87 protein-coding genes, 3 pseudogenes and 3 riboswitches are annotated in these 83,720 nt (G+C 40.3%); of the genes and pseudogenes, 67 read left to right on the top strand and 23 right to left on the bottom strand.

Annotated elements, in window-relative coordinates; translation table 11 throughout:
• Positions 1–166: 166 nt before the first annotated feature.
• Both AAHB15_RS30280 and AAHB15_RS30285 read right to left on the bottom strand, forming a co-directional pair.
• The gene (locus AAHB15_RS30280; RefSeq protein WP_446715895.1) at positions 167–499 is read right to left on the bottom strand and encodes a hypothetical protein; all 333 of its coding nucleotides are present in this window, start codon (positions 497–499) and stop codon (positions 167–169) included.
• Positions 500–910, bottom strand: coding sequence for a ZIP family metal transporter (locus AAHB15_RS30285; RefSeq protein ID WP_446715896.1), 411 nt, complete (start codon positions 908–910; stop codon positions 500–502).
• Between the two features lie 129 nt (positions 911–1,039).
• Between AAHB15_RS30285 and AAHB15_RS23005 the strand changes: the two genes are divergently transcribed.
• Both AAHB15_RS23005 and AAHB15_RS23010 read left to right on the top strand, forming a co-directional pair.
• The gene (locus tag AAHB15_RS23005) at positions 1,040–1,180 is read left to right on the top strand and encodes a hypothetical protein (protein WP_335575360.1); all 141 of its coding nucleotides are present in this window, start codon (positions 1,040–1,042) and stop codon (positions 1,178–1,180) included.
• A gap of 749 nt (positions 1,181–1,929) precedes the next feature.
• Positions 1,930–3,105 carry a glucose-1-phosphate adenylyltransferase gene (locus tag AAHB15_RS23010; protein WP_342043447.1) on the top strand — a complete coding sequence of 392 codons (1,176 nt, stop codon included), beginning with the start codon at positions 1,930–1,932 and terminating at the stop codon, positions 3,103–3,105.
• 138 nt (positions 3,106–3,243) lie between these two features.
• Here AAHB15_RS23010 and AAHB15_RS23015 read toward each other — a convergent pair whose 3' ends face one another.
• Entirely contained in the window at positions 3,244–3,423 is a 180-nt protein-coding gene (locus AAHB15_RS23015; protein WP_335575362.1) for a hypothetical protein, read from the bottom strand.
• Between the two features lie 17 nt (positions 3,424–3,440).
• A complete protein-coding gene (locus tag AAHB15_RS23020; protein WP_342043448.1) occupies positions 3,441–4,232 on the bottom strand; it encodes an SRPBCC domain-containing protein in 792 nt (263 codons plus the stop codon).
• Positions 4,233–4,439: 207 nt separating this feature from the next.
• On the opposite strand from AAHB15_RS23020, the gene AAHB15_RS23025 reads away from it, so the two are divergent.
• The 7 genes from AAHB15_RS23025 to AAHB15_RS23055 all read left to right on the top strand — a co-directional run bounded on the left by AAHB15_RS23025 (position 4,440) and on the right by AAHB15_RS23055 (position 9,409).
• Positions 4,440–4,754, top strand: coding sequence for a TfoX/Sxy family protein (locus AAHB15_RS23025; protein ID WP_342043449.1), 315 nt, complete (start codon positions 4,440–4,442; stop codon positions 4,752–4,754).
• A 227-nt stretch (positions 4,755–4,981) separates the two neighbouring features.
• Positions 4,982–5,296 (top strand): ArsR/SmtB family transcription factor, encoded by a 315-nt coding sequence (locus AAHB15_RS23030; RefSeq protein ID WP_342043450.1) that lies wholly within the window; start codon positions 4,982–4,984, stop codon positions 5,294–5,296.
• Positions 5,289–5,735: an SRPBCC family protein gene (locus AAHB15_RS23035; protein ID WP_335573722.1), complete on the top strand. Its 447-nt coding sequence runs from the start codon at positions 5,289–5,291 to the stop codon at positions 5,733–5,735. The genes AAHB15_RS23030 and AAHB15_RS23035 overlap by 8 nt, the downstream gene beginning before the upstream one ends.
• A gap of 31 nt (positions 5,736–5,766) precedes the next feature.
• A complete protein-coding gene (locus tag AAHB15_RS23040; RefSeq protein WP_342043451.1) occupies positions 5,767–6,156 on the top strand; it encodes an SRPBCC family protein in 390 nt (129 codons plus the stop codon).
• 430 nt (positions 6,157–6,586) lie between these two features.
• Positions 6,587–7,954: a dipeptidase gene (locus AAHB15_RS23045; RefSeq protein ID WP_335573724.1), complete on the top strand. Its 1,368-nt coding sequence runs from the start codon at positions 6,587–6,589 to the stop codon at positions 7,952–7,954.
• A gap of 114 nt (positions 7,955–8,068) precedes the next feature.
• Positions 8,069–8,821: an NADPH-dependent oxidoreductase gene (locus AAHB15_RS23050; RefSeq protein ID WP_342043452.1), complete on the top strand. Its 753-nt coding sequence runs from the start codon at positions 8,069–8,071 to the stop codon at positions 8,819–8,821.
• A gap of 189 nt (positions 8,822–9,010) precedes the next feature.
• Complete coding sequence (locus AAHB15_RS23055; RefSeq protein WP_335573726.1) at positions 9,011–9,409, top strand: hypothetical protein; 399 nt, start codon at positions 9,011–9,013, stop codon at positions 9,407–9,409.
• Between the two features lie 117 nt (positions 9,410–9,526).
• On the opposite strand, the gene AAHB15_RS23060 is transcribed toward AAHB15_RS23055, so the two are convergent.
• Positions 9,527–10,324: an HAD family hydrolase gene (locus AAHB15_RS23060; protein ID WP_335573727.1), complete on the bottom strand. Its 798-nt coding sequence runs from the start codon at positions 10,322–10,324 to the stop codon at positions 9,527–9,529.
• Positions 10,325–10,509: 185 nt separating this feature from the next.
• Here AAHB15_RS23060 and AAHB15_RS23065 point away from each other — a divergent pair, with 185 nt between their 5' ends.
• Positions 10,510–11,544, top strand: a complete 1,035-nt coding sequence (locus AAHB15_RS23065; RefSeq protein ID WP_342043454.1) for an ROK family transcriptional regulator — start codon at positions 10,510–10,512, stop codon at positions 11,542–11,544.
• A gap of 46 nt (positions 11,545–11,590) precedes the next feature.
• On the top strand, positions 11,591–12,823 hold the full coding sequence (locus AAHB15_RS23070; protein ID WP_335573729.1) for an MFS transporter: 1,233 nt from the start codon (positions 11,591–11,593) through the stop codon (positions 12,821–12,823).
• Between the two features lie 135 nt (positions 12,824–12,958).
• Here AAHB15_RS23070 and AAHB15_RS23075 read toward each other — a convergent pair whose 3' ends face one another.
• The gene (locus AAHB15_RS23075) at positions 12,959–13,378 is read right to left on the bottom strand and encodes a ribosomal maturation YjgA family protein (RefSeq protein ID WP_335573730.1); all 420 of its coding nucleotides are present in this window, start codon (positions 13,376–13,378) and stop codon (positions 12,959–12,961) included.
• Between the two features lie 342 nt (positions 13,379–13,720).
• Here AAHB15_RS23075 and AAHB15_RS23080 point away from each other — a divergent pair, with 342 nt between their 5' ends.
• On the top strand, positions 13,721–15,331 hold the full coding sequence (locus AAHB15_RS23080; protein ID WP_420491182.1) for an Ig domain protein group 2 domain protein: 1,611 nt from the start codon (positions 13,721–13,723) through the stop codon (positions 15,329–15,331).
• A 153-nt stretch (positions 15,332–15,484) separates the two neighbouring features.
• Here the strand turns inward: AAHB15_RS23080 and AAHB15_RS23085 are convergent, their stop codons facing one another.
• Both AAHB15_RS23085 and AAHB15_RS23090 read right to left on the bottom strand, forming a co-directional pair.
• Positions 15,485–16,216: a CAP domain-containing protein gene (locus AAHB15_RS23085; protein ID WP_335573731.1), complete on the bottom strand. Its 732-nt coding sequence runs from the start codon at positions 16,214–16,216 to the stop codon at positions 15,485–15,487.
• Between the two features lie 411 nt (positions 16,217–16,627).
• Positions 16,628–17,179, bottom strand: a complete 552-nt coding sequence (locus tag AAHB15_RS23090) for a DUF1259 domain-containing protein (RefSeq protein ID WP_420491181.1) — start codon at positions 17,177–17,179, stop codon at positions 16,628–16,630.
• A 324-nt stretch (positions 17,180–17,503) separates the two neighbouring features.
• Here AAHB15_RS23090 and AAHB15_RS23095 point away from each other — a divergent pair, with 324 nt between their 5' ends.
• The 3 genes from AAHB15_RS23095 to AAHB15_RS23105 all read left to right on the top strand — a co-directional run bounded on the left by AAHB15_RS23095 (position 17,504) and on the right by AAHB15_RS23105 (position 21,943).
• Entirely contained in the window at positions 17,504–19,435 is a 1,932-nt protein-coding gene (locus tag AAHB15_RS23095; protein WP_335573732.1) for a fructose-1,6-bisphosphatase, read from the top strand.
• Between the two features lie 84 nt (positions 19,436–19,519).
• Complete coding sequence (locus AAHB15_RS23100; protein ID WP_335573733.1) at positions 19,520–19,699, top strand: hypothetical protein; 180 nt, start codon at positions 19,520–19,522, stop codon at positions 19,697–19,699.
• Between the two features lie 198 nt (positions 19,700–19,897).
• Positions 19,898–21,943, top strand: coding sequence for a molybdopterin-containing oxidoreductase family protein (locus AAHB15_RS23105; protein ID WP_335573734.1), 2,046 nt, complete (start codon positions 19,898–19,900; stop codon positions 21,941–21,943).
• A 22-nt stretch (positions 21,944–21,965) separates the two neighbouring features.
• On the opposite strand, the gene AAHB15_RS23110 is transcribed toward AAHB15_RS23105, so the two are convergent.
• A complete protein-coding gene (locus tag AAHB15_RS23110; protein WP_335573735.1) occupies positions 21,966–22,514 on the bottom strand; it encodes a hypothetical protein in 549 nt (182 codons plus the stop codon).
• Positions 22,515–22,815: 301 nt separating this feature from the next.
• On the opposite strand from AAHB15_RS23110, the gene AAHB15_RS23115 reads away from it, so the two are divergent.
• The 4 genes and pseudogenes from AAHB15_RS23115 to AAHB15_RS23130 all read left to right on the top strand — a co-directional run bounded on the left by AAHB15_RS23115 (position 22,816) and on the right by AAHB15_RS23130 (position 25,734).
• A complete protein-coding gene (locus tag AAHB15_RS23115; protein WP_335573736.1) occupies positions 22,816–23,400 on the top strand; it encodes a general stress protein in 585 nt (194 codons plus the stop codon).
• Between the two features lie 117 nt (positions 23,401–23,517).
• Positions 23,518–24,279 carry an SDR family NAD(P)-dependent oxidoreductase gene (locus AAHB15_RS23120; protein ID WP_335573737.1) on the top strand — a complete coding sequence of 254 codons (762 nt, stop codon included), beginning with the start codon at positions 23,518–23,520 and terminating at the stop codon, positions 24,277–24,279.
• Between the two features lie 369 nt (positions 24,280–24,648).
• Positions 24,649–25,258, top strand: a pseudogene (locus tag AAHB15_RS23125) (transglutaminase-like domain-containing protein).
• A gap of 86 nt (positions 25,259–25,344) precedes the next feature.
• Complete coding sequence (locus tag AAHB15_RS23130; protein WP_335573738.1) at positions 25,345–25,734, top strand: gamma-glutamylcyclotransferase family protein; 390 nt, start codon at positions 25,345–25,347, stop codon at positions 25,732–25,734.
• A 41-nt stretch (positions 25,735–25,775) separates the two neighbouring features.
• Here the strand turns inward: AAHB15_RS23130 and AAHB15_RS23135 are convergent, their stop codons facing one another.
• Positions 25,776–26,420 carry an MFS transporter gene (locus tag AAHB15_RS23135; RefSeq protein ID WP_335573739.1) on the bottom strand — a complete coding sequence of 215 codons (645 nt, stop codon included), beginning with the start codon at positions 26,418–26,420 and terminating at the stop codon, positions 25,776–25,778.
• A gap of 44 nt (positions 26,421–26,464) precedes the next feature.
• On the opposite strand from AAHB15_RS23135, the gene AAHB15_RS23140 reads away from it, so the two are divergent.
• The gene (locus tag AAHB15_RS23140; RefSeq protein WP_342043458.1) at positions 26,465–26,896 is read left to right on the top strand and encodes a MarR family winged helix-turn-helix transcriptional regulator; all 432 of its coding nucleotides are present in this window, start codon (positions 26,465–26,467) and stop codon (positions 26,894–26,896) included.
• A 334-nt stretch (positions 26,897–27,230) separates the two neighbouring features.
• Entirely contained in the window at positions 27,231–28,364 is a 1,134-nt protein-coding gene (locus AAHB15_RS23145) for a GerAB/ArcD/ProY family transporter (protein WP_335573741.1), read from the top strand.
• 96 nt (positions 28,365–28,460) lie between these two features.
• On the opposite strand, the gene AAHB15_RS23150 is transcribed toward AAHB15_RS23145, so the two are convergent.
• From AAHB15_RS23150 to AAHB15_RS23160, 3 genes are all read right to left on the bottom strand, one after another.
• Positions 28,461–29,627, bottom strand: a complete 1,167-nt coding sequence (locus AAHB15_RS23150; RefSeq protein WP_342043460.1) for a Ger(x)C family spore germination protein — start codon at positions 29,625–29,627, stop codon at positions 28,461–28,463.
• On the bottom strand, positions 29,624–31,222 hold the full coding sequence (locus tag AAHB15_RS23155) for a spore germination protein (RefSeq protein ID WP_335573743.1): 1,599 nt from the start codon (positions 31,220–31,222) through the stop codon (positions 29,624–29,626). Before AAHB15_RS23155 ends, AAHB15_RS23150 begins: the two co-directional genes overlap by 4 nt.
• 121 nt (positions 31,223–31,343) lie before the next feature.
• Positions 31,344–31,586, bottom strand: coding sequence for a hypothetical protein (locus tag AAHB15_RS23160; protein WP_335573744.1), 243 nt, complete (start codon positions 31,584–31,586; stop codon positions 31,344–31,346).
• A 213-nt stretch (positions 31,587–31,799) separates the two neighbouring features.
• Between AAHB15_RS23160 and AAHB15_RS23165 the strand changes: the two genes are divergently transcribed.
• Positions 31,800–32,390: a molybdopterin-dependent oxidoreductase gene (locus tag AAHB15_RS23165; protein WP_335573745.1), complete on the top strand. Its 591-nt coding sequence runs from the start codon at positions 31,800–31,802 to the stop codon at positions 32,388–32,390.
• 367 nt (positions 32,391–32,757) lie between these two features.
• Positions 32,758–33,693, top strand: coding sequence for a VCBS repeat-containing protein (locus AAHB15_RS23170; RefSeq protein ID WP_335573746.1), 936 nt, complete (start codon positions 32,758–32,760; stop codon positions 33,691–33,693).
• A gap of 501 nt (positions 33,694–34,194) precedes the next feature.
• Here AAHB15_RS23170 and AAHB15_RS23175 read toward each other — a convergent pair.
• Complete coding sequence (locus AAHB15_RS23175; protein ID WP_342043463.1) at positions 34,195–34,698, bottom strand: phosphatase PAP2 family protein; 504 nt, start codon at positions 34,696–34,698, stop codon at positions 34,195–34,197.
• Entirely contained in the window at positions 34,674–35,489 is an 816-nt protein-coding gene (locus AAHB15_RS23180; RefSeq protein WP_342043465.1) for an alpha/beta fold hydrolase, read from the bottom strand. The genes AAHB15_RS23175 and AAHB15_RS23180 overlap by 25 nt, the downstream gene beginning before the upstream one ends.
• A 286-nt stretch (positions 35,490–35,775) precedes the next feature.
• A riboswitch (cobalamin riboswitch) is annotated at positions 35,776–35,962 on the top strand.
• Between the two features lie 177 nt (positions 35,963–36,139).
• Positions 36,140–36,323, top strand: a riboswitch (cobalamin riboswitch).
• A gap of 127 nt (positions 36,324–36,450) precedes the next feature.
• Here AAHB15_RS23180 and AAHB15_RS23185 point away from each other — a divergent pair.
• The 30 genes from AAHB15_RS23185 (at position 36,451) to AAHB15_RS23330 (ending at position 65,132) form a co-directional block, all read left to right on the top strand.
• Positions 36,451–36,834: a (2Fe-2S) ferredoxin domain-containing protein gene (locus AAHB15_RS23185; protein WP_335573749.1), complete on the top strand. Its 384-nt coding sequence runs from the start codon at positions 36,451–36,453 to the stop codon at positions 36,832–36,834.
• A 53-nt stretch (positions 36,835–36,887) separates the two neighbouring features.
• A complete protein-coding gene (gene cobJ / locus AAHB15_RS23190) occupies positions 36,888–38,513 on the top strand; it encodes a precorrin-3B C(17)-methyltransferase (protein WP_335573750.1) in 1,626 nt (541 codons plus the stop codon).
• Positions 38,514–38,574: 61 nt separating this feature from the next.
• Positions 38,575–39,498, top strand: a complete 924-nt coding sequence (locus tag AAHB15_RS23195) for a sirohydrochlorin chelatase (RefSeq protein WP_335573751.1) — start codon at positions 38,575–38,577, stop codon at positions 39,496–39,498.
• A gap of 1 nt (position 39,499) precedes the next feature.
• A complete protein-coding gene (gene cobK, locus AAHB15_RS23200) occupies positions 39,500–40,297 on the top strand; it encodes a precorrin-6A reductase (RefSeq protein ID WP_342043468.1) in 798 nt (265 codons plus the stop codon).
• Positions 40,298–40,313: 16 nt separating this feature from the next.
• Positions 40,314–40,961: a precorrin-8X methylmutase gene (locus AAHB15_RS23205; RefSeq protein ID WP_335573753.1), complete on the top strand. Its 648-nt coding sequence runs from the start codon at positions 40,314–40,316 to the stop codon at positions 40,959–40,961.
• Between the two features lie 3 nt (positions 40,962–40,964).
• Positions 40,965–42,068: a cobalt-precorrin-5B (C(1))-methyltransferase gene (locus tag AAHB15_RS23210; RefSeq protein ID WP_335573754.1), complete on the top strand. Its 1,104-nt coding sequence runs from the start codon at positions 40,965–40,967 to the stop codon at positions 42,066–42,068.
• Position 42,069: 1 nt separating this feature from the next.
• Entirely contained in the window at positions 42,070–43,260 is a 1,191-nt protein-coding gene (gene cbiE, locus AAHB15_RS23215; RefSeq protein WP_342043486.1) for a precorrin-6y C5,15-methyltransferase (decarboxylating) subunit CbiE, read from the top strand.
• Positions 43,261–43,262: 2 nt separating this feature from the next.
• Positions 43,263–43,964, top strand: a complete 702-nt coding sequence (cobI, locus tag AAHB15_RS23220; RefSeq protein WP_335573755.1) for a precorrin-2 C(20)-methyltransferase — start codon at positions 43,263–43,265, stop codon at positions 43,962–43,964.
• On the top strand, positions 43,961–44,734 hold the full coding sequence (gene cobM, locus AAHB15_RS23225; protein ID WP_144561825.1) for a precorrin-4 C(11)-methyltransferase: 774 nt from the start codon (positions 43,961–43,963) through the stop codon (positions 44,732–44,734). The genes cobI and cobM overlap by 4 nt, the downstream gene beginning before the upstream one ends.
• Complete coding sequence (locus AAHB15_RS23230; RefSeq protein ID WP_335573756.1) at positions 44,734–45,855, top strand: cobalt-precorrin 5A hydrolase; 1,122 nt, start codon at positions 44,734–44,736, stop codon at positions 45,853–45,855. The genes cobM and AAHB15_RS23230 overlap by 1 nt, the downstream gene beginning before the upstream one ends.
• A gap of 18 nt (positions 45,856–45,873) precedes the next feature.
• A complete protein-coding gene (locus AAHB15_RS23235; protein ID WP_335573757.1) occupies positions 45,874–47,244 on the top strand; it encodes a cobyrinate a,c-diamide synthase in 1,371 nt (456 codons plus the stop codon).
• Positions 47,237–48,754 (top strand): cobyric acid synthase, encoded by a 1,518-nt coding sequence (locus AAHB15_RS23240; RefSeq protein ID WP_342043471.1) that lies wholly within the window; start codon positions 47,237–47,239, stop codon positions 48,752–48,754. The genes AAHB15_RS23235 and AAHB15_RS23240 overlap by 8 nt, the downstream gene beginning before the upstream one ends.
• On the top strand, positions 48,751–49,791 hold the full coding sequence (gene cobT, locus AAHB15_RS23245) for a nicotinate-nucleotide--dimethylbenzimidazole phosphoribosyltransferase (RefSeq protein ID WP_335573759.1): 1,041 nt from the start codon (positions 48,751–48,753) through the stop codon (positions 49,789–49,791). Before AAHB15_RS23240 ends, cobT begins: the two co-directional genes overlap by 4 nt.
• Positions 49,792–49,811: 20 nt before the next feature.
• Complete coding sequence (gene cobA / locus AAHB15_RS23250; protein ID WP_335573760.1) at positions 49,812–50,597, top strand: uroporphyrinogen-III C-methyltransferase; 786 nt, start codon at positions 49,812–49,814, stop codon at positions 50,595–50,597.
• Between the two features lies 1 nt (position 50,598).
• Positions 50,599–51,168, top strand: a complete 570-nt coding sequence (locus AAHB15_RS23255; RefSeq protein WP_335573761.1) for a nitroreductase family protein — start codon at positions 50,599–50,601, stop codon at positions 51,166–51,168.
• Between the two features lie 15 nt (positions 51,169–51,183).
• Positions 51,184–51,741, top strand: a complete 558-nt coding sequence (gene cobO / locus AAHB15_RS23260; RefSeq protein WP_335573762.1) for a cob(I)yrinic acid a,c-diamide adenosyltransferase — start codon at positions 51,184–51,186, stop codon at positions 51,739–51,741.
• Positions 51,741–52,844, top strand: coding sequence for a threonine-phosphate decarboxylase CobD (cobD, locus tag AAHB15_RS23265; protein ID WP_335573763.1), 1,104 nt, complete (start codon positions 51,741–51,743; stop codon positions 52,842–52,844). The genes cobO and cobD overlap by 1 nt, the downstream gene beginning before the upstream one ends.
• A complete protein-coding gene (gene cobU, locus AAHB15_RS23270; RefSeq protein WP_335573764.1) occupies positions 52,841–53,377 on the top strand; it encodes a bifunctional adenosylcobinamide kinase/adenosylcobinamide-phosphate guanylyltransferase in 537 nt (178 codons plus the stop codon). The genes cobD and cobU overlap by 4 nt, the downstream gene beginning before the upstream one ends.
• A complete protein-coding gene (gene cobS / locus AAHB15_RS23275) occupies positions 53,377–54,120 on the top strand; it encodes an adenosylcobinamide-GDP ribazoletransferase (protein ID WP_342043473.1) in 744 nt (247 codons plus the stop codon). Before cobU ends, cobS begins: the two co-directional genes overlap by 1 nt.
• The gene (locus AAHB15_RS23280) at positions 54,117–54,728 is read left to right on the top strand and encodes a histidine phosphatase family protein (RefSeq protein WP_335573766.1); all 612 of its coding nucleotides are present in this window, start codon (positions 54,117–54,119) and stop codon (positions 54,726–54,728) included. Before cobS ends, AAHB15_RS23280 begins: the two co-directional genes overlap by 4 nt.
• 10 nt (positions 54,729–54,738) lie before the next feature.
• Positions 54,739–55,437: an adenosylcobinamide amidohydrolase gene (locus tag AAHB15_RS23285; protein ID WP_342043476.1), complete on the top strand. Its 699-nt coding sequence runs from the start codon at positions 54,739–54,741 to the stop codon at positions 55,435–55,437.
• A gap of 7 nt (positions 55,438–55,444) precedes the next feature.
• The gene (cbiB, locus tag AAHB15_RS23290) at positions 55,445–56,413 is read left to right on the top strand and encodes an adenosylcobinamide-phosphate synthase CbiB (RefSeq protein ID WP_342043478.1); all 969 of its coding nucleotides are present in this window, start codon (positions 55,445–55,447) and stop codon (positions 56,411–56,413) included.
• Positions 56,414–56,560: 147 nt separating this feature from the next.
• Positions 56,561–57,436 (top strand): GHMP family kinase ATP-binding protein, encoded by an 876-nt coding sequence (locus AAHB15_RS23295; protein WP_335573769.1) that lies wholly within the window; start codon positions 56,561–56,563, stop codon positions 57,434–57,436.
• A 36-nt stretch (positions 57,437–57,472) separates the two neighbouring features.
• A complete protein-coding gene (gene bluB / locus AAHB15_RS23300; RefSeq protein WP_335573770.1) occupies positions 57,473–58,117 on the top strand; it encodes a 5,6-dimethylbenzimidazole synthase in 645 nt (214 codons plus the stop codon).
• 50 nt (positions 58,118–58,167) lie between these two features.
• A complete protein-coding gene (locus AAHB15_RS23305) occupies positions 58,168–58,968 on the top strand; it encodes a HoxN/HupN/NixA family nickel/cobalt transporter (RefSeq protein WP_335573771.1) in 801 nt (266 codons plus the stop codon).
• A 162-nt stretch (positions 58,969–59,130) separates the two neighbouring features.
• Positions 59,131–59,239: riboswitch (TPP riboswitch) on the top strand.
• Between the two features lie 212 nt (positions 59,240–59,451).
• On the top strand, positions 59,452–60,780 hold the full coding sequence (locus AAHB15_RS23310) for a solute carrier family 23 protein (RefSeq protein WP_335573772.1): 1,329 nt from the start codon (positions 59,452–59,454) through the stop codon (positions 60,778–60,780).
• Positions 60,777–61,919 carry a LuxE/PaaK family acyltransferase gene (locus AAHB15_RS23315; RefSeq protein ID WP_335573773.1) on the top strand — a complete coding sequence of 381 codons (1,143 nt, stop codon included), beginning with the start codon at positions 60,777–60,779 and terminating at the stop codon, positions 61,917–61,919. Before AAHB15_RS23310 ends, AAHB15_RS23315 begins: the two co-directional genes overlap by 4 nt.
• The gene (locus tag AAHB15_RS23320; RefSeq protein ID WP_335573774.1) at positions 61,916–63,376 is read left to right on the top strand and encodes an acyl-CoA reductase; all 1,461 of its coding nucleotides are present in this window, start codon (positions 61,916–61,918) and stop codon (positions 63,374–63,376) included. Before AAHB15_RS23315 ends, AAHB15_RS23320 begins: the two co-directional genes overlap by 4 nt.
• A gap of 14 nt (positions 63,377–63,390) precedes the next feature.
• Complete coding sequence (locus AAHB15_RS23325; protein ID WP_335573775.1) at positions 63,391–64,158, top strand: 3-oxoacyl-ACP reductase; 768 nt, start codon at positions 63,391–63,393, stop codon at positions 64,156–64,158.
• Between the two features lie 119 nt (positions 64,159–64,277).
• The gene (locus AAHB15_RS23330; protein ID WP_335573776.1) at positions 64,278–65,132 is read left to right on the top strand and encodes an HAD family hydrolase; all 855 of its coding nucleotides are present in this window, start codon (positions 64,278–64,280) and stop codon (positions 65,130–65,132) included.
• Between the two features lie 60 nt (positions 65,133–65,192).
• On the opposite strand, the gene AAHB15_RS23335 is transcribed toward AAHB15_RS23330, so the two are convergent.
• Positions 65,193–66,542, bottom strand: a complete 1,350-nt coding sequence (locus AAHB15_RS23335) for an MFS transporter (RefSeq protein ID WP_335573777.1) — start codon at positions 66,540–66,542, stop codon at positions 65,193–65,195.
• A gap of 277 nt (positions 66,543–66,819) precedes the next feature.
• On the opposite strand from AAHB15_RS23335, the gene AAHB15_RS23340 reads away from it, so the two are divergent.
• Positions 66,820–68,181 (top strand): MATE family efflux transporter, encoded by a 1,362-nt coding sequence (locus tag AAHB15_RS23340; RefSeq protein ID WP_342043481.1) that lies wholly within the window; start codon positions 66,820–66,822, stop codon positions 68,179–68,181.
• 755 nt (positions 68,182–68,936) lie between these two features.
• Complete coding sequence (locus AAHB15_RS23345) at positions 68,937–69,344, top strand: hypothetical protein (protein ID WP_335573779.1); 408 nt, start codon at positions 68,937–68,939, stop codon at positions 69,342–69,344.
• Positions 69,345–69,487: 143 nt separating this feature from the next.
• On the opposite strand, the gene AAHB15_RS23350 is transcribed toward AAHB15_RS23345, so the two are convergent.
• The 3 genes from AAHB15_RS23350 to AAHB15_RS23360 form a co-directional block, all read right to left on the bottom strand.
• Entirely contained in the window at positions 69,488–69,847 is a 360-nt protein-coding gene (locus tag AAHB15_RS23350) for a hypothetical protein (RefSeq protein WP_342043482.1), read from the bottom strand.
• A 284-nt stretch (positions 69,848–70,131) separates the two neighbouring features.
• On the bottom strand, positions 70,132–70,878 hold the full coding sequence (locus AAHB15_RS23355) for an AAA family ATPase (protein WP_335573781.1): 747 nt from the start codon (positions 70,876–70,878) through the stop codon (positions 70,132–70,134).
• An 82-nt stretch (positions 70,879–70,960) separates the two neighbouring features.
• Positions 70,961–71,704, bottom strand: a complete 744-nt coding sequence (locus AAHB15_RS23360; RefSeq protein WP_342043483.1) for a hypothetical protein — start codon at positions 71,702–71,704, stop codon at positions 70,961–70,963.
• Positions 71,705–71,951: 247 nt separating this feature from the next.
• Between AAHB15_RS23360 and AAHB15_RS23365 the strand changes: the two genes are divergently transcribed.
• A complete protein-coding gene (locus AAHB15_RS23365; RefSeq protein WP_335573783.1) occupies positions 71,952–72,122 on the top strand; it encodes a hypothetical protein in 171 nt (56 codons plus the stop codon).
• Between the two features lie 245 nt (positions 72,123–72,367).
• On the opposite strand, the gene AAHB15_RS23370 is transcribed toward AAHB15_RS23365, so the two are convergent.
• Together AAHB15_RS23370 and AAHB15_RS23375 are read right to left on the bottom strand one after the other, a co-directional pair.
• Positions 72,368–73,096 (bottom strand): YoaK family protein, encoded by a 729-nt coding sequence (locus AAHB15_RS23370; RefSeq protein ID WP_335573784.1) that lies wholly within the window; start codon positions 73,094–73,096, stop codon positions 72,368–72,370.
• Between the two features lie 247 nt (positions 73,097–73,343).
• Complete coding sequence (locus AAHB15_RS23375) at positions 73,344–73,970, bottom strand: YczE/YyaS/YitT family protein (RefSeq protein WP_335573785.1); 627 nt, start codon at positions 73,968–73,970, stop codon at positions 73,344–73,346.
• Between the two features lie 145 nt (positions 73,971–74,115).
• On the opposite strand from AAHB15_RS23375, the gene AAHB15_RS23380 reads away from it, so the two are divergent.
• From AAHB15_RS23380 to AAHB15_RS23415, 7 genes and pseudogenes are all read left to right on the top strand, one after another.
• Positions 74,116–74,331, top strand: a complete 216-nt coding sequence (locus AAHB15_RS23380; RefSeq protein ID WP_335573786.1) for a hypothetical protein — start codon at positions 74,116–74,118, stop codon at positions 74,329–74,331.
• Positions 74,321–74,683: a DnaD domain protein gene (locus tag AAHB15_RS23385; protein ID WP_335573787.1), complete on the top strand. Its 363-nt coding sequence runs from the start codon at positions 74,321–74,323 to the stop codon at positions 74,681–74,683. The genes AAHB15_RS23380 and AAHB15_RS23385 overlap by 11 nt, the downstream gene beginning before the upstream one ends.
• Before the next feature lie 290 nt (positions 74,684–74,973).
• Positions 74,974–75,318 (top strand): PadR family transcriptional regulator, encoded by a 345-nt coding sequence (locus AAHB15_RS23390; RefSeq protein WP_335573788.1) that lies wholly within the window; start codon positions 74,974–74,976, stop codon positions 75,316–75,318.
• Positions 75,315–75,790: pseudogene (locus tag AAHB15_RS23395) on the top strand (DUF1048 domain-containing protein). Before AAHB15_RS23390 ends, AAHB15_RS23395 begins: the two are co-directional and overlap by 4 nt.
• 171 nt (positions 75,791–75,961) lie before the next feature.
• Positions 75,962–76,723: an ABC transporter ATP-binding protein gene (locus tag AAHB15_RS23405; RefSeq protein WP_335573790.1), complete on the top strand. Its 762-nt coding sequence runs from the start codon at positions 75,962–75,964 to the stop codon at positions 76,721–76,723.
• Positions 76,724–77,473 (top strand): ABC transporter permease, encoded by a 750-nt coding sequence (locus AAHB15_RS23410; protein ID WP_144561793.1) that lies wholly within the window; start codon positions 76,724–76,726, stop codon positions 77,471–77,473. It abuts the gene before it with no gap.
• Positions 77,474–78,136: 663 nt separating this feature from the next.
• The gene (locus tag AAHB15_RS23415; RefSeq protein WP_342043484.1) at positions 78,137–78,439 is read left to right on the top strand and encodes a hypothetical protein; all 303 of its coding nucleotides are present in this window, start codon (positions 78,137–78,139) and stop codon (positions 78,437–78,439) included.
• 120 nt (positions 78,440–78,559) lie between these two features.
• Here the strand turns inward: AAHB15_RS23415 and sinI are convergent.
• Together sinI and AAHB15_RS23420 are read right to left on the bottom strand one after the other, a co-directional pair.
• A pseudogene (gene sinI, locus AAHB15_RS30290) lies at positions 78,560–78,643 on the bottom strand (DNA-binding anti-repressor SinI); the annotation flags it as partial.
• A gap of 264 nt (positions 78,644–78,907) precedes the next feature.
• A complete protein-coding gene (locus AAHB15_RS23420; RefSeq protein ID WP_335573792.1) occupies positions 78,908–79,645 on the bottom strand; it encodes an HAD family hydrolase in 738 nt (245 codons plus the stop codon).
• Positions 79,646–80,130: 485 nt separating this feature from the next.
• On the opposite strand from AAHB15_RS23420, the gene AAHB15_RS23425 reads away from it, so the two are divergent.
• The 4 genes from AAHB15_RS23425 (at position 80,131) to AAHB15_RS23440 (ending at position 83,418) form a co-directional block, all read left to right on the top strand.
• Positions 80,131–80,709, top strand: coding sequence for a TetR/AcrR family transcriptional regulator (locus AAHB15_RS23425; RefSeq protein WP_335573793.1), 579 nt, complete (start codon positions 80,131–80,133; stop codon positions 80,707–80,709).
• Positions 80,710–81,089: 380 nt separating this feature from the next.
• Positions 81,090–81,788: an SDR family oxidoreductase gene (locus AAHB15_RS23430; protein ID WP_342043485.1), complete on the top strand. Its 699-nt coding sequence runs from the start codon at positions 81,090–81,092 to the stop codon at positions 81,786–81,788.
• Between the two features lie 158 nt (positions 81,789–81,946).
• Complete coding sequence (locus AAHB15_RS23435) at positions 81,947–82,114, top strand: hypothetical protein (protein ID WP_335573795.1); 168 nt, start codon at positions 81,947–81,949, stop codon at positions 82,112–82,114.
• Positions 82,115–82,419: 305 nt separating this feature from the next.
• Positions 82,420–83,418 carry an NADP-dependent oxidoreductase gene (locus AAHB15_RS23440; protein ID WP_342043487.1) on the top strand — a complete coding sequence of 333 codons (999 nt, stop codon included), beginning with the start codon at positions 82,420–82,422 and terminating at the stop codon, positions 83,416–83,418.
• The last annotated feature ends 302 nt before the right edge of the window (positions 83,419–83,720 follow it).

Raw genomic sequence — 83,720 nt, forward strand, 5'->3', positions numbered from 1 at the left:
CCAGTGTTATCTAATACACTATCTCGGTTCTCTTATTTTGCTTTTTGTAATTTTGGTGTTAATTAGGCCTTGTTAAGAAGGTAAATTCCTTGTTGTAATGAAACGCCGAGAAAATCAAAATTAACTATTGCTTTAATAATGAAGAACTATTCTTTACCTTGAATGATTAAGTGGAAAGATGATCCATGATGAGTGACACCAATAGACCCAAGGCAGCAATCAATCCAGTTACAGTTCCGCTTTCTTCGTATGCTTCGGGCATCATGGTTGAGGTGATCATAGCAATGATTCCTCCCCCTGCAAAAGCGGCTATTCCTGCCATAAGATAGGCAGGAGCGTTGGATAGGAAGAAAAATCCTCCCCAGGCACTAAAAGAAGAAATGATCAAAACAGATAACCACAACAGATATATTTTTCTCTTCTGGTAACCGCTGTTTTTTAAACCCACCCACCGTACTTGAAAGTCCTTCAGGAATGTTGCTAAGGAAAATTGCCGCAACTAACAACCAACTAACAACCAACTGACAGTCTGCTTTTCCAACAGACTGGCTCCTATCATGATGGATTCGGGAATCGCATCCATCACTGTTCCAATAAAAATAGCTAGCCCCGCACCCTTTGTATTCAGGGTTGAACGTTTTCTTTGATCTGCGCCTTTTTTAGAAACGAAATAGTTTAAGATTGTAAATATAAGAGCACCCAAAGTGAATCCTATAGCAGTCGCTTTTAATCCTCCATTGTGCACTGAATCCTCGAGCAATTCATAGGAAGCCGCACCAATCAAGATGCCTGTTCCAAATGCCATTATGTCACCTATGATTCTTTTCTTTACGTGAAAAAATAAAGCGGCAAGGGCACCTAGGAAAACCGCAGAACCTGAAATGGCTCCCCACATGGCAGCATACCACATAGTAATTCCTCTTCAAGCCTCTTTTTGATAGCTATTAAGCTCTTAAGAGAATACCCTTTTTGTGTATGATAAAAACCTAACTCTGTAATGTAGGCGATGGTTATAGGAAGAGTTGGAGGAGTTTTTTGATTGATCCAATTCCGTTTTCCAAACAATCGGGTTGATGAGTGGTATATCGATTATAGTTACTTTGAAAAACAAGTTTTACTCGTGATGATTACGATATCGAAAAAGGGGTACTTTACTAGAAAGCAAATTGATAAAGAATGAAGCACTATTGGTATATCTATCGATGGGATGAGAAATAAGAATCTATTATATTCTCGAATATGATTAAAAAACAGGCAGGGGGCCTACCTGCTCTTCAACACAGAAGGAGGAGATCACTATGTTCAATTTTACTATTGGATTCATCCGAGGAATTACATTCATGTCCCCGTTTTGGTTTATGATTTTTTTAGGTGTATGGGGCAAAAGAGGAAGGCAGGCAGATTAATGAAGGCTTCCGCTAAATTATTTTATCCCTTAACCTGCAAATTTATATGATTCATATAATGGTATTTGGGTATATAAATGATAGTTATGAGTACCAACTGTTAATAAGGGTCAGCAATCAATAGGAGTCGAAAGGAAAAGTTGATAGGAAAGAGGGGAGTTTAGGTGGAGTTTTTAGATTTAGGTACTTGGTTGGAATATTTCTTGTTGATTATTAGCGGATGTTTAGTTTTGTTACTTTTATTGTTGTTTTATTCCAATAGGTATACTCGGGAGAAAATAAATCAAATCGAGCAAAGTGATGAAAGTGTTGAGTCTTATACGGATTTTCACTAACGCTGTAAGACTTGAACATCCAGCTGCCTTTTGGCGGTTTTTTTTGCTGAACAGACGGGCAGTTTTGCTAGCTATTAGGAAATTCCTACTTTATTAACAAAGGTACCATTGTTTGTTTTGTTAAAGCAATAACAATAAATGTTTCATTATCTTCAGATATAAAGTATATCTTCTACAGGAGGTTAATTATGACAACAAAACAATGTATCGCGATGCTTTTAGCCGGGGGAAGAGGCAGCCGGTTAAAAGAATTAACTCAATATATTGCTAAGCCAGCCGTCCCATTTGGAGGAAAATATAGAATCATCGACTTTACATTAAGCAATTGTCGCAATTCCGGGATCGATACAGTCGGTGTGTTAACACAATATCAACCTCATACCCTTCAAAATTATATTGGCGATGGAAAGCACTGGGACTTAAATAGAAAAAATGGGGGCGTAACCATTCTTCCTCCATATCAATGCGAGCAGGGGGAAAGATGGTATGAAGGGACGGCTCACGCGGTTTATCAAAACCTCCGTTATATCGAAAGTTACAATCCTGAATATGTATTAATTATTTCAGGTGACCACATTTACAAAATGGATTACAGTAAAATGCTCGAGCAACATATTCAAACGAAAGCGGATGCAACGATTTCTGTCATCCGTGTACCATGGAAGGAAGCCAATCGGTTTGGCATTATGAATATAGATTCTGAGTCCAATAGAATAGTGGAATTTGAAGAAAAACCGAACCAACCGAAATCGAATCTAGCTTCCATGGGGATCTACATTTTTAATTGGAAGTTGTTAAAGAAGTATTTGGAAAAACAAGAAAAGAACCCTTTTTCATCAAAGGATTTTGGAAAGGATATCATCCCTGAGATGATTCAAAATAACCACCAATTGTATGCCTATCAGTTTAAAGGGTATTGGAAGGATGTTGGAACGATCCAAAGCCTTTGGGAAGCCAATATGGATTTGCTTTCCTTTCACACCAACCTTCTCTTACAAAATGAAGAGTGGGAGATTTATACTCATGAAACGTCTCGGACACCGTTGTATTTCGATGGGAAAGCTTGCATATACCAATCTCTAGTGAGTGACGGATGTAAAGTGTTTGGGACCGTTCAGAATTCAGTTCTTTTTCACGGTGTTACTGTAGGGAAAGGTGCAGTAATTAAGGACTCGGTTATTTTACCAAATACGGTAATAGGTCAAAATGCAATCATCAATCGAGCTGTCGTTGGTAGTGGAACGGTGATTGAATCGAATGTTCAAGTGGGGGAATCTACCCCATTTAGCGAGATTACTTTAATAGGGGATAACCATATAATAATAGGGGATAGATCTAGAAAAATCAAAGAACATGCAGTGTAGAAAATAATAGGATAGTAAGTTTTTTGTGAATTAATTTGGACAAATTCTAAAAAAATTGTTTAATATTTTTGAAAAGGGGTTAATTGTTTGTGCAGGAAAAAGAGGCATTACAATGTTCGCCTCTTTTTCCTTTGTAGATTATGACTTTAATCCTATTTTCTTATGTGTATCACTAATCCATCCAATCAATTGTTCTTCCGTCATCGCCTTTAACATATCAATGTGATCTTGAATGGCATGATGCCACATTTTTGCTTCCACTACTGTTGGATTTTCATCTTTTACTGTGAACCCGCAATTACATGTTAATTCTTTCATTTTACTCTCTCCCTAAATTATAAATTTTTCTTTTCTACATAATTTTTAAGCAATGTACCAAGAAGGTATTTCCATCCTTCGGAATGTTCTTGTTCCCAGTGAACTTGGATAATACCTGATGCGTTGTGGGAAAGCTGAAGCAAAGTTCCTCCATCTTTCTCGATGAGTCTGTAGGTATAGGAACTGTTAACAGCACCTTGCATGCCTAAATGTCCATGAAGACGAATTTCCTCTGGTGCATTCACATAGTAAATGTTTCCCCAGACTGCACCTTCCTTCACGCCCCACTTTTCGATAAATTGTCCTCCTGGAACGGGATTAAATGTAAACTGGGATGTCACTCCTTTTGGTGCTAAGCGAAATTCCCACCAGTCACCAGCCCGTTCTGTTAGAGCTTGAAAGACTTCTTCTCTTGGACTATTAATAAAAACTTCTTGTTCAATACGAAAAACACGACCTTGATCTATTGCTGTCATAGCTATATCTCCTCCATTGTTTTCGACTATTGATCGTAAATTTAGCAAAGATTTTGCTGTTGGCTGCATGTATTTTCCAACCCATCGGTTATGCATTTCTTGAAGGGGTACAGCGTTTAGGAAATTGCGATTGTATTTTCCTTCTCGTCTAACCACCACTAAGTTTCCTTCCTCTAGGATCCTTAAATGCTTCATAATGGCATACCTTGTTACTTCGGGAAAATATTCGTTTAGTTCACCCGTAGTTTTCGCCGATTCTTTAAGAATATCAAGAATCCCTCGTCGAATCGGGTGTCCTAGTGCTTTAAATAAGCCGGAAAGTTCGTCTTCCATTTCAACGATCCTTTCGAAAAGATGTTTATCTCACATAATATGTTACCATTAGGTCACCTGTAATATGTGACCTAATGGTAACATGTATACAAAATATGGTCAAGCAGTATTTGATTATTATGCTTCCGTTTGTAATTTAAATGATTCAATCCAGTTTTATATTTAATGTCTTGGTAAAACTATTGTTTGAGAAAGGTGGGATAATTTATGTCGATGCCGAATCCTGATGAAGAGTCTAAGGTATTTTTCTCCTCCGTCATTCCTGTTGATCCTCTTATCAAAATTAAACCAATGTTCGGCAACATTGCTAGTTTTTTAAATGGTAATATGTTTGCTGGCTTATTTGGATCAACTATTTTCGTGAGACTACCAGAGAACGACCGACTTCGTTTATTGGAAGAAGAGGGAGCTGCTGAGTTTTCGCCGATGCCTAGCAGGACACTGAAGGAATATGTTGCCTTTCCAGAGGAATGGAGACATGAACCTGAGAAAATACAGGAATGGATACAACGGTCAATATAAAATGGGTTGAAACACTGCCGGAAAAATTGTCAGCAAAGAAAAAGAAAGGGGAAACGAATATTTGATAATGAAGTAGTTACACTTGATGATTATGTGAAAGGTTCACAATCACTCCTAATACCACCCATGAAGCGCCAGAATGAAAAAATAGAATGGTTTTTTTTAACATAATGTAGCACACACTTAATTAAGTTGACACTTAATTAAGTGTGTGCTACATTAATAATATGATTGAAAAAGTTATTCATTCCATATTAGAACCAAATAGGCGGGAAATACTCAATCTTTTACGAAATGGTGAGCTCAGTTCTAGTGAAATTGCCCTTCATTTCCATATTTCTGCCCCCGCTATTTCACAGCATTTAAAAGTATTGGAAAGCTCAGGCTTAGTTGTTGTTCGAAAAGAAGGTACAAAGAGATTTTATCGGATTAGAAGGGAAGGTTTTAAAGAACTAAAGCAATACTTAGACAGTTTTTGGGATGACAGCCTTATGCTCTTAAAAGAAGCTGCTGAAGCTGAAGAAAGGAGGAAACATGAATAGTAAATATGACAGTTTAAGGAAACAAATTTTTATTGAATGTCGTCCTCAAACATTATTCTCTTTTTTTACTGATCCCGAAAAAATGGTTCGTTGGATTGGCAGAAACGTCTTATTAGACCCAAGTGTTGGAGGAAAATACAGAATCGATATCAATGGGCTAGACATCGCAATTGGTGAATTTAGGGAAATTAAACCATTTGAAAAAGTTGTATGGACATGGGGATGGGCTAACTCGGACATTATGCCTCCAGGTTCTAGTACCGTTGAATTTACATTAACTCCACAAAATAACGGTACTCTCCTTGAGTTGCACCATTACAACCTACCAACTGAAAAAACCACATCCAACAACAACGGATGGACTCATTATATGGAACGACTTCAAATGCTGGGAGAAGGGAAAGATCCAGGTATAGATCCTTGGTCAATTAAAAAATAAAAATATTATGAATTATCAGGAGGAATGTTGTATGTCTTCAACTATACATCAAGAAATTATTTTTAAAGCAAGTCCGAAACAAGTATATGATGCACTTATGGAAGCTAATCAATTCAGCACAGTTACTGGTGGAGCACCAACTGAAATTACCGCTGAGGCTGGTGGGGCATTTTCCTTATTTGGTGGCATGATCACAGGTAGAAATATTGAAATTGTACCAAATGAAAGAATAGTACAAGCCTGGAGAGCTGATAATTGGCCTGAAGGAGCTTATTCAATTGCCAAGTTCGAAATAAAAGAACAAGGTGAAGAAACCTTAGTCATTTTTGATCATGTTGCTTTTCCAGAAGGACAAGGCGAACATCTTGCTGGAGGATGGAAAGACAACTATTGGGGACCACTTGAGAAATATTTTGCGTAGACCAAAAAAAGCAATCCAAATGAGGAATTTTTCGAACAAAATGATGAAAATGTTGAGTCGTATACGGATTTTCACTAACCTTGCAAGAGTTCAACATCCAGCTGCCTTTTGGCGGTTTTTTTTTTTTGCCGAACTGACGGGGAAGTTTTGCTTACTAGCTATAGGGAAATCCCTTCCTTTCATATCTTCGTCCCTAGAATCCCGAGGGAATAATGCGGACATTGATACAAAGGAACGTATACAGAAAATCTTACCATGTTTAATGCCCTGACTTCCCGCAAACGGTCGAAATCTCCTAACCCTCCTTGGGAGGTGCAGGCAAATTCATAATGTACTAATAAATTTTTCCCTTTTTCAGAGCTGTTTGTAGGTTTTCTCCATCCTTTTTGTATAAAATAGGAATAGAAAATCTAACAGAAAAGGTGAGAACATGAAACAGTTAACCGAGTTTTTATCCAATCATCATGATCAAAATGTCGAAGAATTAAAAGAATTGCTCCGTATTCCTAGCATAAGTTCCTTATCTGAGCATAAAGAGGACATCCAACAAGCAGCTTCATGGATTGCCAATAAATTGAAAAAAATTGGAATGGAACATATTGAAATCGTCCAGACAGAAGGTCATCCGATTATCTATGCGGACTGGCTTCATCAGGAAAATGCCCCAACAGTCTTAGTATACGGACATTATGACGTACAGCCCGTTGACCCTGTTCATTTATGGGAAACTCCTCCGTTTGAACCAACGATCCGTGATGAAAAGATCTTTGCCAGAGGGGCAACCGACGACAAAGGGCAGACGTTCTTACATATTAAAGCAGTAGAAACTCTATTGAAATTAGAAGGTAAATTACCAGTAAACGTTAAATTTTGCATCGAAGGAGAAGAAGAAATCGGAAGTCCTCATCTTCCGGCATTTTTATCCGATAATAAAGAAAAATTAGCATGTGATGTGGTTGTTATATCTGATTCTGATATGTGGGACAGAGGCGTCCCAGCAATCACCTATTCTTTAAGAGGCCTATGTGCACTGGAATTTTCCCTTAAAACCGCTAATTCTGATTTGCACTCGGGCATGTTTGGCGGAGGAGTCCAGAACGCCAACCATCTCTTGGTTCAGCTTCTTTCTACCCTTCATGATGCCAACGGAAAAGTTAATGTGGACCATTTTTATGATGATGTCGTTGAACTGACGGAATTTGAAAAGGAACAGATCAAAGCATTAGGTTTCGATGAAGAAAAGCTAAAAAAATCATTAGGGTTGAGGGAATTAACGGGAGGGGAAAACAATTTTCCTTACCCTGAGAGAATCAGTTCCCGGCCAACATTAGAAATCAACGGCCTATGGGGCGGATTTCAGGGGGAAGGAACCAAAACCGTGATTCCGAACGAGGCACATGCCAAAATCACATGCCGTTTAGTCCATAATCAAAAGCCTGAAAAGATTCAACAATTAATCAAAAAGCATTTGGAAGAACAAGCACCAAAAGGATGCAAGGTAAAAGTATCTTTACAAGATACGGGCAATCCATTTTTAACGCCAATCGACAGTCCGATGATTCAAAAAGCAGCTGAAGCCTATGAAAACGTCTATGGGAAAGCACCAGTTTATAAAAGAGAAGGCGGTTCGATTCCGATTGTATCTGACTTTAACCAATCCCTAAATGCGCCTGTAGTCTTAATGGGATTCGGTTTGCCAGATGAAAATCTTCATGCACCAAACGAACACTTTAACTTGGAAAACTTTGATAAAGGCATCCTAACCATTTGTTCCTTTTTCGAACTTCTTAATAATTAAAATGGTGCCTGTCACCACCTACGGGTGGTGACAGGCATTTTATTAGGTTCTGGTGTTTGAATTTGAAGCCGTGTGTGTAGTATCGTATACACGAGAAACACGAGGAGTGATCATATGAACGAAACGATTGAATTATTAAGAAATCATCGCTCAGTTAGGGATTTTGACACTGAAAAAGATGTAAGCGAATCCCAGATTCAAACGATTATTGAGGCAGCTTTGGCTGGTCCCAATTGGATCAATGGCCAGCAAGTGAGCGTGATCGAAGTGAGGGAACCTGGAAGGAAAGCAGTATTGGCGAAAGCTGCAGGCAATCAAAGGTGGATTGACGAGGCTCCCGTTTTTCTTGTGTTTTGCATCGATTTTTATCGGGCGAAGCTGGCAGCTGAAAAAAATGGGACTGATTTTAAAATCGTCGAGGATTTAGAAGCAATTATCGTCGGTTCAACAGATGTTGGAATCGCACTCGGAAGCGCGGTTATCGCAGCTGAATCGATGGGACTCGGGATCGTTCCAATCGGAGGATTAAGGAGAAATCCCCAAACCTTTGTTGAGCTTTTGAAGCTTCCGGAATATGTTTTTCCCATTTCAGGTCTGGTCGTCGGACATCCACGAACGGTTCCAGAACAAAAACCAAGGCTGCCTCTTCAGGCAACCCACCAGAAAGAACAGTATGATGCTAAAATTCAAATGGAAATCATTGACGAATATGATCAAACGATATCTTCCTACATGTCTGAACGGACGAACGGAAAAGATACCAGTGATTGGTCGAGTAAAGTCGCTCAATTTTATGATAACGGATTTGAACAATACGCAAAAAACTCCAGCCCAACGGTTAAAAATCAAGGATTTCAATACAAGTAGAAAAAGTGAGACTTAACCTATAAAGTTGAGGCGGGATTATGTTTGTTAAACAACGGATTGAAAACCAACAATCTAACTCCGTTCGTCCATCCTAAAAATGATTTTTTTGATGATGTTGTCCACACCTTATTAAATAACGAATCATATTTTATCTAATAAAAGAGCATGAAGGGAAGAAGAGTGTGATTGGTGGAAGATGAAAATAGATCAAAAAAGGAACCAAATGGAGAATTAGATCGGTTTTCGAGTTTCATGTTTGGAGCCAATAAGCGTAAAGAAGTAAACAAAAAGAACGAAACTATTTCACAAGAAATTCCGGAACAAAAAGAGGCACCACATTCCAATCGCAAGACCAATCAGTTTAATGACTGGTTTATTGGCTCTAGGAGAAAAGAAGCGCAGTACAGTGCCCCAACTCCCCAAAATCAACTAGAACAACAAATAGGTAATCTTCTTGACAAAGTGGATGTGGTATTGCTCATGGAAACGATTGATATGCTGGTCGAAACAACAAAACAATATAAACCTTTGCTGAAAGAAATCTCTCCAATGTTTAAACAATTGAAAAAGAAATTCAAATCCAAATAAACTATCGAATAACTACGTGGTTAAAGATAAAAGTATTAAAAAATCTTACTAATAAAAAATGACAGGTATGGATCATACCTGCCATTTTTTTATAACAAAAAGTCATATTAAAAAAATCTAAATCGCATATGATTCATATGTTTTAAGAAGATAACGTTCTATAAACTCCGCTAATCCATCATTTTCGTGGTGTCCTGTAACAAAATCAGCTGCTGCTTTAACCTCTTCGCTAGCGTTCCCCATTGCCACACCAGTACCGACAGACCTAAGCATCTCTATATCATTGGGTCCGTCTCCAATAGCTACGACTTCATTTGGACTAAATCGAAATTCGGTAAGTAAGCTTTTTATAGCAGACCATTTGGAAACATTAGGAGCAACCAACTCAAACCCGTCATTCCAATCAATGACTTCTGCTTCTTTTTTGAACAAAGCCGAAATTTTTGGACTTGGTGAACCTGTGCGTACACTATATTTCAGAACATCTTGATAGTTGGCTTGTCTTAAATCTCCAATATACCGTGGCGGCATTTGCCCAATTTTTGTCCAATAATCGATTTCTTCATTTGTCTCCTTACAATAAAGCCCATTTGCTGTATGGATAATAACATTAAAAGGATTTTCAGCGGTTAGATGGTGGAATCGTTCTTCGTTCAATTGGACGGTTTTCATTTGTTTAGCTCTTCCTGTCTCTGCATCGTGAATAGCGGCACCATTCAAACAAATCATCGGAGTTCTTAATCCAATTTCTTTATGGTAGGGAGCGGTTACTTCGTAGTGTCGACCAGTGGCAAGAAAAACCTTGACTCCCTGATTAATGAGCCGATAAATGGCTTCCATATTTCGGCGGGAAATGTAGTTTGAGGCTTTTAGTAGTGTACCATCCATATCAATAAAAATTGCACGCACATTCATTTAAACTGCCTCCTCGTTCGTTGGTAAACCAATCATATCATCTGAATATAAATTCCTTGTAAACTCAATGTACAGATTACATAAAGTTTAAATTTGTTTTCAAAAATTTTATATGATATGTTATCCTTAACTTATTAAATTACTTTAAAAAGTAATTTAATAAGTACTCTTAGGTGGTGAATTAAGTGAATGAATTATTAGCTACTCCAAAATCGATGAAGAAGATCATCCTTCGTGGCATTCGTAAAACTCTTTTAGAGCTGGGAAGTGCAACAAAACTTGATCTCAGCCATACATTAGAAATTAGTCTCCCAACAATTAGTAAGTTCCTAGCACAGATGGAGAAGAATGGGGAAATTATTTTAGTCGGTCTAGATGATTCTAGTGGTGGAAGAAGAGCAAAAAGATATACATATAACCCTGAGTATGTGTTAGGTCTGGCCATATTTTTAGAGAAAACAGAGACGAATTATACAATTTTTAATTGTGTAGGAGAAGTAAAGGAACAGGGAAAAGCTCCAAGTGTATTAATTGATGATGGTTTAAATTTATTAACAGAGTGCATTGAAAGCCTAATGACTAAATATCCAAAAATCGGTTCTATGGCAATTGGCGTTCCTGGTTCGGTTGATAGTGGACGAATATTTTATATACCAGGATACGAGCAGTTTCAAAATTTTGATTTGAAAGGATACTACGAGGAACATTTTTCTATACCTGTTGTTGTAGAGAACGATATGAATGCGGCTGTTCTCGGATATCACGATACGAGAGGAATTAAGGATAAGAAATCCCTTATCTATTTGTATTCTGGTCAAAATGGCCCGGGTGCAGGAATTATGATAAATGGAGATGTGGTGCGTGGAAGTACTTTTTTCTCAGGAGAGGTTTCATTCGTCCCGCAGTATAATGACCGGAATTTTCGGCAGGCTTTAGAAAATGGCAGTGGACCGAAAAAAATAAGGATCAGTGAGGATTATGAGATTGATGCAATTAGCAGATTAGTTGCCTCGTTTGTAGCGATCATTAACCCTCATACCATCATTTTTTGTAAAGATGATATTGAAAAAGTGGTATTAGACAAAATTGCCATATGCAGCTCAAAATATATCCCTTCAGAACATCTTCCAGAGCTTACAATCAGTGATTGGGAGCAAGATTATTTATATGGATTACAGAGCCTTGGACTTGAACTTATGATGAATGGAGCAAGCAAGTAACATAAATCAAAAAGGACAACTAAATAATGAAAGGTGAGGTTTAACTATGACAACATTCCTTTTAGTCATCATCTATTTGGCTTTTATCAGCTTAGGTTTACCTGATTCATTGTTGGGGGCCGCGTGGCCTGTCATGCAATCGGACTTAGGGGCTCCACTTGAGACTGCCGGATTCCTTTTTATGGCGATTGCAGGTGGTACAATTATCTCCAGTTTAGCCAGCGGAAAGGTACTTAATAAGTTCGGGACCAGCAAAGTCACAACTGTCAGCGTCTTAATGACTGCTGGTGCTTTGCTAGGATTCCATTTTGCTTCATCGGTTGTTTGGTTATTTGTATGTGCCATCCCACTTGGATTAGGTGCGGGAGCTGTCGATGCTGGATTAAATGATTATGTTGCTACACATTATAAGGCACACCATATGAGTTGGTTACATTGTTTTTGGGGAGTCGGAGCCACTCTTGGTCCAATCATTATGGCTCAGTTTATTTCGGGACAAAATTCTTGGAGAAACGGATATTTTGCTATTTCTGGAATTCAGTTCGCGTTAGTTATCATCCTTTTCATCACACTGCCCCTCTGGAACAGAGTGACAAATAACAGTAAGATTATTTTAAATGAAGAGCCGGAAGATTCAAAAGGTGAATTCTATGAGGAAGATGCTAAAGATTTAAAACCGTTACAAATAAAAGGAGTTAAACTGTCTCTTGCAACCTTCTTGTTTTATTGTGGGGTTGAATCAACAGTGGGGCTTTGGGGAAGCAGCTATTTGGTAAATGTTAAGGAGTTACAAGTTGCACTTGCTGCACAATGGGTTTCCTTTTATTACGCAGGAATAACAATTGGTAGATTTACAACAGGCTTTATTACTTTTAAGATCAGTAATCTTACTCTCATCCGGATGGGGCAAATAATAGCATTAGTGGGTGCTGCCCTTCTATTTTTTCCATTGCCGTCTACTTTCTCGCTTGCAGGTTTTATTATGATTGGATTGGGATTAGCACCAATATTTCCATGTATGTTGCACGAGACACCAACACGTTTTGGGAAGAAGCATTCCAAGACGATTATGGGCTATCAAATGGCTGTTGCCTATACAGGTAGTACGTTTATGCCACCACTTCTTGGTTTCATTGCATCGCATTCCACAATAGGAATCTTCCCATTTTGTATCGGTGTTTTGGTTGCAGCCATGCTCCTAAGTTCTGAAACATTGAATAACACACTAAAAAAGAAAAGTTTATTAAAGAGAAAAGATACCATGTCAAAAGTATTTTAATAATGTGGGTGGTCTACAAAGTTTTTTAAAAAAGTTAAAGTGTAGAGGGGAATTCCTATGATTAAATTAGTGTTATCTGATATGGACGGAATATGAAAGGACCACAATATTTGTGGCCCTTTTTTGCGTCCAAGATCAAAGATGGTGTCTATAGCTTGCCTTATCCAAAAAAGAGGCTAATAGGATCCCCAACGTATAGCGAATAAGATCCACGGTTAGATAGCCTTTGCCTAACACCAGTCCACCGAGCCATGTACTGCGAATCTGATTGATCCAGTCTTCCTGGTACAATTGAGAGATTTCAATGCCGAAGCTAAATAATAAACTGAACAAGATACTTAGAGATATGTGCTTCCTTGGAAGTAGGAAACGAAATCCAAAATAGACCATCATGGACCACAGGGCATCGCCGGCATTGTCCGCTAGAAATAAAGGTAAATGGTTACTGTATTTTCGAGAAGCAAGGCCTAAAAAAATCACAGCCACAGCAGAAATAAGATAGTTTTTCCTCAAGCTACGGGTAAATTCGTTAGTAGATGAAAATTTAGTAGCCAACTGAATCACTCATAAAAATTTATTTTGTCTACTATTATATCAGCAAATTTGTTTAATACTACATAAACGGACCAAAAGAGTAGATGCAAGCGGGCAAAATGTCCTTCATAACTGGAATGTAGTCCAAAAGACCAGATGCAAGTGGACTCCATACTACATCATATAAAGGGAATAAATCGAAATAATCGAATGAGTCCCCATTTACATTGCAGTATATTGGGAAAATTTTAAAAATTTAAACATAATTAACATTAGGCTAACATTGGTGTGGTATTTTATGGAGGAATACACAAAAAGGGAGTGATCGTTATTAAACGTCGAAGCTTTTCCATTTTATCATTTGTGCTTCTGCTTTTATCTTCCTCACTGTTTTTTATCACACCATTCGCTTCAGCCGAAAATGCACTCGATCCAGCGCCACAACTTCAGCCAGTGGGAACTGCGAACGGAAAGAAAATTTTATTTGATAATACACACGGCCAAACAGCCGGTGCAGCAGACTGGGTATTGGACGGGGGATTTTCTGATTTTGCCAACGCTTTAGCATCCAAAGGCTACTATGTAAAAGAGCTGCGAAAATCTACCCCGATCACTTATGAAGATTTACAAGGCTTCCATGTGTTCATCATAGGAGAAGCAAATATCCCTTACAAGGCGTCTGAGCAGGCAGCGATGATCCAATATGTACAAAATGGTGGGAGTATCTTTTTTATAGGAGATCATTATAATGCAGATCGTAACAAAAATCGCTGGGATGCATCCGAAGTATTTAATGGCTATCGTCGCGGTGCCTATTCCAACCCAAGCAAAGGGATGACGACAGAGGAGGCTTCGTCTGCAGCCATGCAGGGAGTAACAGGGGCGGACTGGCTGTCCTCAAACTTCGGGATCCGTTTCCGATATAATGCCATTGGCGACGTAACAGCGAACGATATCGTCACGCCAAGTCAAGCCTTCGGTATTACGTCGGGGGTCTCGACCGTTGCCATGCATGCAGGTTCAACTTTAGCCATTACGGACCCTAACAAGGCAAAAGGGATTGTCTATCTTCCGAAAACAACAACAGCCTGGGGAAGTGCAGTCGATCAAGGAGTCTATAATGGCGGGGGAAGAGCGGAGGGCCCTTATGCCGCGGTTTCCAAGCTAGGATTAGGTAAAGCAGCGTTTATCGGTGATTCTTCTCCGGTCGAAGATGCGACTCCAAAATATTTGCGTGAGGAAACAGGTTCAATAAAGACAACCTACGATGGTTTTAAAGAACAAACTGATAGTACTTTACTTGTGAATATCGTCGATTGGTTAGCAAAGCAGGAAAGTTATACAGCTTTATCTCAGGTTAGCGGATTGCTACTCGATCAGCCAACAACTTTGTTATCGATGGAAAACCCGCAGACATCCACTGAACCGGTTGCTGAACCCTGGGCAGCCCCTGCTACTGGCTATAAATGGTATGATCCTTCTACTTTTAAGTCCGGATCTTATGGCTATGGTTCCAGCGGAGGAACAGGTGGGACAACTACCAGCTTAACGGAAAAGTTTGAGTCCGGTACGAAAACAGCCTACACTTCAGGCGATGTTACGCTTACGAGTGGATCTTGGTATTTTGATAATGCTCTCATTGGGAATTTATCTAGTGATAAGAAAACAGGGTTGCAGTCTGCACGTGTTCGAGCAGCCGGAGCACTTACCATGAATTTTAATGTGAGTGGAGCAAAAAGCATCCAAATATCCCATGCTAATTTCGGCAGTGACAGCGGAGCAAATTGGCAGCTACAGATGTCGACCAATGGTGGCTCGACATGGACTAATGTTGGTAGTACAAATACTAGCTCGTCAACATTAAGTGTTAAAACCTTTACCATTTCCCAAACGGTTCCTGTCCGATTCAGGATTGTCGTTTCAGGAACAACAGGCAGTCGACTCAATTTCGATGATATTGTGATAAGTAATTAATTTACATTTTTGCTTTCCTGTACCCGAATGGTTAGATATAAATAACTATTCGGGGTTTTTTATAGCAAAATCTTAGTATTATTTTGGAATTAGATATCCACCTATAGAAAAATACAGCCTATACTAATCTACTAGGCTGCCTTTTTTCTATTTTTATTTACCAATAAATTCCTGTACCCAATCATTACCTTGAGCGACATAACCAACGCCAATATAGTTGTAGTTCGGGTTGAGAATGTTTTTGCGGTGACCTGCACTATTCATCCATGCATTAACAACTTCCTGAGGTGTTTGCTGTCCCTGGGCGATATTCTCACCAGCATAATTATATGTAATGCCAAATTTTTTCATCATATCAAAAGGAGATCCGTAAGTCGGACTAGTGTGGCTAAAATAATTGTTTGCCGACATATCACGTGCTTTTTCGTGTGCCATGTTGCTCAAGTTAATATCCACTTTAAGCGCTGGTAAGCCATTTTTTGCTCGTTCTTGATTCGTTAAATCAACCACTTTTTGTTCAAAAGCACTTAATGTGCCGGTTGTTGGTGTTGTATTGGTTGTTCCCGTTGTTGACTGCTGTACTGGCTTCGTGCTTACGGTTTGGGCTTGCTGAGTAACAGCTTGTGTTGGCTGTTGGGCTGTTGAAGCAGGCTGGGTCTGAGCTGGTTGCTTTTCGGAAACGGAAGTTTGAGCGTTCCCTCCCATTTTACTTAAATATGCTTCTACCATTCTATTAATCTCTTCAGAATTTATATTGGTTCCTTGGGTCAAATGCATTTTCTCCTTTACAGGGGCAGCAGATGAATGATTTTGATTTAGTGTAGGATTTGCCCCAAATAAGGCACCCGAGGCGGCTAAAGTAAGAATTGTTTTACTCAATAACATGTTAAGATCCTCCTGTCATGAATGATTACTAGTGAACACACGTATATCCTAGCATATGATTTTTGTCATATTTCTGGCATGATTTTACAGACAATGAAATACTGGGGAATCTTTTTTAATAAAACCGCTTAAGAAACCTTGTACATGATGACTTTCGACCGTTTTCTAAAAGAGTATTAATTATCCCTAATATTTTGATAAAATGGAAAAAAATAAAGTGGAATAGAAGGTTGACAGCCTTTAGTATTTCAGAGTTTTTTACATATATTTCAAGTGCGTATCAAAGCTTACAGGAAGTATACAAGAAGAGTGAGATGGGTTTAACATAGGAAAAATCTTAAAACAGTTGCCGACTTCGCTGTATTTAAAAAGCCACTTGTGAAATTGAATACATCACAAATGGCTCCCATTTTATAACAACCCAGCTTCTCTAGCTGCTTCAAAACTTTTTCTAGCAAACGTAAACGGATCTCCAACATTTTCCCAGTGCATATACATTAGTCTTGGGTTTTCAAAAAGCCAATGGTTATGAAAAGCCGTAACTGTAATTCCTCTTCGGCGTAATGCAGTTAGGAAAGGATTGATCTCTCTTTGGAGTATAACAGTTTCTCCTAAATTCAGCGTTCTTCCGCCAATGTTGTTTTCAAAGGACAATGCGAATGGAAGCGCAAGTGGGGATTGGGTACGACGACCTAAAATAGTAGCATTAATATTACGAAGACGCTGCACAACACAAGCAGGGGCTGAAGTAATAACCTCTCCTCCAATAATATCTGCAAGTTGCTGGCAAGTTGAAGTATTCATTCTAGCCATATTCCTGCGATTATTTGCAGTTCTTCTTCTTGAATTGTCATCCATATTCGGGTCAAAATCAAAATCGAACTCATCATTAACATTAAAATTTGTATCAAAAATTCTTGAGAAATTTTGATTTCCTGAGTTATCATACTCTCTTCTACTCACTTAAATCACCTCCTTGTCCATATGATTCATTAATAGCTTATTCAGAGATAAAAAACTGGAATAGGCATTATTGGCTGGCAAAAAACCTATTTTTAAAATATTAGTGGTAAGGTTTTATCAAAAAGCTCCTTCAGGGGACGACACAACTGTATTTCTTAATACCTGTTCCATTTGCCCATCCTTCTAAAACAACAAACGAGAACGGAAAAAGACAATAAAAATATGTATAACGATATAATAAATTCTAATTATCCCTTATAATAGTATTAGAGAAATTTGTAAAGAGGAGAATACATAGTCAACTTTGAAAGGGGATACATAATTTTGAATGCAAAATATCTAGATTTACTCGCCCAAAAATATGATAGTGCAGAAAAAGTAGCAACAGAAATTATTAATCTCGAATCCATCTTAAATCTACCAAAGGGGACTGAACATTTTGTTAGTGATTTACATGGTGAATATCAAGCCTTTCAACATGTGTTAAGAAATGGTTCAGGGAAGGTTAAAGAGAAAATTAATGACTTGTTTCAATATATCTTAACGGAAAACCAAAGGAATGAATTTGCAACATTAATTTATTATCCAGAGGAAAAACTTCAGTTAATAAAAAATCATTTTTATAATGAACTAGAATTAAATCAATGGTATGCAGAAATGATTGAGCGGATGATTATGCTCATCTCTTTTGCCTCCTCTAAATACACACGCTCTAAGTTACGGAAAGCTTTGCCGAATCAGTTTGTCTATATCATTGAAGAGCTGCTTTACAAAAAAAATGATTCCACCAATAAGGATGATTATTATTCAAAAATTGTCCAACAGATTATCTCTTTAGGACAGGCCGATAAGCTGATCATAGGTCTTGCCTATACGACACAGAGATTAGTTGTCGACCATCTTCATGTAGTGGGAGATATTTACGACCGTGGACCCGAGCCAGATAAAATTATGGAAACACTGATCGATTACCATTCGGTTGATATTCAATGGGGAAACCACGATGTCCTATGGCTGGGGGCCTTTGCTGGATCAAAGGTATGTCTGGCAAATATTATTCGTATTTGTGCGAGATACGACAATTTGGATATTATTGAAGACGTATATGGAATCAATCTTAGACCATTACTTAATCTAGCGGAAAAGTACTATGAGGACAATCCGGCTTTTAGACCTAAGGTCCATTCCGATAAAAGTCCATCTGATCATGAACAACTGCAAATTACGAAAATTCATCAAGCCATTGCCATGATTCAATTTAAACTGGAAATCCCGATCATCAAGAGGCGCCCGTATTTTAATATGTCAGAAAGACTTTTACTTGAGAAAATTGATTATGAAAAGAACGAAATAACGATACACGGGAAAACCTACCCTCTAGTAAATAGTTGCTTTGCAACGGTTAATCCAGAGCAGCCTGATCAATTATTAGATGAGGAAGAACAAGTGATAGAAAAATTGTTATTTTCCGTTCAGCATTCCGAAAAGCTGGCTAGGCATATGAAATTTCTAATGAAAAAAGGCAGCCTTTATTTGAAATATAACGGTAACTTGTTAATTCATGGCTGTATTCCTTTAGATGAAGAAGGAAATATGGAAAAAATGACGATTGAGAATAAAACGTATGCAGGCCGTGAATTACTTGATACGTTTGAATATAATTTACGTTATTCCTTTGATCACCCGGAAATGACTGATGACCTTGCAACAGATATGGTTTGGTATTTATGGACCGGAGAATACTCATCTCTATTTGGAAAAAGAGAGATGACTACTTTTGAAAGGTACTTTATTAAGGAGAAGGAAACGCATAAGGAGAAAAAGAACCCTTATTATTACTTACGTGAAAATGAAGAAATTTGCAAAAAATTACTTGCTGAATTTGATCTCGACCCTGAGCAGGGGCATATTATCAACGGCCATACGCCAGTAAAAGAAATTGAGGGGGAAAATCCCATCAAAGCGAATGGAAGAATGATTGTCATCGATGGTGGTTTCTCAAAACCCTATCAATCTGTAACAGGTATAGCAGGATATACCCTACTTTATAATTCCTACGGTATGCAATTGGTTGCTCATAAACACTTCCATTCCAAAGAAGATGTCTTATGTGACGGTACGGATGTATTATCTGTAAAAAGAGTAGTTGATAAAGAGTTGGTGAGAAAAAAGGTAAGAGAAACGAATATTGGTAAGGAACTATTACAGGAAATTGAAATTTTAAATAGCTTGAGGGAATATCGTTATATGAATTAACAAAAAGGTAATAAAAATAAAGCACATAAAAAATCCATCCTTGTGATTTAGAAGGATGGATTTAACCATATTTAAAATGAGGCAATGGAACTTCAAGAAAAAGCAGGTAGTGGGCTGGTAATAGCTCAAGTACCTGTTTTTTTAATTGGGAAAAAGAATGGTGACCAACAAAAGCAGGAAGCCTTATCTAGGGCAATTAAGGGAAAGGAGCTTTTGGAGGAATTTAGGACAAAATTCTCAACAAATCGATTGAGCGGAAATTAATATGACTCAATGACCAGCTAATTTAAAATAATAAGCAGCTATTTTCTAAAAGAACAAAGGAAAATGATTCTTGGTTTCTTTTTTTGTATGAGGTACATATCAGTACCACTTGCGATACGATTTATTCTATCTTATATAATAGAATTAATGTAAAATCTAACAAAATGGTGCCTGACACCAATGGAAAGGAGACCGACAATGACCTCTTTTGTTAATAGCCCAAATGGTATTTTCCCTTCGGTTTGTTCACTAGATTGCCCGGATCAATGCGGGTTGCTCCTTCATAAAAAGAACGGAAAAATTATTAAGGTAGAGGGTGACCCAAATCATCCAGTCACTAAGGGTTTTATTTGCAACAAGGTTCGTAATATGACGGAACGAATCTATGATGAAAAACGGTTAAAATATCCAATGAAGCGCATTGGTCCAAAAGGAGAAGGGAAGTTTGTTCGAATAAGCTGGGAGGAAGCTGTTGAAACGATTACCACTCGCTGGAAGGAACTGCTACAAAGCGAGGGTGCCGAAAGTATTCTGCCCTACAGCTTTTATGGAAATATGGGAAACCTTAGTGCTGAAGGGATGGACCGCCGCTTCTTCAATCGTTTGGGATCCTCTCAGCTGGACAGGAGTATCTGTAACTCAGCCGGTGCAGTTGGTTATAAATATACAATGGGCGCAAGTTTCGGAACAGATCCAGAGGATACAATCCACACCAAGCTGTTTATTTTTTGGGGTATTAATGCTGTAAGTACCAACATGCACCAAGTAGCTCTTGCCCAAAAAGCCCGGAAACAAAATGGCTCTAAAATCATTGTTATTGATGTCCATAAAAATCAAACTGCTAGATTGGCAGACTGGTTTATTCCTATTTTACCAGGGACTGATACCGCTCTGGCTTTAGGAATGATGCATATTTTATTTTCCGAGAACATGGTGGATTCCGCATTTCTGGAGCAATATACAGTCGGTCATGAGCAGTTGCGTGAACATGTTGTGCAGTATGACCCTGCTACCGTATCAGGCATTACCGGCATTCCGGTAGAGGATATTGTTCAACTGGCAAGGATGTATGGAGAAACTTCCCCTGCCTTTATTCGGATTGGAAATGGCCCGCAGCACCACGACAATGGCGGTGTGTTTGTGAGAACGATTTCCTGCCTCCCTGCTTTAACAGGACAGTGGTTAGTAAAAGGAGGAGGGGCTATCAAGGGAAATTCCGCTTACCTGGCGCACAATACTGCTATTTTGCAGCGGCCAGATTTGTTAAAAAATAAAAAAACGCGCGGGATTAATATGAACCTGCTGGGAGAAGCCCTGCTCACTTTAGATCCCCCAGTAAAATCGCTCTATGTATATGGGAGTAATCCAGCCGTTGTTGCGCCAGCTGGCAATAAGGTTCGAAGAGGATTGAAACGAGAAGACTTATTTACTGTCGTCCATGATTTATTTTTAACAGAAACGGCAAGCTACGCAGACATTGTTCTACCAGCCACATCTTCCTTTGAAAACACCGATTTTTATACATCGTATTGGCATCATTATATTCAGCTTCAACAGCCTGTAATTGAACCATTCGAGGACGCAAAGTCAAATGTGGAGGTGTTCCGATTACTGGCTAAAGGAATGGGCTTCACTGAATCGGCTTTTGATGAGACAGAAGCAGAATTGATTGGGCAATCACTAGGGAATCCAATGAATCCTTATATGAAAGAAATAACTTACGAATCTTTAAGGGAACATCATTATCTTAAGGCAAAAGCGAAATTTCCTGACAGGCTCCCAACACCGAGTGGAAAAATTGAACTATATTCAGAAAAGATGAAACAGGACGGCTATCCTCCATTACCAACCTATGTACCTTTAAAAAATGAATCTGATCACCCTTTTCAATTTATAGCGGGGCCAAACCATAGCTTTTTAAATTCGACATTTTCGAACCAGTCAATACATGTGGGACTTGAAAAAGAGCCTCAAGTGGTTTTAAATCTTTACGATGCTGAAAAATTGGGAGTCCAAAATGGAGAACAGGTCCGAGTTTGGAACGAACAAGGAGAATGTATCCTTAAAGCGAGGGTTGGTGACAGCGTCCTTCCAGGCGTGGCAGTAACTCAAGGTCTTTGGGGAGCAGATAAAGGAACAAAACAACTGGTCAACTCTCTTACTCCAGACCGTATCGCAGACATGGGCGGAGGAGCCACTTTTTTTTCAGGGAGAGTTACCGTCGAAAAATTAACTGGTGCCTGACACCAAAAACCACCCATAGATATTACTTATTATCATTCTTGAATCGTTCATCTGGTTTATTTTGCTCCTCCATTTTCATGAATTGAATATCGTCACTTATTTTCTTTTCATGTTGGTTCTTCAATGTGAGTACGGCCGCCTTCCCGTCACTGGGCGATCCATCTGAAAAATACATAGGAAATAATGAGAAAAACAGCATATAAAAGGAGAAATAGATAAACTGATACCAAAAAACTGATTTTTCTAGAATTCCTTTAGAAATGAGGACATGTACCAGACAAATACCTGCCAGGTTGAATAAAGCCCCACCAAGGTAAATGAAGGTGTTCGTGACACGGTTATCATGCCTTAACGATTTAAACTCGCAGGCCCCATTCCAGAAGTAGTATCTTCTTATCTCAATATTCCAAAAGGAAAATACCTTTGTTCCGGATCCGATTACGATTTTTTTCTCTGAAGCTCCGAAAATCGTAACGAAAAAAATATGTCCGCTTAGATGGATAATCGTAACGATAGGCAGGATCACGAAAAAAGAGATTAGAAATTTTATAATATCAGCGAATCCAAACATGATTATCCCCCTAAAATATTCGATATAGAACCTGTCATTTCGTTTGAGTTCGTTGAGACCGTTATTTATGTACCCCGAGAAAAAACAACGTTAACTAGAAAATATTTGCAGTAAAAGTATAATGCTGGATACCTTATTCATTTTTAGAATTAATTTAAAAGTGCTATCCAAATAAGGATAATCCATTGTCTGGATTTTAAGGTGTGTAACGACAAATCCGATGGGCATTAAGAATAAATGTTTCATTCCTCCCAAGAGCGGGTAGCTATAATAAGGACTACCAATCAAAGGAGGAATTTCAATGTATGAACATGAAAAACATTTGGTGGGAGTTTACGATACTGAACAAGAGGTAATTCAGGCGGTGGAAGATTTAAAACGACAGGGTTATGCTTCCGAAGATATTTCAGTTATCGGGAAAAACAAAGACGCTGTAAAAGACATTAATGATACTACTGGTACGACAACTGAAAAAAGCGCTCTTACTGGAGCTGCAACAGGCGGTGCACTTGGCGGGATATTAGGACTCCTTGCTGGCGTAGGTGCCCTGGCTATACCAGGTATCGGACCTATTGTAGCGGCTGGACCAATAGCCGCTACCTTGACTGGGGCGGCTGCCGGAGCAGGAGTAGGTGGTTTGGCAGGAGTTTTAATTGGATTAGGAATTCCTGAAGAAGAGGCTGACCGTTACGAAGGCTATGTAAAAGAGGGGAAATTCCTTGTTGTGGCGGAACGCCGACAAAACCGTTTAGGAGAAGGACAACGAGTTGAAACCAGTGTAAACCAAAACGATACAGACGTAACCGTTAGATCAAATGAGCCATACAATACTCCGGTCACTTCTTTGAATCAAACTGCGAACTTACACAACAACAGAGGATTTTAATAATTGAAAGTGAAAAGGGTACTGTCTTCAAGTGGAGACGGTACCCTTTTTCGTCTTTTATTTTTTTCTATAAAGACGCTAAAATGATAATAGTTTACATGAAAAGGAGCTTTTAAAATGGACTTGCAATTGAATGGGAAAAATGTACTGATAACTGGCGGCTCAAAGGGAATTGGCAAAGCCATCCTAAAAGCGTTTGTGGCGGAGGGAGCCAATGTTTCGATAACAGCCCGAGAGCTGGAAACTTTAGAAATGGCAAAACAAGAGCTAGGGGGCAGCGTTTCTATTTTCCAAGCGGATATCACCAATGCAGACGAACGTGGAAGAATGTTTCAATCGGTTATAGAACAATACGGAACGATTGACATCCTAATTAATAATGCTGGCGGGAGCAATGGCGGGAAAGCATCTGAAACGGAAATGGATATGTTTTATCAGGCAATGGAGCTGAATTATTTTTCAGCAGTCCATTTAAGCAAGTTGGCTGTGGAGCATATGAAAAAGCAGCGATCGGGTTCAATTATCAATATTACGTCTATTTATGGAAGGGAAAGCGGAGGGAAAGTTACTTATAATAATGCCAAATCCGCACTAATCAGTTTTACGAAGTCGTTGGCAGATGAGGTAATCCCATATGGAATTAGGGTAAACAGCATCGCGCCCGGAAGCATCTTGCATGAAACGGCCAACTGGCAAAAACGCATCGAAGCAGATCCGGAAGGTATTAAAGAATTCGTGAAAAAGGAAATTCCAGCTGGCCGATTCGGCACACCAGAGGAAATCGCCAATGTGGCGATGTTTCTAGCCTCCGTAAAAGCATCATGGATTGTAGGTGCGAGTATCAATGTGGATGGCGGACAGTCGAAAATGAATTTTTAAGATGAATGGATGAGGCTGACTCAAAAGGTCGATAAATGACGACGCTTTTGAGTCAGTTCTTTATTTTCTTTCTGTTTTTTGAACTTATTTGGAGAACTTAATGATATATAAAGGCAGATATGTACTGTATTTTCGAGAAGTAGGCCCTAAAAAATAAAAGCCACGGCATAGATAAAATAGGTTTTCCTCAAGTAACCGGTAACTTCATTATTAGATAAAAATTTAGGAGCCAATTGAATTACTCTTAAAGAAATTATGTTGTCTATAATTATATTAGTAAGTTTAGTTAAAGAATGGTTACATACTAATGTTGTATATTAATATAAACGAATGTATAATTATGTAAAAAATAATATGGAGTGGTGTTAATTGGAACTGATTGTGGAATCAGCCGACTTAAAAGATTATTTAAAAGAATTAGATGAAGTCGATTTTTCGCATCCTTTAATTAAAGAAGCGGTTGCTGAAATGTTTCATGATGGACAGACAGAAATTGAAAAAGTGAGGACTGCCTTCGAATTTGTAAGAGATACAATATCTCATTCATGGGACATTCAAAGTACAATAGTTACTTGTAAAGCTTCAGGTACTTAAATACAAAGAGGGTATATGTTACGCAAAATCAAATTTATTTGCTGCTTTATTAAGGTCGGAGGGAATACCGACGGGTTTTTGTTATCAACGTCTTATGATATTCGATACACCAGATAAAGGTTATTCACTACATACGCTAAATGGAGTTTTCCTTAGTTCACTTAACCGATGGATTCGCTTAGATGCCCGTGGAAATAAACCTGGAGTCCAAGCCGAATTTTCTATAGATGAAGAAATTTTAGCATTTTCAATTCAAGAAAAGTTCGATGAAATAGATTATCCGACTATTTTTTCTACACCAAATCCTAAAACAATCACTACTTTACAAAGTAATATAAATGCATTAGAAATGTACAAGCACCATCTACCCGATATTTTGTCATAAGCGAGGTCTTTCGGCGACCATTGAAACCTGCAAAGAATTTTACGTCAAATAAAAATGCTGGAATTGAACAATAGGAGGAAAGTTGGATGAACAACATTTATGTCTTTGTGTATGGAACATTAAGAAAAAATGAAAGTAATCACTATTTACTTAAGGAGGCTACACTAATCGCCCGGAAGGCGTGGACGAGTGGACGTCTTTTTGATACAGGCCTCGGTTACCCAGCATTGAAGGAATCAATGAACGATAGAGTCTATGGTGAAATATATCTTGTATCCGAAGAACAGCTGTATAGGCTAGATGAATTGGAAGATTACCGTCCAAATGATAGAAATAACTTATACAACCGCAAGAAACAAGTTGTTTTTTATGATACTGATAAAATAGAAGCCTATCTATATTTTATTGCTGGACATCAGGAATCACTGTTGAAAAATCATATCGAATCAGGTGATTGGAAGCTTTACAGATCCTAGTTAGAGTATTAAGAAAGCCGCCAAATTGGCGGCTTAACGATTTATGCTGGACTTGCTTTTGATGCTCTATTACCTTCTTGTGTGATGGAAGGAAGAAAGTTGCGATGAGGTTTGCGACCCCAATAAAAAACACAAGAATAAACACAAGATGCATCCCATGGGGCGAGACCCTCATGGATCACCTTAAGGACACTTGCAGGCAGCTTATTAATGGTTTCTGAACTTAAAACATCACTAATATTGCCTCCACCGCTCCATCCTCCGGCTTCATGTTCTTTTCCAAAAGTAATCAGTGAGTTGTTAAAAATCGTTCCAAAGACAGCAACCCCAACCGTTTGGCCAATGGACCTAGTAAAGGTATTTGATGCGGTTGCCGCTCCACGCATTTGCCAGCCAACCGCTGATTGAACAAGAACGGTTGTTGGAGTTGTCGCGTAGCCCATCCCAAGACCAAAGACAATCATAATCCCTACAAAATACCAATACGGTGAGTCAAGTTCCACAGCCAGCAGCCATGTTCCACCGAAAGCAATTAAAACAGCACCAAGAATGGCCGTTAACTTAGAGCCAATTTTATACATATAACGACCGGCAAAAGTGGCACCCAAAGGCCAGGCAATCGACATTGGCATGAGTGTCAGCCCTGAGCTTGTCGTACTGTGTCCAAGAATCGTTTGAATCCACATAGGTAAATAAAGATAGTCAATAATCTATAGATGCGGAGGTTTGTATGGAAGAAATAAAAACAAACATTACGTTAAATATCTTTAGGAGCTCCAACCTCTTAAGCAGATACGGAGCAAAGATGGTTGCTGATGTCGGACTTAATAGCATACAGCAATGGGTGATTCTTAGAACAATCATTAATAGAGGAGAAATATCCATTGGTGAACTAAAAGAAGAAATGCTTGTAACGAAACAAAATATGACCGGGATGATCAATCGCCTGCAGCAATCCAATTTAGTTACTCTATTTCAAGACCCTGAAGATAAAAGAAGAACTCGGGTGAAGATAGCAGAGGAAGGAATCCGTGTTTATGAGCAATTGAAATCTTTACGAAATGATTTTAATGCCGAGACTTATCATATTTATACTGATCAAGAAATAGTGGTTTTATACGATTTACTTAGCCGTCTCGTTGAGCATTTGAAAGAGGAGTAATGTTATCAAGTTAATAGGTAAACCCATTTTTATTCCATCTCTTTATTTAGTTAGTTATTCGTTTCTTTTCATCGAACATACAGTGCAATTAAAAAAACAGTGTTCTAACTGGGAAGCCACGCAGTACATAAACGATATCCGCTTATTCTTATTCATTTCAAGCCCCTTTCCATGGGGCTTTTATTTTTTTACATGCCACCCCAAATATTTAAGAGAACGGTCCGCAAGCTATGTTTAATCAAAAAACTCTTTGTCTAAAATAGTTTATTGAATGCTCTATTATATTTCCTTATTAGAATCATTTCTTATCAAAACTCGAGGTGGCAATAAAAGAATGATTCAAATCACCCAAATTCAATTATTTATGCTCATTATGTTATTTGAAGTGGGAAGCACAACCCTTTTTGCACTTGGAATCGGTGCTAAACAGGATGCTTGGCTGGTGGTTATACTAGCTTTCTTTATCGGAACAGGCCTGATATGGGTATTTACACAAATACCAAGAACTTGTCCTAATCAAAATTTTTCAGAAATTCTTAATCAGGCAGTAGGAAGAAAATTAGCCATTCCTTTGTTGATTATTTATGCAGTCTATTTTTTGGACGGTGCTAGCTACAATTTTTATGAATTTGGGGCACTGATTAAAATGACGGCACTCCCGATGACACCTCTTCTTGTTATTCTTTATTTTTTTATGCTGGTATCGATCTATATCCTATCGTTAGGCTTTGAAGTATTAGCAAGAACAGGTGAAATTTTATTGCCAGTCTTTATTATTTTTCTGGTTACTATTTATATTTTTACCATGTTTTCGGGGCAATTTGAAATCAATGCATTACTGCCTATTTTAGGCAATGGAATGAAACCGCTTTTAGGGAAAACCTTACTCGACGTTGTGTTATTCCCTTTTGGCGAGCTTGTCGTTTTTATTATGTTTTGGCATTTTGTTAATAAGCAGGAAGGCATACGGAAAATTACCTATTTGGCTGTGACGTTTTCAACAGTCCTAATCATTTTTTCACTCATTATCATGCTTGCTATTTTGGGGCCAGATCTTACAGCAAATACTGAAGTTCCATTATTGCAAACGATTCTTTCTATTAACATCGCTGACTTCTTCACGAATTTAGACTTATTAGCCGTTTTAATCATGTTTATCGGCGGCTTTTATAAAATGAGTTTGCATTTTTACGGCGGTGTCCTTGCTATTATCTGGATTTTTAATATCAAAAATATAAGACGGGTGATTCTTGTTTTAGGGCTGATCTTCCCGATTTACAATAATATGCGATTTGAAAATATGGCCTATCACCGGTGGCTTGGTTCTGAAGTTCACACGTATGTAATGACCATGATCAACCTTTTAAGCATTTTCTTATTTATTGTTATTTTTCTAAAGAAAAAAGTAAACATCGCAAAAAAGAGGAGAAAGAATGATGGTAATCCTTCAATTAATCAGGAAAGCTGATCTAATAAGTAACTTCATATTATTCGGAAGTTCCATGTTTATTTTAATCTGTCTCCTGTTGATTGCTTTCCATCTATTCACGTTAATGTTTAAGCGTTAATTTTTGGCTTGGAATGGTCCGCGCATTAATCCGGTAGAGTTAATTTTAAAATGAACATTGACCGTATAGGGGACTTCAGAAAACCGCTCATTCCAATCGTTTTTTACTTGATTCCATACCTTTGGTTCTTCTTTGTTTAAAGCCCTTCCAAAACCAAAAATATCAGAATGGAATTCTTTTTGCGATTTTTCTATAGCTAATTTGATATATTTTTCAATTTGCTTGTTCATTTTTTCTTCTGTCTTCTTCATATGTTCAAGTTTTCTTGTATTGTCTTCAAGTGATGTCATAACTTCCTGTTCGGTGATAACCCCTTCACCTTCAACGTTAATGGTAAAAGAGATGTCATTTCCTTTTACCGTTGGTTTTATGGTTGTATCGGCTTTTTTCACTTCAACCGATTCATATCGCTCTTCATTTACAGGGGAGGGGATGGATACCGCTCCCGATTCTACTTCACTTTTGCACCATCGATAGCCGATTGTTTGACGTTCATTTAAAAAGCCAATTAATTTATCCTTATTAAAAACAGCACCGCCGGACAATTTTACATGTTTTTTTGAAAATTTGTCTTTTTCAAATTCTAATACCCCAACTACGGGTTCAATTCCGCTTCCGATCGACTCTTTATAAAAATTAAGCAGATTGATTTTAGTTGCTTTTAACTGAAATTTCGTATCTTCAATCATATCTTTTAATCGTAATGCAGGGATGGGTTCGATTCCCCCTGTATCTGATTCCAAAATTTCTCTTGCTTGTGCATTCTTTGCTATACATACGAACACATAGCCCCGGATTTCTTTCCCGCGCTGAAAAAAGTCAAGAACTGGCAACAGACCTTCTTTAGCCAAGTCTTCACCGATTAGAATGACTTTATTGTGGGCATAAAATCCTTTACGGTCGAATTCTAAATTGGATTTCCTTATGGCTTCAAAGATGGTCTTTCCCGTTGTAACTACTTTTTCAACGGGTCTTTCGGTACTGGGTGATTGTGTACTTAGTGCCTCGGGTCTTAACATTTGAGTGGAAACAATAAATTCCCCGGATTCCGGATCTCTATCAACGGCAATACCCATTACGATTCCCAGCTGCTTTAATTCAGTCCGGTCCCAGCAACCTGTCAATAGCAATAAGCAAGTACAACAGATAACCGCCTTTTTCACGACTGACCCTCTCTTTCATCCTTATTGGGAATACTAGGTTTGTTGCCAAATCCTGATCTTTTAGAATTTTCCTGAGTGATGGATTGCGGCCGAGAATTAAAAAGCCAAATGGGCAGGCGAATAATCGAATCCTTCCATTCACTCCAAATAATAGGCGCTTGTGGTGTTAAATAGGGGGTGCCAAAAGACCTGAGAGAACATAAATGGCCCAGGATCATCATAAAACCCATTAATATTCCATATAAACCCAACGCACCCGCTAATATCAGCAAAAGAATTCTCGATAAAATAATCGCATCATTAAATGCAGATACCACAAACCCGGCAATCCCTGTAATGGCAATACCGATCACCATAGCCGAGCTGACCAAACCTGCTTGAACGGCTCCTTCTCCAATGACTAAGGCACCAACAATGCTGATCGCAGAACCCACAGGCCTGGGCATCCTTACTCCTGCCTCTCTCAGAAGTTGAAAGACGATTTCCATTAACAATGTTTCAATAAAGATAGGGAAAGGGACACGCTCTTCCCCAGCAGCCATTGTTGCCAGCAAGAGTGACGGAACCATCTCTTGATGATAGGTGGTAAGGGCGATATAAAAGGGCGTGGCCGCAACAGCAATGAATAGAGCTAATAATCTTAGTAATCGAATTAAGGAGGATAAATAAGGCCGGGAGTAGTAATCCTCTCCGACTTGTAATCCCTCTACAAATAGAAAGGGAACGGTCAAGACAAATGGTGTACCATCACAGAGTATTGCCACTCTTCCTTCCAGCAATTTTGAAGCAACTTTATCAGGTTTCTCGCTATTTCCAACAGTTGGAAAAATCGAAAAAGGGCTGTCTTCGATAAATTGTTCCACATATCCTGATTCCAATATGGAATCCACATTGATATGCTGCAGCCGAGTACGTACCTCTTCCACAACCTTTTCATTGGCAATCCCTTCGATGTAGCCCATACGAATATTCGTTTTGGTTTGTTTGCCAAGCTTTATATTTTCAAACTTTAATCGGGGGTTGTTAATTTTTCTGCGAATTAACGCAGTATTGACCTTTAACACTTCATTAAAACCTTCGCGAGATCCTCGTACACTTGATTCAGTATCTGGCTCGGTTACATTCCTTGTTTCAAAACCTTGTGTACTCATGGCGAGTGCCGAATCAAATCCATCTATAAAAAGAACGGTTTTTCCGGTTAAAACACTGTCAATAACTTGATCTATCTTTTTTAGCTCTTGGATATCTGCCGTGTGAAGAATCCTATTTTTTGTAATGGTAAGTAAACTGCTTTGATCAAAGTGTTGAGTTGAAAAATTGGGTTCCATTAACGGCTTTAAAATATGTAAATTTATATAATCATCATTCACTAATCCATCTAAATAACAAATGAAAACCTTATACGTCTTTTGGTTCAAAAACTCAAACTCTCTATATAGGATATCATCCGTTTTTCTAAAAATATTTTTTAATAAAGAAAGGTTTTCTGCCAAGTGTTTATCAATATATTCGTCAGTAGTAACAACCTGTTTATTGGGTTTAGAGGATAGATTTTGAGGAATGATTTTCTTTAATGATTGAAATAAACTTCGCATTTAGTTTCCTCTTTCAGTTTTTAATGAATTCGATTCTGTTATTATTTGTAAACGGATAGAAATCATTCCTTTTGCCACACTTGAACCGTTTAAGAAATTACCTATAACGAAGCAAAATAAATTAGCGTTGCAATTTATCAATCACATTAGACAGATAGTTTTGATAGTTAGAGGAAATTATAAAGAGGACGATATGGATTAGGAATTCCTGAAGAAGAGGCTGACCGTTACCAAGGTTATGTAAAAGAGGGTAAATTCCTTGTTGTGGCGGAATGCCGACAAAACCGACTAGGAGAAGGACAACGAGTTGATACCAGTGTAAACCAAAACGATACAGACGGAACCATAAGATCAAATGTTCCATACAATACTCCGGACACTTCTTTGAATCAACTACGAACTTAGGCAACAACAGAGAATTTTAAGGATTGAAAGTGAAAAGGGTACTGTCTTCAAGTGGAGACGGAACCCTTTTTCATTTGATCTAGCGCAGGACACTAACTTGGTTTTCTTGATTTATTTTGTAGTATACTATACGAAACACTGTGATTTAATGAGGAAAAAAGGATGGTGTATGATGGAAAAGCAGCTTCCACCCGGCCAATTTGAAACAGAAAAATGGCCCATACTGCACAAAGGGGATATCCCCGTGTTTAATAAGACCTATTGGAATTTCAGGCTTTTTGGTGAGGTAAAGGAAGAAAAGGTCTTATCATATAAAGAAATCATGGGGCTTCCAAAGACCATCTCAACCGTTAACATGCATTGTGTTACAACCTGGTCTAAGTTTGATACCACTTTTGAAGGCATTGCCCTTAGAGAGTTATTAAAATTTGTAGAAATCGATGAAGAGGTTAAATACATTAAAATTTACGGTTACTATAATGGGGATAGATTTGGTTATTCTGCCAACTTGCCGCTCGAGCCTTTACTAGGGGACGATTCTTTGTTTGTCTACCGTTGGAAGGATCAACACCATGATTGGCAGGATATTGAACCCAAACATGGTTATCCACTAAGGTTTATTCCGCCAGAAACATTTTATCTTTGGAAAGGCTCCAAATGGGTGTCAGGGATTGAGTTTATGAAGGAAGATGAGGCAGGTTTTTGGGAAGAGTTTGGCTATTCGATGACAGCCAATCCATTTAAAGAAGAACGGTACCGTTAGCACCAAATCACCTAAAATACTCCTTATCCCCGTAGTATAATTTAAGTTTGTATTAGATGCGTTAATCCTTCCTGGATTAACGCACTAGTTTTTTAAAATTAGTTAGCTGTTACTCTTCTATACAAACTATGAAACTATGTAGTTAGAGTTTTGATTCCAATCCATCTAAAGAAACTAAATAACATCCTCTCTAGAGGGACTTCACGAAAAAAGCAGGTAATGGCTGATAATAGTTCATTTACCTGCTTTTTTTATGGGAAAAAGATGGAACCTACGAGACTTTAACTCATGGAAAACGGACCTTGGAATGCTCCTGTGGATTCGTACATAAATCTATATGGAGAATAATAAGACAGGTGGGTTGCAGATGGACACCAATGATTTTAATAAAGAGCTCCAACACTATTACACAAAAATACGTGAGACGAATCATCCCTATTATTGGTACTGTTTGGCTAAAACGCAAGCAAGAGCTGGATTAACAAATGAAGCACTGCAAACAATTGATCTGGCTTTGTCTTTTCCCAATCCTTATCCTTCAAAGCATAAACTTTTTGAAATACGGGCGGGACTGCAATCTGCTGATTCAAGACAGATAAATACTAATAGTCCATCCATCGTAACAGTAAAAAGGGGTGATATTGACGGAGATGGGATAAAGGATAATGTCTTTCTTACTGCCAATAAAACCCCTGATAGTCCATTTTGGAAAGATATCACTTTGGTAATCCAAAATGGGAGAACACATCATTATGAATACATCCATTTTATAAATAACTCTGGATACAATCCAACCCTGTTTCTGGGGAATTTTACAGGCAAAAAAGGCGATGATATTTTAGTGGTCATCGATACCGGAGGAAGTGCCGGCACAATTTATGCGTATATCTTTTCTAATATGAACGGTCAAATAAGGCAGATTTTTGATTCAGATGCATTCAATGATTCCTATAAGTACGATGTGACATATGAAAATCAATACAAAGCAAAGGTAATCAGTTATCATCTCAGAGAAAAGTATATTCTTGACCTTACTTATAAGGGGAAAGAATATTTATCGGAAATCTATAACCCCCAAGGAATTTTAAAGGCTCCTATTAATGGGTGGGTGAATCCTTTGTCTGGTTTATACCCGATTGATTTTAACAGGGACGATATCTATGAACTCGAAGCATATCAAAGGATAGCTGGCAGGTATAATGCGGACAGTCTGGGATATGTACAAACTGTATTCAAATGGAATGGCCATGATGAGTTTGGTCTTGACAGACAAACGGTGGCCACCTTTGGTGGGGAGATGTAACAATGGGATCTTTTAATAAAAGAAATGAACCAAAATTTTTTTACGTAACATAAGAGGCCTAATGGAATAATTGTTAATCCAAAATTAGCTAGGGTGGTATCGATGTAGTTGAAAACTTTGAAAGTTATATAGATTTACCTACTAAATAGGATGTAAATGAATTTCAGATAATGGGAAACTTTTGCCTAACTGTATGAGATCAACGAAAAGAGGAAACCTTATCCAGGGCAATTAAGGGAAAGGGTGCCTTTAGAAGATTTATGGACAAAATTATAGATTGTGGAATGGAAGACTAATGGTATTCATACCGAGACGAGTTTTTTAAACAAATTGCGATTGAATGGTGTCGGCAAAATAAAATAGACTTTATTGAATAGAAAAGACAGGAGGTGATTACTAATACAAAAGGCAATCAACTTTTTTTATTGAACTAAACCAGCTAATCGTTTGTCAACATTTTTCAATGAAAAATCATAATACCTCATAGTCAGTGCAATTTTCTTAAGTGCTTTCATTGCCATTTCCTTTGAGTAATTTATGAATAATCGCACTTGTAAAAGAGCCTAATACAGCACTTCCTGCAATGTCAGAAGGATAATGATGTCCTAGCCAAATTCGTGACAATCCCGTTAAAAAAGATAACCCCAACATAATAGATCCAAGGATGCGTTGATTAAACTGGACTATTGTTGAAACGGCGAAAGTTAGTAGAGTATGTTTACTTGGAAAGGACGAATCAAATTTAGAAGGGGTAAGTATACCTACTCTCCCTTTGAAAAATGGGCGGGGCTTAAAATAAAATAGCTTAATTATAAAATGCAAGAATAACGAAATCATGATAGACACTACTGCTTCAATAGTTACATTCCTTTTTTTAAAAAGCAAAATCAATAAAATAATAAAGAAAACAAATTTCATCTTTTTGGAAATAAGTATCATTAATTTATCTATTATTAAATGACGTCCGGAAAGCAAATTTATTAAATGAAATAGTTTAACATCCAATCGTATTCACCTCTGTTTTCTGGAAGGTTTTGGATAAATTGATAAATAACTTGATTCAATTTACTTGCTGCTTTTGTTGGGACTTGATGTTTAATGCCTTCAACAAAGGTTATTTCATTTTGAGGGAGTTTCGTATGTAGTTGTTGTGCATAATGATAAAATGTTTTATCTTTTCCACCATAAATGAGGGAAATTGGCATAGTAATGTTCTCTAGTTGATCGGAAATGTTATAGTTCAAAATGTAATCATAGTATTGCGAGATGTTTCTAACATCACCTTTTTTAGCTTCTAGAAACATCTTGTCGAACAACTCTTTTGTATTTGAATTGCTATTGGATACTGACCGAGCTAAAGTAGGCAATGCCCCAATCTTTGCCAGGTTTTTAGCAAGGCGTATTCTGTTTTTTAGACGCCAGTCACTTACCTCAGGCATTCCACTAATAATGATTCCACCTAGAGCACGCCCTTTTGATGTTGATAACAAAAATTCCAATAGGATGGATGCCCCTGCTGAATATCCACATAAAAAGGCCTGCTTAATTTCTAAATGGTCCATTAGTTTTTTTATATCCTCAACGATTAGTGGATAAGTAACAGGTTTTCTTGAAAAAGGACTCCTTCCATGTCCTCGTATATCAAAGGTGATAACCTGAAAATAACGAGATAGTTCTTCTAACTGGTATATGAAATTTATTGAAGTTAGAACGGGCGGATGAATAAATATGATTGGAATCCCTTTACCTTTAACAGTGTAGTAAAGGGTACTCTCATCAACTTCGAGGACTGGCATGATATCACCTCAAATTAATAATACCTTGATTTGCTTTCATTTATTATTTGGTTCATTTTGTTGAATCATACAAAAAAGGCGTTTGGTCTCCCTAGCTTTTTTAGAACTTTAAAATTGTGTCATCATTTTTAATAGGTATAATAATATTCTTATTAAAAAAAGCCAGACAAGATCGATCCTCGGAGGTAAACAACATGGATTATAAAATAAGGGAATTAAAAAAGCACTTGATATATTCTATTTGTTAGACTAGTATAATTATTATCTCTTAAAATTACATATGATTTTGTTAACAATTAGTTAAGATGCCTTAGGGCTTAATAGGGAATCTGGTGCAATACCAGAACTGTCCCCGCAACTGTGAGTGTGGACGAAATAGACAAACCACTGAGACGTATTTACGGACGATACGGGAAGGGTCTAAAGTAGGAAGATACACAAGTCAGGAGACCTGTCTTAGCTTTTAAAGTTTCGATTTCTTCGGGGGTTGAGAAGATGGAACGTCTGGACAAAAAGGATTGTTTATTAACTTTCTTTGTGCTGACGTTTTATCCGTTCAACTAATGTTGAACGGATTTTTTCGTTTTGATGATTCTAAATCATTTTTAATTCTCATAGTTTAGCTTTAGAAGAAACAAGCCTTTTTAACAATTGAATACATTAGGATAGGTGCGCATTAAAAATATGTGCATAATTTGGGAAGTACGGTTTAAATCCGTCACGGTACCCGCCACTGTATGGGGAGTTCATTGCAAATGTCACTGAAGGAATTCGGGAAGACGCAATGGAATGATGAACCTAAGTCAGGAGACCTGCCTATACCTAAAAAGCTTCAATCAACCTACGGGAACATAGGTAGAAGTGCTGAACATATATCGCTATTTTTTGTGTGTATATATTCTGCACCCCTATGTCCATAGGGGTGCTTTTTTTACGTAAAAAACGAAAAGGAGAGTGTGACATGACTACTTGGAATTTACAAGGGACGAAACACCATGTTTTCATTTGCAACGGCAGCAGCTGTATGAGAAAGGGTGGGGAGGAAGCGACACAAGCGATTCGGAACGAAATCACCAATTTAAACTTAGATTCACTCATACATACAACAAGAACAAGATGCAATGGGAGATGTAAGGATGCACCCGTTGCCATCGTCTATCCGTCAGGGACTTGGTATAAAAACGTAACCCCGGAAGTGGGAACTACAATTGTAAAGCGTCATCTGGCGGAAGGTCATTGCCTTCAGGAGCATGCGATCTATCAATATTCCGAAGCAGGATTCATACAGCCAGAAGGCTCGGAATGCATCGAAGGAGTACAAAAAGCGGTTAAAGAAAAGATGTAACAGCGGATAGTAGCTGGATTCAAGTTTGAAATTTTGGAAGGTGGCGTAATAGTGTGAAAGGAAAATTATTGGTGATTGGTTTTGGCCCTGGTGATGAAAAACATATTACCGGACGGGCAAAAGAAGCCATCCAAGAAAGTGATATCATCATCGGCTACAAAACCTATGTTGATTTAATCAAGGGATTAATAACTGGAAAGCAAATCATCAGCACAGGAATGACAGAAGAAGTAAGCCGTGCCCAGGAGGCTGTGAAACAGGCTGAGCTCGGTTACACGGTAGCGGTCATTTCGAGCGGTGATGCCGGTGTATATGGAATGGCAGGACTGGTTTACGAAGTGCTAATCGAAAAAGGCTGGAAAAAAGACTCAGGTGTAGAAGTGGAGGTGGTCCCTGGCATTTCCGCCATCAACTCCTGTGCTGCTTTATTAGGCGCGCCGGTCATGCATGATGCATGTACGATCAGCTTAAGTGACCATTTGACACCTTGGAGCTTGATCGAAAAACGAATCGAAGCGGCCGCTCAAGCTGATTTTGTGATTGCCTTATACAATCCAAAAAGCGGGAGAAGGACAAGGCAGATTATGGAAGCACAAAAAATTCTACTTAAATATCGCTCGCCAGACACCCCTGTAGGATTGGTAAAGAGTGCTTTCCGTGATAGTCAAAAAATCGTCTTAACCAATTTACAAGAGATGCTCGAACATGAAATTGGCATGTTAACCACCGTTTTAATTGGCAACTCATCCACTTTTTTTTACGACGGCTTGATCATCACTCCGCGCGGTTATCAGCGGAAGTATACATTAAATCAGGCAATTCAGCCGTTGAAACCGCATCAGCGTCTGCAAAAGGCAGCCGAACCATGGGCACTGGAGCAAACGGAAGATGTAACGCAGGTAAACAAGAAACAAGTCACCCCAACCTCAGTGAATGTGTCGCCAAGAGAGCTGGCTGAGGAAGCCTTGCAATTGATCCTTGGTGAGAACGATGGACCATCCCAAGGTTTAATGGTGAAGCAAGACTTTCAATCTATTTTTGAGGTAGCGGTCAGCCCTGGTGTCGCCAATAAAAAATTTACCGCGACTCAGATGGTCATTCTTTCCGAAATTGTCGGAGATGAAGGTGTCATGGAATACACACAAGACCATTATATGAAGCTGCAAATTTTAACCTCTAAGCCTAATGAGATTGTTGAAAAACTAACGGCGGCCAACTTTTTGATTGCTCCTGTTGGCGACGTATTAACTGTAAAAGCCTGTGATTTTTGTGACGGAGAAAAAAAGGATTCCATCCCTTATGCCGATGAGCTGCAGAAAAGGTTAGGCGGCATGGAACTCCCCAAAGAATTGAAACTGGGTGTGAATGGCTGCGGCATGGCTTGTTATGGAGCCGTAAAAGAGGATATTGGCATTGTCTACCGCAAGGGAGCGTTTGATTTATTTTTAGGAGCCAAGACAGCTGGAAGAACGGCACATCCTGGCCAAATCGTAGCGGAAGGAATCTCACCGGACCAAATTGTCGGAGTCATAGAGGGGATTGTTCAAGAGTACAAACAAAAGGCCTATCCAAATGAACGTTTCTATAAATTTTTTAAACGGGTAAAAGAGGTTCAAGGTTTTGTGTACCAAGATATCACACCAAACCTTAAAATCGAAGCGGCTGTTTGTGGGGAGTAAAGGGGAAGTCTAGCGGTCAATTAGCAGGATAGGCATTTACAAACAAAGGGGAGGAAATATTTTGAAAGCAATTTTATTTGTGGGGCATGGGAGCAGAGATCAAGAGGGAAATCAGCAGGTTCGCGAGTTCATCGGTGAGATGAGAAAGACATGGGACGATTCTTTCCTAGTTGAGACGTGCTTTTTAGAATTTGAACGACCAACCGTTAATCAAGGAATCGATCTGTGTGTGGAGAAAGGGGCCGACCATATTGTCGTGATTCCAATCATGCTCTTACAGGCAGGACACTCCAAAATTCATATTCCAGCGGCTATTGATGAGGCAAAGAATAAATATCCACTTGTTCAATTTACTTATGGCCGGCCAATTGGCGTTCATGAGGAAACATTTGAAATTCTAAAAACGAGATTAATGGAAATTGGCGAGAATTGGGAGGCACCTGAAGACGATACGGCTGTCCTTTTGTTAGGACGGGGCGGAAGCGATCCCGATGCGAATAGTGATTTATATAAAATTGCTAGATTACTATGGGAAAAAACAAACTATAATATCGTCGAACCTGCTTTTATGGGGGTGACCAATCCCCTTGTGAACGAAGGGATTGAGCGCTGTATTAACCTTGGAGCAAAAAAAGTGGTAATCCTGCCTTACTTTCTATTCACCGGCATACTGATTAAACGGTTAGAAGAAATGATGGTTCCTATTCAAAATCAATATTCCGCGGTTGAATTTCAATTGGCTGACTATTTTGGTTATCATCCCAAATTACAGACGATTTTAATCGATCGGGTGGAAGAAGCCCTCGGTGATGAGGTGAAGATGAACTGCGATACCTGCCAATACCGTCTCAATGTGATGGAACATATCGATCATCACCACCACCATGATCATGACCACGATCATCATCACGGCCATGACCATCACCATCATGACCACGACCATCACCATGATCACGAACATGCAGTGCAAAAGGCAGGAGATTAGGATGATTTTCGTATTAGCCGGTACAAGTGATGCACGAGCCCTTGCTTTAGAAATAAAAAAGAAGGGCTTCGATCTCCTGGCCTCCGTTGTCACAGAAAATGCAGCGGTTGAATTAAGGGAGTCAGGGATACCTGTCCAAGTAGGAAGATTAACCGATGAAGACATGGTGGGGTTGATTGACACAAAAGGGATTCTAGCGGTGGTCGATGCCAGTCATCCTTTTGCAGAAGAAGCTTCGAAAAACGCGATCAAAGCGGCCCAATCGGCGGGAATCCCCTATATACGGTATGAGCGGGAGTCACAAACTTTCCAATATGACAACATGACAGTCGTCGAAAGCTACGAGGAAGCAGCGGAGCTTGCATTGGCCAAAAAGGGCGTGGTAATGCTGACGACCGGCAGCAAGACGCTTCAAATTTTTACAGAAAAACTATTAGGTAACCCGGACATCCGCTTAATCGCCAGGATGCTGCCTCGTGTGGATAATATGGAAAAATGTGAGCAGCTAGGGCTGCCACAGAAAAATATTGTCGCAATCCAAGGACCATTTTCAAAAGAGTTCGACAAAGCCCTATATAAGCAATATGGCGTGACCTTAATGGTGACGAAAGAGAGCGGGAAAGTCGGATCGGTCGATGAAAAGGTGGAAGCGGCCAAGGAACTGGGGATTGAGGTCATCCTTATTGGCCGCCCGAAACTGAATTATGGCACCGTCTATGCTCATTTTACCGATGTCATCGCAGAATTACATAAAAAGGTCGGTTTCACACAAACCGTCACAACAGAACAATCATTTTAATACAGGAGTGAGAGAAATGGATTTTCGTACCGAATTTAAACCGTTAACTGTCCAACCGGAACAAATAGAAGGCAGAAGTTTTGAAATGATTAATGAAGAAATTGGGGAGCACCCGTTTACCGAGGAACAGTATCCGATTGTCCAGCGCATCATCCATGCATCCGCTGACTTTGAACTCGGAAAGAGCGTCCTCTTCCATCCTGACGCTATTCAGTCCGGTATCCAGGCGATTCGGAGCGGGAAAATGGTAGTTGCCGATGTTCAAATGATACAAAGCGGGGCTAATAAAGCGCGAATTGAAAAGTATGGCGGAGAAATCAAGGTCTATATTTCCGACCCGGATGTGATACAAGAAGCCAAACGCTTAAATACCACACGGGCAATTATTTCGATGCGAAAAGCGATCAAAGAAGCGGACGGTGGCATTTTTGCCATCGGGAATGCCCCAACCGCCTTACTCGAACTCATCCGCCTGATTAAAGAAGGAGAAGCGAAACCAGGTCTTGTCATTGGATTGCCTGTTGGGTTTGTTTCTGCCGCTGAGTCAAAAGAAGAACTAGCCAAGCTCGATATCCCGTTCATCACCAATATTGGCAGGAAAGGCGGCAGTACCGTGACCGTTGCCGCATTAAATGCCATTTCCATTATGGCTGAACGGGGATAACCCATGCAGGAAGTACCAAAAGGAAAGCTGCGGGAAGGATATACGACAGGGGCTTGTGCAACGGCGACGACAAAAGCGGCGCTAACGGCATTAATAACCGGTGAGCCGCAAACAGAATCAACCATTTACTTGCCCGTCAAGCGGTTTGCTACTTTTCAGATAGAGAACTGTGAGCTTACAGAACAATCGGCCACCGCTAGTACGATTAAAGACGCGGGGGATGACCCGGATGCCACCCACCGGGCCTTAATCGTTTCCACCGTGTCATGGCTCGATGAGCCAGGTATCGTCCTTGACGGGGGAATTGGGGTTGGCAGGGTCACAAAGGACGGATTGCCCGTTCCTGTTGGCGAGGCGGCGATTAACCCCGTTCCCCGCAGGATGATCCGTGAGACGGCCGCAGGTGTTTTAAAAGAATTTGGGATTACAAGAGGCATAAAAATAGTCATTTCCGTACCAGCAGGTGAAGAAATCGCCAAAAAAACACTCAATGGACGCTTAGGAATCATTGGCGGGATTTCTATCCTCGGAACCCGTGGGATTGTCGTTCCATTTTCAACAGCCGCTTATAAGGCCAGTATCATCCAGGCGATCAGTGTTGCCCGGGCCAGTGGCTGCGAGCACGTTGTCATTACAACAGGCGGGAGGAGCGAGAAAAATGCCATGAAGCAATTCCCCGAGCTGTCTGAGGAAGCTTTTATCGAAATGGGTGACTTTGTCGGGTTCACCCTTAAACAATGCAAGAAGCAAGGGGTAAAAAGAGTGTCGATGGTCGGCATGATGGGGAAATTCTCAAAGGTCGCAATGGGGATCATGATGGTCCACTCGAAAAGCGCCCCGGTAGATTTTAATTTTTTAGCGGAGGTAGCAAGCCGTACCGGTGCGGATGCCGCACTGGTCGAAGAAATTCGAACGGCCAATACGGCATCACAGGTTGGCGATATGATGACAGCAAAGGGCCATCTCTCCTTTTTTGAAATGCTTAGCGACCATTGCTGCCTTGCTGCGTTAAAGGAAGTCGATGGCGGGATCGATGTTGATACAACCCTTTATACCATGAAGGGGGAATTGTTAGGAAAGGCGGGACGAAAGAGTGGCATCAATTAAAATGATCGGCATTGGGGACGAAGGCAAAGTGAGCCTGCTCCCGGTGTACGAAAAGTGGATTAATGAAAGTGAACTATTAGTAGGAGGAAAGAGACAGCTTTCCTTTTTTCCTGAATTCGCCGGCGAAAAAATCGCGATTGAAGGCGGGCTTTCATCCCTGGTGGAACGGTTACAGACGGAGACGAGAAACGTAGTGATTCTAGCTTCCGGAGACCCGTTGTTCTATGGAATTGGAAGCTATTTATCTTCTAAAATCGATTTGGACATTTATCCTTATTTAAGTTCGATCCAGCTTGCTTTTGCCAGAATGAAAGAAAGATGGCAGGATGCTTATTTTACCAGCGTTCATGGCAGGAGTATAAAAGGGCTGGCACAGCGAGTGGATGGGAAAAAAACGGTCGCAATCTTAACCGACACAGAAAATTCCCCAAATAAAATCGCTCAGTATTTGCTTTCCTTTGGCATGACTGAATATGAGGCGTTTGTGGGAGAGAACCTTGGCAGTGACAAGGAACGATGCCGCTGGTTTACCCTTGATGAAATGAAGGATGAAGAGTTTTCACCGCTCAATGTGGTAATTCTCAAGAAAAAAGGGGAAAGCCCACATTGGCCGATTGGCATTGACGATGCGGAGTTTATTCAGCGAAAACCGGATAAGGGTTTAATTACCAAAAAGGAAATTCGCACACTAAGCATTAGTGCCCTAAGGTTAAAGGAAGACAGCACGGTTTGGGATATTGGGACATGCACAGGTTCTGTTGCGATTGAGGCAGCGAAAATCGCCAGGGAAGGGCATGTTTTTGCGATCGAAAAGAACGAAGGGGATCTAGAAAACTGCCGACAAAATTTAGCCAAGTTCCGTGTGGATGCCACACTCGTTCACGGGAAAGCACCAGAGGGATTAGATACTTTCCCAGATCCAGATACGGTATTTATTGGCGGGACCGCAGGCGGAATGGAAGACATTTTGGATATTTGCTGCAGCCGCTTGAAAGCGCGTGGACGGATTGTCTTAAATGCCGTCACGATTGAAAATCTTTCAGAAGCGATGCTTGCGTTTAAAGAGCGGGGATATGAGACGAATATTACTCTTGCGCAAATATCCAGAAGCAAGCCTATTTTGAATCTGACAAGGTTTGATGCATTAAATCCGATTTACATAATAGAAGCGTGGCGTAAGGAAGGGGAATAAAAATGGTAGGAACATTATACGGCCTAGGGGTGGGCCCTGGGGATCCAGAGCTCATTACCGTCAAGGCGTATCGTAAATTAAAGGAATCACCCGTGATTGCCTATCCGAAAAAACAAAAGGGCAGCAAAAGCTATGCCCATCGAATCATTGATGTCTATTTTCAGCCGAACGAAAAGGAAATGCTCGGCCTTGTCTTTCCGATGACAAAGGATCCAGCCACATTGGAAAGAAAATGGACGGAAACAGTGGAAAATGTATGGGAGAAGCTGCAGGAGGGAAAGGATGTCGCTTTTGTAACTGAAGGGGATCCTCTATTATACAGCACGTTTATTCATATGATGCGTTTGATGCAGGAAAAGTATCCGCAGGTTCCGATTGAAGTCGTTCCGGGGATTTCGTCCATCAATGGGGCTGCTTCTAGACTGGGAATTCCATTGGCAGATGGGGATGAGCATGTAGCGATTGTTCCGGCGCGGGATGACTATGAAACCATGAAAAAAGTCATTCAAGACAATGATTGTGTCATTTTTATAAAAGTAGCGAAGGTCATTGATTTAATGCTTGAAGTATTACGTGATTTAGATTTGCTTGACAAGGCTTCAGTCGTCACAAAGGTAACATCGGATGAGGAGATTATTTGGCGGGCAGATGAGCTTGAAGGAGCGGAGCTTGAATATTTAACATTAATGGTGGTGAGAAAATGAAGCTTTATATCATTGGTGCCGGACCAGGCGATCCTGATTTAATCACGGTAAAAGGTCTTCAGCATCTTCAGGAGGCAGATGTCGTTCTATATGCGGATTCTCTTGTAAACGAAGACTTAATTGCTAAAGCAAAACCTTCTGCCGAAATATTGAAAACCGCCGGGATGCATTTAGAAGAAATGGTTGACGTCATGGCTGAGCGAATCCAGCAAGGGAAAAAGGTCGTTCGTGTCCACACGGGCGATCCGGCTGTCTATGGGGCGATTATGGAACAAATCGTCTTGTTAAGGAAGAAAGGAATCGAGGTAGAGATTGTTCCGGGTGTGAGCTCTGTGTTTGCAGCTGCCGCGGCCGCACAAGCCGAGCTGACGATTCCTGATTTAACGCAAACCGTGATTCTGACAAGAGCTGAGGGCAGGACACCTGTGCCGGAATTTGAAAAGCTGGCGGATTTAGCGAAACATCATTGCACGATTGCGCTTTTCTTAAGTGCGACGTTAACGAAAAAGCTTGTCAAGGAATTGACCGGGGCTGGCTGGAGTATGGATACCCCTGTTGCGGTTGTTTATAAAGCCTCGTGGCCGGATCAAAAAATTGTCCGGACCACACTAGAACGGTTGGATGAAGATATGCGGACGAATGGGATTCGTAAACAGGCGATGATCTTAGCCGGCTGGGCGCTAGACGAAAACATACATGAACAAGATTATCGTTCCAAGCTGTATGACAAAACATTTACACATGGATTCCGCCGGGGGGTGGAGTCGTAATGATCGAGCTCCAAGAAGCGCAAAAGGCGGTCATTCAGCAGAAGGGTGACTATGCCGTTGTGGCGATTACAAAGCATGGGGTAGAACTGGCCCGCAAGCTGGGGAATTCGTTTCAAAATGCCGATGTGTACTATATGGCGAAGTTTGAAAAAGGAGATGAGCGGAACAAGAACATCCAGTTATTCACCGGAAGCGTTCGCCTTCTTCTGCCCTCTCTTTTCGAGGCCTATAAGGGGCTGATCATCATCATTTCCCTTGGAGCCGTGGTCCGAATGATTGCGCCTATTTTAAAGGATAAAAAAACAGATCCTGCCGTTGTCGTTATCGACGATAAGGGCGAACATGTAATCAGCGTACTGTCAGGCCATATCGGCGGTGCCAATGAACTAACGAAAGAAGTGGCGGCCGCCTTAAAGGCTCGTCCCATTATTACCACAGCTTCAGATGTTCAGGAAACGATTGCGGTTGATTTGTTCGGAAAACGGTTTGGCTGGATTTGGGACTCGGCTGAAAAGCTGACGCCCGTTAGCGCTTCGGTTGTGAACGAAGAAAAAATCGCCGTGGTCCAGGAGTCAGGCGAAAAAGACTGGTGGCCATATGGCCGCCCGCTCCCAGGAAATATTCAGCCCTATTCTTCGATCCAAGAAGCGCTGGCACAAAAGCCAGATGCAGCCCTAGTAGTAACCCATCGGAATTTATCCAAAGACGAAACGAAGATTTTACATAATGGTGTTTTATATCGACCAAAGGTGATTGTCCTTGGAATGGGCTGCAACCGCGGGACCACTGCATCGGAAATCGAAGCAGTAATCGACGAAACGCTTGAGGAATTAGGGTTTTCGAAAAAAAGTGTCAAAGCGGTTTGCACGATTGATCTAAAAAAGGATGAAGCGGGGCTGCTCGAAGTCGTGAATAAAAACCGCTGGGAGTTTATTTATTACACACCAGCTGAATTGAATGCCATTGAACTTCAGAACCCTTCTGAAACGGTTTTTAAATATACCGGCGCGTATGGTGTCAGTGAGCCGGCCGCCTTATTGTACAGCGGTGCGGAACAGTTAGTACTAATGAAGAAGAAATCAGGTAATGTCACCATTTCAGTAGCGGTCATTCCCCATTGATAGAGGAGGGAAAAGAAGATGTCAAATCGCAGACTTGTGATTGCAGGAACAGGCAGTGGTGTCGGGAAAACGACTCTGACCATTGGGCTGATGTCTGCTTTAAAGAAAAAAGGTTATACCGTTCAGGGCTTTAAATGCGGTCCAGATTATATTGACCCGACCTATCATACGGCGGTCACAGGAAGAACTTCAAGAAACATTGACAGCTGGATGCTCAACCACGAGATGGTCAAAGAGATTGTCAACCGTGCAAGTGTTGGAGCGGATATTTCCGTTATTGAGGGGGTAATGGGATTCTTTGATGGGAAAAATCCGCTTAACAATACCGGCTCCACTGCCGAAATCAGTCTCATCACCGAAAGTCCGGTCATTTTGGTCGTGAATTGTGCCAGTATGGCCCGAAGTGCGGCGGCCATCGTCAAGGGATTTCAAACGTTTCTGGAGGAAGCCAATATTGTCGGGGTGATCGCTAACCGGGTTGGGAGCGAAGGCCATTTTAAAATCGTCCAAACCGCGATCGAGCAAGAATGCGGGATTCCCGTCCTTGGCTATTTGAAAAGGAATGAGGAACTTTCGATTCCAGAACGGCATTTAGGGTTGATACCCTCCGTTGAACGGGGAGAATTGGATCCATTTTTTGAGCAGCTTGGTGATTTAGTGCTTGAAACCATCGATGTAGATTCTTTATATGAGCTGGCGAAAGCTTCCCCTTTAAAGGTAAAAGAATCCCAGTTTAAGAGAGCAGAGCAGGCAACTGTAAAAATTGCCATCGCACGTGATGCTGCTTTTAATTTTTACTATCAGGAAAACCTTGACATGTTAGTAGCCGCCGGAGCGGAGTTAGTCGAGTTTTCTCCATTAAAGGGTGAATGCCTGCCGGAACAAGTCGATGGCTTGTATATCGGCGGCGGGTTCCCAGAGGAATTTGCCGAGGAGCTGGCTGAACAGACGGAAGTAAAGGACTCGATTCGATCGACCATTGAAAAAGGACTGCCAACCTTGGCGGAATGCGGCGGGTTTATGTACTTAACCGAATCGTTGGAAACAACGGATGAAATGAGTTACAAAATGGTCGGGATCATTCCTGGAAAGGTGAAAATGCAGACAAAACTTGCAGCCTTGGGATACCGTGAAATCACAGCAGATGGGGAAAATTTCTTGTTAGCGGGAAATCTGAGTGCAAGAGGCCATGAATTTCACTACTCTACCTTTCATCCAAGAACGGATTTTGAAGCGGCCTACCAAACGAAAGGAATGCGCGGTTTTAAGCAGGAGGGCTATCGGAAAGGGAATTTAATTGCAGGTTATACCCATTTTCATTTTGGCTCTTGCCCCGAGCTTGTGGAAAATTGGGTGAAGAAATGTAAGGAGTTTAAAGAAAATGGCTAAAGCACTTCCACTTATGTTTCAAGGCACCAATTCGGATGTCGGCAAAAGTGTCGTCGTGACAGCCTTTTGTCGAATATTCGCCCAGGACGGATATAAAACGGTTCCGTTTAAATCACAAAATATGGCGTTAAATTCCTATATCACAGTGGACGGAAAAGAAATCGGCAGAGCACAGGGAGTTCAGGCCGAAGCCGCAGGGATTCAGGCAACTACCGATATGAACCCGATTCTCCTAAAGCCGAACCGAAATAACCAATCCCAGATTGTCGTCCATGGTAAACCATATAAGAATATGGAAGCAGGAAAGTATCGCCGGGAATTCTTTCAAACAGGATTGACGCTGATTCAACAATCACTCTCCACCCTGTCCCAAAATTATGAACGGATTGTCATTGAAGGGGCAGGCAGTCCGGCCGAGATTAATCTGAATGATCGGGAAATGGTCAATATGCGGGTCGCCAAAATGGCGGATGCCCCTGTGATCTTAATTGGGGATATCGAAAAAGGCGGAGTGTTTGCTAGTTTAGTAGGAACCCTTCAACTGATGGAACCAGCGGACCGAGACCGAGTGATAGGCGTGATTATCAATAAATTCCGCGGCGATATCCGCCTGTTAGATTCCGGATTAACGTGGTTTGAGGAGTATTCAGGTAAACCCGTTCTCGGCGTGATTCCTTACTTGGAGAATCTAAATATTGATGCCGAGGATTCCGTGATTTTAAGTCAATATACCTCCACACAAAATACCGAAAAAGAATTGGATATTGCGGTGATCCAGTATCCGAAAATCTCCAATTTCACCGATGTCGACCCGTTTTTTGCCGAACCGGATTGTCATGTCCGTTTTATAACGAGAGCGGACCAATTACGCGACCCAGATTTAGTAATTCTTCCAGGCAGCAAGAATACAATTGAAGATTTGCTGTTTTTAAGAAAGAGCGGCATCGCTCAAAAAATAACAGAATTACAGAAAAAGAAACACACCGTTCTTTTTGGGATCTGCGGAGGCTATCAAATGCTCGGCGATAAAATTGAGGATCCGTTGGCGATCGAGTCGCTCCATCAAGAAATCGAAGGCCTTCAGTTACTGCCAATTGAAACGACCATTACGAAAGAAAAGACGACGATCCTATCAAATGGGATGCTGCATCTTTTCGGAAAAAATTTTCATGTGACAGGTTACGAGATTCATATGGGCGAAACCGTGGCGACAGGAGCGTCCCAAGGTCTTATATATACGAATGAAAAATGGGATGGCTGTCATTCTTCGGACGAAACCATCATTGGCACTTATTTTCATGGGATATTTCATAATGATGAATTTCGCGTGGAATTGCTTAATCAGATCCGCCGCCAAAAGGGGTTGGAGCCCATCCACAACCGCCCATCTTTTAACCAATTGAGGGAAGAAGCATTTGACCGTCTGGCAGAACATGTTAGGGAACATGTAAAACTCGATGTCATTGAACAATTAATGAAGGATTACCAGAAAAGGGGGATCACCCAATGAATAGCGTAAAAACAGCCATCCAGCCTCTCGATAGAGAAATGGGGCAGCAAGTTCGTGAGTATATCGATACGTTAACCAAGCCTCCGGGCAGTTTGGGGAGATTAGAGGAATTAGCGATTCAACTGGCGGAAATGACATCTGAAGCCTTTCCGGTCGTGTCACCGCCTGGTGTAATCGTATTTGCCGCTGATCATGGCGTGGTTGAAGAAGGGGTTTCCGCTTTTCCGCAGGAAGTAACCGTGCAAATGGTCATGAACTTTTTAAACAGCGGTGCGGCCATTAATGTCTTTAGCCGGCAAATCGGAGCCAAATTTGAAGTCGTCGATATTGGTGTAGCAGCAGATATAGAGGCAGATGGGTTTGTGAATCGGAAAATTCGCTATGGAACGAATAATTTTTGCCAGCAGGATGCCATGACAAGAGAAGAGGCCGAGCAAGCCATTGCTGCTGGCTATGAACGGGCGGAACAGATGATTCAACAGGGAATCAAATGCTTAATTGTTGGTGAAATGGGAATCGGCAATACGACACCAAGCAGTGCGATCGCAGCGGTTCTAAGCGGGAAGGACATCGGTGCACTTGTCGGTCGGGGAACAGGGATTGCGACAGAAAAAATTCGTCATAAACAAGAGGTCATCATACGGGCAATAAAGGAAAGAAACCCTGACCGGAAGGATCCTATCGATATTTTAGCTAAAATTGGCGGTTTGGAAATAGCCGGTATGACCGGTGCAATGCTCTCCGCCGCTCGGAACCGGATCCCGATATTGGTAGATGGATTTATCTGTACGATAGCAGCTCTTTTGGCAAGGGAAATCTGTGAGACAGCAGCGGATTATATGATGGTCGGCCATCGTTCCGTCGAGCCTGGACATGAAATTGCGCTGCAGTTATTAGACAAGAAGCCACTACTTGATTTAGATTTGCGGCTAGGCGAAGGTAGCGGGGCAGCAGTGGCCTTTCCTATCTTACAATCAGCGACCTTAATGCTGAAAGAAATGGCCACCTTTGCATCAGCCGGAATTTCAAATGAGTAGCGTAGGAAAGGAGCGAGAAGATGACAAATGGAAAAGTGTATCTCGTTGGTGCTGGACCGGGAGATCCTAAGCTGATCACGGTTTATGGGATGGAGTGTATCCAAGAGGCGGATGTGATTTTATATGACCGCTTAGTAAATGAGGAACTGCTGAAATATGCAAAGGCGGAGGCAGAGCTGATTTTTTGCGGCAAACAGCCAGGAAGACATCAGGTCATTCAAGATCAAATTCACGAGCTGTTAATTGAAAAAGCGGGGCAGGGCAAGATTGTCACCAGATTAAAAGGAGGCGATCCCTGCATTTTCGGCCGTGTCGGTGAAGAAGCGGAAATTCTCGCCGAACATGGGATCCGCTATGAAATGGTTCCTGGGATTACAGCTGGTATTGCAGCGCCCGCTTATGCCGGAATTCCGGTGACCCACCGCGATTATGCATCCTCTTTCGCGATTGTCACTGGACACAGCCGAGCGGAAAAGGATGAGGACCAATTAAATTGGCCAGCACTCGCTCAAGGAATCGATACGATTGCTTTTTATATGGGAATTGGGAATTTACCCTATATAGTTTCGAGATTAATCGAGAACGGAAAAAGCCCTGATACGAAAGCCGCCATTATCCAATGGGGGACGACGGCCAAGCAGAAGACGGTGACCGGAAGTTTAAAAGATATCGAAGTCCGGGCCCTTGAAGCCGGGATTACTCATCCGGCGATTGTTCTCGTGGGTGATGTGGTCGGCCTGCGCGAGAAATTACGCTGGTTTCAAGAAGCAGAAGAAAAACAAGAAGTAGGAATTGGGAGGGACTAAGATGTCGATTATAGCGGAAATCAAAAATCGAAGAGCAATCCGTGATTATGCGGCGCGAGAGGTCGAAGATGAAAAGATTCACAGCTTATTAGAAGCAGCGACATGGGCACCGAATGACCGGATGCGGGAACCATGGAGCTTTTATGTGATTAAAGGCGAAGCAAAAAAACGCTATGAGGCGTTGGCCAATGAGTATTTACAGGAACGCTTTCCAACCAAACCAAATTTAATCGAAAGCTCATTAAAAGTGCTGAAGACCACACCGGTCCATATTGTCGTTACAGCCGACATAGTTCCAGGTGATGAAGAGGCCTCTGCAGATAATGAATATGCCGTATGCTGCGCAATCCATTCGATGTGGCTGGCCGCCAAAGAATTGGGATTAGGCCTGGTCTGGCGGACAAGGGGCGTCGGACTTGTTCGCGACCAACGAATGGTTGAGTTTATTGGCTCACCTGAAAACAAGAAAATTATCGGAAATTTGTTTATTGGTTATCCCGATCCAGAAGTATTAAAAAAGGCGAAAGTGCCGGCTCGGACATCCTTTGAAGAAAAAACAGTCTGGCTGTAACAAGGAGTGAAACGGATGGAAGAGGTAACAGAAAACAAAGCAAAGCGCGGTCTAACATTAGTTTATACCGGTGATGGAAAAGGGAAAACGACGGCAGCCCTTGGGCTCGCTGTCCGTGCCGCCGGGCGGGGAAAACGGGTGCTCATGATTCAATTTATCAAATCGCCTGATCGAACGTATGGAGAAAAAATTACGTTCGAGAAATTGGGGATTGAAATCGTGCAGACAGGAGTCGGCTTTACGTGGACGAAAACACCGGAGGAACATCGGGAAGCCCTAAAAACAGCGTGGGCGTTGACGAAAGAAAAGGTACAGTTTGGCGGTTACGATGTGGTCATTTTAGATGAACTGAATAATGCACTCGCGATTGATAAATTCCCGATTGACGATGTCCTTCCGTTGAAAGAAGTACTGGAGTTGATTCAGCAGCGCCCCAAGGGGATGCACCTGGTCGTTACCGGACGGTCAGCCAAAGAGGAGATCATCGCTTGCGCGGATTTAGTAACCGAAATGAAACCCGTTAAGCACTATTATAATGAAGGAATTCCTGCCGTGAAGGGAATTGAGTTTTAATGGTCTACATTGAAAAATTTGGACATGGCGGCGATTTACTGACGGCCAGGCAACTGTTTGGTAAAGATTCTACGCAACTGTTAGATTTCAGTGCGAATATCAATCCACTTGGTCCTCCACCTACTCTAATCAAGTTGTTAAAGGAGCAGCTGGAGTCCATCGTTCATTATCCAGATCCTGCCCAGCGTGTCCTTAAACAAAGGCTGGCAGAAAAGCACTCTGTTTCACCCGAACAGATCTTGATTGGAAATGGGGCAGCAGAGTGTATCGCCCTTGCGATTTTAGGCTTGCAGCCTGAAACGGTGGGTGTCATCTATCCTTGCTTTTCGGAATATGAACAGCTTGCTAGAGCTTATGGGGCAAACATCCACGCCTGCTTTGGCAGGGAAGAAAATGATTTTAAGCCAGATCGATCGGAAATTCTTCAATTAATAGCGAAAACCGATCTAGTTTTTGTTGGACATCCCAACAATCCCACTGGTGTTACGTATTCAAAGGCAGAACTTGTCGAGATGGCAGAACAGGCAGTGAAGACGAATACATATTTGTTAATAGACGAGGCATTTATTGATTTTCTACCAATCGAAACACAAATCACGCTGCTTGAGGATTTGCAACGGTGGAAACAGGTAATCCTTGTTCGCTCGATGACAAAATTCTATGCGATCCCTGGCCTGAGGTTGGGGTATATGGTGGCCGATCCAAACCTGATTTTAAACCTGCAGGTGAAACAAGTAACTTGGAATGTCAACCAAATGGCTCTAATGGCTGGTGAAGCGGTCCTGAACGAAAAGGAATACGAGGAAGCAACAATATCCCTAATTCAGGAGCAAAGAAGTGATGTCAAACGCGCGATTGAAGAGAAGTTAGGGTGGAAGGTTTTTCCGGGACAAGCGAATTTTCTGTTAGTAAGGATAACGGCTGACATGACAGCGGCCGATTTACAGTGGCGCATGGGTCATAAAGGAATCTTAATACGCTCCTGTGCAATGTACCCGGGGTTAACGGATCAGGATTTTCGGATTGCGATTCGAACCGAGAAAGAAAATCAATGTTTGATCCAAGCCTTAATTGAAGTATGCAAAGAGGGGAATCCATTATGACCTTAACCTATGTCACAGGAGGAATTCGCTCAGGTAAGAGTGAATTTGCGGAACAGTTGGCTTTCAGTCAAGCAGGCCGAGTTCTTTATGTCGCGTTTGGTGTTCAAACCGATCAAGAAATGGAAAAAAGAATTGATATCCATAAAAAGCGGCGCCCAAGTGAATGGGGCGTATTAGAAGAGCCCAACGAACTCACCTCCGTTCAAATCGTCTATCAAGACTATGATGTCATTTTAGTTGATTGTATTTCTTCGTGGCTGGCCAATCAGTGCATGTGGTTAACAGAGCAGGAACTGAAGGAAGAAAACAAGAAAACCAGTTTGATAGAGGAAGTGGAACTTTGGCTTAAAGGGATACAAGAAAATCAACAGCATGTGATTGTCGTTTCGAACGAGGTCGGTTTGGGCGGGGTCGCCTTATCGTCATTGGGGCGTTTTTTTCAAGATGTTCTAGGGAAAATCAATCAATTAATTGCAGCCGAAGCAGATGAAGCTTATGCCGTCTTTTCCGGTCTGCCACTGAGGCTGAAATAATGAAGGCGTTCCTAGCAGCCCTAATGTTCCTCACGCGCATCCCCGTTCCTAAGATTGAGGTTTCAAATACCGATTGGAAAAAAAGCCCCGTTTATTTTCCGTTGATTGGATTGTTGATTGGCGGCTTGTTATGGCTGGCTATATTCGGATTTGGAAAGTTGTTTCTGGCTCCTGTCAGTGCATTTTTAATTGTTCTCGCCTGGATATGGATCACAGGTGGTTTACATATCGATGGGTGGATGGATTTAGCGGATGGATTGGGCAGCAATCGAAGCCGGGAGCAAATGCTCGAAATCATGAAGGATAGCCGCGTGGGTGCGATGGGTGTGATTGCCGCGATCTGCCTAATCGCAGGGAAAATCGTTGCAGTGTATGAAGTGGTTGAACTTCATGAGCCGCTGATTCTTGTTTTAAGTCCATGGATGGCCCGATTTTTGCTCATTTGTGCGATCAAATTCTGGCCGTATCGAAATAAATCAGGACTAGGATCTGGTCTATCAGCCTTTTTATCTTATCCTGTGATTTTGATCCACCTGGTTTTGATTTTAGTGATTAGCTATTGGGTAATAGGACTAAACGGGATTGTACTCTTATTCATGACGAGCCTACTGACCTTCCTGTTTATTTTCAACATTTACCGGAAATTAAACATGCTAACAGGGGATTGCTATGGTGCCATTGTGGAATGGAGCGAATGTGTCTCTCTATTTCTGGCCTTGGCGATTGGGAGGCTGATGGGATGAGAATCATTATAGTCAGGCACGGGGAAACAAATGAAAATGCAGCAAAACGGTATCTAGGACATTATAATGCAGCTTTAAATCAACAGGGACAGCAGCAGTTAAGGAGTTTGAGCGAGACATTAAAAAGGACGGAAACTCAACCAATTACTGCCATCTACTCTAGTGATCTAGTAAGGGCCGTTGAAAGTGCGCAGATCATTGGAAATGAGTTTCAGATACAACCAATCCCTGTATTTGCCCTAAGAGAATTACACTTCGGTGATTTTGACTGCAAGACCTATGAAGAAATTATTAAGGAAAATCCAGAAAGGCTAGAGAAGTGGATCCAGAATCCTTATGTTGTCGCTCCTCCTAACGGAGAGACACTAATCCAGCTGGGGAAACGGATCGATGATTGGTTTGAGCCGATTTTATTGTCTAAACAATCAACTGGAACGATCATTATTGTCAGCCATGGGGGCCCGATCCGCTGGTTTCTTAGTAAATGGGTGAAGGGTGACCAAAGGGAATTTTGGAACGTCGATGGACTCGGACACGGAAAAGCCATAATGATGGAGTGGAATGAACAAACGAGAATATTTACGTTAGGAAAAAAGCTAGAAGAGTGAGGAGAAAAAGGTGCAGCCATTTCGCATTCAGAATCAGATGACATCGAGAATATGGCCTGAATTAAGGATGGTTAAAAAAGAGGACCATCTCTTATTTCAATTCCCACGCCGATTGGCTGCTTTCAGTAGTGCCGTTCATGGCGGGGGCTTCCAACAGGTCAGCCATTTTGTCAATTGGCAGGTACCATTGGATTATGCCTCCAATGACCCCATTTTACTAATGAAACAAAAAATTACTGAGTGGGAATATCCGTTGGAACAGACCGCAGGCTTACAAACAGCGGCTAAAATTCATTGTGCTTCCATCCAAGAGGAACATGGCGATGAATTTCGAATCGTCTGCTGTGTGACGGCAGGAGTAGGAAATCGTGAAAGGGCAGGAAGAAAGAGAAAGACGTATTCTGCGTACCAATGCGGGACCATTAATACGTTTCTGTTTATTGATGGAAGACTGACAGAGGCGGCCATGATTAACGGGATTATCACAGCGACGGAAGCAAAGGCCGCAGCGATGCAAGATTTACAGATAAAAGTAGAATCCGGAGAGTTTGCGACTGGTACGACCACCGATTCGGTTGTCTTGGCAGCCAGTCAAGAAGCCCATCTTCCTACCCATCTTTTTGCCGGAACCGCCACCACCATTGGGAATACGATTGGCTGCCTTGTTTATGAGGCCACATGTGAAGCCGTAAGGAATCAGGAGGGCTGAGAATTCGATGTTAGTTCATGCCATTTATATTGTTATTGCTTATCTTATTGATCGAATCATCGGTGACCCTCGCTCACTGCCTCATCCGGTGGTCATTATCGGGAAGTCTATTAGTCTACTGGAAAAAGCGATTCGTTCTATCATCGTAAAGGAAAGGTATTTGAAACTGGCAGGACTCTTATTCCCGCTTCTGATTGCGGGCGGCAGCTATTTAATCGTTGCGTTGCTGCTTTATGGCCTCAATCAGCTGAATCACGTTCTTGCTGTCATTGCGGAAATCTGGTTAATTTCTACCACCATTGCGACAAAAGGATTGGCTGATGCAGGGTTGGAAGTATTCCGTCACTTGAAAAATCAGGATATAAGGGCTGCACGAAAAAGTCTGGGAATGATTGTCGGAAGAGATACAGAAAACCTTGAGGAAAGTGAAATTTCGCGGGGGGCTGTGGAAACCGTGGCGGAAAATATTGTCGACGCCATCATTTCACCGTTATGCTTTGCCCTGATCGGGGGTGCCCCGCTTGCCATGTTGTACCGGGCGGTAAATACGTTAGATTCGATGGTTGGATATAAGAATGAAAAATATCAAAACTTAGGCTGGGCCTCGGCCAGGCTGGATGATCTATTAAACTATCTGCCTGCCCGGTTAACGGTTGGAATGATGCTTCTCGCTTCTTGGATAAAGCGATTGGATATAGAGGGGGCATGGAAAATGATGAAACGGGATGCCAGGCTTCACCCGAGTCCAAATAGCGGTTATCCTGAAGCAACCATTGCAGGGGCGCTTCAAATTCAACTGGGGGGAACGAATTATTATTTCGGTGTACCTTCTGAGCGCGCAAAGATGGGTGAACCGCTGCGGTACATTGAAGCAAATGATATATTCCGAACCGTAACGATCATGAAAACCACCTCAACTATCTGTGTGATTTTATTTATAGTCATTTCGATTGTAGTGGAAATTGTCTTAAAGTAGCTGGAAATAGAACATGCATATTTATCTTTTTATATAGGTGTTGATATGGGGGGATATGGAAAATAATTCAATTTGGTTGAAAAATGGGCCAATCGTCGCCCAAAATGTGAGCCAATCCGAATTTTTAACCCTTGGGAGTTTAATTATATGAAACTAGGAAAAGGTAGCTGCAATGGCACATTTGGAGAATTGGTCCAAGGAATCATCGCAGAGCGCCCGTTTTTAATTACCCTGCCCATCCCGAGTTTACAAAGTGAGGCTACGTTTGTCCCAGAAACGGCCGTTTCTGGAATTAGAGTCGTAGATTCCAAGATGAAAGCGAAGAAAGCGGGCGAATCGTTACTGCAACTTTTTGGGATAAGAGAAGGAGGGTATCTCGAAATACAATCCAATATCCCAGCGGGCAAGGGGATGGCAAGCAGTTCAGCGGATATTGTTGCTGCATTAAGAGCAATAGCTGACAGCTATAGTCTTCCGCTTACAAATGAAATGATCTCGATGATAGCCGCAAAAGTCGAGCCGACCGATGGGGTGATGTATGAGGAGGCAGTGGCCTATGACTATATTAATGGTCAGCTGATTGAAAGCTTTGGGGCCTTACCCTCATTTATCCTCGTTGGAATCGATCTTGGTGGGGCAGTTAATACCATTGAATTTAATCAAGTTCCTAAAGCATATAGCCGGGAAGATCAAGAACAATTTATCCTAGCCTATAACCTGGTTAAAAAAGGGTTTAACGAAAAAAATTTATCCTATATTGGTCAGGCAGCAACGATCAGTGCACGGGTGAATCAAAAAATATTGCCAAAACATATTTTTCCACAATTAGATAAGCTGGCGCATCGTTTTCAGGGTGGAATGGTTGTCGCCCACAGTGGAACCGTCGCGGGAATTTTACTAGATGGAAATCTCCCAAACGGTGATGAGGTGGTTTCACACTTATTTAGGGAAATGTCACTCGCTATCAAGGGTGTTCCTATAAATTTATTTCATTATGAAAGCAAGGAAAAGATCATAATTTGAAAGACTCGCAAAGGTTGATTTTAAGGGGGGATTAACATGTTTAGTCAAGAAGAACGAGAAGTGATTTACGATGTCATTTATAAAAGGAGAGATGTCCGCACTTTTCTACCTGACCCGGTAAGTCCTGAGGTGATTCAACGTGTTCTTCAAGCGGCCCATCATGCGCCATCCGTAGGATTTATGCAGCCGTGGAATTTTATTCTTATCACTTCTGCTGACATAAAGGAGCGGCTCGCCTGGGCGGCAGAAAAGGAACGCAGGGCATTAGCGATTCACTATGAGGATGAACGAAAAACGAAATTTTTAGAATTAAAAGTCGAGGGTATTAAACAGGCACCGTTAACCATTTGTGTGACCTGTGACTCGACCCGTGGGGGATCTCATGTATTAGGAAGAAATTCGATCCCGGAAACCGATATTTTGTCTGTCGCCTGTGCGATCCAAAACATGTGGCTTGCGACCTGTGCTGAAGGATTAGCGATGGGATGGGTTAGTTTTTATAAGAAAAATGATGTTAGAGATATCCTGCAGATTCCGCCCCATATTGATCCAGTTGCCATAATTTCGATCGGGTACACCAATGAATATCCATCCGCTCCCATCCTAGAGCAAGCAAATTGGGAAAAAAGGAGATCGCTTCAAAATTTAATATTTTATGAAGAATGGGGAAATCAGGAATAGCTTGGATGGAAAAATGTTAGAAGTTTTTTTTGAATAGTGGGGGTGTAGGAATGGAAACAATTTCGTTAATTTTTCTTGTATTTATACTAGGGCTTCGTCATGGATTGGATGCCGATCATTTGGCCTGTATCGATGGTTTAACACGCTATAACGGACGGATGAATAGTCCGATTGCCCGCTGGGTGGGCTTGCTTTTCTCATTTGGACACGGTTTGGTTGTCACCTGTATCGCGACTATTTTAGGGATTTTTATGAAGAGCTTTACCATACCAGATCTAGTGAATGCACTGGTTACTTGGATCTCTATTGTTTCCCTTTTCGCAATTGGTACATTGAATATCTTTAATCTTTTGCGGACCAAATCCTCAGCTGGTGAAGATTTCCAGGTCAAGGGAATCAAGGGGAAGTTCCTGCCAAAGATGTTGAAAGAAACAACGAATCCCTTTTTTGTGATTCTAATTGGCGGCTTATTTGCACTGGCAGCGGAAACGGTTAGCCAAACATCGATGTGGGCGATTGCGGCAGGGAATACGGCTAGTTTATTGCCGGTTCTATTAGGAATCATTTTTATGGCAGGGATGATGATTACAGACACCTTTGATTCCATCGTAGCCTTTCGGTTGATTAAAGACAGCAATCGGTTAGGACAATCCGCTTCTCGTTTCATGGGCTGGGTTATTGTAGCATTAGCCTATGGGGTATCCTTTTATGAAGCGTTTACGTTCTTCCTCCCAGGGGCTGAACTGGATTTTGAGATTTTAGGGGTTATGCTGTTTGTGTTATTTGGTCTAAGTTATGTCATTGTAAGCTATCGGATCAAAAAGCAGTTGGATATAACAGTGAAAAATTAAACGTCCACTAATAACGTATCGACATGGAAAGGTATTGGAAGTACGAACGCAAGATCATTAAACATTACTATATCTTTATAGCAACATACTAAACAAAGTGGAAAATTGAACCTTTACTTCCATCTATTTAAGAGTTATTATTAACTGAATCTAATAAATATACAATACTACTAGGGGTGCCCCTTGACGGGCTGAGAGAAAAACAAATGTTTTTTAACCCTTTGGACCTGATCTGGATCATACCAGCGTAGGAAAGTAGCTTAAGTGGAAGACTATTTATTTCATAAGCTGCGGAGCCAGGTCCATTATTGGACCTGGCTTTTTCTTATAAAAAAAACAGCAGGAAGCCTTTTTGAAAAATAACAAAGAATCACCTAAAACCGGAAAAACAAAGATGAGTCGCTGCAAATCCCAATCTATTAAATAGGGATGGAATGTCGATTAGTCCTTTATAAATAGATAAACAGAGAAGGAGATTACATCATGGAAAAGATACAAGAAGTGAATAGTATGAGTAACAAAGAAATGAATATTGGTTTGGAGGAGAAACTCCCTGCATGGAAAACCTTTTTATATGCTTTACAGCATATTTGTGTGTCAAACGTATGGCTTGATCCTATTTTTGTCGCGTCCATGATTGGTTTACCTCTATCACAGTCGGCTAATATCGTTAATGCTATATTTATTACAGCTGGAATCGTTACCTTGACACAAGCTACTAAATTAGTAAAATTGCCAATTATTCAAGGCCCATCGGCTGCTTTTGATTCCATTATGATTGCTTCAGGAAAGGCGAACGGCTTAGCTGCAGCGAGTGGCGGTATTTTTCTTAGTTCAATTATCGTTTTTCTATTGTCAATTACCGGGGTAATTGGCCGTTTGAGAGTCATATTTACACCTGTTATTTCTGGCACAGTCATCTTTCTGGTTGGAGTATCATTATCTGGCTTTACCTTGTACGAATTTTTAGGGGGTTCACCTGGTGATGAGTCGTTTGCCAGCCCATCCATATTATTACTATCGATTCCCACTTCAATCATTGTTATCTTATTATCTCTTTTTGGGAAAGGCATTTGGAAATCATATTCCTTCTTAATTGCTCTCGTTATTGGGGATGTCCTTGCTGCCATTCTAGGGAAGACCAATTTTTCTTTGATAGATAGTAAACCGTGGTTCGGGATTCCACAGCTGCTTCCCTATGGAAATTTAACTTTTCATTGGGACACGTTTCTTACATTTTTTGTGGCCTATTTGGTAGCGATTATCGAAGCAATGGGTGTCTATCAAGCAGCAGGAGCGATGCTAAATACCGAAATAGATTCCAAACGAATTCGCAACGGATTTGCAGGTGAATCCGCCGGTTCATTCCTCTCCTCGCTTATTGGCGGTTTCCCTACCACAGCTTATGCACAAAATGTGGGGCTTCTTAGGTTGACGGGTGTCGGATCAAGATTTCCGGTGATGGTGGCAGGTGCCATTTTCTTGTTGTTCGGTTTTTTTCCAAAGATCGGGGCCTTGCTTGCCTTAACACCTGATGCGGTTGTTGGAGGTATCTTTTTACCTGCTGCAGCGACGCTTGTATCTACAGGTATTTCTATTTTAGCAAGAGCGGAGCATTCAGAAAAAAACTATTTGATTATGGGGCTTTCTATTCTGCTTGCGATTTCACTGCCTAACTATGCCACTAATCTGAAAGGAATCTTAGGTACATTCCTTTCTAACACCATATTAATCGGGGCATTTTCATCGGTGCTGCTTCAATTGTTGCTTGTAAACATACCCAATAGACTGAAAAGAGGGACTCTAAAATGAGAGATGATTCCAAAATGCTAACGGAACAAATTCTTGAATTTATAAACCGTTGTGAAGAGGGGAAATTTACCCATCACGAAGAACAGGAACATTCCTATAATGAGCTGGCGCTAAAATTGTTTCGTTACCAGTTCCAGCATAATCTGGCCTATAAGAAATTTTGCCAGACAAAAAAAAGGACGCCGCTTACAGTCAAACGATGGGAGGATATCCCTCCCATGCCCATTCAAGGATATAAAGAATTGACTTTATCTTGTGAGCCAATAGAAGAAGTGAAACACGTTTTTATGACCTCGGGTACCACAAATCCGGAGGCAAAAGGGAAAAATTATCACCCGGATCTTGCGGTATGGGATGCATCAATGAAGGGACCTTTTAAGCATTTTGTGCTGCCTGATCGTGAGAAAATCACCATTTTTGTTCTCTCACCTGCAGAAGATCTGAACAAAAATTCATCTTTATCTAGATATTTAACCAATGCGGTTTCCTTTTTCGGCACTGAAAATAGCAAATTCTTCTTTACTGATAATGGACTGAATGTAGACGAGCTGATCAGGGATTTAAGTTGGTGTGAGTCACAAAAGGAGCCTGTGCTGCTAATAGGCGCCACTTTTGCATTTGTCCATATCATTGATGATCTAAAAGAAAAACAACTTCAGTTCAAACTGGCTAAAGATAGCCGCATTTTTGATACAGGGGGCTTTAAGGGACAATCCCGTGAAGTGGAAATGGAGAATTTATATTCGGAGTTTCGTGAGTTTTTTGGGATTGGTCGCAATCAATGTATAAACATGTACGGAATGACTGAGCTAAGTTCTCAAATCTATGATCAAACCATACGAAGCACCTATCTAAATCATTCTGAAATCTATGATAAAAAAAGTCCATCATGGGTTAAGACTGTTGTACTAAACACCGACACGTTAGAGCCGGTTAAGGATGGGGAAAGAGGCGTAATTGCACACTATGATCTTGCCAATTGGAATTCCTGTCTGGCTATTCTAACTGAAGATATGGGGTATAAAACGGATCATGGATTTGTGCTACTTGGGAGAATAAAGGGTTCCGAGGCAAGAGGTTGTTCCATTGCGGTTGACCAGCTTATGCAAGTAAATTCAGGTGGTGTGAATCAGCAGTGAATAATATCAAGGAACTGAACGTTTTCAGTGTACCGGATTCGATTGAATTAAACCAATTTCGTTCAAAAACAGTTACAGGAAAGGACATGACGTTTGTATTAAAATTCCCTGTGATCACAGGAGAAGAATTGAAGGGAATCATTCAACAAGTTCAATGGAATCGGGACCAATATCTATCCACTTTATCCATTACAGATATTGTGGAAAAAATAGACTTGGCCGTTCAAAAATGGCTTCATCCTGACTATCCGCTCCGAAAATTAGCGGAAAATCTGATCCCTATGATTACTGGTTATGATGAAGAAATGGTGCGGCTTCAATTAAAAAGGTATATACGGACCTTTCGTAAAAAGGAATTGCTGCGCTTTCTTGACGAGGAGCTTGACCAACCCGCCATGTTGGATGAGTTTCGCCCTCGAAAATCAGGAGGTATGAGCAAAGCCTTTGGACCAAGTACTATATTCCATGTTTTCTCAGGGAATGTTCCGGGGGTACAAGTATGGAGTATCATCATGGGGCTTTTGGTCAAGTCAGGGAATATAGGGAAAACCTCCATGGCCGAACCACTGTTCCCCGTTCTCTTTACGGAGTCCTTAGCGGAGGTAGATAAAAAACTGGCTGAAGCCATTGCCATCCTCCCTTGGAAAGGAGGGACGATTGAACTAGAAGAGCCGGCCATCGAACACTGCGAGGCGGTGATTGTATACGGTTCAAATGAAACGGTTGAAAAGCTAAGACGGAAGGTTCCTCCACATAAAAGGTTTTTGAGTTACGGACATAAAATCAGCTTTGCCTACATCGGAAAAGAAGCATTAACTCCTGATCTTTACTATGACACCATCAAAAAGATGGCGGAAGATGTGTCTATCTACGACCAACAAAGTTGTTTATCTCCCCAAACAATTTATGTGGAAGAGGGAGGGTCCATAAGTTCAAAGCAATTTGCTCAGATGTTGGGAGCGGAACTAGAACGTTATCATAAAAAAAGACCACGAGCAAAGCTTAAGGATGAAGAATCGATGGCCATTCAACGGGTAAGAAGCCGCTATCAGCTGGAATCCGTCCAACATGAAAACGTAGCCGCTTTCTCTAGTCATGCAGACACATCCTGGACAGTCATTTTTCACAAAGAAACTGGATTTGAAGGTTCCCCTTTAAATCGGTTTGTTCATGTATACTCAGTCGAATCTGTGGAAAGTGTGCTATCTGCCATTAAGCCTTATCAGCCATATTTACAATCGTGCGGTCTGGCTGTTTCTCCAATCAGACTTGTTTCACTCGCCAATCAATTAGGAACATACGGTGTAAATAGAATATGTTCGATCGGTGAAATGAACCAGGCAAAACCAGGGTGGCACCATGATGGCAGGTTTAATCTCCTCGATCTTGTTAGGATGACAGATATCGAAAGGAATATAGAGCAAAATGTGGAACGGTATGATACAGATTTTGAATAGAAGGAGGGCTACCTTTGAATTTGCAGGATAAAATTGTATTAATTACGGGAGCAAGCAGGGGAATTGGCGCAGAGATGGCGAGAAGGTTTGCTGCGGAAGGTTCATTTGTGGTGGTCAATTATTTGAAGAATCAAGCCCTTGCCGAAAGTGTGGTAAATGAAATAGAGTCATTGGGAGGGCAGGCAGCCGCTATTCAGGCTGACGTAACAAATAGGAATCAGGTAAATGAAATGATGGAACAAATGATCGATTCCCTTGGAGCAATTGACGTAGTGGTAAATAATGCACTAAGTCATTATACCTTTAATCCAAAAACCAGGAAAACGGCGTGGGAAATCGACTGGGAAGATTACAACCAACAATGGACAGGAAGCGTACAGGGGGCATTTAACATTTGCAAGGCGGCTATGCCTCAAATGAAGAATCAAATGTCAGGAAGAATCATCAATATGGTTAGTAATTTAATCGATTTTCCTATTGTTCCTTATCATGACTATACAACCGCAAAGATGGCCTTACTAGGTTTCACCAGAAATCTCGCCCAAGAACTAGGGACATTCGGTATTAATGTGAATGCTGTTTCTCCTGGACTAACCTATCCAACAGACTCAAGCCAGGAGACAAAGGAAGAGGTGAGAGATGCCATTATTCAGTTAACCCCTTTACGCCGATTGGCTCGGCCAGAGGATATCGCCGGAAGTGTATTATTTCTCGCTTCTGATTTATCCTCTTTTATTACTGGACAATGCCTGAATGTAGATGGTGGCTTGGTCATGAAATGACCCTCAATAATAAAGAATGCTTGTGAAATTGAGGACAGGAGATGGAATTATAGTGGGAAATATCAATAAAGTGTATACTTACTAAATGAACTTCTTTTACATTTCTGGGGGGAATATAAGTGAACTTAAAACCAAAGGCCATATTTCTAGACATGGATGGCACCATTTTAAACCATCAAAATAAGGTAAGTATACATACGAAAGAAATCATTGATGGAGTCAGAGAACGTGGAATCAAAGTTTTTATCGCTACAGGCAGGGCGTTTGAGGAAATAGAGGGACTCGTACCGCCAGGTTTTCAAGTAGATGGAGTCGTAGCCTCCAATGGGATGGTCGGATATGCAGGTCATGAAGTGATTTTTAAGCATTCCCTCTCGCGTGAGCTAGTAGAAACTGTTATTCAAATGGCAAGGGAGAAAAAAGTGTATTATGAGCTGTTTCCATATGGCACTCCTCGAATGACATTAAAACAGGATCAGCCATATGTAGTAAATGAAATAAGAGACCCTAAGCCGGAAAGTGTTGGCATGAATGAGTGGCTTTCCCGTAAGGAAGCGATAAAAGAGAAAATTGTATGGTCGGATGAAATTATGGGAGATGAATTCTCCAAATTCTATTTCTTTGCCAGATCAAAAGAACAGATTAATTACTGGAAAGAAGAGCTGGAGCAATTAAAGAAAGAAATAGACTTTACCACCTCCATCTCGACGGAACATAACGTCGAACTGATGGTGGCGAACGTGAACAAAGCAACCGGTATCCAACAGATGTTAAAGCACTTTGATTTGTCTGAGACTGAAACAATGGCAATTGGGGATAGCGATAACGATTTGCCTATGCTGCGGCTCGTGAATTATTCCGTGGCAATGAAAAATGCACCTGATAGTATTAAAGAAATCGCGGATGACGTGACAGATTTCACTTGTGATGAAGATGGGGTTTACCATTATCTAAAATCTAAATTGATGCTTTAAAATTAGACAAGCTCCAAATTCCATTGGATAAAAAAGGGACACAATTCGGTGTCCCTTTTGCTATTGACTTTGTTTTTGTAACTGGGGCATCCGAAGTGTCAACAGCATAATCAAGATTCCGATGATTACACAGATGATGGCCATTACATGAAAATGGCTAGTTGTAAATTGCTTCCCGAATAAAATCCCCAGTAAACTAGAAGAAAATATCGTCCCTATGTATCGTGACGTCATAAAAAGCCCCGAAGCAGTGCCGGTCTCGGCAGGAGGAACAAACGTGTAAAGTGCCGTCTGCAAACCAAGATTGTTGAAGCCGTTGCTTAATCCAAGGACTGATAAAGAAAAGAATATCCATGTCGCCGGCGATGAACCGTGGATGGTAAGAAGAAGCAACGAACCTGCAATCATGCAGGATGTCCCTGCGATTAAAGCAGGCTTTGAGCCACGATTGTCAATCCATCGGCCTGCCAATGGCGACACGATAATGCCAAAACCGGCAATGGAAAGCATAATAAGACCCGTAGTCTTAGAATCGAAATGGCGAACATTCTGCAGATAGAGCGGTACCCCAAAGAAGATCGAGTAGAAAATCACATTGACAAGGATAAACTGTACATACACAAAACTCATATTCAGGTTTTCTTTAAGAGCTAATACATTGATAAATGGCTGCGATTGTTTGCTTTCGTATTTATAAAAAACGAAAATAAAAACAAGGCTTACCAAAAGTTTACCCCAGTTCACACCACTTTCCCATGACAGCAAAAACAATAGCAAGCTTAATATGGACAGAGTAAATAGAAGGATACCGATATAATCAATGGTGACTTTCCGGTTTTTATCACTTCTATCCTTTGGAAGAATAAATAGTCCCAGAAAAAAGGCTGCCAAAATGAATGGGAAGTTGACCAAAAAGATCGCTTGCCAATCCCAATAGTGTGTGAGAAATCCACCGATGGAAGGACCGATTGCAGCTGATACGGATGAAAAAATCGAAAGGACACCCAGTGCCTGTGCTTGGTTTTCCGTGATTGATTTGCGGATGATTCCCATTCCTGCCGGGAAAAGCGCTGAACTTCCGATTGCCTGTATAATCCTGATCGCAATCAGCCAGCCAAAACTAGGAGAAAAGGGAGCTGCAAATGATGCTGCTGCAATCATAATCAGCCCGATTAAATACATTTTCTTAAGTCCAAACGCATCACCGAGCTTCCCCATTACCGGCTGACCAATACCACTGGCAAGATAATAAGTGGAAATAAGCCAAGATGCATCCGTAAACGAAAGAGAAAATTGATTTTGGATGCGGGAAAGCGCAACGGCAATCATCGAAGAATTCAAGGGGTTCAGCAACGTTCCCAAAGCAACGGCAGTAATAAAAAGAAAGCGGGTTTTGGTTGGTTTAGACATAAGTTTGTTCCCTCCGGTAGTTTTCTTAGAAAATGAGAAAAATAATTTATTGTAATAATAATAAAACACATTGGTAGAAAAAGGTACTTATAGGAACTGGGCTTTGGTGGGTGCAGGTTTTGGGACACGGAATGGAAGTACCATGCATAGGAGGAATTATCCAAAATTAATAGAATAACTATTATACAGGGAATCGATCATTGCTTAAATGGATGGAGCATGATGGTTTCCCTAAATAGAATATGTCATCTAAAAAGGGTCATAGGGGATTAACAACATGTTGAAAGAATGGAAAAAGATATTACTGCTTGCCATACCTTCGATTGCGTCATTTGCTTCATCGACACTAACAGGAACTATAAATCTTATTTTAGTTGGTCAATTGAGTGCCCTTGCGATTGCCATCGTGGGTGTTTCGAACATTATTATGTATAATGCCTGGGCACTATTTTCGGGAATAGGGCATACGACCAATTATTTAGTGGCACAAAATTACGGGTCAAACAACATGAAAAAAGGTGTTGAACGGACCTATATAGCCTTTTATCTTTGTATAGCGGCTGCGACAATGGTTTTATTAATCGGTTTATTATTTCCAGAAGCCATCTTTAAGTTGTTGGGAAGTTCACCTGATATGATTAGAGAAGGGAAGAGTTATTTACAATTTCGTTTTTTTGCAATGGTATTTTCGATCTTCACCTTTGTTATTCATGGATTTCTCCGCGGGATTGGGGATACCAAAACTCCAATGATCAGTACCATATTAGGCGGAGCCGTAATGATTTTTCTCACTTATGGATTAACTTATGGACATTTTGCTCTTCCTGAATTAGGTTTGATTGGAGCAGGGATTGCCTTTTTTACCGGAGAATTGGTCACGTTTCTTATTTGCGCTTATTTCTATTTCATAAAATTACACCAAAAATATGAAACACGCACAAGAATTGCCTTCGACCGAGCAGAAGCAAAATTAATTTTTGCTGAAAGTGCCAAATTAGGGATACAGGAATTTTCGATGGCCATGGCCATGTTTGTCTTTACGGCATTTGTTACGAGATTAGGGACGAATGCGTTAGCAGCTAATGAAGTGGCCTTAAGTGTTATGAGTCTTGGATTCATGCCCGCCTTTGCATTTGGATCAACTGCAACCATTCTTGTTGGTCAAGAAGTCGGGAGAGGTAAACCTATATTAGGAAGAAAAGCAGGGACGAATACTTCCATTTTAGGGTGTATCTTTCTATTGATTTTGGGTGTTATTGAATTTTTTTGGGCAGAACCGATTGCTAAGATTTACACCCACGATGTCCAAGTGTATAAAATAGCCGCAGAATTAGTCATGATATCGGCATTTTTACAATTGTTTGATGGATTATTAAATTTTTATGCCGGTGGTCTTAGAGGAATTGGTGACACATCGTTTTTATTAAAAATCTCTTGTGTTTTAGGCTGGCTATTTTTTGTTCCACTCAGTTATGTATTCACTTTTATACTCGATTTGGGCAGTATGGGCGTATGGATTTCTCTATACTCTTATCTCACGGTGTTTGGAGTTAGCGTAATGGTTCGCTTTTATCGAACAAATTGGGATTCCATTAAGTTAAAATCGGTTGAAAAGGAATACCAGGACAAAGTGATTTAAAAAATTCGGCCATCGTACAAAAGGAAGCCCACTTGTGCTTCCTAACATAGAGATTTAATTGCACTTTAGATAAACAATGGGAGGAGCTGCGACATCTCCTCCCATTATAGAAAGGTTAGTTGTGAAGGACTGCACTACAGAAAATTCAATGATCTTAATACGATATAATTTAAATACAATAAATATATCCTTATGCGATATATCATAACTAGACCAAGTGAGGGAATGAAATGGAATTTATTGATTTATTATCTCCGAACACCGTTTCTGGCATTGTATTTTATATTATTTCGTTTGTCGGGGGCATTTTTTTAAACATAAAGGTTTACAAATTTAAAAATTAAATACATATACAAGAGGTTCTATATGGACGTATTAAAAGCCATTCAAACGTTGGTGTCGGCATAGGGGCGGTTTTTTTTTGAAGATGAGAACGAATCTGCCAAACGCGAGGAATGGGTCCGAAACTCACTAAATATCCCGAACGACCGGCGGATATTAGCCATACTCGGGATTGGATTTCCTGAAAATAAGCCTAAAGCTAAGAAACTTCCGTCTAAAGAAGAGATTATCTATTATGATCCTTTAAATAAAGTACGAATTGCCTTTCTTCATAAATTGCATAACCTTATAGAACAAGCGAATAGTCAGTACTATTCGTTTTTCTTATACACACCAGGTGATGACAAGCACCAACCCTTTTTTTCCTCATATACATGAAAAGATGTACTGATAAAAGAAAGGGGGAGGCTGCATTGTACCCAAATTATCCTTACCAGCCTTTCTATCCATATTACTATGACTACAGACAAGGACTATTTCAAAAAATTCTTGCTTGTTATCAGCAAAAGCGGTGGATCAGATTATCTTTCCGGGATGGGACCACTGTCGAAGGTTTTATAAGGAGCTATGATCTATTAAGGGGAGTATTAATTTACGTATCGATGCAAAGGTATACGGTTTCGTGTGAAGGGGTAAGGGTGGATTCTCTGCAAAAAGCACAGAATTGCATTGGCAAAAGTTCTACTTTGACGCTTCCCAACAATATTAGCCTTACTTTTACCATAGAAGGTGTTGACCAAACTCAAAATATTGGTGGATGGCTTAACATAAATGAACTTATGTCGGTATCTGGACAGGTAGTGGACGCCAATTGTATTTAGCTGGGATGATGATAAGCAAAAAAAAGGGCGATGACAGAGGTGTGTCATCGCCCTTTTTTGTTTAAAAGAGGTACTAAGGCTTTAACCAATCTTTAAGTACTGATCTAGAAATCGGAGTACACGGCGTGTATACTCTTTTTTATTCATAAGAATGGAATGAATGTGACATTATATCCATGTTCCGAGAGAACTTTGGCGAGTTGTAGTCCTTCAATTCCTTCCATGGCACGTTCATTCATATAACCGTGTGCAGTGATAACCGTTTTCTTACTTTGCTTTGAAGCTGCCGCAATCCACCAACCAGACAGCTTTACTTGATCTTTTCGGCTGAAAAATTCTATATCTTCGAAATGGAGACCGTATTCCTTCGGTGTTTTCGTGGTTTTTGCCGGAAGGGGATGAGTTAGATACAATCCGATGGAAACAGGGGCAATAAAAAATAAAGCGGGAGCTGCCAATAATGTGCGCCATAGTGACTTGCCTTTTTTCTTCTTACTCAACATCCACTCCTCCTTTCCATTTAAACAATCGGTACTTTATGGTATGCCGATGAGCATAAAAACGGAAAATACTAGAGTCCCATTTTTGTGCCCTTTTTTGAAAACGAGAAGAGGAGAAAAGTAAGGATGATTATCCTTGTGTTTATTGGTACGTTTTTGTTGAAATTGTCAAATTTTGCGCTGGCCTTGGAAATAAGGGAATTGCAACATAGAGATTGCAGCCATAGCACAAAAGGAAGCATATGGAATGTGTCCTTCCCTTTGTTTTTATGCCCTTTACACTCTTCTTACGATTCCAGAAGATGATGAAGCATTCTTTTTGGGTCATTCAAGAACCGTTTCATAATTTGAAAATGATTGGTTTCCTCAAGCTTTTTCTCTTGTATTCCATCTTCACTTAATTCATATATGAAAGAATTTGGATACGACATAATGATTGGTGAATGGGTAGCAATAATTAGTTGAGAGTGTTGATTCACTAAGTCATGTATTCTAGTAACCATTGACATTTGCCGTAAGGGAGAAAGAGCAGCTTCAGGTTCATCAAGTATATAAATTCCATTTCCTCCAAAACGGTGAATAAAGGTGGAGAAGAAGGCCTCTCCATGTGACTGTTCATGAAGGGATTGGCCGCCAAAAGAGCTTATGATCTTCGGCCCCCCACCACCATGGTCCAATTCCTCAATATTGGAAGCCACATTATAAAAGCTTTCAGCACGTAAGAAGAAACCGTCCCTTGGCTTATCAATACCCTTGATAAGTTTAATATAGTTTGTTAATTCAGAGTGGGTATCAAACGTTGAAAAGTTAAAATTAAAAGATCCACCCTCTGGATTAAAACCTAAGGAAACGGCAATTGCCTCTAGTAAAGTAGATTTCCCCATTCCGTTCTCACCGATCAGGTAGGTAACCTTGGGATGAAAGGTAAGCTGATTTAGAGTCTTTATACTTGGGAGATTAAATGGATATTTAGAAAATGCAGGTACATCTTCTCGGTTTAAAATGACACTTCTAACAAACGGTGAATCTACCACAATTGATCAGCTACCTTATTTTTAAAATTCATTCTATCACACGTTTAGGAAAGAGAGGCATTATTCAAACAAAGAGCTAATATTAAGCAGATTTCTTTTTATTTCTTCTTGATTGCTCTTCCTTTTCATTTGATTTAGCTTTTTTTGATTTAGACACTCTAAAGAATAGGATCAATCCTGCATTAAACATTAGAGTCCACACGAGTGCAAAATGATTACCACTAAAATAGATTCCTACTATAGGGATCAAGAGTAAAACGATACTTTTCACATAATAATTTACTTTAGGGTTAATGACCATCAAAACGGATAAAAGAACAAGAATCGAAGTGATGAGGTTATCCCCCAAAAAGGATTGATTCGTGTAATTTACATAGGAGTAGTAGGCATATGATCCTATGAGTGCAATTAAGGAAACATAAAATCGTATAACCGTATTCTTATAAAAGAGAATCCAAACGGCAATAAAATTTATTCCTGCACAAATTCCAACCACATTTAAGATCTTCATAAAATCACTAATAGGATCTTTCATAAAGTCCAAAATGTATTTGAAGTTGTAACAGACAACTCCTATTACAATGATTTTAAAGAGAAGTCTTACCCAAGACATCTCCAATTTCTTTTTTGACGATCGGAACCTAGTTGGTGAACTTACTCTCCCTTTGCTCTCATGATCTGTATTTTTCCTAGTCTTAAACCAATTTTTTAATCCTCCATCATCTAGTTCCTTTTCAGCTTCTAATCTAGTAGTGTATTCTCTTGTTCTATATTCTTGGTCATTCCCTTGTTCAGTATGTTGTTCTGACTCAGAATGAAAATCCAATTTATATTCACCTCATGCATTTTTTATCATTATATCTTATTTTGATATAAGTAGTGACTACAAAGCCTTTTAATAGAACCATAGATTTTGTGACATTAATAATGATTCAAATAAATTAAAAGTAAAGGAATGATAAAATGATAACTCTTTTGCAGGAGGTTTTGGATAATTGGAGAATACTTATATTAATAAGTTAATTTTCTGAAAATTATTAAAATAATAAGTATGAAATAAGGAGTGTTTTCACATGAATTATGTCTACAAAACTGGAATTTATCAAAATTCAGAAAAGAAGCGTTGGGAATACTGGTATGTTGGACCAAATGAGTTAAGAATTCTAGTATCATGGTTAAGCTGGACGGCGTTTAAAGAATATGAAAAATGGGAAAAAAACTGTTTAGTAGAAAAAGCGGGGTAGAGTTAATCTGATTTTGAATTAGAAAAAAGTTTTTGTTGTAAGGTCTTATAAAATCACTACCACATTTTCATACTATTTTTAGAAAAAACGGAGAATTAACAAATTCTTCGTTTTTTTGGGATGAAGGTCGTCAATAAGCCCTAATTGACTACCCTGATGAATCATTTTCTTGGTTAACGGTCGTCAATAAATGACATCAATAAGAGAGCCTGTTCCCAGTAGGGGACAGGCCTGAAAAGTGTTCATCACTGAGCGAGTTTCATATGATCTTTAAGACAAGCTTCCTGTTTTCTTATAAATCCCCTGTCTCTATGATATAGGATAAGTGCGACAATCAGAACGCCTGATGCAATCCAGATTGCTCGATTACCTATAAACGTAGTGGAAAAAGTTCCGGCTAAAGCACCGAATATAAAGGATAGAATGATGAAAAAGAATTCATGAAATTGCTTTTTAGCTTCTTGGTTATGTTCTTTAATAGCTAAATAAGCAGCTTGTGTTGCAGTCCTTAAATTTCCCGTAGTCATCGTTGAGTTATACGCCCACTTGTCTAATTTATTAAAGGTAGAAATTTGCAGGGAAGAAACAAACGCAATGGACACTGTCACTACCAAGTTCGAGACACTGCTCGGCAGCAACCCAACAAAAATCAATACGAGACATTCTAGTATGAGGATGGATCTTCTATAGCTATATAGTAAATGCCTAACACTGGGAGTCTTGAAAATTTCAGAAACCAAAACGCCTACTATAAACGCAAGGATGGGCGGAATATAATGTAACATTCCAATCCAGTCTCGGTTCGCTGCTTTTACGGCTAATAATACCATGTTTCCTGTTTGTGCATTAGCAAATACACCATCTCGACTTATGAAAGTGTAAGCATCTAGAAATCCTCCAACCAAAGCCAATAACACACCCAAACGTACGGAATTTGACGATAACGATAGAGGTTTCTTCTGTCTATCTTCCATAAAAAAGCTCCTTATTCATTTAGTAATAAAGTAAATAAAGTAAGACAGTAAAATAGTAAGAGATTATTAGAGTCTGGTCAATGGAAATAAAATGAACGTAGCAGGCTGAGACACATCAAAATAAAAATATGGAAGTTATTCAACCAGAAGTATTAACTGCACTAATAAAAGAAGCAGTAGCATTAAATGAGAAGTAAACTTGCTATATCCAAAATAACCTCTATTTAAAAATAGAGGCTTTTCGCAATTACTTGTTTAATTCAAATGAAACGGGTAAGGCTTTCTGTTTATTTCGTAATAATGGTTCTGCAAGATGTTTCCGGAAGTATTGTACAAGTGGGCCGATACAAATTGCAGTGATAACTGTAGCAAACCCCACAATTGCCCCAAAGGAAAAACCAATAGCGACACATGTAACATCTGCTATTATTCGAGCAAATGCAAATGGTATTTTGTCATGCGATAATTTTTGAATAACAAGTGGCATGGCATCGTACGGCGCAATGCCCATATCGGGTGTCATATAAAGGGCAACTCCGAGTCCAACGAAGATGATGGCAATAATAAGGAATATACTTCTTGTAATCAACAGCGGAGAAGAGCCGAATAGCTCATGGTAACCGTATACAAAGAAATCGGAAAAAAAGCCGATTCCAACCATGTTAACAATCGTCCCAACCCCAATCGTATGCCGAACAAAAATAAATACAATGATAAGTAAGAAAACATTAAAAATTAATTGATAAATACCCAAAGAAACATGTAAAAATCCACTTACTCCTAAATTCATTGTACTAAAAGGGTCAGTACCAAAATTACTTAAACGTAATAGGGAAACGGCAATTCCTATACATAAATTTCCGATCACCATCATACAAAATCTTCTCATATCAAATAAATGCATGACTATTTTCTCGCTTTCATGGTTGTTGTGATTTATTTCCTATCTATGAAATAATAGTACTTTCATAGAATGAATTTCAACCTATTTCTTTTCCCAATTTTGTGAATAAGAAGAGATGTTTTTCAATGATGAAGCAAGCGGCCAAGATGAACAAGATTCCTATCCAGACTCTGAAGGTGAAGGACTGACGAGACGTTCTCATTCCATCATACGATTCGTTCTCATTTCATCATACGATACGTGGACAAAAAGAAAAAGAAAAACAACAACAAGAAGCTCTTCATCCCAATCTAGAGAAAAATCCAGACATCGAGAGTCCATTGCAGAATAATCAAAAAGATGTGCAAGAAATCGTAGAGTTTTGGGATTACAATGGATTTGGTTTTTCAAACATCAATGCGAAACAGCAGCTGTTAGCTTGGTTAGATGATTCCCGCTTCCTACAGCCAAAAGAAGTCATTTTAAAAGCAATGAATATTGAGTGTGCCAATAACAAGCGAAGGCTTAGTTATGTGGTTGGAATTCTGAAAAACTGGCAAAATGAATCTCTATTGACGGTAGAGGAAATTGATTCGTATCACGAGATCCAAAAATCTGTGCCCAAGCACAAGCAACCTGCCATATCTACCGGAAGACAAATTCCTAGGGGATTTGAACTCGATTTAACGGCGGGTGAAGAGTGATGAATGTGGTGGAATAAGTGTTCTTAGGAACTCTCCATTGAATAAGACTTGAACCATACTCTTCTGAGAAAATTCTATTAAGGGCATTTAAAGGCTTATCTTTTCCTTTTATAAAAACACCTTAGAAGCCATAATAACGGGCTTTTTTGACGAAAAGTTTTATTGACAATTGACACTATTTAGTAATACTATATACTAGTAGTCAGTAACACTGAATATCAGCAGCACAAAATACCTGTGTTACAGAGTACTGAAAAAAATATAAGTAAAATATAAATGGAGGTAAAAAATTGGAAAATATCACGGAAATGCTGAAAGGGGTGCTTGAGGGGTGTGTGCTTGAAATCATCAGCCGTGGCGAAACTTACGGCTATGAAATCACGCATCAGCTGCGAGAACTTGGCTTCACTGACGTGGTTGAGGGCACAGTTTATACGATTACCATGCGGCTTGAGAAAAACAATCTGGTGGACATCGAGAAAAAGCCATCCACTATGGGACCGCCGAGAAAATTTTACACACTCAACGCAGCAGGGCAAGACCAACTTGAAATTTTTTGGAGAAAATGGGATTTCGTCTCAAGTAAAATTAACGAACTCAAAACTAATAAAATCAAAAGGAGAGAAGTAAAATGAATTTTTTTGAAAAAATTATTGGAAGTCTCGATGACAAGCGGGAATGGAGGTCGATGGAGGCACGTGCGAAGGCACTTCCAAGTGAGTACCGCAACGCTTACAAAGCTATCCAAAAATATATGTGGACTGCTGGTGGTGGCCCTACCGACTGGAAGGACAGCAGCCGTATCTTTTACGGCATTCTGGACCTCTTCGAGGAAGGTGCAGCGGAAGGCAAGAAAGTCACTGACCTCACGGGCAAGGACGTGGCTGCCTTCTGCGACGAGCTAGTGAAGGACGAGAAAACTTGGAGGGACAAATATCGCAAGAAGTTGAACGATACGATTGATCGTGACTAAGCGAAATCCTAGTGGTTTTTCGCCTAGCATCGAATCTCCTTTGCCGACGAACTAGTAGCAACGCTAAAACCTATGTCGACAAGTATCGTGAAAATTTGAATCAGAGTATCATGAAGCGATTGGGAAAAAAGTAAATTCAATAGATAATTCCTACTGAATAGCTGGTTACAAATGTAATGTGTCACCTTCACTATTCAGTTATATTTTTAACCTAGTAGTAAGTAATACAGAATATCAGTCAGACTGAGTAGCAAAGTATAGGCAATCTAGCGACTTGCTGCGCTTTTTATAAGGAGGAATAAAGTATGAGCAATATAGCGATTTCTGTAAAAGGGTTAAAAAAATCTTTTAAAGATAAGGAGGTATTAAAGGGGGTGGATTTTGAGGTGCGGCGTGGCGAAATTTTCGCACTGCTGGGCTCAAATGGAGCGGGCAAGACGACGACGGTCAACATCCTCTCAACGCTGATGAAGCCTGATGGCGGCGAAGTCGGTATTTGCGGCTTTGACATCCAGCGTCAACCGGATCATGTTCGCCAGAGTATCAGCCTGACAGGGCAGTTCGCAGCTTTAGACGGCATGCTCACAGGAAGGGAAAACCTGATGATGATCGCCAAGTTGCGGGGAGTTTCCAATCCCGCTCAAGTCGCTGACAATCTGCTTGCAAGATTCAGCCTGACTGATGCGGCCAACCGCCGGGCAGATAAGTATTCTGGCGGAATGAAGCGCCGGCTTGACATCGCCATGAGCCTGATTGGGACGCCAGCAGTCATTTTTCTCGACGAACCGACGACAGGGCTTGACCCCGAAGCGAGGATTGAAGTCTGGGATACCGTCAAGGAATTTGCCCGCGGCGGTACGACCATCTTGCTGACGACCCAGTACCTGGAGGAAGCCGAACAGCTGGCGGACCGTATTGCTATCCTGCATGGCGGAAAAATCATCACGACCGGTACCCTTACCGAACTCAAAGAGATGTTCCCGCCAGCGAAAGTGGAGTACATTGAGAAGCAGCCGACATTGGAGGAAATTTTCCTCGCGATCATCGGCAAAAAGGAGGAGATGTAAATGAAAAGCAAAACAGGGGTATTACTAGGACGTTTAATGCGCAACATCATGCGCAGCCCTGATACGATTATCACGGTGGCGATTACGCCGATTATGATGATGCTGCTTTTTGTCTACGTTTTTGGCGGCGCCATAGAGACAGGCACGGACAACTACGTCAATTATTTATTGCCGGGAATCTTGCTGATGGCTATCGCATCCGGCGTCGCTTACACTTCCTTGCGGCTGTTTACGGATGTAAAGAGCGGGCTGATGGCGCGTTTCATTACCATGCCCATCAAGCGCTCATCGGTATTGTGGGCTCACGTGTTGACTTCGCTTGTTTCCAATGCGCTTACTGTCGTGGTGGTTATCCTCGTCGCACTCTTGATGGGCTTCCGTTCCAGCGCTGATATCCTGGATTGGCTCGCGGTAGCTGGGATACTCGGGCTGTTTACGCTGGCGCTGACATGGCTGGCGGTCATTCCCGGATTGAGAGCGGGGTCTATGGAAGGGGCGACAGCCTACTCGTACCCGCTGATTTTCCTGCCGTTTATCAGTTCGGCCTTTGTCCCCACCGAAACCATGCCTAAAATTGTCCGTGCGTTCGCTGAGAACCAGCCCGTGACTTCAATCGTAAATGCAATTCGTGCCCTCTTGTATGAAGGGTCTGTTGGCAACGGTATCTGGATCGCTCTTTCCTGGTGTGTCGGCATTATGGTCATCGCTTACTTCATCGCCTGTAAAGAATTTAAACGCCAGTTAGGGTAAGTACACCATTATGGGATTAGCCAAATCAATAGTCCAGCCGCTCCGATAAATGTATTTGCTACACATGGCAGGCTAGTTAACTGCGGTGCAATCATCGATGAAATCATGGAAACGCTCAAATATGGTGTGGTTGGTGACGGCTCGATTACTTATACAACTTGAGGTTGCCATAATGCTTTAGAAGAATTTACAGCGGGTAGTGCTCTTTCGCAGGTGGAGAAATTAAAAGAATAAAGCTCATAGATAAATTGACAGTAAAGAGTCCACGGGTCAGTTTAGTATAAATAGAATTCCTTCAATTGGACTATTGAGAATTGCCTTTCAATCTTATTGACCATTTTCTCATTCTTATAAAAAACCAACCTTTAACACCATTGTATGGTAATAATTACCTGGCATTTCGCTAACTAGTCTTCATATCTTTTAATGGAAGTGGATCAAATAATAAGGAGGATGTATCCAGAAACGTTTTTAATTCACTCTTCCGAATAACTTGTAAATCCAGCACAGCATCACACATCCAATTAATTAAACCGATAAGAAAAGGAGGAACAAATTATCCAAGGATAGGTAAAGCAATCTAAGAAATGAGTGAGTATTTTATTATAAAATAAATCACTAGGATTTTTATTTAATGATTCTTTTATGGGTAAGGAGGGTTTAATGAAAAGAGAATATTTTTGTTGTGGTTGTGGACTTTTTCATTGGCTTGATGTGGACACAGTAGATCCTGAAACAGAGAGTATAGAACCTGTTTCAATACAAGGCTGCCCAAATCCAAAATGTAAATGTCAAACTCCTTTTCAAACAGATTTTCAAGTATTTGCGATAGATACTGTTGATTGGATTAACTACAGTGAAAGTCATCAAGATTTCATAGAAAAAATAAAATGGAGTTCTCCTAAATATGCCCCCGAATTTGCTATAAAAATATACGAAAAACAAGGTATTAGAATTGAAACCTAATGCAAAGTTTTAATATTATTGGAATTAGAGATAATGGGATTCTTCCACGAGTGGTGCTTTACTCAAATAAAGGGTAAAGCTTTTTTGTCGAATAAATTTTAAAAAAATAGACCACAGGGGTCAAGATTTACTTAGTAATACTTTAATTTCTTCTAAAGAAATTCCTAAATTACGAGCTTCCATAATGAGGTCAAACCAATCTTTGTCTAATTCTTTTTCTGGGCTATTTTATTTACAAAGAGCACCCCTTTTTTATGATACTTTTGAGATATCTTTACAAATTGGGTCTAATTTGGACGGATGGGCAGTAGTAACGTTCTTAATTAATCCACTCTACCGTGACCAAATAATGGAGTGCTTGCTATTTCAAATATAAAAAGTACGATTATCTTGTTATAGGTACTTGGCTAGTCTAGAGCAGGACAATTCCTCCTAGGTAAAAAACTTCTAAGGGTATTACCTATCCACTTACATTATTTGATCTTGGATATGTTTATCAATTACATCAGGAACTTCTTGAAGTGAATCCACAGTTAAAAAAGCACTACTATGATCAACGTTAACTTCAACTATGTTATATTGCCATTCACCTTCTGCTGGAATGTAGATTGCATGGACATCCATTTCCAGTGCTGGGACAATATCAGTTCTTAATGAATTCCCAACCATCCATGTTACATTAGGGTCTGCTTTAATGGTTTTTAAAATATCGGATAGAGCTGTTGTATCTTTATGTTCCGAAATAAAAATGCGATGTTCAAAATATGTAGTCAATTCTAACTGGGTAATTTTTCTGCGTTGATTAGCCTCATCTCCTCCTGTGTGCAAATATAATTCATGTCCCTCTTCTTTTAAACGTTGTAGCGTTTCATTCATGTATGGAATAGGTTCAACAGGGATCTCGAATACCTTAAAACCCAACTCTCTTAAATATTGGATTTCATCTTTTTTCTTTTCCCTTTCAGTTAAGTCGCAATAGTATTTATAAGTTCCAACAAATGACTCAGGAAACCGATCTGACTTTAGACCGTGCTCACTAATCGCTGCAACATCAAGTTGAAGCTGCTTCTGTTTTATATCTTCCTCTGTAATCGTGTCAAACCACGACATCATTTGGTCAGCGAATTCGTCTATTACCAGGTTAAAATATCTATTACAGTATGATAATGTATCATCAAGGTTAAATAAAATGTTTTGTTTTTTCATTTTTTACTCCTTTTCAAGATTATAGCTTAACTATTGTTCCACTAAGATTAAGTTAATATTACTGATTAAAGTAAGCATTGTGTCAGAGTTATTCAACTAATGTACAGATATATACAGTATGATTTTTGACCGTATTCATCGTAAATAACGAAACAAAAACAGTAATCATTTAGCTGAACAGTGATTTATGAATAGGGATGTCTTTATGGAAATACTGCTTTTCTTATTAACTACTATTGAGGAACTTAATACTCTTAAATTTTCTATGGAGAAGAATGTTCCATTCCACAAAAGTATGTTTTCCTAAAATCAGCCTTTGGTAAGATTTTGGGGAGTACGTATTCAAGGGATTTAGGTTATGCTGACAGCTAAAATGTAGAAGAAGTGAATATGGAGGTTCCTTATTTGGACTAAGCATTATGAACTTATTTTCTTTACCGAACGTTCTCAATATGTTATATTTACGATGGGAGGAGGAAAATAGAATGGCAAGAAGCAAAGAATTCGAAGAGAACGTAGTATTGGACAAGGCGATGAAGCTCTTTTGGGAACAAGGTTATGAGAAGACATCCTTGACCGATCTGGTCGAGCATATGGGAATCCATCGCAGAAGTTTATATGATACATTTGGCGACAAACATACGCTGTTTTTGAAAGCTATGGATCGATTTCGCGATAAAGTCAGTGCTGAGCTTACGGGAGAAGTTAAACGCTCCAAGACTGCATCAGAGGCTCTTCAGTTTATTTTTAGTTTCATGATATATGGTGAAGAGAACTCGCCTTCAGGCTGTTTGATGGTGAATTCGGCGGTGGAATTGGCAATGCGCGATGCCGATGTGGATTCAAAGTCCACTGAATCATTCACACTATCAGAGCAGCTACTCAAGGATATTATTCTGTGGGGGCAGGAGGAGGGAGAATTTACCTCAGATTACGATGCCGGCGAATTGGCGGAACATCTGCATACTGTATGTGTTGGGTTAAGGGTAATGACAAGAACCTCCACTCCAAAAGAAAAACTACACGGTATAGCCAATTTATCCATAAAACTTTTAGATAAATAATTATTTTATTCTTAGAATAATAGTTCCTATATGAGTAAGTCTGAGATGTAGTAAAGCTTACTCCTAAGAAGATATCATTGCTTATGGATCTTTTAGAATGATCGTTCTCGTATATGAGTCTTTCCTTACTTAAGCTCTTTCCATGAAGGGATCATTCTTTTGTGCTTTTTAGAATGGTCGTTCTCGTATATAAGTCTTGCCTTACTTAAAGCTCTCTCCATAAAGGGATCATTCTTTTGTACTTTTTAGAACGATCATTCCTGTATAGTGAGACTCGCCTATGTCCAAAACTTCTCATTAAGGAAATCATTCCTAGCGTAGTTTTGAGGAGGAAGACATTTTGTTGTACCAAAATTAAATAATAAAAGGAGCATATAAAAATGAAAATTTCTGAACAAGTCGCATTTGTCACCGGCGCGAACCGAGGTTTTGGACGCCACTTAGCTCTTGAACTTCTATCCAGAGGGGCTAAGGTTTATGCTGGTGCAAGAAATCCGGAGTCCATTGACATTCCCGGTGTAATTCCTGTAAAGCTTGATATTACTAATCCTCAAGATGTAGCTGCAGCCGCTATGGTCGCTAAGGATGTTACGCTTTTGATCAACAATGCAGGATCGTCTACAGGTGCTTCTTTGATTGACGGTGATCTCGATAAAATACATTTGGAGTTTAATACGCATTTCTTTGGCACACTTTCCATGGTTCGAACTTTCGCACCGATTCTAGCAAATAATGGGGGAGGAACGATTCTGAATATTCTTTCCGCATTATCTTGGTTCAGTTCGGGAACTGTTGGGGCTTATACTGCTGCAAAGGCGGCAGAGTGGGCATTGACAAACGACCTACGTTTAAATCTCTATCCTCAAAATGTGAGAGTAGCTGGATTACATGTAGGCTTCATGGAGACAGACATGACATCGAGCTTAGAAGTTCCCAAATCCAACCCTGAGGATATCGCAAAAATTGCTATTGATGGATTAGAATCCGACAGCTTTGAAATTGTTGCTGATGACGTGAGCCGAAAGATTCAAAGAGCTTTTGCCGGTGGTGTATCTGCGATATACCCACATCTCTCCTAATACAAATTACTAATACAGTGATTTGTCCAAGATTTCAAACAAAAGGTAAAAGGACATGCATATACAATGGGTAACATAATTCTGAGCAAATGGTTATCTAATTCATCAATTTATCGGAGTAAATTCTAATAGTAGATATTGATAATGACGTTGCTGATATGGCACCAGTTGGTGTATGGTCATTAGCTAATCCGGATTTAGTAGAACGTCTCAAAAAAGGGTTTCCTTTGAATGAAGCAGACCGTACAACATTCTTTGGTGGTAACGGAAGCATGGGTTATACGGATTATCCTACAATGAAAGAATTAAAATCTCAAGAGGGGTAAGTATAGCTTATAAGGTGAAGAATGGCGTACAACTGAAAAATTGTACGCCATTCTTTCATCAAAATTAGAAATTATGGGAAACAGCTGTCTCGATAATTAATATAATAAAAGTTTGTGCTGCTTTTTTGGCTCAACCTGAAAATCAGTGCTTGACGCGTGAATTAGGTGTATTTGCAGCGTTAGATGCATTCTTGGGATATACCCCTTCAAGCACTGGTTTTTGTTTTGAGTCACTTACATTCAACGCTAGAGATTGCATTTCAATGAAAAAGCACCAAAAAATTGTAAAGGAAGAGGATGAAAAAATGAGAGCTGCTCAAATGCAGAAATATTCAAAAGAAGTTCAAGTGGAATTGAATGATGTTAAAATACCAGAATTTAATAGCCGAGAGGTACTCGTTAAAGTAAAAGCAGCAGGTGTTAATCCATTAGATATCCTTATTTTAAAGGGAAGTATTCGAATGATTTCTGATTATGATTTACCATTAACTTTAGGAAATGAACTATCTGGAGTTATTGAGGCTGTTGGAAAAGATGTTAAGAACTTCCACGTTGGTGACCACATTTATACGAGGTTGCCAGTTAATCAAATTGGAGCTTTTGCTGAATATGCGGTCGTCAATGAAGATGCTATATCCATATTGCCTAAAAATCTATCCTTTATTGAAGCAGCCGCTGTTCCTCTCACTGCTTTGACTGCTTATCAAGCATTAAATGACGTACTCAATGCTCAGCCTAACAAAAAGCTATTTATCCCTGGAGGAACCGGCGGCTTTGGTGCTATGGCAATCCCCATCGCCAAATCAATGGGGTTATATGTTATAACAAGCGGCAGTGAAAGAGGTAGATCCCGTACACTGTCGATTGGCGCTGATAAATTCATAAATTACCATGAGGAAAACTATGCCAACATTTTATCTGATATAGATTATGTTATTGACACCTTGGGAGCAAAAGAGATAAAAGCAGAACTTGGTATTTTAAAGCCTCAAGGGAAATTAGTATCATTAAAAGCCGTACCTAATTATCGCTTTGCGGTTGAAAATAATTTTCCAGTGTGGAAAAAACTATTGTTTGGTTTAGTGGGTGCTCGAGTAGATTCTTTAGCACGTAAACATAAAAATGAATATCACTTTTTATTCGTGCAAGCCAATGGCAGTCAATTACAAAAAATCACTAACCTTGTTGAAAAAGAAAATATCACGCCCTCTATTGATTCAATTTATAATTTTAATGACATTAACAAAGCATTAATAAAAGTTTCTACTGGACACTCACAAGGCAAAGTTATTGTAACCTTCTAATCTAAAATTTAAGTACGTGGAAGAACTCTTGTAAACTATAAGGTGCTTTCCTTTTATAGTTCCAGCTACCAATAGGGTAGCTTTTTATTTATTTCGCAAACGGGGAAGTTCAATTATGAGATGACTCACAACTGAAAAAATTATGTTATTGACCTTCTTTGGAAATAAAACAGCACCCTTGAAAGAGTGCTGGAAATCTATTATGGAAGTCCTATTTCTATTCAATCGATGAAGAATTTAACTTTGCTCCTTTAACCTAGCGCTACGAAGATAGAAGCCGTATATGAAACCAGTCATAATGG

This window comes from Bacillus sp. OTU2372 (genome assembly GCF_038440275.1).
Lineage (GTDB): Bacteria > Bacillota > Bacilli > Bacillales > Cytobacillaceae > Neobacillus > Neobacillus bataviensis_B.

Excerpts from the sequence above, each read along its gene's own strand:
- AAHB15_RS30285 (WP_446715896.1), bottom strand. The coding sequence starts at position 910 with ATGTGGTATGCTGCCATGTGGGGAGCCATTTCAGGTTCTGCGGTTTTC.
- AAHB15_RS23010 (WP_342043447.1), top strand. The coding sequence starts at position 1,930 with ATGACAACAAAACAATGTATCGCGATGCTTTTAGCCGGGGGAAGAGGC.
- AAHB15_RS23015 (WP_335575362.1), bottom strand. The coding sequence starts at position 3,423 with ATGAAAGAATTAACATGTAATTGCGGGTTCACAGTAAAAGATGAAAAT.
- AAHB15_RS23020 (WP_342043448.1), bottom strand. The coding sequence starts at position 4,232 with ATGGAAGACGAACTTTCCGGCTTATTTAAAGCACTAGGACACCCGATT.
- AAHB15_RS23025 (WP_342043449.1), top strand. The coding sequence starts at position 4,440 with ATGTCGATGCCGAATCCTGATGAAGAGTCTAAGGTATTTTTCTCCTCC.
- AAHB15_RS23030 (WP_342043450.1), top strand. The coding sequence starts at position 4,982 with ATGATTGAAAAAGTTATTCATTCCATATTAGAACCAAATAGGCGGGAA.
- AAHB15_RS23035 (WP_335573722.1), top strand. The coding sequence starts at position 5,289 with ATGAATAGTAAATATGACAGTTTAAGGAAACAAATTTTTATTGAATGT.
- AAHB15_RS23040 (WP_342043451.1), top strand. The coding sequence starts at position 5,767 with ATGTCTTCAACTATACATCAAGAAATTATTTTTAAAGCAAGTCCGAAA.
- AAHB15_RS23045 (WP_335573724.1), top strand. The coding sequence starts at position 6,587 with ATGAAACAGTTAACCGAGTTTTTATCCAATCATCATGATCAAAATGTC.
- AAHB15_RS23050 (WP_342043452.1), top strand. The coding sequence starts at position 8,069 with ATGAACGAAACGATTGAATTATTAAGAAATCATCGCTCAGTTAGGGAT.
- AAHB15_RS23060 (WP_335573727.1), bottom strand. The coding sequence starts at position 10,324 with ATGAATGTGCGTGCAATTTTTATTGATATGGATGGTACACTACTAAAA.
- AAHB15_RS23070 (WP_335573729.1), top strand. The coding sequence starts at position 11,591 with ATGACAACATTCCTTTTAGTCATCATCTATTTGGCTTTTATCAGCTTA.
- AAHB15_RS23085 (WP_335573731.1), bottom strand. The coding sequence starts at position 16,216 with ATGTTATTGAGTAAAACAATTCTTACTTTAGCCGCCTCGGGTGCCTTA.
- AAHB15_RS23100 (WP_335573733.1), top strand. The coding sequence starts at position 19,520 with ATGGAACTTCAAGAAAAAGCAGGTAGTGGGCTGGTAATAGCTCAAGTA.
- AAHB15_RS23105 (WP_335573734.1), top strand. The coding sequence starts at position 19,898 with ATGACCTCTTTTGTTAATAGCCCAAATGGTATTTTCCCTTCGGTTTGT.
- AAHB15_RS23110 (WP_335573735.1), bottom strand. The coding sequence starts at position 22,514 with ATGTTTGGATTCGCTGATATTATAAAATTTCTAATCTCTTTTTTCGTG.
- AAHB15_RS23115 (WP_335573736.1), top strand. The coding sequence starts at position 22,816 with ATGTATGAACATGAAAAACATTTGGTGGGAGTTTACGATACTGAACAA.
- AAHB15_RS23120 (WP_335573737.1), top strand. The coding sequence starts at position 23,518 with ATGGACTTGCAATTGAATGGGAAAAATGTACTGATAACTGGCGGCTCA.
- AAHB15_RS23130 (WP_335573738.1), top strand. The coding sequence starts at position 25,345 with ATGAACAACATTTATGTCTTTGTGTATGGAACATTAAGAAAAAATGAA.
- AAHB15_RS23135 (WP_335573739.1), bottom strand. The coding sequence starts at position 26,420 with ATGTGGATTCAAACGATTCTTGGACACAGTACGACAAGCTCAGGGCTG.
- AAHB15_RS23140 (WP_342043458.1), top strand. The coding sequence starts at position 26,465 with ATGGAAGAAATAAAAACAAACATTACGTTAAATATCTTTAGGAGCTCC.
- AAHB15_RS23145 (WP_335573741.1), top strand. The coding sequence starts at position 27,231 with ATGATTCAAATCACCCAAATTCAATTATTTATGCTCATTATGTTATTT.
- AAHB15_RS23155 (WP_335573743.1), bottom strand. The coding sequence starts at position 31,222 with ATGCGAAGTTTATTTCAATCATTAAAGAAAATCATTCCTCAAAATCTA.
- AAHB15_RS23160 (WP_335573744.1), bottom strand. The coding sequence starts at position 31,586 with ATGGAACATTTGATCTTATGGTTCCGTCTGTATCGTTTTGGTTTACAC.
- AAHB15_RS23165 (WP_335573745.1), top strand. The coding sequence starts at position 31,800 with ATGGAAAAGCAGCTTCCACCCGGCCAATTTGAAACAGAAAAATGGCCC.
- AAHB15_RS23170 (WP_335573746.1), top strand. The coding sequence starts at position 32,758 with ATGGACACCAATGATTTTAATAAAGAGCTCCAACACTATTACACAAAA.
- AAHB15_RS23180 (WP_342043465.1), bottom strand. The coding sequence starts at position 35,489 with ATGCCAGTCCTCGAAGTTGATGAGAGTACCCTTTACTACACTGTTAAA.
- AAHB15_RS23185 (WP_335573749.1), top strand. The coding sequence starts at position 36,451 with ATGACTACTTGGAATTTACAAGGGACGAAACACCATGTTTTCATTTGC.
- cobK (WP_342043468.1), top strand. The coding sequence starts at position 39,500 with ATGATTTTCGTATTAGCCGGTACAAGTGATGCACGAGCCCTTGCTTTA.
- AAHB15_RS23205 (WP_335573753.1), top strand. The coding sequence starts at position 40,314 with ATGGATTTTCGTACCGAATTTAAACCGTTAACTGTCCAACCGGAACAA.
- AAHB15_RS23210 (WP_335573754.1), top strand. The coding sequence starts at position 40,965 with ATGCAGGAAGTACCAAAAGGAAAGCTGCGGGAAGGATATACGACAGGG.
- cbiE (WP_342043486.1), top strand. The coding sequence starts at position 42,070 with ATGATCGGCATTGGGGACGAAGGCAAAGTGAGCCTGCTCCCGGTGTAC.
- cobI (WP_335573755.1), top strand. The coding sequence starts at position 43,263 with ATGGTAGGAACATTATACGGCCTAGGGGTGGGCCCTGGGGATCCAGAG.
- cobM (WP_144561825.1), top strand. The coding sequence starts at position 43,961 with ATGAAGCTTTATATCATTGGTGCCGGACCAGGCGATCCTGATTTAATC.
- AAHB15_RS23230 (WP_335573756.1), top strand. The coding sequence starts at position 44,734 with ATGATCGAGCTCCAAGAAGCGCAAAAGGCGGTCATTCAGCAGAAGGGT.
- AAHB15_RS23235 (WP_335573757.1), top strand. The coding sequence starts at position 45,874 with ATGTCAAATCGCAGACTTGTGATTGCAGGAACAGGCAGTGGTGTCGGG.
- AAHB15_RS23240 (WP_342043471.1), top strand. The coding sequence starts at position 47,237 with ATGGCTAAAGCACTTCCACTTATGTTTCAAGGCACCAATTCGGATGTC.
- cobT (WP_335573759.1), top strand. The coding sequence starts at position 48,751 with ATGAATAGCGTAAAAACAGCCATCCAGCCTCTCGATAGAGAAATGGGG.
- cobA (WP_335573760.1), top strand. The coding sequence starts at position 49,812 with ATGACAAATGGAAAAGTGTATCTCGTTGGTGCTGGACCGGGAGATCCT.
- AAHB15_RS23255 (WP_335573761.1), top strand. The coding sequence starts at position 50,599 with ATGTCGATTATAGCGGAAATCAAAAATCGAAGAGCAATCCGTGATTAT.
- cobO (WP_335573762.1), top strand. The coding sequence starts at position 51,184 with ATGGAAGAGGTAACAGAAAACAAAGCAAAGCGCGGTCTAACATTAGTT.
- cobD (WP_335573763.1), top strand. The coding sequence starts at position 51,741 with ATGGTCTACATTGAAAAATTTGGACATGGCGGCGATTTACTGACGGCC.
- cobU (WP_335573764.1), top strand. The coding sequence starts at position 52,841 with ATGACCTTAACCTATGTCACAGGAGGAATTCGCTCAGGTAAGAGTGAA.
- cobS (WP_342043473.1), top strand. The coding sequence starts at position 53,377 with ATGAAGGCGTTCCTAGCAGCCCTAATGTTCCTCACGCGCATCCCCGTT.
- AAHB15_RS23280 (WP_335573766.1), top strand. The coding sequence starts at position 54,117 with ATGAGAATCATTATAGTCAGGCACGGGGAAACAAATGAAAATGCAGCA.
- cbiB (WP_342043478.1), top strand. The coding sequence starts at position 55,445 with ATGTTAGTTCATGCCATTTATATTGTTATTGCTTATCTTATTGATCGA.
- AAHB15_RS23295 (WP_335573769.1), top strand. The coding sequence starts at position 56,561 with ATGAAACTAGGAAAAGGTAGCTGCAATGGCACATTTGGAGAATTGGTC.
- bluB (WP_335573770.1), top strand. The coding sequence starts at position 57,473 with ATGTTTAGTCAAGAAGAACGAGAAGTGATTTACGATGTCATTTATAAA.
- AAHB15_RS23305 (WP_335573771.1), top strand. The coding sequence starts at position 58,168 with ATGGAAACAATTTCGTTAATTTTTCTTGTATTTATACTAGGGCTTCGT.
- AAHB15_RS23310 (WP_335573772.1), top strand. The coding sequence starts at position 59,452 with ATGGAAAAGATACAAGAAGTGAATAGTATGAGTAACAAAGAAATGAAT.
- AAHB15_RS23315 (WP_335573773.1), top strand. The coding sequence starts at position 60,777 with ATGAGAGATGATTCCAAAATGCTAACGGAACAAATTCTTGAATTTATA.
- AAHB15_RS23335 (WP_335573777.1), bottom strand. The coding sequence starts at position 66,542 with ATGTCTAAACCAACCAAAACCCGCTTTCTTTTTATTACTGCCGTTGCT.
- AAHB15_RS23340 (WP_342043481.1), top strand. The coding sequence starts at position 66,820 with ATGTTGAAAGAATGGAAAAAGATATTACTGCTTGCCATACCTTCGATT.
- AAHB15_RS23350 (WP_342043482.1), bottom strand. The coding sequence starts at position 69,847 with ATGTTGAGTAAGAAGAAAAAAGGCAAGTCACTATGGCGCACATTATTG.
- AAHB15_RS23365 (WP_335573783.1), top strand. The coding sequence starts at position 71,952 with ATGAATTATGTCTACAAAACTGGAATTTATCAAAATTCAGAAAAGAAG.
- AAHB15_RS23370 (WP_335573784.1), bottom strand. The coding sequence starts at position 73,096 with ATGGAAGATAGACAGAAGAAACCTCTATCGTTATCGTCAAATTCCGTA.
- AAHB15_RS23375 (WP_335573785.1), bottom strand. The coding sequence starts at position 73,970 with ATGATGGTGATCGGAAATTTATGTATAGGAATTGCCGTTTCCCTATTA.
- AAHB15_RS23380 (WP_335573786.1), top strand. The coding sequence starts at position 74,116 with ATGTTTTTCAATGATGAAGCAAGCGGCCAAGATGAACAAGATTCCTAT.
- AAHB15_RS23405 (WP_335573790.1), top strand. The coding sequence starts at position 75,962 with ATGAGCAATATAGCGATTTCTGTAAAAGGGTTAAAAAAATCTTTTAAA.
- AAHB15_RS23410 (WP_144561793.1), top strand. The coding sequence starts at position 76,724 with ATGAAAAGCAAAACAGGGGTATTACTAGGACGTTTAATGCGCAACATC.
- AAHB15_RS23415 (WP_342043484.1), top strand. The coding sequence starts at position 78,137 with ATGAAAAGAGAATATTTTTGTTGTGGTTGTGGACTTTTTCATTGGCTT.
- AAHB15_RS23420 (WP_335573792.1), bottom strand. The coding sequence starts at position 79,645 with ATGAAAAAACAAAACATTTTATTTAACCTTGATGATACATTATCATAC.
- AAHB15_RS23425 (WP_335573793.1), top strand. The coding sequence starts at position 80,131 with ATGGCAAGAAGCAAAGAATTCGAAGAGAACGTAGTATTGGACAAGGCG.
- AAHB15_RS23430 (WP_342043485.1), top strand. The coding sequence starts at position 81,090 with ATGAAAATTTCTGAACAAGTCGCATTTGTCACCGGCGCGAACCGAGGT.
- AAHB15_RS23435 (WP_335573795.1), top strand. The coding sequence starts at position 81,947 with ATGGCACCAGTTGGTGTATGGTCATTAGCTAATCCGGATTTAGTAGAA.
- AAHB15_RS23440 (WP_342043487.1), top strand. The coding sequence starts at position 82,420 with ATGAGAGCTGCTCAAATGCAGAAATATTCAAAAGAAGTTCAAGTGGAA.